The sequence below is a fragment of the Photobacterium sp. genome (genome assembly GCF_057456235.1).
In genome coordinates this window covers 1-115,343 of sequence record NZ_JBVCPH010000008.1, presented here as the reverse complement: position 1 = coordinate 115,343, position 115,343 = coordinate 1, and the positions used below count along the sequence as shown (strand labels likewise).

The following is a 115,343-nucleotide window of genomic DNA, read 5'->3' as shown; positions in this document are numbered from 1 at the left end:
AATGTTAGTGCTATGCTTACGAAAAGGTCAAGAAATCGCAGTTTGGATTAGTGACTTAAAATATTGTTTGATTGCTGTCGTCAGAGAGGGCGAAGTGATGGAAAGAACAATCTGGATTGTATCGGCGAAGAGAACCCCGCTAGGCAGTTTTCAGGGGCAGTTCAAAACCTTGTCAGCACCGCAACTCGGACAGCATGCCATCAGGAGCGTGCTGGATGCGATATCGCTCCCTCCTGAGTCTATCGAAGAAGTTTTTATGGGATGTGTGCTGCCTGCCGGGTGTGGCCAGGCACCGGCTCGTCAGGCTGCAATCCATGCCGGTTTACCCTATTCGACAGGTTGTACCACCATCAATAAAGTGTGTGGCTCCGGTATGAAATCGGTGATGCTGGCACATGATCTGATTAAGGCGGGGGGGATTCAGGCGGCGATTGCGGGGGGGATGGAAAGCATGACCAATGCGCCTTATTTGCTGAAAGAAGCGCGCAGCGGGATGCGGTTAGGGCATCGAACAACATACGATCATATGTTCTTAGATGGCCTGGAAGATGCCTATGAGGGAGAACTGATGGGTGTCTATGCCCAGCAGGTAGCAGATAAGCTGGGTTTCACCCGCTTGCAAATGGATGAGTGGGCAACGATGTCGGTTCAACGCGCATTAGATGCGCAAAAACACCATCTTTTTGCTGATGAAATTGTTCCTGTCCCTGTTTTGACCAAACATCATGAGGTGATTATTGACCGTGATGAGCACCCCGGAGAAATCAGTACCGATAAAATACCGACACTGAAACCAGCGTTTGCAAAGCATGGCACTGTGACGGCGGCGAATTCCAGTGCTATTTCTGATGGCGCAGCAGCATTAGTTCTCATGGATGCCAATATGGCCAAAGAACTGGGATTAGTTCCGCTCGCGATTATCAAAGGGCATGCCTCTCATGCCCGTCAACCCTCTGAATTTACCCTTGCCCCTGCTTTTGCCATCAGGCAGCTATTGTCGTCGCTCGATTGGTCGATTGATGAAGTCGACCTTTGGGAAATTAATGAAGCCTTTGCGGTCGTCACCCAAATAGCGGTGCAGAAACTCGGTCTGGCAGCCAGTAAAGTGAACATCAAAGGGGGGGCATGTGCGCTGGGCCATCCTATCGGTGCCAGTGGGGCCAGAATACTGGTAAGCCTGATTTATGCATTGAAGCAATTACAGTCATTATCTGCTGTTAACAGGCCAGTGCGAGGTGTTGCATCGCTGTGCATTGGTGGCGGGGAAGCAACAGCCATCGGTATTGAAATTCCGTAACAGTGTAACAATGTAAGGAAATGACCATGATTCAGCCTGTTCCTCTCTTTATTAACGGCGAGTTTCGTCAATCTGTATCAAAGCAGTGGATTCACGTTACCAATCCGGCCAGCAATGACATTATCGCCAACCTGCCTTGCGCGACAGAAGCGGAAGTGTCAGAGGCTGTTGCAAGTGCCGCCCAAGCATTTTTGCAATGGAAAGACGTTGCAGTGTCCGATCGGGCCAGGCTCATGCTCAGGTATCAGCAGCTGCTAAAAGAACATCATGATGAGCTGGCCAATATTGTGTCTCAAGAGACCGGGAAGGTTATTGCCGATGCCAAAGGGGATGTTTGGCGTGGTATTGAAGTGGTAGAGCAGGCCGCCAATATAGCCAGCCAGATGATGGGGGAAATGGTTGAAAATGTAGCCGAGGGCATTGATACCTATTCAGTCACTCAGCCCTTGGGTGTTTGCTGCGGCATCACACCGTTCAACTTTCCGGCCATGATCCCGTTATGGATGTTTCCGATAGCGATTGCCTGCGGTAATACCTTTGTGTTGAAGCCTTCTGAGCAAGTGCCATTAACTTCGGTGCGGCTGGCTGAACTGTTTGAGCAAGCGGGTGCTCCCAAAGGTATCCTGCAGATAGTCCATGGCAAGAAAGAGCAGGTCGATTATTTACTGTCACACCCTGATATCCGCACCGTGTCATTCGTCGGCTCGGTTCCCGTTGCCCGCTATATTTATCAAACCGGCACCCATAACCTAAAACGGGTTCAGGCCTTTGCTGGTGCCAAAAATCATATGGTGATCATGCCAGATGCGAACAGAGAACAAGTGATCAATAATTTGGTGGGATCATCGGTTGGTGCGGCCGGACAGCGTTGTATGGCAATCTCTGTCGCAGTGTTTGTGGGCCGGGATAAAAGCTGGATCGCTGATTTGAAAAAGGCGATGGCAAAAGTAAAACCGGGTGTGTGGAATGATGCTTGTGCCGGATTCGGCCCTTTGATCAGCCCGCTAGCGAAAGACCGAGTGCTACATCTTATCCAACAAGGCAAAGATCAAGGGGCAGTATGTGAACTTGATGGAAGCCAATGTGGCGTCGAGGGATATCCGAAAGGTAACTGGGTGGGACCAACGCTGTTTAGTGGGGTCACAACGGAAATGTCGGTTTATCAGCAGGAAATCTTTGGCCCGGTATTGATCTGTCTGGAAGTCGATAGTCTTGAAGAGGCCATCGCTTTGGTCAATGCCAATCCGTATGGTAATGGGACATCCATTTTTACGGCCAGCGGTGCGGCGGCCAGAAAATATCAGCATGAAATTGAGGTCGGCCAGGTCGGTATAAATGTCCCTATTCCTGTTCCTCTTCCTTTCTTTTCGTTTACCGGCTGGAAAGGCAGTTTTTATGGTGATTTACATGCTTACGGAAAGCAGGCTGTACGCTTTTATACCGAAACCAAAACCGTTACCGCGCGCTGGTTTGATGACGATATTTCGACCGGGCCGAATCTGACTATTCAGCTGAAGTAGTTAAGTGGTTAGGTATGGGAGACAGTTATGGACTTTGAGCTGAATCAAGATCAACGCGCCTTCGCCCAAACAGCGCGCCAGTTTGCAACTGAACGGCTTAGTCCGATGGCCGCTGAATGGGACGAGAAACAGATCTTCCCGAAGGAGGTACTGAAAGAAGCGGGTGAGCTGGGTTTTCTCAGCCTTTATACCCCGGCGATCCAAGGTGGGTTAGCCCTTAGCAGGTTAGATGCCTCAATTGTTTTCGAGCAACTCGCGATGGGCTGCACGTCAACCACCGCATTCATGACCATCCATAACATGGTGACCTGGATGATTGCCAGCTTTGCTACTGACGAGGCCTGTGCGGAGTATTGTCCGCAATTGATCGCAGGAGACTGGCTGGCTTCGTATTGCTTAACCGAGCCTGAAGCCGGTTCAGACGCCGCATCGCTGACGACCTCGGCTAAGCGTAACGGCGAAGAATACATTCTTAATGGCGCGAAAACCTTCATTTCCGGTGCGGGTGAAACGGACGTGCTGGTGGTGATGGCAAGAACGGATGATGTTAGGCCTGAAAATGCCAATGCTAAAGGCATCTCTGCTTTCATCGTGCCAGCCGATGCCAAAGGGATCCACTATGGACGGAAAGAGCCCAAACTGGGCTGGAACAGTCAGCCGACCCGGGCCATCACATTTGAAAGTGTGGCGATACCCGCCCGCAACTTGTTAGGGCAGGAAGGAGAAGGCTTCAAATTTGCCATGAAGGGGCTTGATGGCGGACGAATTAACATTGCGACCTGCTCTGTCGGTACGGCCCAGCAAGCATTAAACCAGGCAAAGCAATACATGACTGAGCGAAAACAATTTGGCAAAAGCCTGGCTCAGTTTCAGGGGCTGCAATTTAAAATCGCGGATATGGCAACTGAATTGGTCGCGGCAAGACAATTGGTACGGTATGCCGCCAGTAAGCTAGATCGCCAGGATCCGGAAGCAACGGCGTATTGCGCGATGGCTAAACGCTTTGCGACCGATGTCGGGTTCACAGTCTGTGATCAGGCGCTGCAACTGTATGGGGGCTATGGCTATATCAAGGAATATCCCCTTGAACGTTATTTTCGTGATGTCCGGGTGCATCAAATTCTTGAAGGCACCAATGAAATTATGCGCCTGATCATTGCCCGTCGGCTGCTTCGCGAAGGCTGCGAGTTGTTTTAATCGGGTATTACTTGGAGAAAGCTCATGTCAGGAAATGAAGGCTTGGTTCAGACCACGCTAGAGGTTGAAGTTAATAACCATGTGGCGGTGATCACCATGAATAACCCGCCGGCAAATACCTGGACGGCAGACAGCCTGAAAGCGCTAAAAACCGTAATACATTCTTTGAATGATATAAAAAAGGTGTATGCCTTGGTGATCACCGGTCAGGGAGACAAGTTTTTTTCGGCAGGTGCAGATCTTAAGCTGTTTGCTGACGGCGATAAAGCGATAGCGGGCGACATGGCACGTTGTTTTGGCGAAGCGTTTGAAACCTTATCAGCATTCCGGGGGGTGTCAATCGCCGCTATTAACGGTTATGCCATGGGCGGGGGGTTAGAAGTGGCACTGGCATGTGATATTCGGATCGCCGAACAACAAGCCATAATGGCATTACCAGAGGCAAAAGTCGGCTTGTTGCCCTGTGCGGGCGGAACGCAAAATCTGGCCTGGCTGGTCGGTGAAGGCTGGGCAAAGCGTATTATTTTGTGCGGCGAGCAAGTTACTGCCGAACAAGCACGTAATATTCGATTAGTCGAAGAGGTTGTGGCGCAAGGAAAAGGCTTGGAAGCCGCGATAAAGCTGGCCGAATCGGTGGCAAATCAATCTCCGTCATCGGTGGCTGCCTGCAAGGCATTAATTCAAAATTGCCGCAGCGCACCGTTGCAACATGGCCTGATGAAAGAACGGGAACTGTTTGTCCGTCTGTTCGATACCGAGGATCAAACCGAAGGGATACAGGCCTTTTTGCAAAAACGTCCGCCAAACTGGAAAAATCGGTAGAGATATTTATTAGTACTACATCACTGACGTTTTGACGAGTTCAGTAAACCAGTTTCGTCATACCATAAAGTGAGGAACAAACTTCTACGGAATCTAAACAGTAGAACATTGTCATACATTTCAATTAGACTGAAAAGAGTTTGAATTAAAAAAGACAGTATATTAAGAGGTTGGAGACGGCATGACAGGAAAGGTCAGTTTTACAGAATTGGATTGCAGCAGTGGCCATAGAATTGGCGTGGCAGAGCTCGATAATACGGCATCGCTCAATGCACTCACTCTGGATATGCTAAAGCAACTGAAAGAAAAACTAGAGCAATGGCAGGCCGATGATGACATTGTTTGTGTGTTCCTTGCCGGTGCGGGAGAAAAGGCCTTCTGTGCCGGGGGCGATGTACGCGCCATGTACCATGCCATGCAGGCTGACTCGCTAAATAAAGTCAATAATAAAGTCAATAAAAGTGAAACAGAAGTCAGCATCGCGCAGGCGTTTCTCACTGAGTATTTCGCCGTGGAATATGGCTGTGATTACTTGATCCATCGCTATCGAAAACCCCTTATCGTCTGGGGTGACGGGATTATTATGGGGGGAGGGGTCGGCTTATATATTGGCGCCAGTCACAGGGTAACAACCCCTAAAGCTCGTCTCGCGATGCCTGAAATCAGTATTGGTTTGTACCCCGATGTGGGGGGAACCTGGTTTTTGAATCAGTTACCGTCTGGAATTGGTTTGTTCCTTGCTTTAACTGGCGCACCAGTCAATGCCAGTGACGCGTTAGATCTCAAGCTTACCGATCATTTGTTATTGCCAGAACACAAACACATGGTGTTGCAGCAATTACAGACAAGTCCCTGGCATAGTGTTGAAGACAGCCACACACTGGTGACTGAGTTACTTGATAATTTGGGTAAATCAGCCGTTCGTCAGTATCCGGCCAGTCAGCTTATTCCTTACTTTGCACAAATTCAGGCGGCATGCAGCGGTGTTGATCTTAATGTGATTTGTCAGCAGATCGCAGCGATTGATGGGATGGGGCGCTGGTTGGAAACCGCTAAAGCGACATTAGCTTCAGGCAGCCCTATTACGGCTCATATATGTTTCAGGCAGTTAACTCAATATCAAAAGTTATCACTGGCCGAATGCTTCAAACTTGAACTAACAATATCCGTTCGCTGTGGATTACTCGGTGAATTTGAAGAGGGTGTCCGGGCTCGGCTCATTGATAAATGCGACGAACCGAACTGGAAGTTCAAAACGGTTGAAGAAGTCGATCCGTCTGTGATTGATACCTTATTTACACCCTTGTGGTCTGATGCAGAACATCCATTAGCTTATCTTGATACATAAGTATCACTTAACCTCAAACTGGGGAGGCGTTTCATGACTACCATTGCATTTATTGGGCTGGGTAACATGGGCAGTCCGATGGCGAAAAACCTGATTTCTGCAGGTTTTAATGTTCAAGTGTTTGATATAAATACAAAGGCTGCAAAGAAAATGGAGCCTTTTGGGGCAATGGTTGCAGCCACCTTAGAAGAAGCGGTGAAAGGCGCTGATACTGTTATTAGTATGTTGCCGACCGGCGTGCATGTACGCGCCGTTTATCTCGGCGATCATCACGGAGGCGTGGGGCTGATCAATCTTGTCAGTAAAGGTACCTTTTTGATTGATTCCTCAACGATAGATCCCGACTCTGCACGTCTTATTGCGAATGAAGCCGTGAACAAAGGGCTCGAATTTGTTGATGCGCCTGTATCCGGCGGTGTCGCCGGTGCTGAAGCCGCAACGCTGACATTTATCGTCGGCGGAACCGAAGCGAACTTTCATAAAGCACAAACAGTATTGCAGTATGTCGGTAAAAAGATCTTTCATGCAGGTAAAGCCGGTGACGGACAGATGGCAAAGATCTGTAATAACCTGATGCTTGGTATTTTAATGTCGGGCACTTGTGAGGCATTAAGTCTCGGGATAGATAATGGCCTCGATCCGAAAGTGTTATCAGACATTATGCTGCAAAGCTCGGGGCGTAATTGGGCGCTAGAACTTTATAATCCTTGCCCCGGTGTGATCGACAATGTGCCAGCCAGCAAAGAGTACCAGCCTGGCTTTATGGGTAAATTGATGCTGAAAGATCTGGGATTAGGAATGGATGCGGCAATTCAAAGCCAATCAGCGATCCCAATGGGGACCTTAGCCAGAAACCTTTATGCCTTCCACAATGCGAACGGAAACGAAGAGTTGGATTTCTCAAGTTTATTTCAGTTTTATCGCCACCAAGCTAAATAACCAGTTGGAGGGGGAAATCGATGGATATCAAAGAGAGCGTGATTGCCATAACAGGAGCTGGGCAGGGGTTAGGTCAAATGATGGCCGTGACCCTCGCAGAGGCTGGTGCCGAGTTGGCATTGATAGATGTCAATGAAGAGGGGTTGCGTAAAACTCAACAGCAATGTCATATGCTCAGCACCAAGGCCATGATTTACAAAGTGGATATCACGAGTGAGCAGGGCGTTGAGCAGACCTTTAACCAGATTGTTGACGATTTTGGCCAGCTGGATGGATTGATCAATAACGCCGGTGTACTTCGAGATGGGTTACTGGTGAAAGTTAAAGATGGCGAGATGAGCAAGATGTCGCTGGAACAATTTAATACCGTCATGAATGTGAATGTCACGGGGACTTTTTTATGCGGTCGCGAAGCAGCAGCAAAAATGATTCTTACCGCGCGAAAAGGCGTGATTATCAATATTTCCAGCGTTGCGCGGGCCGGTAATATTGGCCAGACCAACTATTCCGCATCAAAAGCGGCCGTTGCGACCATGGCGGTGTGTTGGGCAAAAGAGCTGAGTCGATATGGTATTCGGGCCGCGGCTGTCGCCCCAGGCATTGTGCGAACGGCAATGGCTGAACAGTTAAAACCCGAAGCTATGGAACGGTTGGAAAAAATGGTGCCGGTTGGACGCATCGGTGAAGCCACTGAAATCGCTCATGCAGTGAAATTTATTATTGAAAGTGATTATTTTACGGGGCGGGTACTGGAAATTGACGGAGGGATGCGGATGTAGCGCCGGCCCCCGGGGTAGTAACAGGCCTGTCTATGTTTCAACCATTAAGGGTCTGTTTGGGGCTATTTCGCTCAAGCATCATATATGCGGGCAAAAGCCCCCTTAGGCAGCGGCAAGTTATAAAGCTGTCTGGCTATCTCGATTTATTTTGTTTTCTCAGCTGCGGGCTTATTTGGTGCCTTTAAAGGGGGGATTGTAAGCTGTTAGTTTAATTCTGTTTTTATGGTATTTATTGCTGGATTTTGAGCGGGTTTTAGCGGTAATCTTCCCCTAACTTGGGCAGCCAAAAGCAGTAAATGATGATTACAAATCAAACATATTCAGGACAGGATTTTTCGAACAAAAACCTGCAGTTTTCCGTTTTTAAGCAATGTAAATTTTTCCGTTGTAACTTCACCCGGGCAGATCTTACCGAGGCTGAATTTATCGACTGTCAGTTCATTGAACGTGGCGAGCTTGAAGGCTGCCAGTTTGAATACGCTAAGTTAAAAGATGCCAGTTTCAAAGACTGCGATTTGAGCATGGCTGATTTTAAAGGCGCGCAATGTTTTGGTATCGAATTCAGAACCTGCAACCTTAAAGGTGCGAATTTCACCCTGGCAAATTTTGCCAATTACATCACGCAGAATACGTATTTTTGTTCTGCTTATATCACCGGTTGCAATCTGTCTTATGCCAATCTTGAGAATCAACGTTTAGAAAAATGTGACCTGTTCGAAAACCGCTGGAATGGGACTAACTTGATGGGTGCTTCGCTCAAAGGGTCAGATCTCACTCGGTGTGAATTTTCGGCAGATATCTGGGGGCAGTTTGTAATTGAAGAGTGTAATTTATGCCACGTCGACCTGACGGGGCTAGATCCCCGGCGCGTAAACTTAAAAGGTGTCACGATATGTGACTGGCAGCAGGAACAATTGCTGGAACCGCTAGGTGTGATTGTTACTCCGGGCTAGTCGCGAGCTCCTGTTTGCAGGAAGAAAAATGAAGGGAGCGGAATTGCTCCCTTTCTATTGTTAGATAGCCAAACCTATACTTAACAGGAAACGGATAAGTGCGGGGCAATGAAATGTTTGAACATAACTATTGTATGGTGATGACAACGTTTACTGATGAGTCGACCGGAAAAAAGATCATCGATTCACTGCTTGAAAAACGTCTGGCGGCGTGTATTCAGGTGCAGGAGGTACTCAGTTACTACCATTGGAAAGATGAGAGCTGTTGTGATCGGGAGAAACTGGTACTGATCAAAACTAAAAAGCGACTTTATCCTGAGGTGGAAGCGGATATTATTGCCAATCATGACTATGAAACCCCGGAAATTGTACAACTTCCGATCACCAACGGATCTAACGGTTATCTCAGCTGGATTGACGCTGAGTGTAAATAGAATCCGCCATCACATATTCGGATAATTTGGCCCGCCGCCGCCTTCAGGGCAAACCCAGGTAATATTCTGAGAGGGATCTTTGATATCACAGGCTTTGCAATGTATGCAGTTTGCCGCATTGATCTGGTGTATGGGTTGCCCATTTATGGTGACTATCTCATAGACTCCTGCAGGACAATAGCGCTGGCTGGGTTCGTCATAGAGTGGAAGATGGTTCCTGACTGGGAGCTGCTCATCGGCTAACAGCAGGTGGCAGGGTTGGTCCTCTTCATGGCGTGTCGCCGATAAATAAACCGATGAGGGTTTATCAAAACTTAAGATGCCATCGGGCTTAGGATAAATGAGCGGCTTGTATTGATCGATAGGTTTAAGACACAGGTGATCGGCCAGTTTGTCTTTGAACGTCCATGGCACCCGGTGATGAAGAAGATTATGTTCCAGTGTCGCCAGTGCCCCACCGACAAGCTCACCAAACAGATGAATTTGAGCGCCGAAGTTGCGGGATTCATTGAGCTCCTGATATAACCAGGAATCGTTAAACCGGCGTTGATAGTCCGGTTCGGTTTGGCTGTTCCCTTGCTGTAATTCGTCAAAAATAGCTTCAGCTGCCAACATGCCCGATTTCATGGCCGTGTGGCTGCCTTTAATTTTGGCGAAGTTTAAGGTTCCGGCATCACAGCCAATCAGTAATCCACCGGCGAATTGCTGCTTGGGTAAAGAGGATAACCCGCCTTTTGAAATCGCCCTCGCTCCGTAAGCAATGCGTTGGCCGCCCTTGAGGTAGGTGCTGAATTTAGGGTGGTGCTTCAGACGCTGGAATTCATCGAAAGGGCTCAGGTAAGGGTTGGCGTAATTGAGGTCGACGATTAACCCCACGGCAACTTGGTTATGCTCCAAATGGTAGAGAAAGCTGCCGCCGGTCGTCCCCGTTTCACTTAGCGGCCAGCCGACGCCGTGGATCACCAAACCTGGCCGGTGGTGATCTGGCGGTATTTCCCACAACTCTTTTAAGCCCAAGGCATAATGCTGCGGTTGCTTGCCCTGATCGAGCTGGAACGTGGCTATGAGCTGTTTGCCGAGATGCCCGCGGGAGCCTTCGGCAAAGACCGTGTATTTGGCTTTTAATTCGATACCCGCTTCAAAGTTTGCTTTCTGTTGCCCTTGTTTATCTAATCCCATGTCTGATGTGACAATGCCTGTTACCGCTCCATTCTCATTGTAACGGAGGCGCGATGCGGCAAAGCCGGGGTATATTTCTACACCCAGCTGCTCAGCTTGTTGTGCCAGCCAGCGGCACAGGTTCGCAAGGCTGATCACGTAATTGCCCGCGTTCTTCAGTGTATTGGGCCGCAGGGCGTGGAGAACATTAAAATGATTGAACCTGTTGGCTAAATAGCAAAACTGATCGTCTGTCACTGGAGTATCGAGCGGGGCCGCGAGATCTTCCCAGTCAGGAAAGAGTTCGTCTAACGCTCTGGTTTCGAAAACCGCCCCGGAGAGAATATGAGCCCCGACTTCAGCGCCTTTTTCGACCACGCAGATAGTGAAGTCTTGCTGATGTTGTTTAGCTAGCTGAGCCAGCCGACAGGCCGTTGCCAACCCTGCGGGTCCTGCACCCACAACGACAACATCGAATTCCATATATTCTCTATTCATGCTGTAAACCAGATCCTACATGAAGGACATAGTGCTAAATATAGTCCAGTTGACGTAAACGTAAATTAAACTAGGCTCAAAGGATATAACCTCCTCACACTTCAAGGCATTAAGGCTTACGCGAAAAGCGCCCAATAAAAAGGAAAGCGTTGTGAAAGTATTAGTTGCGATAAAGCGTGTGATTGATCCTTATGTGAAAATAAGAATCAAAAGCGATGGTTCTGGTGTTGAAACAAACCATGTCAAAATGACAATGAACCCATTTTGTGAGATAGCCGTTGAAGAGGCTATAAGACTGAAAGAAGCCGGCCATGCTGATGAAGTGATTGTCGTTTCTGCAGGTGATCTTGTCTGTCAGGAGCAACTGCGAACAGCTTTAGCATTGGGGGCTGATCGTGCGATTCATATTGATACAAGCACTATTGCTAACGGCTCTACCGATACCACGTCCAGCCTCGAACCTCTTACTGTTGCCAAATTACTTCAATCTGTCATGGCAATTGAGCAACCCGGCTTAGTATTGCTCGGAAAGCAGTCCATCGACACCGACAATAATCAGGTAGCGCAAATGCTTGCGGCCATCACTCAACGTCCGCAGGGCACATTTGCATCTAAAGTGATGATTGAAGGCAATACGGTTTCAGTCACCCGTGAAATCGATGGCGGGCTTGAAACCGTTAAATTGATCTTGCCTGCCATTATCAGTACTGATTTACGTCTGAATGAGCCGAGATATGCCTCGCTGCCCAATATTATGAAAGCCAAACGTAAGCCGATGGATGTTAAAACACCGGACGAGTTAGGTGTTGAGATTGTTCAGCATCAGGAAGTGCTCGAAATCACCTCACCACCGGTACGTAACGCCGGCGTGATGGTTGCATCGGTATCAGAGCTAGTCGATAAATTAAAAAATGAAGCCAAGGTGATCTGATGAGAAATTCAACCCTCTCGACATTAATCGTGGCTGAACATGATAACCAGTCCCTTGCTGCCGAGACATTGAAAACGGTCAGTGCCGCCAAATCGATAGGCGGCGAGATAACGATGCTGGTGGCAGGCTTTCATTGTCAGTCAGTTGCCCGAGAAGCCAGCACGCTTAATGGCGTTGATAACGTCATGCTGGCAGATGATGAGGTTTATCAACACCCGTTGGCTGAAAACTTATCCGTGTTAGCGGCCGATATTGGCGGTGATTATTCGCATATTCTGGCTGCCGCAACAACGTTTGGCAAAAACCTGATGCCACGTGTCGCAGCGATGCTGGATGTCGGGCAATTGTCGGATGTGATTGGTATTGAATCGGAAGATATTGTGATCAGACCCATTTATGCCTGCAATGCGTTGGCAAGAGTAAAATCGTTTGATCCAATCAAGGTGCTGACGATTCGTAGCGCCGCGTTTGATGCTGTTGAAGCCGGAAGCGAGTCTTCGCCGATCACCGCATTGGATCGGGTGATCCCTACTGAAATATCAGTGTTTGTGGAGCAACAGATAGCTGAAAGTGTACGACCTGAATTACCGGCAGCTCGGGTGGTCGTTTCGGGTGGCCGTGGTCTCGGTGATAAAGAGGGCTTCGCATTAATTGAAAAACTGGCAGATAAGCTGGGCGGGGCAATTGGCGCCTCGCGTGCCGCTGTCGATGCCGGGTTTGTATCAAATGATCTGCAAGTGGGTCAAACAGGTAAAATTGTCGCACCTGATCTTTATATCGCAGTGGGGATCTCCGGCGCTATTCAGCATTTGGCTGGGATGAAAGACTCTAAAGTTATTGTCGCGATTAATAGCGATCCTGACGCCCCGATTTTCCAAATTGCAGATTATGGTCTGGTGGGGGATCTGTTTGAAGTTGTGCCGGAACTAATTGAGGCGTTGTAAGTATTTGAGTTCTTCAAATCCAATCGATAATGTGGATTAGGCAATCTGTCATTTAGCTCAACATAGCTTAATAGGGTTGAAACTCATTCATAGGCTGTTAATGCTAGTTTGCGATACATTAGTTATCAGGATTAGGGCAAAGATTTTAACAAGTTCTTGTCCCATTCCTTGTTTGTGATTACCAGAAGTTGTTCCTATGATTGACCGACTGCATCATATCGTATGCCGCAGAGTGTCAGATTGAGGATGACGAAACGCTCGGTATAATCTTGAAGATTGCAATAAGCGGCCCAATCAGCCGCTTATGTATAGGCAGAACTAGCCTTTTAACTTCGCTTTTGCGTCATTAACAGCAGCCTTTAGTGAATCCATCGCGGAATCGACACCCCCTTTGATTGACTCCCACGCATCATCGCTAGCTTCTGCAACTTCAGCAAGCTTAGCCTTTCCTTGCTCTATTTTACCTTTCAGTGCATTGATCTTCTTGATTAACTCAAGTTGTGTATCGGCACTAGCTCCAGATGCCTTAGCCTTGAAGCTGTCAACCTCTGCTTCCCATTCGTCCAACTGGGCCTGCATTTTCTGTTTATACAGTTCTTTCTTGCTCATGGTTTTCTCCGTTTGATTATTTTCATCAGTCCATTTTTCTGCAGTCAACTGTCCGTGTGACTTAACTCCACAATAAAACGAGCAAACGCTGAAATTACAAAGCCAATTACACTCCAAACTAAGAACGCGTGTAATTAGCATCGCTTGATTCTCTATAAAATCACGACACCTTGTAAAAATATACTGTCACCTCTAATTTATATAATGAACTTTTGGTAAAATGAGGGATTTTACCAACTTCAATATAGTCCATGTTTTTAGGCAATATCACCTAATCGGGGGTTTTGTCGCAAAGTCACTCTATGAGTTATGATCACCGTGATGATCTGATTATGTGGAATATAAGTCAGAGTGTGAATCTATAGGCCTCACAGAAACCAATTACACAAAAGAAACATCATTCCGTGATGCTATGTTACAAGCTTCGATAGATGTAAATGGTGATGATGAAAAATATATTATCCATCCAGCACTTGATGGCTATCCAGAAGGAGAGACGGGATCATGGTCGGATCACGCTGGATTTGCTTGTGCCGGAATACCTATTGCTTATGTTGAAGCAACTAACTTTAATATTAACGGAAAGTGGGGGTACGACGGTTACTCACAAACCACTAATCCAGATATGTGGGATTGCTATGATTCTGAGACCAAGACGGCTTGTGACCGAGCAACGGAAACCAAGAGGGGTAAAATTTGGCATACAGAATATGCCAACCTCAGCGACATGCTGGCAGAGCGAGGAATTTCGGTTAATCGTTCGCCATTTATCGTTGATTGCAAAAAGCGGCCCAATCAGCCGCTTATTGTGCGGTTACCTATAATCAAGCCGTCGCTTGCTGCAAATGAAGGACGAGGGCGCGAATAAACCGTGCGGCCTCGCCGCCGGTACAGACCCGGTGGTCGAAGGTTACGGATAACGGCATGGCCTTTACAGCTACCGGCTGACAATCCCTCATGATTATTTTCTCGATAATTCGGCCGGCACCGACAATCGCGACCTGTGGCGGAGAAACAACAGGGGTTGCGTAGATCCCTGCAATCGCGCCAAAGTTAGAAAGAGTGATCGTCGCGTGCTGTAGCTGCTCCCGCCCAATTTTTCGCTCTTTAATACTGGCGACGGTTTTATCAAGCCACTGGCGAATACCATCCGGGCTAAACTCATCAGCATGACGCAATACTGGGACATAAAGGCCATGTTTGCTATCAACGGCAATACCAAGATTGACCGTATTGTGAACGCAGCGAGTCATGGCCTCCGGATCAAACCAGGTATTAAGCGCCGGCTCTTGCTGGCAGGCATCGACAATAGCTTGTACTAAACGGATTGAAATGTCTTCGTTGTCAGGCCATTCAGCCAATATCGCTTCTTCGGTAATCGTGACGGCTGCGACATTGTGGTGGGCTTCCGTCATGGTGGTCACCATGGTCCGGCGTGCCCCTTTTAATACTTCTGCCTCTTTTAGTTCTCCTTTCTCTGGTTGCGGCTTGTCACACTGGTTATAGACATCAGTATCAAGAATTAATCCGTCGGGGCCGCTGCCTTGAATATCGTTAAGATCGACGCCAAGTTGCCGGGCCAGCAAACGGGTAGAAGGCATGGCGGTGATCATATGCTCTGGCTTGTCCGCTTGATCACTACCGATCCAAAATTCATCTACATTTACATGATGTTCCTGTTGCGAGACATTGCCGACAACCGTGGCGGCATCCGCTTGTTTGTATACTGGTTTTTCGGTTTCGTTCTGTTCTTCAAATTCCAGCAATAAACTGCCAATGCTGATGACATCTCCTTCGTTACCATAACGCGCGACGACTTTTCCGCAGTAAGGTGAAGGTACTTCGACGGTGGCTTTCGCCGTTTCAACAGTGAGTATGACCTGATCAACCTCAACGCTATCGCCGATGTTAACGTGCCATTCAACAATTTCAGATTCGGCTAACCCCTCACCGAGGTCGGGTAATGTAAATGACTTCATTTCCACTTCTCCACCAGCTCGCTGGCTGCAAGAACAATGTCACTTTCCTGTATCATGAAAAAGTCTTCATTACGGTAATAAGGCATCACAGTATCCGGCCCCGTGATGCGTTTCGGCGGCGCTTTTAACAGGTACATGGCATGTTCAGCGGTACGGGCAACGATCTCCGCCCCGACACCGCAGGTCTTACAGGCTTCATGTACGACAAGCAGGCGACCGGTTTTTTCCAGTGACGTAATAATGGTTTTCATATCAATGGGTTTGATGCTGGCGAGATCGATCACTTCCACTTCAATACCTTGCTCAGCCAGCGTTGTGGCGGCTTGCAGCGATTCAATCACACAGGCCCCCCAAGTGACCAGAGTCAGATCTCGGCCTTTACGTAGGGTAAAGCAGGTATCGAGCGGTAAGGTTTCGCCATTATCAACAACATCTGACTTCACGGTACGGTAAATCCGCTTGGGTTCAAAAAACATCACCGGATCATTGCAGCGAATGGAAGCAAGCAATAAACCGTAGGCCCTTTGTGGGGAAGACGGGATAACAACTTTCAAGCCGGGAATATGGGCAAACAGGGCTTCAACGCTTTCAGAGTGGTGTTCCGGAGCATGGATACCCCCGCCAAATGGAGCACGAAAAACGGCGGGGCAGGTAAGCCGACCTCGGGTTCGGTTACGCATACGGGCTGCATGGCAGGCTAAGTGCTCCATGGCCGGAAAGACAAAGCCCTGGAATTGAAACTCGGCAACCGGACGTAATCCTTGGGTTGCCATCCCGACAGTTATGCCACCAATCAGTGCTTCCGCTAACGGGGAATCAATAACGCGCTTACAGCCAAACTTATCTTTGAGCCCGACGGTGGCGCGGAAAACACCACCGTTATCACCGACGTCTTCCCCTAAAACAACCACATTCGGGTCATTGGCCATTTCATGGTGTAAGGCAAGGTTTACTGCTTCGAGTAGAGTGATCTCAGCCATGTTTGGCTCCTTGCATCCGGGTTGCTTTATTGATTAATGCTTCGCGCTGTTCATTGAGTTCACTATCGGAAGACTCATAGAGATAATCGAAGGCCGTTTCAGGTGCCTGTACCGGCGTATTGAGATAGCGCTCGACGCTTTGTTCAACCACATCGCGGCAGTGCTCATGCCATTGTTCTTCTTCTTGTTCGGACCAGTAGTTTTGGTTTGTCAGGTATGTTTTCAGGCGCTGAATCGGGTCGAATTCCCATGCTTGACGGAGTTCCTCGTCACTGCGATAGCGGCTGGCATCATCGGCAGTGGTGTGGTCGCTGAGCCGGTAACTGACGGCTTCAATTAATGTCGCGCCTTTGCCTTTTCTGGCGCGATCCAAGCTCGATACGATGGTGTCGTACATCGCGATCACATCATTACCATCAACGGTGATACCGGGAATACCCGCCCCTTTTGCTTTGTCAGACAGAAATTCAGCGGCGCATTGCAAACGGCGAGGCACAGAAATGGCCCACTGATTGTTATTGACCACAAAGACTAGCGGGATATTCCAGCTACCGGCGCAATTGATGGATTCGAGAAAGTCACCTTTCGAGGTTGCGCCATCTCCGCAGGTTACCAGGGCCGCGTGGTGGCCGCCGGCTATTTTCAACGCAGAAGCGACCCCTACGGCATGAGTACACTGGGTTGCAATCGGCACGCAAAAAGGTAAATCGCGGCAGTGCCTGTCGTCAAAAAAGAAATCACTGCCTCTTTCGTCGCCGCCCCAGTATTGCAGGTTCTTTTCCATTGCAATACCGCGCGCCCACATGGCAGGCATATCGCGATAGTAGGGGATAAAAATATCATCCGTTTTTAGCGCCCGCCCAACGGCAATACCAATGGCTTCGGCCCCGAGGTGTGAAGGATAGGTACCTAACTTACCGGTACGTTGTAGTGCGATCGCTTTATTATCGTAAACCCGGGTTAATACCATATCGCAGTAAAACCCTTTCAATGTTGACTGATCGGCCCATGCGGGAAGTTGACCGACAGGGTTGCCATGATGATCAATGAATCGATGCATGGGTAAGGCCTGAACATTCATCTCAAGCTCCTTCTGTTGCTGTCTCCAATAGGGGAGGCGGCAAATCATGTAAACGCTGAGAGGTGATACCGAGAGCTATGTGGCCGAGTACTTCACTATCCTTTCTTGCTGTTGTGATGATCTCCAGATGAATCAATGTACGGAAGTGCTGTTCTGAAAATGGATATGGATAATGCGATACTTCATTTCACGCATGCGCCACAGTGTCCAGCGATAAGTCTTGGTATAACCCGATGATTTAAGTGTAACTAAATTGTTAGATTCTGCCTGCGGTAATAATTAAGCAATCAATATGGCGTCGAATACAGACGAAAATGTGGCTTTTGAAAAGAGTTTCGCGGTATGTTTGAAGAATAATACTGAATATATGTGGTTTTTTGCCCGATTATGACGGCGTATTTTTCGAGGTGGCGAGAGTGTCGACGCCATATTAGGGCGTCGATGCTATTTCAAGGTCATTAATAATACGGGTTGTCAGATATCCGGATTTGTTCTGGTTCTGATAAAGCGAGCAAAACGGGGGATCCCACTGTCAGTGTATCCGTTATATCGGTAGGTCACGGTTGTACCCAATTGCGGAGGGTTTTCACGATCGTATTGGTTAAATCCGGTACCAATTTTGAATTTGATCTTATCTGATGTTAAGACCCACATCGATCCCATTATTCCTTTGAATTTACCGTTACCCTCTTCGTAGCCGATAACGACGGCTTCAGCATCCTGGTACCTTTTTAGTTTCAGTAGTTGATCGGAACGTCCTGCCTGATAAAAATTACCGCGGTGATGAAGCATTAACCCTTCACCGTTCTCTTCATCAACTTGTTGTAGCCAGTCTTCCAAACGGATAAAGCTTGCGATGCGGCGTTGTTCAATGACTTGAATGTGTTTGGGTTTAATCGTGTTGATTTGATGGGTTAAGTGTTGATATCGGTGCTCAAAGTTGGCTTTACTTTCGGGCAAATCAAAGATCATATAGCGAATAGATCGCCAGGCTCTGTCATCTGGAAACTGATCCAATACCGTTTGTGCGACTTGCTGAAACTTGCCTCGCCCAACCCATAGCTCGCCATCTAACGGCATGTCAGGCAGAGGTGCGGTAAACCATTCTGGCGCGGCGATTGCCTTTCCGGTTCGAGTCAGTAGCGCTTTTCCTGTCCAGTAGGCACGAATGCCATCGAGCTTTTCGCTGATCAGGTAATCGGTGATTTCATTCTGACTCTCTGCAGTATTTTCCGTTTTCTCCGGCTCAAATTTAGTTGGGTCAAAATTCTGCGCTTGCATGACTAATGGCGATGCAGCCAGTGACTGGTTGATTGGGTAGAGGATTAGCGTGATAGCGATGGAGAGCTGCGACAATTTCAAAGGATTTCTCCGCAAAAATATTATCTACGCTACGACGCTTAAGCGGCGAAGGTAAACGATGGCGTTGATCTCGTCACCGTGCTTGCGGGGCACGTCTAACAATACTTTTTTACTTTGAACGTGATTTGGCAAAATCTGAGATCTATATCTGCTAGGTGAATTGTCAGTAGGAACCAGATTCGTTATTGCGATAGAACACTCTTTTTATTGTCCTAAACTTCAGTGGTATCAGTAATATTTCAGTGAAATACGGCAGAACTATACTTAAAAACACATTGGCGCTGACCGCACCGTAACCATGACTAAGGCAGGACAATGAAAATAACCTTGATCACAGGCATCGTTTTGCTGGCAGGTTTGGCCACCGGAGTCTGGTACAAAGAGCAGGGCCGTGATGAGGGTGCTCAGGCGAGGCGCAGCAGCACTCCCAGTGTCATTGTCAGCACGGTGGTGTTGCAAAATGTGCGCAGGGAAGTGGAGGCATTGGGAACGGTTAAGGCCCGTGAGTCTGTGGTGGTGTCTGTCAAGGTGACGGAAAAAGTTGAGCAGGTTCATTTTTCAGACGGGCAACAAGTTAACGCCGGGGATTTGCTGGTGACCTTACGTTCAGGAGAACAAAAAGCCAAAGTTCGCGCGGCAAGAGCCAACCTCAAGGAGCAACAACGGGAATATAAACGCATTGAAGGGTTGGTAAAACGCAATACGATTGCGAGTTCGGAGCTGGATAAACTGTTAACCAGCATTGACGTTGCCCGGGCCATTCTGGCCCAGAATCAGGCGGAACTGGATGCAAGGTTTATTCAGGCGCCCTTTTCCGGTTTGCTCGGCTTCCGTCAGATCAGCCCGGGTGCCTTGCTCACCCCCGGGATTGTGGTCACGACGTTAGATGCGCTGGATAAAGTAAAACTCGATTTCACCATTCCGGAGCAGTTTGTCGGTGAACTAAGGCTGGGATCCAGTATCGAAGGGGAAGCTGCGGCCTTCCCCTTGCAGCCCTTTGTCGGAATGGTTACCGCTATTGATAGCAGGGTGAATCCGCAAACCCGGGCGATAGTGGTTCGTGCTGAGATTGAAAACCCTCAGCTGAAACTGCGTCCGGGCATGCTGATGACATTAAGGCTTATCGTTGAGCAGCGCAACGGATTAGTTGTGCCCGAAGAAGCCATAGTGCCGCGGCAGCGAGACAGTTTTCTTTTTGTGGTTAACAACAATGTGGTGGAGCAGCGCAAAGTTGAAGTCGGATTTCGTACCCGGGGAGAAGCTGAAATTCTGAGCGGTGTCGTCGAAGGGGAACAGATCATTACCCGGGGTATACAAAAAGTACGTCCGGGGCAAAAGGTCGAAACACGGATGAGCGAACGTTTTAGCTATCAGGAGGCGAGCTGATGCTGCTGACGGATCTCTCTGTTAAACGGCCTGTTTTTGGTTCTGTGATCAGCCTGCTGTTGATCGCCTTTGGCTTGATCGCCTATGACAAGCTGCCGCTGCGTGAATACCCGAATATTGATCCGCCTATTGTGACCGTATCTACCAATTATCGTGGTGCGTCAGCGGCAATTGTTGAAAGCCGTATTACCCAGTTGGTTGAAGACCGGATCTCCGGTCTGGAAGGGATCCGCAATATCAGCTCGCAAAGCCGCGATGGTCGTTCATCCGTTACGTTGGAATTTGGTATCGGTCGGGATATTGATGCCGCAGCCAACGATGTCCGTGATCGGATTTCCGGGATCTTAAACAATTTACCCGATGAAGCAGAGCCGCCGGAAGTACAAAAGGCGTCAGGCAGCTCTGAAGTGATTATGTGGCTCAATCTGGTGTCGGATCGAATGGATACGCTGGCGTTGACCGATTATGCCAGCCGTTATCTGGTTGATCGGTTTTCTGTTATTGACGGTGTTGCCAACATCCGTATCGGCGGGGGGAAAACGTATGCATTGAGGATCTGGATCGACAGACAAAAACTCGCCGCAAGGGGGCTAACGGTAACCGACGTTGAAGATGCCTTGCGGGCCGATAATGTGGAGTTGCCAGCGGGATCCCTTGAATCAGAGAATCGCCAGTTTTCAATCCGTACCCAGCGCAGCTTTATCGAGCCCGAGGACTTTTCCCAGCTCGTGATCAGTGCTGGCTCGGATGGTTACCTTATCCGTCTGGGCGATGTGGCCAGGGTGGGGCTGGCGGCAGAAGAGGAGCGGATTGCGTTTCGTGGTAATACGCAGGATATGATTGGGCTGGGGGTCAACCGTCAGTCGACCGCTAATACGCTTGCAGTGGCCCGGGCCGTCAACGCACTGGTTGATAAACTCAACCCCACCTTGCCTGAGGGGATGGAGATCAAGCGTTCCTACGATTCCTCGGTCTTTATTCAGGCTTCTATCGATGAAGTGTTTAAAACACTTTTCATTGCGCTGCTGCTGGTTGTTATTGTTATCTACCTGTTCCTTGGCAGCGTCCGCGCCATGCTTATCCCGGCATTGACCGTCCCTGTCTCGCTGATCGGCACCTTTATTGTGCTCTACGCCTTGGGTTATACCATCAACTTATTAACCTTGCTGGCTCTGATCCTGGCGATTGGTATCGTGGTTGATGACGCGATTGTTATGCTGGAGAACATTCAGCGGCGAATAGAGCTGGGTGAACCACCGTTGAAAGCTGCATTTCTCGGGGCGCGTCAGGTCGGTTTTGCCATTGTTGCAACTACGGTAGTACTGGTGTCGGTGTTCTTGCCGATAGGTTTTCTTGAGGGGGATTTAGGTAAATTGTTCCGGGAATTCTCCATCACTATCAGTACTGCGGTGATTTTATCCTCCTTGGTGGCACTGACCCTGAGCCCGATGATGGGCTCAAAGGTGATGCGGCCGGTTGAGTACGAGTCTTGGCTGGTGAAAAAAATTGGCGGCATTTTAGCGTACATCACTCGATTTTATCGTTTGTCGCTGGATAACTGGCTGAAAAGACCGTATCTGGTCTTGGCTATTTTGGTTATGGCTCTGATTGGCAGCGGCTTGCTCGCAAGCAGAATACCTTCTGAGTTTGCCCCGAAAGAAGATCGCGGGGCGATGTTTATTATTATCAATGGCCCGCAGGGGGCAAGCTATGAGTTTATGCAGCCTTATATCAACGAAATTGAGTACAGGCTGATGCCATTGGTGAAAGCCGGTGAGGTGCAGCGTTTATTGATCCGGGCCCCGCGAGGCTGGGGACGGATCGAAGATTTCTCGGGCGGATTTGCTATCGTTGTATTGGAAGACTGGGAAAAACGCAGGAGTGCGTTCGCGATTATCAGCGATATCCAGAAAAAGTTATCTGATCTGGCTGGTGTCAGGGCCTTCCCGGTCATGCGTCAGCCTTTCGGGCGTGGGGTGGGTAAACCGGTACAGTTTGTGATCGGTGGTGGGAGTTATGAAGAGCTTGCCCGGTGGCGGGATATTATTGTCGATGAAGCCGGTAATAATCCCGGATTAGAAGGGATTGATCACGACTACAAGGAAACCAAACCTCAGCTCCGGGTTGTTATCGATAGAAACCGGGCCGGCGATTTAGGTGTTTCTATTCGGGATATCGGGCAAACGTTAGAATCGATGCTGGGCTCGCGATTGGTGACAACGTTTGAACAGCGTGGCGAGGAGTATGATGTTGTTATCGAGGGCCAGCGGGAGAGGCAAAATACCGCGGCAGATCTGAGCAATCTCTATGTCCGCTCTGACAGGACCAATACACTTATTCCACTTTCAAGCCTGGTAACCGTAGAGGAGTTTGCGGATGCGCCTCAGCTAAACCGTTATAACCGGGTTCGTGCTATTACCATTGAGGCGAATCTTGCTGAAAATTATACCCTGGGCCAGGGGCTCGATTACTTAAATGACTTGGTGAGAAAACTCCTCCCGGCAGATGCAGTGGTGAATTATAAAGGCGCCTCCCAGGATCATCAGGATTCAAGCCATTCCGTTCTTTTTGTCTTTAGCTTAGCTCTGGTCGTTGTGTTTCTGGTACTGGCTGCCCAGTTTGAGAGTTACATCCATCCTCTGGTGATTATGCTTACCGTGCCATTGGCGACGTTTGGTGCTTTGCTGGGGCTCTATTTTACCGATCAGAGCCTCAATATTTACTCGCAGATCGGTATCATCATGCTCGTCGGGCTGGCGGCTAAAAACGGTATTTTAATCGTTGAGTTTGCCAATCAACTTCGCGATCAGGGCGTCGAGTTCGAGCTTGCGATCATTGATGCTTCAGCAGCACGATTAAGGCCGATACTTATGACGGCCATTACCACGGCAGCGGGTGCCGTTCCGCTGATATTAGCAACCGGCGCCGGAGCCGAAAACCGCATAGTTATAGGCATTGTGGTGTTAAGCGGGATATTGGTCGCTACTTTTTTTACCTTATTGGTGATCCCAGTGGTTTACCGGTTGCTGGCACGCCATACCAACAGTCCGGAGTTTGTCGCGCGTCAACTGGCAAAACAGCTAGCAGAAGATCATACGGCGCGATGAAGAAAGTGAGTTGAGGCGTTTGGGGGATAGGGGGTTCCCATTCTCCGTGATTGCGCTAGAATCTGCAGCCTGTTTGTAACCATAAACAAACAGAGACATTATCAGAGATGAAATGCAGCAGCTATCTGCAGTATTGAATGCAGTATAACAGGTTGGAATGATGCAACTCACACACGACAGATTTTTCACTTTCTTAGACCGAAAAGGTATCGATTTTTCGGCTAAAACCTACTTTGTGCATGCTATGAGCTTTATGGCATTAGGGTTATTCTCTTCACTACTTATCGGCTCTATCTTAAATACGCTGGGGTTAAAGCTGGGGATCCCGCTGTTTTCAGATACGCTATGGCCTATCGCGAAACAAATGACGGGGCCGGCTATTGGTGTCGCTATTGCTTATGCGTTAAAGGCACCGCCACTGGTATTATTTTCTGCGACGACTGCCGGTGCGGCAGGGGCTGCGATGGGGGGGCCGGTTGGCGCATTTATTGCCACAATTGCCGCGACAGAATGTGGCAAATTGGTCGCCAATGAAACCAAAGTGGATATTCTGGTTACGCCCGCAGTTACAGTGATTGTCGGGGTCGCGGTAGGAAGCCTAGTCGGGCCACAGGTTGGTGCCTTAATGACGGCACTCGGTAATGTCATTATGTACGCAACTCAGCTACAACCTTTTATTATGGGAATGCTGGTTGCCGTTCTGATGGGAATGGCATTAACCCTGCCTATCAGCAGTGCGGCGATTGCCATTATGCTAAGTCTGAATGGGTTGGCGGCAGGTGCTGCCACTGTGGGTTGTTGTGCTCAGATGGTGGGTTTTGCGGTAATGAGTTTCCGTGAAAACCGTTGGGCAGGTGTGTTTGCCCAGGGGCTGGGCACGTCAATGCTGCAAATGCCAAATATCATTAAGAATCATAAGATTTGGTTTCCCCCTATTATTACATCGGCAATTTTAGGCCCGGTTGCGACGCTTGTTTTTTCTCTGGAAAATACACCACTTGGAGCGGGAATGGGAACATCAGGACTGGTAGGACAAATTCAGGCTTTCATTGCAATGGAAGCGGCGGGTAAAACGGGCAGTGAAATCTATCTGGTGATTTTCCTGATGCACATAGTCTTACCCGCTTTATTGACTTTCGGCATAGCGGAAATAATGCGTAAAGCGGGTTGGATCAAACCCGGCGATCTGACGCTGAACCTATCGTCCCGCTAGATCATTCGGCAAAAGGGCAGATAAAAAAAGAACACGGAAGTGTTCTTTTTTATTGAAGAACGTTGTCGAAATCCCAATTAAAGGCGGATGTTTTTGCTCAGCAGCAATTGCAAGCCGAGCGCGACCATGACAAAGCCCGTTAACGACTGCAGCCATTGATTGGTTTTCGGTTTAGCTAGCCAGTTTTTGGCTCTTTCAATTAACAGCGATAAAGAAGACTGCCACACCATTGCCAGTAAGAAATGAATTCCAGCCAGAATGAACGCCTGCGATATTGCGGATCCTTCGGGATTAATAAACTGGGGTAAAAACGCCAGGTAAAAGATAGCCGTTTTCGGATTCAAGACATTGGATAAAAAGCCTTCCGAGAACGAACGGCGCAGGTTGAACTGATTCGATGCGATCTGCGCGTTCTCAATGATCCCCAGCGCTCCTGAGCGAAAGCCACTTTTCAGGCTGCAAAAACCTAAGTAAATCAGGTAAGCGGCTCCTGCAAACTTAATGGTCTGAAACAGCCATGCTGACTGAACGAGAATAAAAGAAATTCCCACTGCTGACAGGGTTGCGTGTACAAACAAACCGCTGCAAATACCAAAACTACTGGTCACGCCATCTTTCCAGCCGCCACGGCTGGTATTTCTGATCACCAACACGGTGTCTAAGCCGGGAGTAATCGTCAGCACCGTAATCGCAATGACAAAAGTCATCCATTCAGAGACCGGCATAATATCTTTCCTTATCTGCCAAAAAATCCATAAGACGGTTTACATTATCAGCTCAGTTATTGATTGTCTTGGTGTTTATCGCACTTGGTATTGTTTGCCGTGGCTATAACGGCTGATTTACGCAATTATAGAATGCTTCTGCCTGATTACGGTCGGCAATAAATGCAAGAGGGTATTTAATGCCCTCAACTTTCAATAATGTTTTAAACCCGCCGAGCCTGAAATGTTCTGAAAAATGCTGGGTTGCCGATGCCGTTGTATCGATGGTTATTGAATAGATCCTGATATCCGGTTTTAGCTCTTTATACAGTTCATGAGAGACCGGAAATTGTGCATTATTGTAAGTTTTATCAGGGGTGAACGAGAGCTGCTCCAGCATACCTGAAGAAGGGACCGGGATAGGAATGCGGTGGTAAATCTGTACTTTTAATTCTGCTTTCGGACTCGAGGACAAAACCAACACTATATCCTTTTGGTGTCTTTCTTCGTTGATTGTAAGATGGCAGTTGTGATCGATTTGTTGATGGCTGGAATTCTCAAGTAAGGGAATTGAGAATGCAGATACAGTCAGAAATAACAGCTCGGTGATCATGCTGATACCTATATGTTCGTTGTTGCTTGATGTATTTAAAGAATGTAGTTGCTTACTGGTGAAACAAATGTCTTAGACATTGGATAAATGATTATTAAGACATACAACGTTTTTACAACGGTAGGTTCAAACAGAAATAATCAAATGATGAGCAGAATAAGCTTGGTTTACCGTGTTTTATTTCAATATTGATATAAACCTGACACAGAAGAGCTATCTTGCTGATATTCTTCACATAACAACCTTATGGCCATTTCAGCGAGTGTTGTTATGTTTCAGGGGCTGGTCATAACTTATCAATAAGGTGTAGGCATGTTAAAAAAAGCGAAATCAATGAACATGACATCGTCATGGAAAGCGTCGTTGTTTGTCGGTTTAGTGCTGGGCTTGGTGCTTGCGTCGGCTTTCTGGAACCGTGATCAGGGGCTGAGCCAAGAAGATCATGATCTGTTAACACAAGAAAATGTGCAGTTAATTGAAGATAAAAATGCGTTACAGAGCCGCTACGAAGAGTTAGAAACTCAGAAAGCGTCAGAACTCGAGCAACTGGCTGTACAGTTAGAACAGAAAACGGCGGAGTTTGACCAGCAGAAAGCTGACTACGAAGCTCAAATTGCTAAGCTGAAACGGAAACAGAAGCAACTTTCAGTGACGACGAAAGAGTTAGATACCAAAGTGGTTGAATTGAAAACCACCACCGAAAAACAGAAGGCGGTATTAACTAACTCTAAAGAATTGTACCAACAACAGCTGGAGCTGCAAAAGCAAATAGTTAACGCTGAAAGCGGCGTTAAGAAAGCGAAATCCGTAGCCAAGGAATTTAAGAAGGTATGTGATGAATTCAAATCCGGAAAAAGCTGGAATTGGGTTTCACAGGCCGATTGCGATAAATATGAAGCCAAACTTGATCTTGTTGAAAGTAAAGAAGCTGAGCTCAGTACGCTGAATAAAGAGCTGGATGCACTGAATCGTAAAATTGAGATTGATCTGCCTGAGTAGGTTGTAGTTAACAGGCAGATAATTAGGCGAGCTCAGACTCGCCTTTTTTGTAAGCTGACAGAGGTGAAAGATAATCATGGGCAATTTATTCGGTCAAATTCCGGCTTCGTTACCGGAAGAGATATGTCAGGATCTGGTCAAAACAGATTCAATCAGAATTGAGAGGATCATTTCCAAAGGGCATACCACACCGTGTGGCGATTGGTATGATCAAGCAGAGAATGAATGGGTGCTGGTGGTGCAAGGCGCTGCCGAATTATTGTTTGAAGAAAACAGGAGAGTCGTTCACCTCAACGAAGGTGATTATATTAATATCCCTGCCAATCAGCGGCATCAGGTTACCTGGACGTCACCGGAAAAAGAAACCATTTGGTTAGCGGTATTCTATTCATAACTTCCGATACAACATCAACGCTGACTCGTCCCGTATGCTGCGCGCTTTTTCTCTGTCGAATTCCAGTCTTAATCAGCTTTCAATATGGGTTGGACGTGCGAGAGCTGCCGGATAGGCACGTATTTGGGCTAACTGTTCAGCCTTTGAAATAATCTCATCAAGGCCGAGAGAGTGAGTAACCGAAAAGCGCTCTTCTAAAGAGGTGTCCCAATCAAGCTTTGCAGAGCTGATAAGTTCTTCATCGTAAAGCTGTTTTACAATGGAATCTGCAACTGACAGAGCGGATGATGCTTTTACAATTTCAGATCGTGCATAACGTTCACCGGCAAAAGAGATATCGGCAGCGCGCAAAGACGGATCAATCCCTGGTATTTGCTGGGCACCGAAAAGCGGATATCCGCCGACCTTTGCTTCAGCAAAGCTCGGAACAAATTGTGCCATATGCTCGATGGCCCGCTGAGTGCGAGACTCAACGTCATCTGTTTTCCACCCGGTAGTGAGTTTACGGATAAAACTGTTTTCCAGCTGTGGCTGAGCACTTCTGGTGGTTGAACTCACCAAACCTTGTTTAAAGAGGGTAATGTCTTCCGTCATACCGTGGAGCTGGAAAAAACCATCAGGGTAGGGGGTTAATTGCGCCATACCATTGGGGGTACCTCGCTCACCATGAAAGATAACTTCTGGCCAGACGCCTTCACACGCAGGCCAGTGTGTGACATAAGCGGCTTTGAATTCAACCATACGGTGACGTTTGAAGGTAGCTAAGTCATCAAGCGTGCCGGTTCTGTAACCACAGGCGTTAACCAGATAGTCGACGCTTGTCTCCTTAGTGACATGATCATTGATTGAGTCATCATAGCTTTGATGAGAAACAACCCAGCCTTTTTTTGAACTACTTGCCTGAATATTCGTAACTTTCGTACCGGTCTTCACCGTGCAAGAAGGGAGTTGCTGTAACGCTAAAGAGGCGGTAGCGGCAATCCTGAAAACACTGAGTCCGTATTCCTGCACGATGACTACAGGGTATTTGAATTCATCCAGATTCAGGTTTTTCGCAACAGGGATCATCCAGTCATCGAGAGATTGCGGATTGGCGGGGGCGGTCCGAGTTGCTAATTTAATCAACTCATCTTGCTGGTACAGCTTGAAGTAATCGTCTGGCTGCCCTAAAACGGCATTTCGCTTATCAACAGAAATTAATTCTTTATAGGCGTTTTGCAACAATTTCAGTCGAGCGATCAGCGCATTGGGATCGCCCGGATCGCGTTCAGGAACGGCGATGACAGTGGGACGAATATTTGCAGTATGCGGATAAACCCGAAGAGTTTCGATAGATTGATAAAGAAGAGTCAGACATTGTTGATCTGAAATCTCACGGTAGAGGTTACCGCCAGCGTGCAAATGACAAATCGGCGGGCCATTGACCAGGCTTGTTCCCTCTTCAAACAGGGTGACGTCGATACCAAGTTCTGCTAACCGCAGCGCGACCGTTGAACCGGCAACACCGCCGCCGACGATGCCGACATGAAGAGCCGAGATTTCGGGTGATGTATTGGAACCATTTACATTCATATTATGCTGGCAAGTATCTATATCAAATATCGGAAAATTAAAGTGTGCATTCTACGTTGCATGAGCGATGTTTTAAATAGTTTTGTGAAGTGGCATGGGCATAGTTCCTATTGGAATAAAAAAGAGAGGTTAATGTAAATAAATACGCTGGGAGCAAGACCGGCTTTAACTCAACTGATATTATCTCCTATTGGGCAAGGCAATTATTATGCAATCTAGCTAATATTTTTGGCGCTCCTGAATGAGTTGAAGCGTAAGGAGCAAGTATGACAATTCCAATTTTAATTTGTGATGATTCGGCATTGGCCCGAAAGCAGATGGCGAGATCTTTACCCGCATCACTCAACGCCGATGTCACATTTGCTGTTAATGGATTAGAAGCCCTTGAGCAGCTAAAACAACAGCCTTTTTCATTGCTGTTTCTTGATTTAACCATGCCAGAGATGGACGGTTATCAGACGTTGCAGGCGATTAAAGAGCATGGGCTGTCAATTCAGGTCATTGTTGTTTCTGGCGATATTCAGCCCCAGGCGCAAGCACGAGTAAAAGATCTTGGTGCGGTGGCATTTCTACAAAAACCGGTAGACAAAAACTACCTTAAAACGTTACTTAAGGATTTATTGCCATCCCCTGAGCTGTCGCTCGATGCGGTTATCCAGCGAGTGACAACCCCGGCACTCCGCCGTCGTGATGTCTATTTGGAAGTTGCCAACGTTGCTATTGGCCGAGCAGCGGATTCACTGGCTCGTCATTTTAATGTTTTTGTAAATTTGCCATTGCCTAATGTCAATGTGTTTGAAGTGAGCGAGCTTCATATGACGATGCGCGATCTGGCGAGCAATAGTACGATGTCGGGGATCTGTCAGGGATTCAGTGGTGAAGGGATCGCCGGTGAAGCTCTGGTGTTGCTCAGTGATTCCAGTGTTAATGATTTAACGTCATTGATGAAGTATCCGGTCGAAAGTGAGTGTGACGTAGAATTAGAATTACTGATGGATGTGAGCAATATTCTGGTGGGCTCTTTTCTCAAAGGATTAGGTGAGCAGGTGGAAGTGAAGTTTTTCCAAAGTCATCCGGTGTTATTAGGCAAGCATCTTTCTATCGAGTCCCTGATTGAGCATACATCCGGAAACTGGCGCAGAACCATGACATTTGAAGTCAGTTACGGCATTGAAGGAACACAGATCAAGTGTGATTTGCTCCTGATGTTTGTTGATGAATCGTTGCCGCTGCTAGATAGCAAATTGTCTTACTTAATGGATGAGGACTAAACCATGGTTGCTTTACCTGCTGAATTTGAGCAATTTCACTGGATGATCGACATGGTTCAGCATGTGGATGTGGGACTGGTTGTGTTAGACCGAGATTTTAACATCCATGTCTGGAATGGTTTTATGACCCACCATAGTGGCAAGCAAGCGCATGAAGTGATGGGCAAGACCGTCTTTGAAGTCTTTCCTGAAATCCCCCAAGAGTGGTTTAAGGCCAAAACACGACCGGTGTTTGAACTGGGATGCAGAAGTTTTTTGATCTGGCGCCAGCGTCCTTACTTATTTAAATGCCGTAATGTCCGTCCAATTACCCAGCCGGCTCCTTTCATGTACCAGAATGTGACTCTGAATCCGATGACATCACCCAAAGGACAGGTAGATTATCTGTTTATGGCGGTTGAAGACGCGACAGCGGAGGCGTTAGCAGAAGGTCATTTGCCTTAGGCTCTGGTATTCGCTTAAGGCAACAGCCAGACATAAAAAGCCCATCATGAATGGGCTTTTTTGCATTTATGCTCTTGCTCTGTTGTTTTCAGGGGACGCTCTCGATTGAAAAGATAACGATGAATACAATCGAACGATATTCAATATTGGTTTGTCAAATGTTTTGTTTTATTTTGTCAAGAGCTTGATGCAGGTATTAAAAATAAAAAAAGAATCTTGTAAAAATCGAAGATGACTTCTAAACAATTAGTGGTAAGGATAAAAAATAGCAGTGGCAAATAATAAAAAAGGATAAATCTATGTCTAAAGTACATTACATACTTCCACTTGCATTACTTATTTCAGGTGTTGCTCACGCCGTAACGGATAACCCCTGGTATGTAGGTGCACGTATTGGTGGCACACATTACAATAATTTTGATGACGCCTTGAAAGGTACATCAAGTGATTTCGATCAGGATGATTGGGGCGGAGGTGCCTTCCTAGGATATAACATCACGCCGTGGTTTGCTCTTGAAGGTGGTTACACCTATTTAGGACAAGCGGACTACAAGCCAGCAGGTGGTGATTTTGACGTGCAGGGCATTGATCTGTTAGGTAAGTTTACCTGGGCTTTGACTGATTCGTATGATCTGTACGCCAAAGCGGGGGGGTACGTTTATAACGCAGATAACAGTATTGAGGTGATCAACGCTGATGAAGATGGCATGGCCGCAACAGTGGGTGTGGGGGTGGAGTATTTTTACAGTGATACCCTGTCTACTCGTTTAGAATATCAATATTATAATCAGGTTGGCGACAGCAAGCCTGGCACCGCTGATATTCATTTCTATGGCCTGAGCTTTGTTTATCACTGGGGTGCACCGGCACCTGTAGTTATTATTGAGCCGGAGCCAGAACCTGTACCAGAGCCCGCACCAGTACCAGCGATGGTGAAAGTCGATCCCATAACGGTGGCTCTGCCATTTGGTTTTGACAGCAATGCTTTGTTACAGGAAGATATCGACAAATTAGAGCCAATTGCACAACGCTTGGTTAATTTCCCTGAAACAGAACTTTTTGTTATCGGCCATACGGATAGCCGTGGTTCACAAGAGTACAATCAGAAATTATCTGAAGAGCGTGCAGACGTTGTCGCCGGTTATCTTGCATCTCATTTCGGTATCGATAAGAGCCGGGTTAAAGTCGAAGGCAAAGGGGAAACGCAGCCTGTCGCGAATAACGATACTGAAGCCGGTCGTGCACAAAATCGTCGGGTAGAAGTGTTTACACCAGGATTTGAAGTACAGGGTGAATAATCTTCTTTAGTGATTAACACCATCAATAAAAAGCGCCCGCGGGCGCTTTTTTATTAACAGGCTATAAATGACAGTTTTGTCGAGGTGGGTTATAGGCCGTCAAACGGCTAATTTCTTTTTTCAAATCATCAATACGTGTTGAATGCGAAGGGTGAGTGGACAGTAGTTCAGGGGGTTGTCCGTTCGATGCCTTAGCCATATTTTTCCATAGTTCGACACTCTGGTTTGGATCGAATCCGGCCTCAGCCATCAAGCGTAAACCAATGATGTCAGATTCTGACTCTTGCGCTCGTCCGTAGGGCATTAAGACGCCGTACTGAACACCTAAACCGAGACCGGCCATTGCGACATCATGATATTCAGTACCGCGGATCGCCATGCTCGAAACCTGCAAACCTATGTCAGCTATCTGGCTGCGAGATAATCGCTCATTACTGTGCTGCGCGATAACATGGCCGATTTCATGACCGATAACAGTGGCGAGCTGATCCTGGTTTTTAGCGACCTTAAGCAGACCGGTATAGACACCGATTTTGCCACCGGGCAAGGCAAATGCGTTGACTTGATCACTGTCAAATACCACTACTTCCCATTGACCGAAACCAGATTGGGGATCTAGACGAGCGGTTATTGCGCTGGTAATACATTGCACATACTGGTTTGTTTTGACGTCGGTATTAATCTTTTCTTGTTTTTTTAGTTCTTCAAAAGATTGCGCGCCTAACTGTGACATATCGTTGGTCGAAAATAGCAGTACTTGCTGCCGGCCAGTCGGAGAACTCGAGCATGCCGAAATTGAGAGGACGGCCGCCATCAGTCCTGTTAATAGTAAAAGGCGAGTAGGTTTCATAAGAATGACTCCTTCCATTCCATTCCTGATAATACTGATGGCCATTATGACCTGCGAGTAGAGCAATATGCTAGTGTAAAATTCTGTCTTTAGGCATTGTTGATGCAGGAGACCCGAATAAGCGCAAGATACGAGGGTGCTGTTCATTGAGGGCTCAGCGATTGGAAGGCTAGATGAAAAAGTGATTGCGATGTTATGCTATACCCAAATCACCTCAAGATGCAGAGTTCAGCGAGAATTCATTGGCTTTTAGTCAAGGCAGCCATTTGAGTGAATAGTAGTTCTATTTTTAGGATGGCTAACACCGAATAAAAGCCAATGAAACTCGCCCTTTGGGAGCTCCTCTGGAAAATCACTTCTTCACAAAATGTGTTTGAAATGGCTTGCTATTCCTACACACATTTCATTTGAATTGAGTATCCAGAGGAAGCTCTGAATCTCGTATCTTGAGGTGGTTTGGGTATATACCCGTTAACAGAGGATTAGGTGAAACTATGTCAATTTGGAAGAAACCGTTCACACTCGATAGTTTAAATTTAACGTCTAAAAATACTCTGGTAGAGCATTTAGGTATTGAGTATTGTGCATTTGATGATGAGAGCTTAACGGCAACGATGCCTGTTGAGGCCCGTACTCACCAGCCTTTAGGCATGCTTCACGGTGGTGCCTCGGTAGTATTAGCCGAAACACTGGGTTCACTCGCCGGTAATCTGTGTGTTGATGAAAACAAGTATTGTGTTGGTCTGGACATTAATGCCAACCATATACGACCAATGCGCAGCGGCATCGTGAAAGGTCGAACAATCCCGATCCATTTAGGAGCGACTACACAAGTCTGGCAGATTGAAATAACAGATGAACGCGATCGATTAGTCTGTACCAGCCGCCTCACAATGGCAGTAATGAAACATAAAAAGATAGATGCATAGTTATGGTGATCACATTTTCAGAAGGCAGAATTATTGCCAATCAACATGAATTGGTTGTTCGTTTAGACGGGGTTTCACGAGTGACTTTGCAAGCCCATGTCGATGAAGTTACGTTGATTGGTGGTGCTAATGTTGTGACTGCAACGGGCAGTGGTATTAATTGGTCCATTCGTTTAGATAATGAAGCGCAACTGGCCGAGCTGTCGCAAGAGATTGGAATTGCTATCAAGATCTCATAGTCACTGGGGAATAGAAAAACAAGGTGCAGTTAGAGCGCCTTGTGTTTTTGCTTAATTCTGCAACTGTCGTCCAGCGTTATTGTTTTTTTCATTATTACCCTGTCAGTGACACGTTGACTTATTAGAATACAACTATTCCCTGCGGGCAATATCCCTCTTTTTTATCACTGAAAGGCATGCAAGGAAGGCATCGAATATTAAATTAACTTCATGTGATTCACATGGAAATAACCGTTTAGATGGTGTCTTCAGATATCTGAGTAATTATTGTGAGAGCGCAGGCCCACAATTCACCTTTTTGACCCAAATTACTGGCTTTGATCTGCATTCTGTTGCATTCTTTGATTTAGAGGGAGCAGCAAAAATATTGATATTTTAGATGCGAATTCTCATATGGAATATATGTTATTTGCACGCGGTATTTATTATCAGTATTAAATGAAAAAGGATTTTTATGAATAAACCTCAGCTCAAGTTCATCGCTGAAAAGGCTTATAAAGCGATGTTTAGTCAGCAACCTGAACTGTGTAATATTCAAGAAACATTTTATGGCTGGGTTGTTTTTATTTTTTCTCCAAAAGGTAAAGTTGTTGTTAAGTTTTCCCGGGAATGCGGAAGAATAATTAAAGAAATTGAAGGATTAAAACGATTAAAAAAAAACTTAGACTGTCCGGTACCTGAAGTCTACTTATTTGGTCGAGAAGAAGGCCATGATTACTTGATGATGGAGTGGATTGAAGGAGTATCAGCCTATGAACTTCCAAACGATCCCAAAGCACTGGAGATATTCAGAGAGGACTACACCGACATCTTAGTTGCTTTACACGATTGTCAGAATAAAAAAGGATTTGAAATTGGCCGTGACCATTTCGACCCATGTTTAATTAAAGCCTTTGATGCGTGGATGTATCCCGTTCTGCGTTATGTCTTGAGTTGCGAGTCGCCATTTTCAAGTCAGTTGAAATCGGCTTACACCGAGTTATGGGAGAAAAGAGTAGAAATTTTATCGCCTATCAATACATCATCTTCATTAGTACACGATGATTGCCATATTGCCAATGTCTTGTTTGATCCAAAAACATTTAAAGTCGCGGCAATATTAGATCCTTGTGATGTTGGCTATAAGCACAGAGAGTTTGATATTTTCCATTTGTTCGATGTCAGGGAAGATCTTAAGTTATATGAACGCTATCAAGAAAAAGCCCCACTCACCGAAGGTTTTGAAACTAGGCGCTTGTTCCTCAGTTTTTGGGATGATGCTAAGCACAGCCGTAATATGGACTGGTATGATGAATCTTGGCTAGTGAATAAACTTGATCTGTTTAACATTGCATATAAGCAAGGATAATTCTTTCTGGCTAATGATTTCACAACATATTATTGTTAAAACATTAGACGCTAAATGCAGATGCCTAAAGGTAAGTCAGAATGAAAAGAAATGCTGCTGTTTTTTGTGCATTACTGCTATTTGGTTGTGCACAGCAACAAGGCCCTCAAGAACCGGAAGCAAAACCCGACGTTGGTCAGGAAGTTGAAATCAAGCCTGTCGAGCCGACAGTTCCGGAGACGACCGTACCGGAAGTCGAGACTGAATCGAAACCGGAAGCAAAGCCGAAAGTAGAACCGGAACCTGAGATTACACCAAAGCCCCTCCTACCGGTTGTGAGTAAGACGAGTGATGGTAAATTGATCCTCGGTACCGAAGAGTGGGTCTGGTTAGATCCGGTTAAAAAGCATGTCAAAGTGAAAATTGATCCTGGCAGTAAGCTGTCGACAATCGGCGTTTCAGATCTTCAGGAGTTTGAACGTGATGGAAACGATTGGGTTAAGTTTATAGCAAGTGGTAAATCGCTCGAGATGCCTGTTGAATATTGGATTAAAAATAACGGTAGTGAGCGTGAAGCTGTCATAAAACTTCGTATTAAACTGGTTGAGCTAAACGAGCTAACGGAATTTGTGCTGAAAAAAGGTACGGGTATTGTGCTTGGTGAAAATTTTATCCGTGACGTAGCCGTATTTGATGGTGAACGTAAATATGTACAGCCGAAGTGAACGAATAACCTCTTATTTAAGTTAGAGTAAACAAGACGGTATATAAAAACGGGGGAAGACCTCTGGCACGAGAGTACTCAATGCTCTGTGTATAGAAAACAATACTGATTGTTCAATCTCGAATGGCTGAATGCGTCGAGTTCGTTTCGAAAACCGATTTTTTGCCGTTTTAATTAGTAAATCAGTGCTTGGTTCTTAAGATCCTGTCTATGATGTCATTATAAAGGTAATTAAAATACCGGGCACGTTTATGGCTGCGGCACGTTGGGAACATTTCGAACACGAAGCTGATATTGGTGTGCGCGGTACAGGCAACACACTAGCCAGTGCATTCGAGCAAGCGGCGCTGGCCATGAGTGCTATTATCACTGATTTATCACTGATCAGACCCATAGATGAAGTGACTATTACTTGTGATGATGCGGATCAGGAATTATTACTTGCCGACTGGTTAAATGCCCTGATCTTCACAATGTCCACACACAAAATGTTATTTAGCCAGTTTGACGTTTACATACATCACGGACATCTCGAAGCCACTGCGCGGGGCGAGCCGATAAATGTAAAACGGCATCAACCAGCGGTTGAGATTAAAGGCGCAACTTATACCGAGCTGGCTGTACACCAGTCACAAGATCTATGGATAGCGCAATGTGTTATTGATGTTTAAACAAAACCACCAGGGTGGCAGTGATGGACATAAACAAACTACATCGCATATCTGATTACCAGTGGCGCATTGACCCCGTTAATGGAATGCATGTGCCGGGAATCATCTTTGCCAGTAAAGATCTGATTCTGGACATGGATGAAAAAGTTTATGAGCAGATCACTAATGTCGCCAGATTACCCGGTATAGTCAATGCTTCCTATGCCATGCCCGATGCGCATTGGGGGTATGGTTTTCCAATCGGTGGTGTTGCCGCGTTTGATCCAGAGCAGGGCGGTGTTATTTCAGCTGGCGGTGTCGGCTTTGATATTTCCTGTGGTGTACGTACATTACACACTGGCTTAACCGTGCAACAAGTCATGTCGAAACAAAAAGAACTGGCTGATGTTCTATTCAAAACCATACCCGCCGGACTAGGCAGTACTGGCATTTTTCACCTTAATAAAAAAGAAATGAATGCCATGCTTAATGGCGGTGCGCGCTGGGCGGTAGAAAGAGGGCTTGGAGATCAGGCAGATCTGGAGCGCATAGAAGAATACGGTTGTATGCAGGGCGCAGATCCGGATCAAATATCCCATCATGCCAAGGAGCGACAAAAAAATGAAATGGGTACATTAGGTTCGGGCAACCACTATCTGGAAGTTCAAAAAGTGGTTGAAATCTATGATGAGAGTATTGCTAAAGCATTCGGTATTGAATTGAATGACATAAAAATAAGTATTCACTGCGGGTCTCGTGGCCTTGGCCATCAGATCGGTACGGAATTTCTTAAAAGTATGGTTGTTAGTGCTAAAGACTATGGCATTATTCTGCCCGATCGTGAGCTGGCCTGCGCCCCTATTAATTCAAAGGTCGGTCAACGTTATTTAGCTGCCATGCGAGGGGCGATTAACTGTGCTTTGGCCAACAGGGAAATAATCACCCATTTAACACGCCAGGCAGTAAAACAAATCTTTGCGGATATTCATCTTGATCTGCTCTACGATGTTTCGCATAACACCTGCAAACTGGAGCAGCATGAGGTTAATGGCGAAATAAAAAATCTTTTCGTGCATCGAAAGGGCGCAACTCGCGCTTTTGGTCCTGGCCATCCCGCTCTGCCTGCTACTCTCCGTGAAGTCGGCCAACCGGTGCTGATCGGCGGCACCATGGGGACGGCATCCTATATTCTGGCCGGTACCAAAAAAAGCATGCAATTAGCTTATGGCTCAGCCTGCCACGGAGCAGGACGAAGTATGAGTCGCCATCAAGCAACCAAACTGTGGCGCGGCAGCAATGTTATACAGCAACTTGCGGATCAGGGTGTTTTGATCCGCAGCCCATCTCGTCGTGGTGTGGCAGAAGAAGCGCCCAATGCCTACAAAGATGTCAACAATGTGGTGAAATCGGCGGATCAGGCGGGACTTTCACGAATGGTAGCAAAGCTCGAACCCTTGATTTGCATTAAAGGTTAAGGGAATGACACGGATGGTATTGGTGTATGGGGTAGGTTTGAAATGAGGCGGTAGATGTCACACCACCTCAATCTAACCTAGATTAGGCCTCAACGGTTATTTCATAGCTGGTGAACTTGCGAATATTAATCACACCGGTGTCGAAGAACAGGTACTGGCCCTTGATACCTAACAGCGTTCCTTCTACAACCGGCTCTTTATCAAAGTTATGAGAGCTGATTTTGGATGGATACTCGGTAACCGGATAGTTGATATCTACGATTTCCTCATCCAGTTTTTCAATGGCGCCTTCACCGTATAAGTCAACTAGCTCCTTGATGCGTGCGTCGATTTCAGGGATTAAACGTGAAGCCTCAGCCTTTAAATCGATAGGCTGATTGTCACCTTTCAGCATGGTACGCCAATTGGTTTTATCTGCGACCATTTCAGCTAATGCGATTTCGACTAAACCAGAGATTTGACGCGTTTTTACCTTCAATATAGGTAATGCCTGAGTTGCCCCCTGATCAATCCAACGTGTCGGAAGCTGAGTATGGCGGGTAATACCGACCTTTAAGCCTGATGTGTTTGACAGGTAGACATAATGTGGCACCATGCAGTTAGCAATACCCCATTCAGGTTCACGACAAGTTCCTTTCGCATAATGACAGGTTTCTGGCTTCATGATGCACATGTCACAGCGCGCTAGTTTCTTCATACATGGAAAGCAATGGCCTTGAGAATAGCTCTTCTTGGTTTTCTTACCACACGCATCGCAAAAAATGCTGCCGGTATGGGTCAGCGTCAGTTTTTTTCCGATCAGCGGATTCAGCGGCAAAAGGTGATCACCAACGGGTAATTGGTATTCAACTACGTCGCCTAATGTTGACTTTAGTTTACTCAGTGTTCCTTGCATGACTTTACTCATTTTCATTGCTTTTATAATGGGGCTATTTTAACAGTTACCGGTTCGTAAAATGGAGAAAATTTATATCTGTTTTTTACGTCAATGCCGGCTTCCCAAAAATGATACAATAACAGCAATACTAATCACGTAAAATCAAACGAATAGAGTGAGAGTTCGAATATGTTTGGATTAAGAACATCGGGCCGTGATGGCGCCTCTTCTGGTATTTTTCTCATCGGTTTTGGTCTGTTGTATTTGACAGGCTGGTGGTGGCCGGGCTTATTGATACTGCTTGCTGTGACCGGTTTGGCTGACATAATAATGAGTGGTAATTGGAAAGATGCAGCTAAAACCGCAGTGGTCTTTGTTATTGCCGGCGCTGCGTTGTGGGCACTGGTTTGGACCGGGATGATGTGGAGTATTCTGATCCCCGGCACTTTAATTGTTGCGGGTATCTTTCTGGTTTATCGCGGGCTGAAATAAATCGATTTACGAGGCGATTGCGATCATTGAGATAATAAAGGGAAGCATCGGCTTCCCTTTATAAACAGGATTATTTTTTGAATATTTCCAGAAATTCGCGTTTCATCGGAGGATTACGGCGCGCTTGCTTCAGTTGCTTACACAAATCTTTTACGCAATTGTTCAGTACTTTATCAAGAAGAACGGCTTTATACTGCTCCTGTTCATCTGCACTCATGTGGTCCGGAAGTTCTGTTTCTTGAAGCTCACCAAGAAAATCAACACCTGAATAGCTTTGGCTAAGTGCAACAAGGGCGTGAAACTGTTCGAAGTTATCTAAAACGTTTTGCGCGCTTGCTGGCATGGCATCCCATGCTTCACGAGAAGAGGTTTCGGAAACTTTATAAACACTAATCAGCATGTCCAAAAGCTCTTCTGGAACTTCTTCAAAAGCAACAACCTGACGAAGTTCTGGTGAGCATTCTTCAAGCGAAAGTTTCATATCTTCTATGAGTTGCTCGTCTATTTTTTCGTTCTCAGACATAGCCATTTCCTACAGCATTAATGATTAAGGATGGGAATCCTATAGTTCTAAAGACAAATGTCAACATATCATGTCTAAGGTCTGGTGAAATCTGAATATTACCGATCTGTAATCGGGGTCACACTGGCCTGCCTGTGATGTCGAATAATTATATCACCTGTCTTTAAGCAATATGTATGCTATATATTATAAATAACACAAGTGTATCTATATCAATAGGATGCTTTCATGGAAGCGATGCGTATCTTACTTGTTGATGACGTTCATTTAGAGCGTATGCAGCTTGCTATGAGATTACAAAGGTTAGGGCATATCGTTGAGGCCGTTGGCTCAGGGCGTGAAGCGATTGAAAAGTATCCATTGTTTGATCCTGATCTTTTGCTCCTCGATATCAGCATGCCAGTTATGAGTGGTACTGAAGTTGCTGAACAAATACGGATTAAGCACCCTGAATGGATTCCGATTATTTTTCTTAGTGGCCATGATGAACCTGAAATGATTGCAAAGGCGATAGATATTGGGGGCGATGACTATTTGGTTAAACCCGTCAATAAGATAGTGCTTGCTTCTAAGCTCAAAGCTATGCAACGTATTTCCAGTATGCGCCATCAGTTGAAAGAGGCAACGGTTAAGCTGGAACAAGCCAATGATCTCTTGTCACAGCTGGTTAATGAAGACGGTCTGACTAAGCTGGCCAATAGGCGCTATTTAGATGAAAAACTTGCTGAATATATTTCCTGGCATGGACGTAATAGCTTATCGATGACCATTATCATGATCGATGTCGATCACTTTAAGGCTTATAACGATCACTATGGTCATCTGGAAGGTGACCGGTGTTTACAGTTGGTATCAGCAGAATTAAAGGAAAACTACAGTCGTGCCGGAGAGTTGGCAGCCCGTTATGGCGGTGAAGAATTTGTTATTCTGATCAGTAACTGTGATAAAACCCGTGCCGTTAAAGAATGTCAAAGACTGAAAAGCTGCATTCAGCAGCTCGAAATTCCTCATTTATATTCGAACACCTCACACATTGTTACCATCAGCCAAGGCATGGTCACATGGATACCAACCGGGCTGGAAACGGCAGAAAACATGTACGAGATCGTTGATAAAGTTCTTTATAAAGCCAAAGAGCAGGGGAGGAATCGATTTGTCGTTGCCGAGTTTACCTGAGCCAGGCAAATGTTCACCTTTTTCATTAAGTTCGATTTGTCGCCATTCATAAGACGATTATCTTTAACGGCCGCTAAAAATATCATTATTATTCAATGGTGAGCTATGCTTATAGCAATTAGTGTTAACAAACTGAAATCAATAATCAGTTGATTAATACGCTGTACTCATAAATTTGAGGTGGGGAAAGCAGTATGAAACTTTTTTCTCTCTGTGTCGCTATAGTTACCTTATTAATGACAGCTCCAGTTTTTGCTGACGATGTTTGGATCATCGATATTAAAGGTGGCATCGGGCCTGCCACCAGCGATTTTGTTACTCGTGAGATAGAACAGGCCCAGACTGACAAAGCATCATTCATCATTCTTAAAGTGGATACTCCTGGCGGTCTTGATACGTCTATGCGCGAAATAATTCGTGGTATCACGACTTCTTCGATCCCTGTTGCGACATGGGTTGGACCCGCCGGCGCCCGTGCCGCGAGTGCCGGAACCTATATTCTGCTGGCGAGCCACATAGCCTCGATGGCACCGGGCACCAATTTAGGCGCAGCCACTCCGGTGTCATTAACGTCTCCTGGTGGAAATAAAGATCCCGACGAATCTGATAATCCATTCCTACCAAAAGAAAGTAAGGATAAAAAGAAAGACCAAGAAAAAGAAGAGCCCGCCGCTTCAGGTGACGAAAGCAAAACGTCACAGCAACCTGATTCCGGCGATGAACGTGTCAAAGCAAACACGGCTATGGAAAAAAAGGTCATAAATGATGCCGCGGCTTATATTCAAAGCCTGGCTAAATTACATGGACGAAACGATGTCTGGGCTGCTAAAGCGGTCAGAGAGGCGGCCAGCTTAGATTCTGAGAGTGCATTAAGGGAAAATGTGATTGATTTTCTTGCGGCAAATATAGAACAGCTAATCGCGAAATCAAATGGGCGAACGGTGAGCGTTAATGGTCTGGATAAGAAAATTGAGCTATCCAATGTCGTTTATGTTGAACGTGAACAAGATTGGCGGTTCAAGCTGCTGTCAGTGATCACCAATCCGAATGTGGCTTATATTCTGATGCTTATTGGCATATATGGGCTATTGCTAGAGTTCTATAATCCAGGTATTGGATTGCCGGGCGTATTAGGCGGTATTTGTCTGTTATTGGCCATGTATTCTCTACAGATGCTACCCGTCAGCTATGCCGGTTTAGGATTGTTGCTGCTTGGCATTGCGTTGATGATTGCAGAAGCGTTCAGCCCCAGCTTTGGTATTCTCGGGCTTGGGGGGGTAGTCGCCTTTGTTCTAGGATCCATTATGCTGATGGATACTGAAACTCCCGGCTATCAGATTGCATTGCCACTCATTGTTGGTCTGACCGTTGTATCGGCGATGTTTACCTTCGTGATCCTTACTCTCTTACTTAAAACCAGGCGAAAACCGGTTACCACAGGAACGCAAGTGATGCTGGGCCATAGTGCCCAGGTACTGAGTGGTTTTCCTGGTGAAGGGAGGGTGTTGGTTGAAGGGGAAGTTTGGCAGGCGCGGTGTTCAAGTTCATTGCAAGCCGGACAGCAGGTTATTGTTAAGAATATATCTGGCTTGTGGCTAGATGTAGAAAGTAACAGTAGCAATGTAGAAAATAATAAGAAGGAATAGCGGTATGATTACGTATTCTCTTACGACGATTGTGGTGCTGGTGGTTGTGCTAATCATGAGCATGTTTAAAGTTTTGCGTGAGTATGAACGTGCAGTGGTATTTTTTCTCGGACGCTTCTATCAGATCAAAGGTCCTGGTTTGATTATCATTGTACCGATCATTCAACAAATGGTGCGGGTTGATTTACGTACCATTGTTTTGGATGTGCCGACTCAGGATTTGATCACCCGTGACAACGTATCGGTACGTGTCAATGCCGTGGTGTATTACCGTGTGGTCGACCCGAAAATGGCAATTAATAATGTAGAAAACTACAATGAAGCGACCAGTCAGTTATCACAAACTACGCTGCGTTCTGTATTGGGCCAGCATGAGCTTGATGAGTTGCTAGCAGAGCGGGAAACACTGAATAAAGACTTACAATCAATATTGGATCAACGCACTGACAATTGGGGAATTAAAATCGCCAATGTTGAAATCAAGCATGTAGATCTTGATGAAAGTATGGTTCGGGCACTGGCCAAGCAGGCAGAAGCTGAGCGTTCTCGTCGAGCGAAGGTCATTCACGCGATGGGTGAGCTCGAGGCATCGGCTAAATTAGGTGAAGCGGCGGCAGTGCTGAATAAAGCGCCGAATGCGGTTCAATTGAGGTATATGCAAACCTTAAATGAAATATCGAATGACAGAACGACTACCATTGTTTTCCCTATGCCGATAGATCTTGTTGATAAAGCGACTCAACTATTTGAAAAAGCTTCTGGCCGAGCATCAGAGAAAAAGGAATAACCATACCAAATCGATCATTTACTTGAGCACCACCGCCATATTGGCGGCGGTGCTTTTTGCTATTAATAGAGCCGTTACCTGTTAGATTGGATGATTTCTCGGTAATTAATCCGTTGTCAGGATAATTGTCCAGATAGGTATCTAAAGGTACAATGCGCTCCCATTAACGGGGTATAGGTATCCTGGCAAGCTTGATTGGTAATGTAGAATGACTCAACAGAAAAAGATACAAACGCAGAAGAAGGGGTTACACCCGCGTAATCCGCATCGTCAGCGCTACGATTTTGGTGTATTAATTGCGTCCTGTTCAGAACTTGCCCCATTTGTAGCGGAGAACCCGTTTGGTGACTTGTCGATTGATTTTGCCAATCCCGATGCAGTGAAAATGCTTAATAAATCCTTATTGCGTCATTTCTACCAAGTTGATAACTGGGACATTCCTTCTGGTTACTTATGCCCGCCGATCCCCGGCCGGGCAGATTATATTCACCATATTGCCGATTTACTGGCTGATTCTAATGGCGGAGAGATCCCGAGAGGGAAAGGGATCTCCGGGCTGGATATTGGTATCGGCGCAAACTGTGTGTACCCGATCATCGGACACCGTGTGTATGGCTGGCGATTTGTCGGTGCCGATATAGATCCAATATCGATTAAGTCAGCAAAATTTATGGTTGAGTCGAACCGCAGTCTGGCAGGTAACATAAAATGCCGGCTACAGAAGTCTCCGGATAACATTTTCACAGGTATGATCAATACCGATGATATATTTGATTTTACTCTGTGTAATCCCCCCTTCCATGGCTCTTTAGAAGAAGCAATGGCCGGTTCGGAGCGCAAGCAACGTAACCTAAGTGCCAATGCCAATAAGAAAAGCGGCAAAAAAGGAGTAAACCCCATCGCATCAGTACGCCCTGACAAAGGCAAACCAGTACTGAACTTTGGCGGGCAGAAAGCCGAATTGTGGTGTCCGGGAGGCGAAATTGCGTTTGTTAAGCGGATGATTAAGCAGAGTGGCGAAATGCCAGAGAGCTGTTTCTGGTATACAACCTTAGTCTCTAAGAAAGATAATTTACCTGCTATTTATAAGGCACTGAAATATGCCAATGCTGTTGATGTGCGTACGATTGATATGGCGCAGGGACAGAAAACCAGCAGAATGATTGCCTGGACTTTTCTGACCAGAGAACAGCAAGTAGAGTGGCGTGAACATCGTTGGAACAAACGATAATAACAGCGGCCAATTTATAACAAGGCGACCATATCGGTCGCTTTGACTCGGGCCTAACCTATCCCGCGTGACATCGCGACTACCCGCTTTAATACCCAGCGAATAAGAAGCGGTATTTGTTCTATATCTGACTCATCAGAATATTCAACGATGGCTAAAGCAACATCTGGCTTCGCGTAGCGTTTCAGTGCTTTTCGTATGATTTTTTTGGGAGGCATAGGATTTTCTTCTGACACATTCGCCAATTTTCTGAATAAAGGCCCATAACCGTGATTGAAAAGGAAATGCTCGATGTCTAGATCTGGTAATACCGTTAAACGGTGCCTTTCAGCCTCTGTTCCGAGTATGTTTTTTACTGTTTGGGCATATTTTTTACCCGCGGTATCGCCGTCTGAAATCAGATGCCATTCAATACCAAAATGTCGCGCCACTTTAATCAGCGGCTTTAAGCCACTTTGGGCAAACTCAATGATTTGTACGCCTTCGGCGGCCAAATTATAGCCGCAAATTCGTGCCAATTCATTGAATAACCAGACTTCCGTTTCACCTTCAACCAACAACCATGCCCGTGCAAACAGAGCGCTGGGGCGATGTAACCGAAGATGGAAGGTGACGCGCCGTTCCTCATTACGGCTCAAATCCTTAGACCCAATAGAACAGACCTTGGTTCTATCGGGTTGACGGATCAGCTTCTTAATGGCGTGCAGGGGAACGACAGAAGCTAAATCCGGGCTATTCGTCGTGAGTATTTTTTGCATCGGCATATTAGCAATAAATGTCCATGCCTGATGCAATATGGTGGGGTGAAGCCGGCCTTCCGGATCTTCGAGGATCATTATCGGCCGTGAGATCCGTCTGAGTTCAACCGGACCGCGGGCTCGAATGTAGGCATTCAGCAGTCCCATCAAAATTAAGCGATTTTGCTTGCTCATCTCAGGCTCGGTCAGGTGCTCTAAGGGGTTCTCTCCATGCTGACTGCGGCTCGGGAAATGGGTCCGGTCGAATTGACTGGTTCGGTTATGTGGAGTGAAGGCAAAATAGTGGTCAACTAACGTGCGTAGAGCATTCACGCTGCTTTTTAGCTCTCCTGGGCTGACGTGGCCGGGGTTGGTCATCAAACGGCGGCAAGTATTGTCTAAGCGTTTTTCGATACGGGCATTCTTTGATTGCCCGTTATGGGATGGCGCCGATGAGATATCGAGAGAGTCATCACGCAGCCTTCGAGCATCGCGAATACGTACAATAGGGTGTAAGCCCATTAATTGCTTTACGAGTTTGTCTGTATCGGGGCATTCGATGACTTGGCCGTTACTATCAAGGAACTGGCGTTGGGTGAAAATTTTATCATTGTCGATCACACTGCTTATTTGATAATAAAGATGCTGCAGACCATCTTGTGTTACCCATACAGGAGTGAAAGCTTTATATTTCCGGGCTTTATGTTCGCCTTGATAATCTTCATTCCAGTGCAATATGATTTGTAGTTGAGACATTTTTTGGTGGCCGAGCGCATAGTCAATATGAAAATCTGAAAATCTGAAATTATAAAAATGGGCATCAGGTGGCAAGGCGATACTCAGCGCATCCAGTAAGGATGATTTACCCCAGGCGTTTTCACCAATCAATACGGTTAGTTCATCAAAAGTGAGGGATAACCGTTTTATTCCTCTGAATCCCGAAATCTCAATACGTTCTAAATGCATAAGCCACCTCTTATTATTAGATTACAGCACCTTAATGTGGCTTTTGCCCGTTTTGGTCACAGATTAGTGATAACTTATTGGATCGTTATGAAAAACGGCATGGTTCTCGGCTTAATACTTGAGGCAGATTAAGTGCGTTGTTATAGTCCGTAGCTGTTATGAACTCGGGATAGATCAGATTTCTTAAATTGAGAGGAGGTGTTGGGTGGCAAAGATCATTCATACTATGATCCGCGTTGTGGACTTAGATAAATCAATAAAATTCTACAAAGATGCGCTTGAACTGGATATTGCGGAACGGTTAGATTTTGATGGTTTTAGTCTTGTTTATCTGCGTAATGAAGAAAACGATATGGAGCTTGAGCTGACCTGGAACGAAGGGACGGAAGAAGCGTACAGTCACGGAACGGGTTATGGTCATATTGCGGTTGCTGTCGATGAGTTAGAAGCAGAACACCAAAAGCTCTCAGATCTCGGTTATGGACCTGCTGATGTCAAAGAATTCTTCCGTGACGGGCAGTTATTAGCGAAGTTTTTCTTCGTTCAGGATCCCGATGGCTATAAGATTGAATTCTTACAGCGTCACGGTCGTTACCTGTAAATATGAGTGTGAAAAAGGTAGCGATTAAAGCTGCCTTTTTATTCCAACGTATCTGATTTCGATTGGTTTATCGGCACAGGCGCTAGCTATTTCGAAGGTAATCCGTTAAATAATATTTTAATTTTTTTCTGATAAATATTCCTGCCATTGTACCCACAAGCATACTGATTACGGTCAGAGCGGCAGCGGGAGAAAAGGCAGGTAACGCGACGAATAGTTGGGAATCATTGCCACCTAAAGCCAGCGACGCACCAATCCCCATAATGATCCCTGCGCAGAGGTGTAATACAAGCTGTAAGGGCCTCAGTTGAAACTCCCTGAAGTTAAGCCTCTTTCTTGCGCTTATCGCCATCCCAATGATCAGACTGACAATCACCAGATAGCGCTGTATCGACGGCCATTTATCCGGTTCACCATGAATGGATGCGGCAGCGATGTCTTTGAATAACTCGCTTGGAGACCAGTTAGGAAGCAAGCTTGTTAATAGGCTGGCAATAATGCCAAACAAGACAACCCCCAATAAAATAGGGCGCTTAGAACTGGGAACTCTAAAAAATATGAGAGCGATCAGAAGGAATAACATTACTGTCACGGTGATAGAGGGGCTGGTTATTGGGGCTAAGGTGGTATAGGACATATTGAGGGTGACCGGTGCGAATAAGATCCAGCCGATTAACCAGCCAAGCAGGGTCGCGATCATCTGGTAATGGCCTTTAGCCAGCTTTGATATGGTTGAGATGGCGCAGCCTTTGTTCATTGCGGAGCCCAGACCAAATAACAGGCCACCAATAAAAAAGGGAAAACTGATGCTATGCCTGAACAGCGCCGAGTCGGTAAAGAGTTGATCCGAAATTGGGCTTACCAGCCATAGCCAGAATCCGCAACATAAGGTGGTTAGCAGAAATCCCGGGCGCTTAGCCTGAAACTCCTGTACACCGCGGACCATACACAAGCCGGTTTTTTGAGCGAGAATACCAACGAAACATGCGAGTAGCAGTGTGAATGCATAAGGGATCATGCTCTTACCCAATCGTATCTAATAGCCTTATATAAATATAAAGGGCATTGGCAAGAAACGCATGGACTGAGTGCAGATAGACGTGACACGGTCACTGATAAAATTCAGTATAAAGCTATATAGCCAGGTGAAATGATGAGAAAATCTATTGTCTTCAGTTTGATAGCAGAGATTGTTATTATCTGTGATACAATTCGTCTCATGTCACGTTTTCTCTGAAATTTTCAAAATATCAGCAGTACAGATGCGAGCGAAACCAAATTACTTTGTGATATTCCTCTCGTCCTACAAAATACTTTCTTATTCAGCCTTTTAATGGAGAGCAACGATCCTCTATGACTCAACACCGCTCAGCAAATATAACCTTTGCACATATTAATGACACCCACTCACACTTCGAGCCTTCTTCAATTTCATTGTCACTGCCTGCTGACGTGCTTGAAACGGAAACGGATGTTTATGCCAGTTGTGGTGGTTTTTCTCGCGTGTCAACGGCGGTTAAAGAGGTAAAAAAGCAAGCTTATAGGCAAGGTCGTGAATTCATGTTCCTGCATGCCGGTGATTGCTTTCAGGGAACCTTGTATTTCTCTCTGTACAAAGGCATCGCCAATGCCAAGCTTCTGAATGCCATTGGTGTAGAGGCGATGGCATTGGGTAATCATGAGTTAGATATGGGAAACGGCATCGTTGCCGACTTTCTCGATCTTGCTGATTTTCCAATGCTGGCGGCCAACTGGGATCTTTCACAAGAAGATCAAGCAAAAGCGAATCCGTTACGCCATAAGACCAATATCTGCGCTTTTGATAAAGAAAATGGGTATGGGCGATATATTGTCAAAGATGTTGCGGGGGAGCCTGTTGCTATCTTTGGTCTTGCAATAGAAAACATGGCCGGAATTGCAAACCCGGATCCTGATACTGAGTTTTTAAATGTTGTCGATGTGGCCCAAAAAACAATCTCGGCTATACGACAGCAGGGTATTAATAAAGTTGTAGTGCTCAGCCATTTAGGCTATGACCGTGACTTAAAACTGGCTGCTGAAATCGACGGGTTAGGGGCGATAATTGGAGGCCACAGCCATACCATGCAAGGTGACTTCACTAACTTGGGTTATGGTGCCACCGATGAGTATGCACGGATGGTTAACAATACTTGCGTGGTGCAGGCTGGATGTAATGCGTTAGCATTAGGTCAACTTGAGTTAGACTTTAATCCTGACGGGACAGTTGCTAAGGCTTCTGGTATCAATCAGCTTCTGCTTGGGCGACAGTTTACCGTTGATGCTTCTAGAACTGAGCATCTGGACTCAGATACTCATGCCGAGGTTAAAGCCTTCCTTAGCGAACAGTCGAATATTCGCTTTTGCCCGAAAGATCCGAACATCGAACATATATTAAATACCGAGTACCGGCCTGAAGTCCGTAAGCGACAGACACAACAGATTGCCGAGGTTACTGTGCCGCTGCGACATGTACGCATACCTGATCACAAAGGCTGCAGTCAGATTGCTCCGTTGGTGGTCGAAAGCTTTGTATGGCAAGGACGTCAGCTTGGTTTTGATATTGACTTTGGTATTCACAATGCTGGTGGTGTTCGTTCATCGCTAAATCCTGGCCCCTTGACCTCCGCTGACATTGCCGGAAAATTACTGCCTTTTGCAATTGGTCTCATGGTATACCGTATTAAGGGCCTGCGGGTAAGAGAAGCATTAGAAGGAGCGATCAATAACGCGATTGATAATGGTGTGACTGGCACGGGAAGCGGCAGTTTTCCCTATATCTCTGATCTGAACTTTACTTACCGATGTTGCGCAGAGATAGGAATGCGAATTGAAAGATTGCAGATCAATAAAAATGGCCAATGGGTTGATGTTGAAGACGACGAAATTTATTCATCGGTTTCTTCTGGTTATACCGCGACAGGTAAAGAAGGTTATCATGCCTTGTTACATTATGAATCAGAGCCCCAAGCATTAAATATCACCATGGCAGAAGCCTTTGAAGAGTACGCCCGTACAAAGGGTACGCTGTCAGCACCGAGTGAATCATTAATTTCCTATATTCCGTGTGAATGTCAGGAAGGTGTTGCTTGAACTAAATTGTTTTAGCGCGTTGTGTTTCGTAGCAAGCGAGTTTAACCCCGCAAAAATCATATTTTTAAGTATAAGGTGCCATAGATTTGGCGCTTATTTATTTAAACGTCATAACTTTGTTATTTGGTTTTATAATTAAAAATTTAAAAAACAGGTTAAAGAAAAGACTAATATTGTCGATAAATATTATTGTAAATATATAAACCTTTGGGAGGGGATATGAGTCGTGATTGGTTTGATATAGCCATGGTAACTGGTTGGGTTTCAGCTTGGAGCATCATTATTTATATGATCCCTGCGGCAGGTGTATAAAAAATTATCTATTTTTACTGGCCATTCAGGTCACATTGACTAGGACTGCTTATTTTCCAATATAAATACAATGTTGAATGGTAAATAAGCTCTGATCTGATATAGATGAAAGCCGAGCATTTACTCGGCCTTTAGTATTTTAAAGAATAGTTTCAAATAATCGTTTTAAAAGCAACTAAGCAATAACGGCTTCTTCTGTTTTGTTCATTTCTTTTGCCAGGCGGTAAGCGGCTAAATCTTCGATGGTCAGCACCGGCATATCGAATTTTTGACCAAACTCGATCACTTCCGGTAGGCGAGCCATAGTACCATCGACATTGGTAAGCTCACAAAGTACACCGTAAGGCTTAAGGCCAGACAGACGCATCAGATCAATAGTTGCTTCAGTATGGCCGCGACGGCCAAGAACGCCTTCAGGATTCGCCTTTAATGGAAACACATGGCCAGGACGGCTCAAGTCTGCAGGAGTGGCATTGTCAGCAATGGCTGTTTTAATCGTCGTTACACGGTCAGCAGCCGATACGCCCGTTGTCACACCTTTTGCCGCTTCTATTGTAACGGTAAAACCTGTCTGATTTGCACTGGTATTGTTTTCTACCATCATTGGCAGCTCAAGTTGGGCAACACGCTCTTCTGTCAGGCATAAACAGACGATGCCTGAACACTCGCGGATCATAAGTGCCATTTGTGCTGGGGTCAGCGTTTCTGCGGCAAAAATGAGATCGCCTTCGTTTTCACGATCTTCATCATCAACAACTAAAACACCACGTCCTTGACGGATCGCAGCAAGACCTGCTTCAACACGCTCAAAAGCCGTGCCAAAAGGGGAAAGTAGTGACTGATTCATGGTAATAACTCCGTATAAAAAATTAACCAGAATCAGGGCATAGAAAGGCAGCGTCCCGGCTTTGGCCGGAATAACTCTAACAGTGTAGTGTCAATCATTACGTATCAATCTGGTGTATAAGCAGATGCAAATAGTCACCGACGCACGACTAACCATTCATTGGCTTAACAAGTTTACCGGAGTAAACCCATTAAGAGCAAAAAACGTTTCGAACACATAAGTAAGAGACAAAGGATTGTCTCCACTGATCCTCTTTCATCCGGACTATAACCGTCGGCTCTGGACTCATACTCGATTGAGAGCATTACACCAGATCTGCTGACCTTATCAACGTATACGCTGATAAGCGCTCGCGGGCTTTTCAGTCAGTTCATCAAGTGAATATTGACTGAATTACCGCCGGTGGGGAATTGCGCCCCGCCCTGAGAATTCTTAAACATGTTAGAAAAAACCTCACCATGAGGCAAGGAAAAGCCTCTCAATAGACAAATAACTTTGAACTGAAAGGGTTATTGATGATTTTGTAAGCTCTTTTTCTTGGTTTGCAAGCCATTTTTCGTGTAGGGGGAGCAGTACTTTGATAATGCTTTAACCAATATCGGTAAAGAGTAAGTGGGTAGCTGAATCGCGCCCATTAATGCCATATATTCAGGTCCCAAATACGCGCCAGCGACAGTATAGGTCAGAAGTACATTTCGATTAGCTGCAGTAATGGCTGCTAGCAAAGCAGGGTCTAGCCCCTGGCGGCGGTAAAATAGAAAGCCGGTAAGAAAAAACAGAATGCAGAGCGCAATACCAATTAATAAAAAGCTAAGGCCATGAGTGAATGACTGATCGAACATCTTTCTGAATTCACCCACTAGTCCAAAAGGAAAAGTGAATACCAGCAGAATAGTCACCTGAGAAAGCTTTGCGTGGGTACGGTGTAATAAATGGTGTGGGATAAGCCGATAGCAAAGCGCAGAGATACCCATCGGGCCGAGAATAAAGATCATTAAACGCTGAATATAGCTTTGCATGTCCAGTGAGAAGTTACTGTCTTGAAATAATAGAAAATTGATGTAAAGAACGGCGGGCATCATTAGTGTTGAAGCGATCGTCATTGCCATCGCTTTAAGCGCATCTAATCCGACAGAACGGGCGATAGCAGGTGTTGCAAACAGAGATCCGGTGGCCGTTACGGCTGAGATCGCTAACAGCATCGATGACGATGCGCCGAGAAGTCCCGAGATTGAACAGGCGATAATCGATAATGCAATGGCGTGGAAACAGGCGTAGCACCAAATGTTTAGTTGACCCAAAAGGTTAATCAATTCACGTTGCTTCATGCCCAGTAGGGTAAACAGCATCAGAAAGAAGAGAATATAAGGTAAGAATGGAAAAACAATCGCTGATGCCGTTGGAAATATAAATCCAAAAATAGCGGAAAGCATCAATAGGATCGGTGAGTGTCTTGATAAAAAAACGAGCATATTTATTTTCTTACTTAAAATGTTGCCTTATTGTTACTACAAAGTGGGGTAAAATACAAACCAGGAAATTTTAAGCAAAAAACAAAGCTAAAAACGAGTAGTTAGTTGCTATTCATGAAACTTTATTCTCGCACCGAAAGTGCCATTTAAACCTTTGTTAACACATTATAAAAACTAATGTTGACATGGAGATTTTGTCATTTTTTAGGTGCAGTAAAAGCGGCTACCATGAGCTCAATTCAATAAGAAACCAAATATGAGAGGCAATCATGGCACAGGTAATGAATTTCGACACCATCGCAACGCCTACCGCAATGGATAAGAAAGCCTATGCGGTTAATATCAAAGGATTGATTGCACACGTACTAGATATATTGTTTGGTGGTTCAAAAACACCAAACCAATATAATGTATCCGATTTACCGTCTCATCTTCAAAAAGATATCGGTCTTTATCGCTAATCGGAACATATCAAAAAATTAAGTATAAGACGCCAGCATTTGCTGGCGTTTTTGTATCTGCACTTAGGCCTGTCTACTTTCAAAAGTTGCAATTATGTTGATAATACACTGAGTTCAGTATTTTTATCTGGGTTGTTAAATGATTGTTATTTGATGTCGGTATTTTAATAGAATTTTTTTGTCATAATTTTATCTTGGTATAATTATTTTCAGTAAGATTATGGCATGATGTTGACGAATGTGTTGGCAGCCTCAAGGAGAGCGAATCAGTGGGCTTTTTCTCAAAACTGTTTGGTTTAGACAAAAAAAAGAAAACAGTTGAAGTTGAACCAGTGGAATACGAAGGTTATTTGATCTATCCCGAGCCAATCGCAGAGGGTGGTCAATTTCGTATTGCGGGACGCATTTGCAAGCAGATAGATGGCGAAGTGAAGACACATACTTTTGTTCGCTCCGATCTGTTGAGTTCTCGCCAGGATGCCGAAACATTCATGTTGAACAAAGCAAAAATGTTCATTGATCAAAATGGCGACATGATGTTCAGCAACTGAAGTCAGATCGTAATATTTTGACAGCCTGTGATCATCGTTACTCGTTAGCGTTTTTCCCGGCTAGTGATTTTGCTTTTAAATGGTTAGTTGTAATACACAGCAAGACTTTCATTGCCCTATAGGGCAGCTTCATCAAGAATTGATGTCCCTTAATATTTAAGTGGTTCTTTAGTGTCTATTCTTGAGGTGTTTTAAACAGACATATTTTATGTGAAGTGTGTATTTTTTGGGCTATATGGTGCTTTACTGCGTTTTAGATGGCATTTTTACAGCGTTTAAGGCGTATATTGTTATTTTTTAACGTGGTTTGACCTCTGTCCAGGTGTTAAAAACGTTCTTTTCTTTCTGTTAGAAGGTAACATTCGTTGTTAATTACAGCGATTTGTTAAGGTTTTTCGTATTTTTCTTACAAAGCACTTGATATTGCTTTGCTGGTTGGATACAAAACCAATACTTCTATGCCAATGTTCAGGGAATAAAAATGCAGATTGGTGTGCCTAAAGAGATACTCGTAAATGAAACACGAGTTGCTGCGACACCGAAAACGGTTGAGCAGCTGTTAAAAATGGGGTTCAGTGTTGCTGTAGAGCATAACGCTGGTATTCACGCAAGTTTCGACAATGCCGCTTTTGAAGCAGCAGGTGCGACAGTCGTATCAACTGAAGAAGTATGGCAATCAGATCTTATTCTGAAAGTAAATGCTCCTCAGGTGAACGAAGAAACAGGTGTTGATGAATTTGATCTGATCAAAGAAGGTGCAAGTATTGCGAGCTTCATTTGGCCGGCTCAAAACAAAGAGTTGCTAGAAAAACTAGCGACCAAAAAAATCAATGTCATGGCGATGGACTCAGTGCCGCGTATTTCTCGTGCTCAGGCGCTTGATGCACTTAGTTCAATGGCTAACATCGCAGGTTATCGTGCTGTTGTTGAAGCGGCTCATGAATTTGGTCGTTTCTTTACCGGTCAAATTACCGCTGCGGGTAAAGTGCCCCCTGCGAAAGTGTTAGTGGCAGGAGCGGGTGTTGCCGGTCTTGCTGCTATCGGTGCTGCAGGTAGCCTTGGTGCTATTGTTCGTTCTTTCGATGTGCGTCCTGAAGTTAAGGAGCAAGTTGAAAGTATGGGAGCACAATTCCTTGAAGTTGATTTTAAGGAAGACACCAGCACTGGCGATGGTTACGCAAAAGAAATGTCTGATGAGTTCAACAAAGCGGCTGAGCGTTTATACGCTGAGCAGGCTAAAGATGTTGATATCATCATTACCACGGCGCTTATTCCGGGTCGTCCTGCTCCGAAATTGATCACCAAAGAAATGGTTGATTCAATGAAGGCGGGTAGCGTGATTGTTGACCTTGCGGCGGCGAATGGCGGTAACTGTGCCTATACCGAAGCCAATAAAGTTATCACTACCGCTAATGGTGTCAAAGTGATTGGTTATACCGATATGGTTGGTCGCCTGCCGACACAATCATCTCAGCTTTATGGTACAAACCTGGTTAATCTTATTAAGCTTCTGTGTAAAGAGAAAGACGGTAACATTAACATCGACTTTGACGATGAAGTGTTACGTGGTCTGACCGTTATTAAAGAAGGTGAAGTTACCTGGCCTGCGCCACCAATAAAAGTTTCCGCAGCACCGCAAGCGCCTGCCGCGAAAGTTAAACCAGCGGTTGAAGTTAAAGAACCTGCTTCTCCGGTTAAAAAATACGGAATAATGGCCGCGGGTATTGCCGCATTTGGTTGGATTGCGAGTTACGCACCTGCAGAGTTCCTTGCACACTTTACGGTCTTCGTACTGGCTTGTGTGGTGGGTTATTACGTTGTCTGGAATGTTACTCACGCACTTCACACGCCGTTAATGTCGGTGACTAACGCAATCTCGGGCATCATCATTGTTGGTGCACTGTTGCAGGTTGGTCAGGGGATTGGTTTCGTTACCTTCCTGGCATTTATCGCCGTTCTAATTGCAAGTATCAACATATTTGGTGGCTTTTTTGTTACCAAGCGGATGCTTGAAATGTTCCGTAAAGATAAATAAGGAGTAACACATGTCTGCAGGAATCGTACAGGCGGCATACATTGTTGCTGCGGTGCTATTTATTATGTCTCTTGCGGGTCTTTCTAAGCAGGAAACCGCACGGGCTGGTAACTATTACGGCATGGCCGGTATGGCTATCGCGCTTGTGGCGACGATATTTGGCCCTGATGCTCAGGGTACTGGCTGGATCATCCTTGCGATGATCATCGGTGGTGTGATTGGTCTCTATCTGGCGAAGAAAGTTGAAATGACCGAGATGCCAGAACTGGTTGCCATTTTGCATAGTTTCGTCGGTCTGGCGGCTGTTCTGGTTGGTTTCAACACGTTCTTCGATCATGGCGAGCTAACTGGCGCTTTATTGAATATTCACCTTGTTGAAATCTTCCTGGGTGTATTCATCGGTGCTGTGACTTTCACCGGCTCGATTGTGGCTTTCGGTAAGTTACGTGGCATTATCTCTTCCAAGTCATTGATGCTTCCTCACCGTCATAAGCTTAACTTGGCGGCAGTAGTCGTTTCATTACTACTGATGGTGTACTTTGTAAATGTAGAAGGTTCTACCTCCGCACTTATTATTGTCACTCTTATCGCATTTGTTTTCGGCTATCATTTGGTTGCATCAATCGGTGGCGCAGATATGCCAGTGGTTGTGTCGATGCTCAACTCATACTCAGGTTGGGCCGCGGCGGCAGCTGGCTTCATGCTGGCAAATGATCTGTTAATCGTAACGGGCGCGTTGGTCGGCTCTTCTGGTGCAATTCTGTCTTACATTATGTGTAAAGCGATGAACCGTTCTTTTGTTAGTGTAATTGCAGGCGGTTTTGGTACTGTTGCTGTTGCCTCTTCAGATGAAGAACAAGGTGAACACCATGAAGCATCGGCTGAAGAAGTGGCTGAAATGCTCAAAGATGCACGATCTGTCGTTATTACTCCAGGGTATGGTATGGCAGTTGCGCAGGCTCAGTATCCTGTTCATGAAATCACAGATAAATTGCGTGCTAAAGGCGTGAATGTCCGTTTTGGTATTCACCCGGTAGCCGGTCGTCTTCCTGGTCACATGAACGTATTGCTTGCCGAAGCAAAAGTACCTTATGACATTGTTCTGGAAATGGACGAGATTAACGATGATCTTAGCGAAACAGATGTTGTACTGGTCATCGGCGCGAATGATACAGTCAACCCCGCCGCAATGGACGATCCAACCAGTCCAATCGCGGGTATGCCAGTATTAGAAGTGTGGAATGCTAAACACGTTATTGTGTTCAAGCGTTCAATGAATACCGGTTATGCCGGGGTTCAGAACCCACTGTTCTTCAAAGAAAATACGCAAATGTTATTTGGTGACGCCAAAGATAGTTGCTTGAAGATTATTGAGCACCTGTAATCATTTCGATAACTCGTTAAAATGAAAGGGGAGCCAGTCGGCTCCTCTTTTTTGTTTGTCGTGAACAGGTGTAAAATAGGAGTTGGTACTGTTATACCAAATCAAAAATGTTGCTTATTGGGCTGTATTATTCTTCTGCGAAACTTGGATCAATCAATGCGTAAGCGTTTTATACTACTGACAATTTTATGACATTGTGTTGTGATTGAATGATAAACTGATTGGATGAAAAAGTATGCGCTGTTAATTTTACTCATTGTTTCAGGGGCCTGTTCTGCTGCAGATCTAAGCTTGCCTGATCGTTTAAGTGCGGTACGCTCTGACTTGTTCAAGAGTGAGCCGTTAGCGACATACGATTTTCGTCAGTTACAAAGTTTATATCCTACACCGTTACTCTTACCATCTAGCCTGCTTCCGCAATCAGCTAGCTATCCTCTGAATTCAATAAAACGGCTTTATCAGAATTCGTTAACGTGTAAGGGGCCGTGGCCGGTAAGCCCTTTAGTAACACAGCCTGTGGTTTTTACCCGAGCGCTCTGTAACAATACAGTGTTACCTAAAGGCTGGTTTGTACGGTCAGGTTATATTCATCCCGGCGGCGGTAGTTATGCCTCACGTTATTTGGAAAAGTATCCAGACAGTGTCGACAGCCTGACTGAGTATTTGCATATTCAGGAGCGGGCACTGTCACCAACCAATACGGTGCTGGGTCGATTGCAACGGATGAGCAGTGAAGAAATAACCGTTTTTAGTGCCGGCGCAGACGCTTTTATTTCAAATGGTGAGCTATGGTTCCGAAATGGCAATCAATACCATGTGTATGATCAACCGACATGGTCACTTGTGTTAAATCGGTACGATATCTATTTTAAGCGGCTAAACAAATCAGATTTTTGTCTCGTAAAAAGCGGTAACATCTGCTGGCAAGAAGAAGATAAGTCGCATTTAACCTTTTACTTGTTAATCAGTTTGCTGGTTATTAATGTGGGCTTATTAATTGGATGGATAGCCTACCGTTGGCAGATCCGTCGCAGAGCAATGCAGGAACGTATGCTTGTATTGCAGATCCTGACTCACGAACTCCGAACACCGATTGCAAGCTTAGCGATGACGGTAGAAGGCTTTCGGCGTCATTTTGATGATTTACCTGAGTCACTGTATGATGAGTTCAGGCGTTTAACTGAAGATTCAAGACGACTACGTCAACTTGCAGAAGCCAGCAAAGACTACCTGCAGGCAAATCAACAAGAATTAAGTGTTCACCAGGTAGATTCATTTAATGAGTGGATCGAGTATCTAAGTGAACCTTATGATGTAACACTGGCTTTATCTGAAGATATGGCAGTAAAAGTCAATATTTACTGGCTGGGTACCTGTATCGACAACTTATTGTCTAATGCTCAGAAATATGGTGTTGCACCAATGACATTGACCTCATCGTTCAATGATGGAAAGTTGATTGTAAGAGTGGAAGATCAAGGACTACTGGGGCCCAATGACTGGGCTAGATTGAGAAAACCCTTTGTCAGTGAAAAAGGCTTAGGGCTTGGTCTTACAATCGTTGAATCGATGATCCACAGAATGGGTGGACGACTGAAATTAGAAGGTCCGCCTACAACGTTTATTTTGGAGATACCGTGTGAATCAAACCCTGCTACTGGTTGAAGATGACCGCAACCTTGCTGATGGTTTACTCGAGAGTTTAAAGCAAGCTGGTTATGAATGCCTTTATGCCGATTGCGCGAGTAAAGTTGCAGACTTATGGCAAAGTGCAGACCTGGTGGTACTTGACCGTCAGTTACCGGAAGGTGATTCATTAGACTTTTTGCCTGCTTGGCTGCAAATCAAACATGTACCTGTCATTTTATTAACGGCAATGGTGTCTGTCACAGACAAAGTCATTGGCTTAGATTCAGGTGCAAAAGATTATTTAACCAAACCGTTTGCTGAAGAAGAGTTGCTTGCTCGAATTCGGGTCCACCTCCGTAATGGAGAGCAGGAGGCGGAGGCTGCGAACATTATCGCAGTTGGAGATACTATAATTAACCTAGATAGTCGCGAAGTACAGCAGGCGGGTGACACTGTCACTTTGACGCGTACTGAATTTGAACTGCTACTGTTTCTCGCCAGACATGCAGGCCGCGTGTTTACCCGTGACGAACTTTTAGATCAGGTTTGGGGCTATAATCACTATCCAACAACTCGTACTGTTGATACTCATATTTTGCAGTTACGTCAAAAACTTGCAGGTATTGAGATCGAAACGTTGCGAGGTGTCGGCTACCGCATGAAATCTTGAAACCAATGGCCAAGTTTTTTTTTACTTGTACGCTTCTCTTGTTGCACTCGGCGCTATTCGCGCCGAGAGCTTACGCTACATGGTTTGCAGGCAAAGATCTGTACACCACAGCACATCAACGCTTACTGGAAGGTGAAACTTCGGCCAGTTTTGAATCGATGATCCAGGCCTGGCAGCAGACACCGAATGCTGAACAACGCATTAATCTTAATAATCTGTTAGAGCTTGCAATATCAGAAGATTGTGGCCATAGCCTTGAGCAAAAAGTGTTGCCGCAATGGTTGTCAAAACTTTCCATTCAGCGCGAGGTGATTCAGAACCTGAACCAGGTTACGTTCAAAGTATCCATCATTGGAATGACTCAGGCTAAAATCAAGTCAATCAGATTAACCAAATGGCCCGATGAAACGATGATGGACCGCTCTCCTGCGATAGAAGAAGGGGGCTATTTTTCAGTTGAGGCTCGGCGATTAGAAAAACCAGTGAATGCGGGTTTGTATAAATTAGCGATTAATGCGGAAGGTGATCAAGACTGGATCAGCTGGATACTATTAACAGAACCTTCTTTTAAGCAGCGCATTGGTTGGAAAGACAGTAAAAACTGGCGTATTGAACGAGGTCAGTTATCTAACTCGGCATGTCCGTCACCGGCGTTATCCATCAACTTATATGATCTGAATGATACGAGCTGGACCCCATTATGGACCGAACAAGTGGATGGAAAACTACCAACAACTTTACCGAAAATTGATGTTCCTGATGGCCGATACTGGTTAAGCGTCGGGTTAATCGATAGTCGCTGGCAAGGCGAAATATCGATTCTTGATATACAACGTATTACTCGGCCAGTTGATTACCCCGATTTTTAGCCTGATTAGCAGGCTAAAACCGGCAACTCTTTTTTAGCTTTGGCTTATATTTAAATGTGTATTTTAATTACCTCTTTAAAGGTGTATGATTTATGCATGTTTAAGTGTGGGTCAAGGTATACCGATGATGCAAATTTTAGATAACGAGAAAGAACAGCGAATTACCCCCTTTTTTAGATTAGCTTTTCGTCCGTTTTTTCTTGGTGCAAGTATTTTCTCTGCAGTCTCAATGACTGTCTGGGCTCTGTTCTGGTCTGGTACCGCCGATGTTTCTCAGTTGATGTATGGGAGTCCCATTTGGTGGCATAGCCACGAAATGCTGATTGGTTTTACCTGTGCCATCATTATCGGCTTTTTGCTGACGGCAGTTCAAAACTGGACCGGTAGCCCCGGTATAAGAGGAGGGAAGCTGGCCGTTATTTTCCTGTTCTGGCTTGCCGCTCGTATCGGTCTACTGTTGGGCACGCCGAACATTATTTGGATGGTCATTGATCTGATCTGGATCCCACTAGCCGCTTACTTCCTGGCGAAGCCAATCGTGCAGCGAAAACAGTGGAACAATGTATTTTTTGCCCCTTTACTGCTGGTATTAACATACCTGAATGCAAAGTTGCACCTTATTAGTTTGGGACTGACCTTTGGTGCTGAGCAATATGATCTGCGTTCAACGGCGTTATCGATCGTTACTATTATTTCCGTTATTGTGCTTGTTGTTGGTGGCCGTGTTATTCCATTTTTCACCTGGCGAGGTACCAATACGGAACAAATTACACGCATTACGGCGATTGAATTGCTGGCAATGCTACCAAGCTGGTTACTGGTATTAAATGTGTTATTGCCCGTACCTCAGGCAATCAACCAGGTTACTCTGCCTGCGTTATTTATAGGAACCGGCTTTACCCATCTTATTCGTTTTGTGCGCTGGAGAAGCTTTCAGACACTGAAAACGCCGTTGTTATGGTCATTGCATACAGCTTATATCTTTATGATTATTGGCATGTTTATGCTAGGTCTGCACTTTATGTCCGGCGATATTAGTTACAGTGTAGCGTTACACTTTATTACCGTCGGCGGTATCGGTGGCATGATCTTAGCGATGATCGCCCGTGTGTCTTTAGGGCATAGCGGACGTCGACTACAGGTAGGGCGCTGGATTGTTTGCGCTTTCATTGCAATTATTCTTTCGGCATTAGCCCGCACGGTTATGATTTTGTTTCTGCCGTCTTTGGCTATAAACGGCTACGTGATCTCGGCGATATTATGGGTGATCGCGTTCACCATCTTTTCTGTGCTGTATTACCCTGTGTTAACACAACCACGTCTTGATGGCCGTCCGGGTTAACACTTGCTCTAGGCTACTTGGGTATAGTGACAGGCGAGTAACTGCAGGCAAAGAGTGACAAGCTTCATGTTTAGCCCTAGAATGATCACCCTTTAGAGATGCAGAATAATAGCTATGTTTAATAATGTGCCTACTTTGAATCACGAAGAACAACAAAAAGCCGCAGACCGAATTCATGAGTTTATGGCCAATGGCATGAGTAGCGGAGAGGCTATTTTGATTGTCGCTAACGAAATCCGCGAAGCTGCAGCCAAGAAACAGGCTGAGCAAACAAGCGAAGAAGAATAATCCCAATCGGCTCCTTTCAAGGAGCCGTTTTTTTTCAAAATGTGCGTTAAATCTCATACACTTCATGTAAATTTAGTATATTCAGTCTCGCTGGAATAAAATATCTGTTGGGTGCTTTTCGCTCAGCTGGATAATCGTTTTAGTTAGGGGGCAGGATGAATAACCGTTATATCAAAGCGCGTACACTGGCCAGAGCTAAGCATACTGGACAAATGTATGGCAACCTGCCTTATTATGTTCATCTCGAAACCGTCTCTCGCCTTGCAAGTCCTTTTGGTATTGATGCAATGATTATTGCCCAATTACATGATGTCATGGAAGATACTGAAACTAGTGTTGATGAACTTGCCGCTGATTTTGGTTTTCTGGTTGCTGATGCCGTTCAATACATGACTGACGGTAAATTAGAAGAGAGAGCAAAGCGAAAGATAGATATTAATCAACGCTTAGGGCTGTTGGATACCGCTGAAGAAGCGGCCCGATTGGCTTTGATCGTAAAAACCTGTGATCGGTTAGCGAATGTCAGGGCGAGTAAAAGTAGCTCAAAACGGCATTATGATATGTATCGGGAAGAGCACCCTTCGTTTAAAAAAGCGGTTTACCGAAAAGGATTATGTGAAGCACTTTGGTGGGAGCTTGATAGCCTGATTGATAACCATTTTGACGTTTAAGTGAAAAATGAAGGCTTGCTCGCTGATAGAAGCCTTCATAAGTTACTTTAAACGGCGTTATTCGTTATCATAAATTGTCGGGATTGGCTGACGCTTGTGTTGGGTGGCCAGATAAATTTCGACAAGACGTTCTGCAACCTCGGTCTCGACAGGTTTGCCTTCCAGGAAGTCATCAATCTGATCGTAAGTTACCAGAAGTGCATGTTCATCGGGTTTCTGTGGTGCCAACTCCTCCAAGTCTGCTGTTGGTATCTTTCTTACCAGCAAGTCAGGTGCACCCAGTGCCGCAGCAAGTTGGCGAACTTGACGTTTGTTCAGACCAAACAAAGGCGCAAGATCACAAGCACCGTCACCAAACTTGGTATAGAATCCCGTAATATTCTCAGCCGAATGATCGGTACCCAATACCATGCCACCGACAAGCCCCGCAATTTCATACTGGGCAATCATCCGGGTACGTGCTTTTACATTACCCTTCACAAAATCTATCTTGGCGTGGCATGAAGGAAGCAGTTCCGTGCCTTCCAGCGCAGCTAAAGTACTCGCATGCGTACCGTCTACACCGTCCTTGATATTCACGCTAACAGAATGAGATGGTTTAATGAAAGAGAGGGCTAACTGAGCTTCATCTTCATCGTGCTGCTCGCCGTATGGAAGACGTACTGCGATAAATTGATATTCTTGAGAGTTACTTTCGTCATTCATTCTGTTAATAGCCAGCTGAGCCAGCCGTCCACACAGCGTTGAGTCAACGCCACCGCTGATCCCAAGAACAAGGGATTTACAGCGGGCTTGCTTCAATTTATGTTGAATAAAGCTGATGCGGCGTTGAATTTCAAAGTCAACGTCAATTTCGGGCAATACGCGCATTTCAGCGCGAATAAGCTGTTCCATAGTAATGAATCCTTAAGTGGGCTTAGCCCAATTTTTAATCAGTTAAATGGGTTTAATACGAAAAAGTGAATTTTTACATTAAACCTTTGGCAAAATCATGCGATAACTCTAAGGCAGGATCAATGCTGAATTGCGAATAAAATTTAAATTGAAGCGATTTCTACCAAACAAAGTGAAATTCGTTTGGAAATAGTATAAAAAGAGGCCATTCAAGCGATGACGCATTCTACTGCCGTTTTCGGAAGTGCATTTAACCCACCCAGTTTGGGGCACAAATCTGTATTGGAACGACTCAGCCACTTTGATCAGGTATTGCTGCTTCCTAGTTATGCCCATGCATGGGGGAAGGTCATGCTAGATTACGATGCGCGTTGTGAGTTGGTTGAGGCGTTTATTGAAGATCTGAATTTGCCCAACCTGTTTCTTTCAAGACTTGAAGAAGAAATGGCTGTTGCTGATGAGCCAATTACTACGTATGCGGTATTAACCGAACTGCAGAAGCGAATGCCTGATACTGAATTAACCTTCGTTGTTGGCCCGGACAACTTTATAAATTTTAATAAGTTTTATAATTCAGAACAGATATTGGCACAGTGGCAAGTTCTGGCATGTCCTGAAACAGTAAGAATACGAAGTACGGTAATAAGAGATAATATTGTCAAAAAGCGTCCTATTTCACATTTAACAACACCAAAAGTAGCTAGACTTTTGTTAACCGATGAGCGATATTTTTTCGATAAGGCTGAAGGCTGAAGGCTTTTTTGTATAAGGCATAATTTGAATCGTTGTAAGATAAAGCTACTTACATTCTTGGTTTTAACTGTTGTTTTTGTTTCGTGGGAAGTATTTGCATTACCCTGTAACTACTACGATTCTGAACAATTGTCTGCTATGCCTGACGATGAAGTGCAGATTTATCTTCAATCTTGCTCATTGTATTCATATGATCACCGAGAACATCCAAGGGCGGATGATATAGCATTCAGAACCGAACTAAATTCAGATTGGACCGAAGATAAAGAAGCAACTGGCAGCGAATTCTGGGAAGACTGGGCAGGAGATGGTGACTCGCCGTTTCTTATTAATAAATCAGCTTCTACTTTTTATGGATTAGGAGCTTGGATACCGAAAAAATATGATCAGCAAGAGATCGATACTATTCAAGATGCTCAGAAGTGGCTTAGAAATCACGGTTTACAGATGAGCTTCGGTGTGGGTGGTGAAGATCGCCTATCACCCAGATTTCGCGTTGATTACCGCTGGCATCAAGATGAAAAGAACGATCTATTCTTGCAAGTCGAAATACCGTTCCAGTAATTTCATTCTCTCGCGACTAAGAAAGCGACATATCCATGCCGCTTTTTCTTGTCAGACTCTTTTACCATTCGCATAGCCAGACTTTAGCCCGGTTAGACATTACCGTTAAAACGATTCGCCCGTAATCGGCTGGGCCAGCGCTTTTAACGTCTCAACAGAGGTATGTAGTTGTTCTGCAATTTGAGATAATTTTCGGCCTGAGCGAGATAGCTTTAATGCTTCACGTAACATAATGCAGGTTTCGAACTCATGAAGCGTTACATCAAGCAGTTTTGCCAGTTCAGTCTGCGCTGCAGAGTCAATAACCTTTTTACCCGTCAATAAAGCTGCTAGCGAATCATGATAATTTTTTGCTAAATGCGGCGAAGCAAATTTTGAGCTAACCTTAAGTTGCGTTGCTTGGTCACCGATAACACGTAACAATCGTCCATAAGGATCTTTCCAGTTTTGTTTTGATTCTGGACTATTGGCGAGCTCAACTAATACCGAACTTAGCAAAGCTGTTATTTTAAAAAAGCCGGCTTCTTTGCACAGCGAACTGAACATAACATCGGTCTGTTCAGAAGCCGTAACACGGGCTGAGATCTCAACTTTATAGAACTGGCTGCCAGGAAGTATAGTCAAAGCATGCAGACAATCGAAAGGGATCCAGAAACCTGTTCCTTGAGAGAGCAAGAACTCTTGTTTACCTAAGCGAATTAATGCAGATCCTTTTGTCACAACAATCATATACGATGTGTTGCTTTTACGACGAGGCCCTACATAAAGGTAAGTCTGATCGTTTTTAGTAAACTCAATTGCCTGTTTCATAATGACCCTCTAGCAGAATAGCCCGCACATAGTGTTATGTTTTCCTCGGAGCGTCAACATCAGACAAGCCAATGGCTGAGAAATTAATGATTTTCACATTAAACTGATGACTTAATAGCTAACAAAAATCGATAAAATGCGCTAAAGTGGCTAAAAATCACGCTTAATGACCTGGTATGACCTCCAACCACCGTGCTTGTTGCGTCATGTCATTGGGTAATTTCCCATTTCTAAGTAAAATGAGCCCGTTTTTACTACAGACGAAGCATAATTGTGCAAACAGATAACGATATATATAAAGAAATTCGTCCCTATAACGATGATGAAGTGAGTGGCGCTATCTCACGTCTCATTGACGATAAAGAATTTATTACGGCAATTTTACATTACCGTTTTCCTTTACTCTCCGGCATTTTCGGATGGCTACTGACCCCAATAATCAAGCGCTTCTTAGTCAAGAAATGGTCGAACGTTAAAACCGTTAAAGATGTTCAATATCAGGTTTCCAAATACATGAAGGGAACGATAGATCACTCATGTGACGGCGTCACATTTAGTGGGCTTGATAAGTTGGACCCGAATCAAGCGTATCTTTTCGTTTCAAACCACCGTGATATTGCGATGGATCCCGCTATGGTCAACTGGTGCCTTTTTCATGATAACTATAAAACTGTTCGCATTGCGATAGGTGACAACCTACTTAAAAAACCGTGCGTGACAGAGTTGATGCGTTTGAACAAAAGTTTCATTGTAAAACGTTCGGCCAAAGGGCCTCGCGAAATGATGAAAGCGATTGGTTTGCTGTCTAGTTACATAACGCACTCGCTGGAAACTGGGAATTCTATCTGGATTGCACAGAAGGAAGGCCGTGCGAAAGACGGAAACGATAGAACAGATCCCGCGATCTTAAAAATGTTCAATATGGAGGGGCGTAAGCGTAAACAGCCTTTCCCTGAATTTATGGCAAGTTTAAATATCGTTCCTGTGGCAATCTCTTATGAGAATGATCCATGCGATGTTGCGAAAGCGAATGAACTTTATGAAAAACAGACTTCAGGCTCTTATGAAAAAGGTGAGTTTGAAGATATTGAAAGTATTATTCAGGGAATTGTGGGGCAGAAACGCCACATCCATATCAGCTTTGGCGATGTCATTACATCGTCATTCGATACACCAGAAGAACTGGCTGAAGAAATTGATCGCCAAATTACGGCTAATTATCGGCTATTCCCTGCAAATTATATTGCTGCTGGTATCGAAGACGAGTCTGTCACGGAAGAAGAAAAAGCAAGGTTTGAAGAAAAGCTTTCTGCACTTCCTGCCGGCGTCGCCAGCATTCTCAAAAACATGTACGCATATCCGGCTTTGAAAAAGAACAATAAGTAATACCAATAAACGAAGGCGATAGCATAAAACTATCGCCTTATTGTTTTTCGATAACGGATCTTAGTTGGTAAACTGTGTTCAATAATGTCAGTTACAATGACTTCTAATACAGTTCACCTCCTGTAATGGTACTCAGAGTTCTCACAATGGCTTTCGGAGAAATAACTTCAACTCGCCGATTATGCTGTTTTGCCTGTTCACTATCCCCCATACTTAGTGGCTCATCGTTACCTAAAGCAACAAGTTGTATCCGATCTTCATCAATACCGAATACCGATGAAATGTATATTGCTACGCTGAAAGCTCGCTCAAAAGAGAGTGTTAAATTGTATTCGGCAGAACCTTCGTCATCGCTATGTCCAATCACGATTAACTGACTATCCGGATGCTGCTTCAAGCGTATCGCAATGGGGTCAAGAGTTCGCTGGTTATCAATGCTTAATTCGTAGCTGCCTTGTTCAAAAAAGACAACTTCACGTTTCTCAGGTAGATTAACCAATAACATTTTTGGAGCTGGAGTCGTCACAAAGGAGGGCTCATTAGTGACACTGTCACCTTTATTGGTTGCATTATAAGATCCACTGCAACCGAACAGGTTGAATAGTAGAATGAAAAAAATTAAAGATGGAGTTACATTACGAAATTCAGTCATTTGAGAACCTGAGGAACATAAGCCTTTCATTTAGGTTTAGAACATTCAGCAGGAAACACAATGCAATTAGTGAAAAGAAGCAAAGAAAGGGTGGTATAACCACCCACACGGATTGCTTTAGTCGTTGTCAGTTATCGGGTTTATTTTTCGATAAGGCGGTTGAGACATACGTTCAGACATAAAATCGATGAAGCATCTTACTTTCGGTGCCAAATACTTACGCCTAGGGTATACCGCATAAATTGGCAGCTCAACATCAGCTTTCCATTCGGGCAGCAACTGAACGAGCTTGTTGGTTTCAAATTCATCGGTGAGCAGGTAAGTAGCAAGATACGCGATACCCAAACCTCTTTTTGCGGCTTCCAATACAGCTGGCGCATTGTCTATGCGGTAATTACCACGAGCCCGAATGGATTGATGAACCCCATCACGGGTAAATTCCCAGTTGATGTATTTACGTTCACGGCTCTGATAAGTAATGCAGTTATGATGGCGTAAATCACCGGGTACTTTGGGGGCACTATGTTCAGCCAAATAATCGGGGGAAGCGACAACAACAAATTTACAATTAGATAGTTTTCTCGCCACCATGCCTTCAGGCGGATGCTCATGAATCGCAACCCAGCAATCAAAGCCTTCTTCCAACAGGTTAGGGCGATGATCAAATAAGCTGACTTCCAGTTCTAAATCGGAATGGGCTTTTTGAAATTCGGCTAAGGCCGATGTGATGTTCGAATTGCCGAATGACTGGCCAATACCAACACGAAGCACACCTTTCACTTCATTACGATAGCCCGCCACCATAGCTTCCGCTTCATTGACGATATCTAGCAGTTGCTGGCCATATTCACAGTACTGTAATCCAATATCCGTTAATGCAACTGTGCGGGTGCTGCGCTGTACCAACTGACACCCAAGTCTTTCTTCAAGAAAACGAATTTGCTTGCTGACCTGAGATTTAGAGATAGCAAGCCGTTCTGCCGCACGAGTAAAATTTTGCTCGTGACCGACTGTTGCAAGGATAACCATTTGTTGAAGATTTTCTAGCATAGTGGAGAACCATTAGAACTGATTTGGGAAGTATACCACTGATATACGTAAGATTTAATAAACAGTGTGTTTGGTTCGTCACACTGTAACAGAATAAATAAGGGGGCGGTCTTACATCAATTTACCGTTGTAATTTAATTTGTAAATAATCTTGGCGAACAACACCTTACTTTATAAAACTTAAACAGATTGGCACTAATGCTGATCCATTCCAGTAGGTGTTGAACAGTGTTTTTTACTCTAAAACAGTCAATTATAGTGTGTGCTCACTCCTGTCGATATTTTAACAAAATCAATTAAAACAATGTCTTGTTGCCATTGTCTTTGTGAGTAAACAATTTGTGGTAATTATTTCTAATAAAAGTACAAAACAGCGCTGTACGGGATTATATTCTGATCCATTGCATGATCTTCCTTTGAATTATTTTTATTGATTGTATGAATCAAAACTAACGATTTTATCAATCCAATACCGACGGTTAGTATACGAACCAAAAGGAGGTAACATGTTCAACGTCTTATGGCATTTCTTTGTTTTAGGTTTGTATAGTTTTGGTGGCCCAGCCGCTCACATTGGTTATTTTCATAGAGAGTTTGTACAGAAGTTAAAGTGGCTGAAAGAAGAAGATTTCACCCATGCGGTTGCTTTATGTCAGTTTTTACCTGGACCGGCCAGTAGCCAGCTGGGTATGTATGTGGGTTATAAAAAAGCCGGTTATGCGGGGGCGCTCGCTGCTTTTATGGGGTTTACGTTCCCATCCTTTGTCTTGCTGACATTCTTTGCGATGGCGAATCATAAGTTCAATAATGTCGAATACGTTAATACATTTATTCAAGCTGCGAAACTTCTTGCTGTTGTGGTGGTTGCCGATGCTTTGTTGGGTATGACGAAGAAGCTCATCACCGATAAACAAACTATTATTGTGGCATTGCTAACGGCAATATGGGCATTTTTCAGCATGGGTTTAATAGGGCAGATTATCCCCATTCTTCTGGCCGCTTTGGTTGGTTTTATGATGTCTTTTATATCGGCTAAAAATAGCCTCCGGGGGATAAAGAATGAATCTATTCGGCCTAATATTCTGATCTTGGGGATATTTCTATTTTTCTTACTGGGTATGCCGTTACTGACCACTGACTCACCGTTAGCAGCCATTTTTAACGTATTTTATCAGGCGGGCAGTTTTGTTTTTGGGGGCGGGCATGTGGTATTACCTCTACTTCAACCGATGCTTGAAGATATGGTTGAACCAGACACATTCATTGCTGCTTACGCGTCGGCTCAGCTAGTTCCTGGTCCTATGTTTACTATGGCCAGTTATCTAGGTGCAGCAGCATTAGGAACCGCACCAATTATGGGCAGTGCTATCGCTACTATCGCGGTATTTATGCCAGGAAGTTTATTACTATTTGCATTCTTACCTGCCTGGAAAGCGCTCTTCAGTCATTCTCGTTTAACTGTGGCGATCAAACTGGTAAATGCTTGTGTTGTTGGCTTGTTGGCCAGTGCATTTGTAAAGCCCGTGATGACAACATCGATTGGTTCGCCGGCTGATATGGCAGCAGTTACTGTGGGGTATGGATTAATTAAATACGGTCGATGCCCGGTTTGGCTGCTAGCGATTATGTTGTTTTTCTATAAGTTATTTATATAGGATTTAAAGCCATATAGCCGCTCGATATTGGAGCGGCTTAACTTTTACCGTCTTAAAATAAAAGTTCATGAAGGAAATGTTTCTCTGCACGCTGTGTCCAAGTAGATGTGCTAACGCACTATAACTTACTAAATGATTTTCTCAGACAAACTCTCAGTACATTGATGTATCAATACACCATAAATTTATAAATAATCATAATGTTTGTTACGGAAGGGGCCTGACTGACATCTTCACTATGTTTAGGTAGATGAACCGAGGCTTACTATAAACCAATAACAATCTCATGATTTTTAATGATTAATTCAGGTTTTGCTGTTTTTAGCAATGACTGTTTTATGTCGTTTTCATTTAACCGATATACCGGTCTTGTTGATAGAAATTGCCCCACAATAGCAACGATGGGTGATATTAATTGCTTATTGGCAAAAATGCCTAGGTCGTCAGGTGTTACATTGAGGGATTCGACATTTAAATCGTTTAGGTAAATAGCGCCTTCATCCTCGTCGTAGTAGGGGGTTGCGCTGAAACTGATATCCACTTCAACCTTTTGTTTCGGTTGGCCTGTGATCATCAGTTCGGCCTGACTTTTAGCATCTAAATTCACTCTATCTTCGGCAATACGCCCGATGCCAACTTTAATATCATTAAAAATGATATTGGCATGAGCTATGCCTTTTATACCAATTGTTCTTTCAAAGTTCGTGCGACTATCAAGGTAATCTTGGATTTCAGATTCTGTGACGCTGTAACTCGCACATCCGGCAATAAGTAGTGCAATAATGGCGGAAATGATGTGCTTCAATTTTTTACCTATCAAATATTCAGGCTTAAGTATATTGATAAGTATCAGCAATTATTTATATTGTTGCCATAATATTTGAAAGAATCTGTCAAAAACAGTATTTAAACTCTAGCTTATAAAGTTTTTCTAGCTTGTTCCTATATTTTTCACCCTGTTTTGATGTGTATTTCTGACGCATTTTATGGTTGATCTTAATGATTTTGTCTTTTGTTTCGCGACATTTCTGCTTCTTATTGGACTTGGCTTCTAGCGGTAGTGCAGGGTTAAGTAAGAATATCAGGATAACTCCCAGCATTATTGTTTTGTATTTCATTTGTTTCTCTCATTCCATCAGGGGATGAACATAGATACACGATGCTAATGCTCTGTAGCAAGGATATAACTATCATGATATTTAATATGCTGATCTCACTCTGGAAAATGGGGATGGCACTTCAAAAGTTGTTACTACAGTGAGATCTTGATCAAGTCTATAAGCAAGGCTGAAAACGATAAAATAGGGTTTCAGGAGGTTCTGAACAAGAGCACCAAATTATTTAGTGCTCCTATTTAAGTGACAATGTCATGCGGTGTGGTGTTACGCAGTTTCGGCGAAAAGAGTTGCCATATCGTAATTATCGCGATGCAGGGTGTTCTTAAGTTTCTTCAAAGAGCTAACCTGTAGTTGACGAATGCGTTCACGCGTTAAGCCAACTTCATCGGCAACTTGTTGAAGTGTTTGGGCTTCATACCCCAGTAACCCAAATCGACGGCAAAGAATTTCGCGATCTCGTTGATTTAAACTCTCTAGCATTGCCATAGCCAGCTTACGAACATCAAGTTGATCGACATGCGTTTCAGGGCTAGTTGATGAATCATCAGCAATGAAGACTGAAATCGACTGAGAATTAGCGTCATCACCAATCGTCTGATCGATAGAAATTACCGGCGCATCATAAGCAAGCACTGAAGTGATATCGTCGACACTACGTTCAAGCTCTTTAGCGACTTCTTCATGGCTAGGATCATGACTGGTATTCTTCATCAACCGCTTATGCGTTCTAAAAATAGTATTGATTTCTTTAGAAACGTGCACAGGCAAACGGATTGTACGGGCTTGGTTATGGATAGAGCGCTCAATGGTCTGCTTTATCCACCATGTGGCATAGGTAGAAAAACGAAAGCCCCGCTCAGGGTCATATTTATCAACCGCTGTTATCAGCCCGATGTTTCCTTCATCAATCAGATCACTAAGTTGCATTCCACTACCGCGGTATTTCTTAGCAATACTCACGACAAGGCGTAAGTTACTCTCAATCATGACCTTTTTAGCCGCCATATCACCAGTAAGACTTTTACGGCTATACAAGATCTCTTCTTTTTTGGTAAGGAGGGGCTTATGTGCAATTTCTCTTAGGTACAACTGAATTACATCAGCATCGAAGCTTTGTGTTTCATGTTTAACGATATCCATATCGATCCCCTAACTGCAAATTGTACGGAGGTACTTCTCTTATATTTATTTGCAACACCAATAAACATTAACATACACCAAGGGTATATTCTACATGTTGAGTATATCGATGTATCAAATTGGAATGAAACTTAGGTATATAATCAAGGCAGGAGCGAAAATACTTCATTACTTCAACTGATGGCGACATTGCAATAGATGATGCGGTTAATAATGCATAGCGTGATAATGAAACTAATTGTCAATTATCAAATATTTATCTCCACTCCATTGAAATGGGGTCTATCCGAAGAAAAGTCTCAAATAGTGGTAGGATATTGCGGAAGGCGAGGGCAGTACTATATGGTTACTTGGAAAGTGTTTTAGCTCACGAGAGGTGACGGCGTCACTAATGGGTTTTCTGGGCCCCAAAATAATTCATCGGGTCAGACAAACCTTAATCTGCTCCCTGCTTCATGTTCCTCAAGTTCATTAATCAGGTTATCCAGCTGTTTCCTGTGACTTACAATTAAATCCATAGCCTGTTTTTCGGCATGGACTAAAAGCTCTTTTACTGCCTTATCAACCGACCGGGCCGAATTTTCGGAAAAGTGGCGTGGCTGGGCTATTTCTTTACCCAAAAACGGATGCTCCTCACTATTTTCAGAATGGCAATACGATCATTACGGTCAGGTAATTCCAGCACCACATGACGATCGAAGCGCCCCGGACGTAAAATAGCCGGATCCAGTACATCCGGTCGATTGGTTGCACTTTTAATTCAACATGCTGTGCTTCAATAACTTGTAGGTTATTGATTATTAATGCCAAAAGTCATAGCATGGCTTAAGTGGAAGTTATCGATTCGACAGATTATTTACCTTGTTATGTCGAGGTATTCGAAATCGGACCGTTGAATACAATGTTATTCATCTCGAAATAAGAGGGTTATCAGTGAGTAGAATAATAATTCGTCATAGTGAGCCTAAAGATGCTCAAGCAATTAAAGAGATTTATGAGTGTGTGAACGCTTATTCAGGGACACTTCAATTACCATATCCATCTGGTAGTGTATGGGAGTCACGAATAGCGAACATACCGGAAAATGTTTATAGCTTTATCGCCGAAATGGACGGGAAAATAGTTGGCAACTTGGGCTTTGAACTTTGTAAAAATCCTCGTCGTCGACATGCCGGCTCTTTTGGTATGGGTGTTCGGGATGAGTATCAAGGTAAAGGGATCGGTAGTGCGCTTTTATCTGCTTTAATTGAGTTAACCGACAAATGGCTCAATGTAAGACGTATTGAGTTGACCGTATATACTGACAATCATTCAGCTATCGCATTGTACAAAAAATTTGGTTTTGTCGTTGAAGGTGAGTCACAATACTACGCGTTCAGAAATGGTCAGTACATAAGTGTTTATCATATGGCACGCATTGGCAGCAATACATAAACAATCAAGGTAATGCATTACACTTGGCAGTTTTGGCATGGCGTTCAAATCTCAACCTGATTCGCAACACGTAAATTTTTAATACCCAAAGGCTAGGGAAGTCGCTTAGCTTTCTTGGCTTGAGCCTTGCGATAAGTGACCACGTTAGAGCACACCGGCACATAATCCAGTTCGCATGGTACTCATCAAACGTCGGCCTTCGGGCGAGACAATCACACAGCGGTGTTCATCAATCTGAAAACCTTGCCTACGGGTATCATCCGGCTGATAGCTACGGGAACGGATGTGTCAACCCAAGTTTGTGAAAAACGATTAACACAAATAGATGCATCAAGATCGCTCAACTTGAGGTCTGGGTGTGATTTGTGTGATAATTAAATGTGACAGTGAATTAGTAAGGGCTTAGATATGTTGCAGCCAGATCTTCCTGTTTCAAATTTCTGACGTATACGATGATTGGGTTGGTACGCCCCTGCTTTTTTCTAATTATTTTCTCTGATTTTGGAATTTTTTGTGAATATTGAAATTTGGGTCGCCTATTTCAGTGCGACGGTTATATACAGTCTGATACCTGGTTCAGGTACAATTAATTCAATCAACAATGGAATGGTATATGGTCTTCGAAAATCAGTGATTTCGATTATTGGTCTGCAAATTGGCCTTGCGTTCTATATCATCCTCATCGGCATGGGGGTAGGCGTACTTGTTTCACAGTCGGCTATCGCGTTTACGGCAATCAAGTGGGTGGGGGTGACTTATCTTATCTGGCTGGGGATCCAAAAGTTCCAGGAAAATGCCACCACTAGCTCAGTTGGCGCACCACTGGAAACCTCTGAATGGAGGCTGTTCAGGAAGGCAATTGTAGTGAACCTTACCAATCCAAAAACAGTCATTTTCTTTGCCGCTCTGCTGCCGCAGTTTCTTGATCCTACAGGTTCACAAAACCTGCAGATTATCCAAATGGGAACAACAACTATCGTGGTAGATACTTGCGTGATGTTGATCTACGTCATCTTGGCCGCCAAGCTGTCCAGATACATCCAGTCTCCACGGATCTTAAAAAAGCTCAACCGCGTTTTTGGCTCGATGTTTATCAGTTGCGGTGCCCTGCTGGCTGCGGCTAAGGCATAGCTCCAAAAGCTAATTAAAAACCAGCAACTCATACGCCAATGCGATAGCCCGCTTGAAGAAGGAGCGACGACTGCGAGCTGATGTCGAGCAGCGGCAAGTGAAATCTGCTCGTCGGATTCGTTTATCACAAACATCTCGGATAGCATTCAGGCGTAAAATCTCTTTGTCATTCATAGTTACCAACATCGTTTGTTAACCTCACATCGACCAGATAGATACTGATCACCGTAGGAAAAACAGGACATTTTCACTTTGCAGAAAAGAGACACTTTAGCTTTGTGGCTACACCCTCAGTGCGCATTATGTACCTTATGTTAAATAGGTAGTTATGAATGATGACCCATCATGATGACCCATCATGACGGCCTTTAATATTCAGCTGTAATTGATGCTCTGTCCTCTTCATTTTACCATTGAGCAAACTAGTACGGTGAATTTAACAGTATTTACTATTTACCATAAAATAGGTAATAAACACTTTCTTTTTAGTCCTGCTGCAAATGGTCAGTTTGCCTGGTTCTACAAAGTCTGTGTTTATTCTTGTACTGCGATTTGGTTTGAGACTAATGCCAAGAAAAAAGCCTGAAGAACTTTCAGGCTTTAAAGTGATTATCCCCCCGCAAGTTTTACGGTGTGACCTTTTTTTTCTAACGCGGCTTTGATGATATCGCGTTTATCGCCCTGGATCTCAATTGTTCCATCTTTGACGGAACCGCCGCAACCGCAAACTTTCTTGAGCTCTGCAGCTACAAGTTTAAGTTGGGCATCTTCCATGTCCAGTCCTGTGACAATACAAACACCTTTGCCTTTACGGCCTTTGGTTTGGCGCTGAATGCGAACAATGCCATCACCAGCTTGGCGTTGCGGTGCGACTTTTTCTTCTTTGATTCGGCCTGTTTCTGTTGAGAATACTAAGCGGCTGTTATCATTCATTATATAACAATCTCGTGATTTTCTATGATTTGTGAGTCTGGTAACTAAGACTACCCATGTACCTTGCGCATTACCAGTTAAGGAATATTATCAATAAAAGGTAGTTGAACGGAAACGCTTATGATCCGTAATGTCATTTTTGATTTTGGGGCTGTGCTTTTTCAATGGAATCCTTGCAAAATCGTTCAAACATTCACGGATTCAAAGTACGAGCAACAGCTGTTATTGAATCAAGTTCTCCAGCATCCTGATTGGTTATCTCTCGATCGAGGGACGATGCTGATTGCTGAAGTTATTCCGAAATGTGCCGCCAGAACGGGGTTTTCTGAATCGAGAATGGAAGACTTTTTTGACCATATTCTCAACAGTCTAGTTAAGATTAGTTGTACACAAACACTTTTCTATCAAATATTAGATCATCACTACTCTATTTACTATCTGACCAACATGAGCAGTGCATTTTTTGAAACCCTTAACGAGCGCCATAGCTTTCTATCACTGTGTAAAGGTGGCCTGGTGTCAGGTAAAGAGCTGATAGTAAAACCAGATCCTGAAATATTCGAATTGCTACTTGAGCGATATAACTTACAAGCTGATGAATCCCTCTTCATTGACGACAGCGAAGATAACATTAAGTCAGCACGCAGCTTAGGGTTTCACACCGTACGTTTTGAGCAATCTGATGAGTGTTTAGAAGCCATTTATGATTTGTTAGATCTTACTAAGATCATTGAGTAAGATATCTTCAGAGTTCTTGTTGGTGAACAATATCTTGAATCTATTGTCTACTATTGATACTAAGGCTAACAGCTAACTTATCGGAGACTATGTGAATAAAATTCTACTATCAGCTGTGATTTTTCTTTCAGCCACATCCAGTTTTGTCACGGCAAACACTAAAATTCAAGATCACAAATCCATTGTTGGCCAGGTTGAAACAATCAAGGTTCACGAGCTCGGTATGGACTACAAAGCACGCATTGATACTGGTGCTGCCACAACATCTATCCATGCTATTGATATTACAGTGACAGGCGAAGATAGTGATAGTGATGATATGCGTGATCACTTAGGCGAAACCGTTGAGTTTACTTCAATGAATGAAAATGGTGAAAAAACCAGATTCAAGGGACGAATCATTAAAGTCAGTAAAATCCGTAATGCTCAGGGTGTAGAACGTCGATATGCGGTTAAAATGGATCTTGGCTGGAATGGTGAGCACAAGAGAGTCTCGGTCAACCTGAGAGATCGCGGCAAGTTAGAGTATAAATTACTAATAGGTCGTAACTGGCTTGAAGGTAGCTATTTAGTTGATGTGGAAAAGGCAGATGAAGACGATTAATCAGTCCCCTCTTCATCTTTTTTAATCCTTATAAAAAATGCCCTTTTGGGCATTTTTTCTGCGAATAAAACCACCACAGATGCGGCTTTAGCTGATTCATTTCTTACTTAGCTTTTCGAGCACTAGATCAAGGTGCCTTTTAATTGCAACGGGGGAACCTTTCAGCAGTTGCCCTCTTAGAATAATATACCATTCGTTTGGTTTGCCACTGTCATTCATGAGTTTGAAGCCTTTGTAGTTTTCAAAGTTTGAAGCTGCTTGCTGGTTTTGGCTCGACCCCTCACGTTCAAAACTTTCCGGTGGCAAGAATGTTTTCATATCACACCACCAATCGACGCTTTTCTTTAATAGCGCTAAACGACCAGAGATGGCATTACCGTTGATAGTTGTTTTCCAACCGTCTGGTGAACCAGTTGTGTTTTCAATGTTATAACTGCGATGGAACAGTCTCTTTTTCATCCATGCTCCTTCGCTATACGCTTCGACAAGCTGCTGATACAAAAAATAATTATAATAAAGCTCTTATATATTGAAGCATTTATCAATTGCTAATATTGAAGCATTAACCGTTGGTTCTGTATAGAGTTCTGCCTTCTATCAAGCAGATAAATTTCGATTTTGTGTTGTCATCTTATTTTCTGATGGCTGTTTATGGTTATTGGTTTATACTAATAAAGTTATAGTGCATTAGGTGATACTAAAATGGCTAAAAATATTCCCGCGATTAAAAACAATGAGCAACGGAAAATCAGCCAGTCTGCTTTTTCGGAAATCATGGATGGCCTTGATTTCTGGCAATCCCTAACTCATCGTTGCTACGCAAAAAATACTTTATTGGCCTTTAAAAACGACTGGAACACCTTCGTAGCCTATTGTCAGGCGAATAAAGCGTCAGCTCTACCCACCACCGTTCAGACCGTGCATAATTTCATTGAACTGATGTCGAAGACGCGTAAGCTTGCGAGTCTAAAGCGTTACATTGTCACGATCGGACTGGTTCACCGTTGCCATGCCCTGCCCGATCCCTGCTCGCACACTGAGGTAAAACTCGCCATGCGGAAGCAACGTTTAGAGAAGCACGATGACTACCGTCATGCCAAGGGGTTCCGAGATAACCACCTTCAGCAGTTAATCGCACTCCTCGACTTTTCACCGAAGGTTAAAGACATCCGTGATATCGCAATCTGGGCCGTTGCTTTTGAAGCTATGTTGAAACGAAGTGAACTCGCAGATCTAACCGTTGATAAACTCGAAGTAGAAAAAAATGGCCTTATCAATATTATTATCGACGAGCGTATTATTTCTCTTAGTAACGTTGCGTCAAAAGCCCTACAGCGATGGTTAGTCGTGGGTATTATTGATACCGGTTTTGTGTTTCGACGTATTGATCGCCACAGTAATATCGGAGATAAACCGTTAGACCATTCTTCTATCTATCGTGTGTTCCGTCGCGCCAGTGAGGAGCTGGGGTTACCTGCGAAAGTTATTTTCTCAGGGCAATCACCGAGGGTCGGAGCGGTTAAAGATCTGGCTGATTCTGGTTTGTCGATTAGTGAGATACAAACTCAGGGACGTTGGAAAAGCCCGGTAATGCCGGCGCAATATGTCGGCAATACTGAGAAACGAGATCAGGAAATAGCGAAATTTGTAAAAGAGAAACCATGGGAACATTAAACGTAGAGTCTCCCCCATACGGCTTCAACGGGTCTCACTACTATGTTGAACTTGGGCTGTCATTCCAGTGCTCACGATAGCCCTGATGGACGTCGATAGGAACAGTAATACGTTCAAAAAGCTTTTCTAATAAGCCTAAATGGCCAAAATAGCCCGCCTGGTTGGCATCAACCCATTCTTTTAGATTGATCCCTTCCCAGCAGATTTCGTACCCCGCGTTAATGGCCAGTATTTCAAAGAATATGCGCTGTACACGGCCGTTGCCTTCTCTGAACGGATGGATAACATTCAGCTCACAATAGTAATGGGCTATTTTTTTAATAAAATGATCAAAAGGAAGGTCGCAAAGGTAGTTGTCTCGTGCCAGCGCGGCAAACAGGCGTTCAGCTTCTCGTTCGATGTTATGGACATGGCAGAAACGTGTCTGGCCTTTGGTGATATCGACTCGCCTTATCTGGCCAGCCCACCGATATAAATCTTGAAATAAGATATAGTGAATTTTTTTCAGGTATTGAAGATTAAATTGATCAAACTCAGGCTCAAAGTGCTCAGCTCGCACCTTGGTAAAGTCTCGCTCGGCAAGGGCAAGTTCATCCTCATCAAAAATCGATAATTTATTAACCAAAACCGAGCTGCCGGGGTAGCAATCAGGGTCTTGATTCACTCCATACTTATCTCGCATAGCGCTGCTTTAAATTGGCAATTAGTTCAGCTTCACTTAAAGTCTTTGGCTTTTCACCGTGACTCCCGTTCTCAAACTTGATCTTTGTTGGCTCAATATCGAACCCTTCTAGTTGAAGACTTGCCCGGTAATTACGAGCTTGCAAACATTTAAAATGTTCACTTTTTTGCTTCTTCGTTAGCATAGGGCTCCTTGTTGAACATCTATAACGAGTATTACAGGTATCATAAAAAACGCCAGTAAAGCATCATTCTGTAAAATCAGAGAAACTAACTGGCGATAGAGTCAAACACTGTAAATTATACTGCTATCTAACTGACAATAATGTTAGATAGCTGCTGATTTAATGGCGCTTTCAATGAAAGTTGAAAATCTATGACCATGATGTTCCAGCATTTTAGGGAACATGGATATCGGCGTCATCCCCGGGAATGTGTTGATTTCATTAAGCAAAATTTCACCGTCTTCACTTAGGAAAAAATCAATCCGCGACAAGTCTTTTAATTTCATTTGAATGAACGCTTTACGTGCAAAACCACGGATTTGCTCAATTTGTTCGTCACTCAGGTTTTGCGCTTCAACCGTAGTAACGGAATGGCTGTCTGCGCTGTATTTTTCTTCGTAACTGTAGAATTTATCATTCGGGCATGACACTTCACCCGGTTTGGTGATCACAATTTCATCACCATACTGATAAGCAGCAATTTCCAGTTCACGCGGTTTAATTGCTTTTTCAATCAGTACCTGATTTGAATAGGTGAAGGCTTCATTAACAGCTTCGGCTAATTGAGCTTTTTTAGTGACATTGTAACAACCAACCGATGACCCCTGACAAGCCGCTTTGACAAACACCTTACCCCAGTCATCAAACGCAGACTCCGCTATCTGATGTGCAGCTTCATCGTTTTCACTTAAAAAGACGTAGGGGGTATTCGGGATATTCAGAGCATCAAACCACAGCTTGGTGGTAATTTTATTGAAGCAATTAGTACTAGCCTCTGCGCCACACCCCAGATAAGGTAACCCCGCCATGTCTAAGAAGGATTGCAAATCCCCTGTTTCACCGGGGTAACCATGAACACAAGGGATCACATAGTTAACGGATGTTTTTTCATCTCCGATCTGTAAAGACCGATCCAGATTAAGCTGGCATGGCATATTGTTAGTATCAAACCAACCCTCCTCTTTCATCTCAACGCGTGTATAAGAGATGCCTTTAATACACTTGAGTTGTTCTTCAATATAGTTCGCCGAGACGAGAGAAACTTCGTGTTCGGCACTGCCGCCGCCACACAGTAATAAAACATGGATCGAGCTCATGATCATCCTTTGTAGTACATACTCGGCTATTCGAGCCAGCCGATGTCATTGTTATCACTGCTTTGACGTAAGCTGATAAGTTCAAAAAAGGCACGCCAAAGCTATATATCGACTGCCATAATAATAAAAAATAGAGAACTATTGCACCTTTCATGGCCGGTAATAGCTAAATAGATAAAAACTAAGCCTTAGTGCGGTTAAGGTGACTAACTATTGGCCATTCACCAGCGTTTTTATGACTTTGGCAGGTGTCCCCCCAACCATGACGTCTGGCAAAACATCTTTAGTCACTACACTACCCGCAGCTACTACCGAGCGGGCTCCGATGGTCACTCCCTGGCAAATCGAAACATTGCCACCAATCCAGACGCCGTCCTCAACTGTAATCGGCTTGCACCAGGTTTCCCACTTTCGGCGTGAGCGGTGATCCAATGAGTGGGTCGGAGTATAGAACTGCACACCAGGGCCAATCAGTACATTATTACCGATGCGAATATCTGCCCCATCGAGCATGATCACGCCAGCATTGATGAAGGTATAATCACCAATATGCACGGTTTGTCCAAACTCACAGCTGAAAGGTACACGGACAATAGACTCCTTACCAAAAGAGCCGAACAGTTGTCTGAACAAACCAGGATGCTGGTCAGAGCCGGTAGTTTGGATTTTCAGTAAAATACGTTCTGCTTGCTGTCGTAACGCGCTTATTTCCGGATCACGGCCATTGAACAGTTCACCAGAACGCATTTTTTCAAATTCAGTCATCATTGTTAGCCTGCTTCAATAACACCATCAGAAAAAGAGCGCATACAAGCCCTCTTTCTGTTCGTTGTTCTTACCTAATTTAATTTTGTTAAGTTTGGGGTAGAAGACGCTTTAATGTCATCCAGACTACGAATAAACGGACCGTAAGCTTTTACGTCTTGCGGTAAGGCATCTAATGCTCTTTTTGCCTCAGAACGTGTTTCATACTGACCGAATAACAAGGTATACCACGGCAGACCTTCAAGTTTTTTCTTATTCATCCATACCGGTTGATTTGAAGGCAGCTTATTCAGATAGGTGGTAAAACTCTGATTATGACTAAGTGCTAGCACTTGAATGGTATAACTACGACTTGCAATGATTGAATGTTTATAATCCGACGAGGTTTGCGTCGGTTTTACTTGTTTTTCGGGTGGTTGTACTTTCGTTAACTGGAGCTCTTTCGATGAGTCAACCCTAACGACCTTTTGGACAGGAGCTTTTGCTACATCCTCTTTCAGGGCAATAGACTCTTTCTCAGCCTTGGCCTCACGCATTTGCGCCATCGCAGTTATCTGTTTGGTAGAATAAACCTCTTCCGACGATGAACTGATGATTTGTGTTGTTTTATTATCTGATGCGCAACCGGCTAATGCCGTTACGACGGCTAAAACGGCGATTTTTTTCATTACTACTCTGCCAAAACGATTTTCTGTTTTCATTCTGCCGATGGATGGAGCCCCAATCAACCCTAATATGACGTTAGATCAATAACTATCAGCCACATGTCACATGAATCCGATTCTCTTTCGAAATTATCAACAGTACAATACCGTGTTTTTTGACGATATTGGAGTAAACAATGGCCGACCCTCACATTCAAAGTGATTTGGACGGATTAGATAAACTGACCGTTTTGCTTTATCGCTGTGCGCTGACCCTTTCGGCAGCAGCTATGTCTATCGTTGCTTGGGAAACTGAGTTTGCCACCTCTGCACTGATTATTGCCGCATTAATCGCGTCCAGTACCGTTCATATTTATGATAAACGCTTTCGCTGGCTAATTCAGGGAAGTGGACTCTTCGCAGTGATTTGGCTATTAACCGGATTATGGCAACCTTTGGCACTCGGTGCCGCTTTATTTACCTTCAGTGCACTGGCGATTAAAGAATATTTTTGCTTTCAGTTGAAGGTACTGTTAATGACGCCAGTAGCCCTTGCCGGCTTTTGGTTTTGCCTGATATTTAATGAGTTTCAAATCGGGATGGTGTTCAGCATGTCTGGTGCCATATTATTGGCCGTTGCCGCATTCTTTAAATGGCGCATGCCGCTTCATTACGATATTGGTGACAAAACCCGCTATCAGATCTAGCCTTATATGCTGATATAAAAGAAAAAAGGCACATAAACTCAAGCGCTTATTTAAAAGAGCTTGGGTTTGATCACAGCCCCCGTATTTTAGTCAGAAACTCTTTCGAGGTTTAGCTACTATGAATGTTAGCTAGCTGATAGTTAATATCATAATTCGGGGTGAAAATATGGGTGGATTGGATAAACTCCTCAAGCCGAAATCCATTACAGTAATAGGTGCATCAGATAACCCTAATCGTGCCGGAAATGTAGTGATCCGTAACTTGCTGTCAGGCAGCTTTCACGGTCCTATTATGCCTGTTACCCCAAAATATGACGCAGTTGCTGGCGTACTTGCCTACCCTACGATTGATAGCCTGCCCCGAATTCCAGATTTAGCGATTGTTTGCACCAACGCCCACCGCAACGTCGATATTATCGATCAGCTCGGTCAAAAAGGCGTTAAAGTCGCGATCGTGCTGGCTGCGGGGATGAATATGCCTCTTAACCGTCACGGAGAAACAGAAGAGGTCCGCATGTATCAAGTTGCTAAAAAACATGGTATGCGCATCGTCGGCCCAAACAGTATAGGGTTGATTCTGCCGTGGCTTAACCTGAATGCCTCTTTCTCTCCTATTTCCGCCAATAAAGGCAATATCGCTTTTATCTCTCAATCTGCCGCCGTATGTACCACCATTCTGGATTGGGCAAAGAACAAAAGTATCGGTTTCTCGACGTTTCTCTCTCTCGGCGATGCTGGCGACATTAACTTTGCAGAGCTACTCGATTACCTGTGCCGTGACAGCAAAACAGAAGCCATTTTGCTTTATGTCGATTCAATCAAAGATGCCCGCCGCTTTATGTCTGCGGCCCGAGCCGCTGCACGTAATCGTCGGATATTGGTACTGAAAAGTGGCCGTACTCGGGCTGGTAGCGCAGCGGCACACTTGCATACTGGAGGTGAAATCGGGCTGGATGCGGTGTATGACGCCGCCATCCGACGGTCTGGTATGCTACGGGTAAACAACACTCATGAGTTGTTTACCGCCGTTGAAACATTAGCCCACTCCGTTCCCCTGCGCGGTGAACGCCTGGCCATTCTGACCAATGGTGGTGGCCCGGCAATTATGGCCGTTGATGCCTTATCGGACCTCGGTGGTAAATTAGCCGCACTGAGCCCTGAAACCATGGCGAAACTCTCTGGTGTATTACCGGCATGCTGGTCACACGCAAACCCTATCGACATTATCGGCGATGCTGATCTTACCCGTTATGTAAAAGCGATTGAGATCCTTCTCGACAGTGATGATTTTGATGCTTTACTGATCATACACTCACCGTCCGCCATTGCCCCCGGAAATGAAACGGCAAAACGTTTGGTAAGCGTGCTTCAATCTCACCCCCGAACTAAACGATTTAATATTTTGAGCAACTGGACCGGCGAAAATGAAGCAATTATATCGCGCAATATTTTCACTGCAGCCGGCTTCCCAGCCTATCGAACACCTGAAAGTGCTATTTCTGCATTCATGCATCTGGTCCAGTACCGACAGAACCAAAAACAACTGATGGAAACCCCGGTTTCATTTGGTGAAACACCCTGTAATCATCGCCATGTTCATGATGTACTGAATCATATGATTTCTCAGGGCATATCTCATTTGGAAACACATGAAGTACGTCCCGTACTGGAAAGTTACGGCTTTAAAACCCTGCCAACCTGGATAGCGTCTGATGCTGCCGAAGCCGTCCACATTGCTGAACAAATTGGCTACCCGGTTGCCGTAAAACTCCGTTCGCCCGATATTCGCCACAAGTCGGAAATACATGGCGTATTGCTGCATCTGCGTAATGCTGCAGAAGTCGCTAATGGCGCCCAGGCTATTTTAGACCGGGTAGCGCTGAACTATCCGAGTGCACGTATTGACGGTTTACTGGTACAACGCATGGCCAATCGTGCCGGTGCCCAGGAACTGAGAATCTCAGTACATAACGACCCGGTCTTCGGGCCGGTTATTCTGATTGGTGATGATGCCGCAGACTGGGATATACACAAAGATGCTGCCGTTGCGATTCCGCCATTAAATATGGCTCTGGCTCGTTATCTGGTTATTAATGCCATTAAAACGGGGAAAGTTAAACACCGCAATCTGCCGGAGCGTCTCGACATTCCCGCCCTGTGTCAGTTGCTGGTGAAAATTTCTCAACTGATCATCGATTGCCCTGAAATTGTTGATTTTGATATTCATCCGTTACTGGCTGCAGGCGACGATATGACAGTCATTGATGCCTCGATGACGATCCACCATTTTAAAGGCGATAAACAGGCCCGATTAGCTATTCGCCCTTACCCTAAAGAGCATGAAGAACGATTCACCTTAAAAGATGGCCGGACCATTTTGCTGCGCCCGATTCTTCCGGAGGATGAGCCAAAGCACAAAGCTTTTATCTCTGCAGTATCGGTAGATGATCTGTATAAACGCTTTTTCTCTGATATGGGCGAATTTAACCATGAAGCCATGGCAAACTTGACCCAAATTGATTACGACCGTGAAATGGCCTTTGTCGCCATCAGCGAAGTAACCAACGAAAAAGGAGAAAAAGAAGACGTTATTTTAGGGGTGACCCGCGCATTGTCCGACCCCGACAACCAAGAAGCTGAGTTTGCCATTCTGGTCAGATCCGACTTAAAGGGCATCGGCTTAGGCCGGATATTAATGGAGAAAATTATTCGCTACTGCACCCAGCGCGGTATGGTTCGTATAACCGGAATGACCATGCCGTCCAACCACGGGATGATTATGCTGGCGCAAAAAGTGGGCTTTCAAATCGATGTTCAGATGGAAGATGGCATTGTTGAGATGTTGCTTCCTCTCAATACTGGTAAGTAAATCTGACCACAAGAAGACAGACGCCCATGACTACAGAGCGCCTTCTGTTTGTGGATTATTCCCAACCGTCGCGATTCTTACCGCCGCTGTTTTTTCCACAAATTTTCGATGTGTTTAATGCACCAGGTTTTTGCTTTTCCCATTCGAGTACGGTTCCAGGCCAGAACCATGTCTATCTCATAAACAGGGTTATCACCAATCACAACCAGTTCGCCTTTTTCGAGCGCATCCGCAGCATAACAATGTGATAGGGTTCCAATACCGATCCCTTCTTTCAGGGCTATCAATTTATCATTCATCGTACTGACGGTAAGCAAAGGTTGATCATCTAAAATATTGTGCGATAGCGGTGGCATGTTTCGTGCGGTATCTGCAACGGCAATGCCTCGATATTGCCGGCGGATAGCAGGGTCTAACGGGTTATCATGTTGATGAATGGGATGGTCAGGGTGCGCAACCCAAATAGTATCGAGCTTGCCAAGCGGGAGTATTTTCACTTGCGGTGGCGCAACATTCGGCGCAGGAGCAATTAAAATATCAGCCCTATCTTGCGCTAATGCCTCCCAGCCCCCGGCCAGAATTTCTTCCGTAAATCGAATTCGTGTTTTACTTTCTTTGCCCAGTTCATCCACCAGCGGCAACATCCCTTTCAGGCTAACCAAGCCATCAAAAGCGATGTTGATATCCAGCTCCCAACCATGAGCAAGTGCACTGGCATCTGAAATCATGTCATCAGCCGCAGAAAGAAGCAGACGCCCGCGTTCCAGTAACAGCTGACCAGCTTTGGTAAATACCGCGCGATGCCCTGATCGGTCAAAGATCACCAGATCTAAATCTTGTTCGAGTTTTTGAACCTGATAACTCAATGACGATGGGGCTCTGCCAAGATCTTCTGAAGCCGCAGCAAAACTACCGCGACGCTCAATCGCATCCAGCACGAGTAATGCCTCAAAAGATAACAACTTATTCATAACTTATCCTACCCTGACGGCTCTGCTGGTAAATAACTCGGGGTTGTATACCCGATCGCCTTTCTGTGACACCTGTATAGCACTGTATGTGAAGACATGAAAATTTTTTTGAATTAACGAAGTGATGCCATTACACACATCCTTCGCTCCGTTATCTCACACGAATTAATCGATCCGAGATAAAAAATAGTCATATTAATGAATAGGTTTGCATTATCTGGTGTATTTCCCCTGATAAATTTCTTACCTAGCTGACAATTTACTCACAAAGTTGAATATCCAGTGTTGCCTGACTAATATTCACATCACTGGCATCTATCTTGACCATCACGTTATCGTGTTGATGTTCAAGAGTAAATATACGGTTCGTTGATCCAAGTTAAGATTTGTCCGACAAAAGTCGGATACAGTGGCTACACCCACGGCAGGAAAAGTGGAATTAGTTTTAAAATCAAGCATTAAGGACGAATCAATATGAATAAAACTTCTCAATCACTCTCTCAGACTATTTCATCCCTCACGCATTACACCTCTCAAATGCCGTCTGAACTCGAACAAGCATCGCAACAGATAAGCCTTGTTCAAGAAGAGCTCACCCGTGCGCTTGTTGCACTTGAAAATAACGATAATGTGTCAGTAAAAAAAGCGCTGCTCTCTGCGATAGACGAAATAGACGGTAGCATACAACGCCCATCCCAACTTAAATTCGAGCCATCCGAACCGGCACTTGCAGGCTAATAACATCTGCCTACGCCAGTAACGATAAAAAGCTGGAAGCCTTGAAAAAGGCAGGCTGCCAGCTTTCATTTTAGGTCCACGTTTTGCGAACGCCTTGACTGAAGGCTCTGTCGCTATAATATTCCAAGCAATAGAGCCAGCCTCGGACTATTGTAATTTAAACTTACTAACCAGCTCGTCCAATTGTGCATTGGCAGCAGACAGGCTTTGCGTACTGTCGACCGTAGCTTGCCCGTTTTGAGTCAACTCATGAACCATCTCGCGGATGTTGTTCATATTGCGGCTGACTTCTTCGGTTACCGAACTCTGCTCCTCTGAAGCGGTTGCAATCTGAGTACTGAGATCATTAATTTCGACAATGGATCCTGTCACGGCATCCAGACTGTTTGATACCCGATCGGCCTTTTCAGCGGTACGTTCGCAGCTTGTTTTCGTCACATCCATTGCAGCGACCGCACTAGCAGCATCCTGACGTAATGTTGCTAAGATCTCATTAATTTCAGCGGTGCTGGACTGGGTTCGTGCGGCAAGCGATCGTACTTCATCGGCAACAACAGCGAAGCCTCGTCCTTGCTCTCCGGCGCGTGCGGCTTCAATAGCCGCATTAAGTGCCAGCAAGTTAGTCTGATCGGCAATTTCACCAATCACACCTAATACACTGACAATTTTATGAGTATTCTCGTTCATCGTGTTGATGCTCGATGAGGCGGTAGCTACTTCCTCCACCAGAACAACCATACTGCCAGATGCCTCAAGCACATCATCTTTTGCCAACATCGCTTTGTTATTCGCTTTTTGGGTGTTAGTGGCCGTCTCGGTAGCATTCTGCGCAACGGTTTCAGCCGTTGCGCTCATTTCAGTAATAGCCGCGACAACTTGATCTGTTTCTAATGCGTGCTTGTTCAGCGCCTGGTTATTTAAGCCCGACTGTACATCAAGCTGCTTGATCCCCTCGGAGATATGAGCAGAAGCTTGAGAAATTTCCAGGATCATGGATTGCAGGTAAATAATGAAGTTGTTGACTGAATTGCCAATATCGCCCAGCTCATCATGAGAAGTAATATCAATCCGCGAGGTTAAGTCAGCTTCACCAGTCGATAAGGTATCAATACGCTCTTTAAGAACCACTAAGCCTTTAACAATGATGTTAAGTGCCCACACAACCACAAGCAAAGATATTATGAGTAGCACAACAACTATTGCTGTACTCATGTATACTTTTTCGGAAAATATCTTTTGCGTAGCACTTGTTAAGCTATTTTTAATGCCTGTGATCTCGCTCTCATACGCCCCGGTCGCAATTGTCCAGCCCCATTTAGGGAAAATATTTCGGGCATAAACAATTTTATTTTCTGTTTCTTTGGTATTTGGGTTTTCGAAAACTATTTTAGTAAACGTTTCAGATTTACCGTTTATGGCGTTCGCTACGACCTTGTTTGGAATTGTGCCGATAAGAGACGATTTGGGGTGAGCCAAAATCTTGCCGTCCTTGTCTTGTATCCAAAAGTAGCCATTCTCCCCATACTTGGATGAATTGATGGTATGCAGTGCCGCTTCAAGGTTATCTTGTCTTAGTTCGCTTAAGTATTCACCCGTGCCAACAACAAGGTTTAGAGGTTCAAAGTAAAAAGAGGCAGCCAGCTTGTCTTCCGCTTTATTTGTTTTAGGATTGATGAAGAAAAAACGGGTAAAACCAATCGTGCTCCCTTTGGCATCACTGACAATATCTCTTGCGTACAGATTGCCTTTGATATCTTTACTGTCATAAGAACTCGTTCCTATAAGCTTTCGATTGGCTCCATGTGCCTTGTTAACCAGCGATGTTGCATCATAGGAAAAGAGATAACGACCATCATTCCAGTGATGCTCATTAATAAAAGCATAAATACTCGCTTCGGCATCAGCAGCAGAGGTACTGTTTTTATAAATACCGTCAATGGTATTTATAATGTCTGATACCTCGGCAGCTAAGTCTGCCTTAATGTTTTCCAGCTTAGTTCTTTCATAATAACTCGAAATGGATTGGGTCACGGTGTCAACTTGCCCAATTAAGTTGTCATTCAGCATTTCAGTTACTTTTTCATCTACATTGCTATGTTCTGTCGCAAGCACAGATTTCTGAGTATCCACAAGACTGATAATAAAATAGGCACTTAGTATAAGAATGGGCACTAAAAACAATATCAATAACTTAGCTTTTATTGTCATCTTCACAATTTAATTCCTTTGCTTTTTTTCATGTATATTTTTTCACCAAGTCTTCCTGAGGAAACTTGCAGCGCGGCATACATAAAAATCCAGCCTGACCAGAACATATTAAAGATCGACCACCATGCGGGGATACCGACCTTTTGCATGGCTGGTTGATTTATAGCGCTTTCATTCATGACACTTCCTTTTTCACGATTCTCAAATATTTTTTATTTACGCCTATCGAGGTAAAAATTTAAAGTGACAGGCACGACGAAACGGCAATTTTTTAAAAATTTAAAACAATAAGTACTACAAGGTTAAAAAATACCACCCACCACTCACGACTTGACCATAAGCGATTGATTGGGAATGAAAAATAAGCAGGCATAAATGTACAGCTTTTATTAAACCCCAGACAGCTGTAAGGGATAGTTCATATATTGCAAAGAATCAAAAAAGACACCTCTACCCAGTGATGAGCTTAATGCTCACTGATTGATAAAAGTCAGAAGTATTCCCATTTTGTTGGTTATCACAATTTGGGTATATGCTTGAAAAGAGCCTTTAAAGCCCTTTCACTGATGAAGTTGATAAGTTGACGTTTTATCGCTTCACTTGCCTTATGAGGTTGTATGAACGATTGATGAATGAGCCTAAACCGATACCACCAGCAACACCACCTTCTTTGCGGACTCAAAGCGCCAAGCTGAGAAGGAAACGTTATATACGCTATGCGGTGCTGCTCTTTTTCTGTGTTTTACTCATTCCTGCTATTTTTATCCCGCCCTGGCTGGCGACAAAAGGTATCGAGATAAAGGCAATCTCAGGTATAAGTTTCCATCAGGGGCTGGTTATTAAAGAAGTGTCGCTATCCATCAGCAAAACAACATTAACTTTGCACAATATTACCTTGGGTCGTTATGTCGATGCTGAAAGTGCCATCTCGCCATCATCCTGGCGACTGTTTGCAGAAAAAACACAGATAACGCCAGCTCCTCTGGTGGAATCGTTTCTCAATAAGCAAGGGATCAGATTACAGCATATCGATTTAACCAATACCGCCCTGAATTTTACTGACTGGTCTGCCCCATACATCTTCAGCGCCCATGCCAAAAAAATTGCCGTGTCTGCTTTTCACCATGACAATAAGCAGAAGCAAATACAGCAGGAGATCAATAATGTTGATTTGATACTGGCTACCAAACCAGTCTTGACGATAACGGGCTTCATCAAACAAGGCGACTTAACCTTATTTTTACCCAACCTGACATCATCCCCCCATTATCCGCTCAACTTTAGCAAAGCCAATTTTTCAATTGCCTGGCACCCTGACGCCACCCCCTTATCGGTGCATATAGAACAACTTAATCCGCAATGGCTAACGCTCAATAATGGCTTCAAACAACAACTCAGCAATATCTCTTTGCAAATGGATATCGAACAGCCAGCCAACAGCATCGAGTTACTGGCAGATAAAGTCATATTGGATCAACCCGTGTCGCTGCCCGCTTTTGTTGACAAACCTGACACTGAGCACCAAGGGCTCCATCTCGGCAAGGTAATTGCGAACCTGGCGACATTGCCTTTTCAAGTACTCCGGGTAAAAGAGTTCAGCTACGGGGAATTAATCATTGATTCAACGTTAGTATTAGAAACACCGAGCCAACAGCCGGGAAAGTCAACAACGCTGGCAAAACTGACATTAGCAGGAAAAGCGTTAGGACCGGAACCCTACGATATGAATTTTCAGATCAAGCATGTAAATGATCAACAAGCTCGCTTCAGCGTAGTCATATCAGGCCCTGACGGCAATGCGCTGGAATGTCAGGCAGAGATTCGTTTTCATCACCCCCTTCCCAAAACGATGACGTGTAAAGCCAATTTCCGCAGCACCAAAGAGCTGACTGACCGGCTCAAGCTCTATGGACTTCCCAGTGCCTTATTATCTGAGCCTATCATTATTACGGCTCATCAAATTGAAGGTCCTGAAAAAAAGCAGATAGTAGATAACAAGGAGGATAACAAGCTTGTTAACGCCAGCTATCAACTGGCCATTCAGCTACCTTCCACTATTGCGATTGATCTAAATCGGTATTCCCTCCCTGCACATCTGCTGTATGTTGTCCCTCCGGAGCACGACATCAAGACAGAAAAGCAAAGTGCCCAATCAAAGAAAATCGCTCAGCCACAAAAAAAGACCGTTATCTCTGATATTAAGCTCGAAACTGACGGGCAACTCAATTTAACGGCCCACTACCAAAATAATCAGCTACAGCTGACTCTGACAGATAGAAATGAGAAGTTATCACTCAAAAACAAAGAGATTAATACTCAACTGTCTTTTTTAATCAATCAGTTAACGTGCACAGACCGGGCGCTACACTGTCACATAATCGCAGGTATTAATGGCACGACAAAGCAACTGTATCCATCTAAGGCGACTGAAATTAATCACGTTACCTTTTCTTCTGATATCATATTGCAGTGGTCAGCAATCACACTGACAAATACAGCCTTAGCCGAAAACACGCTATTGCTTGAAAACATAAAAATAAACGCAGCCAATTTACTGTTTTCAGGGCACTCCGACCTCCATACCGGTCAGGCAAGCAAGCTTAATCTGGCTATTGATGCGTTAACGCTACAGCAGTCTTCATCACAGCCCGCTGGCCAGTACATTCTCAGCCAGCCACAAGATAGCCAGGCGCATTTCTCTGCTGACTTCTCTGCTGAAAAGATCATTTCCGATAGCCAGCAGACTTCGCCCCCCGGTAAAAAATCATTGAACAGTAAAAGCCAGCTACCCGTACAAAAATACAATGGAAAGCTAGAGCTGGATCTGAGTAAGTTTACCCTGGAAAAACCAGTTGATACTAATCTGAGGATAAAAACAGACTACCTGACCACCCTGCATATCAAGCAAAATAACCAACGCCTTCCTTCATTTTCCAGCCAAGGAAATATCGATCTCACTCCTGCTAGCGTCACTCTCACAGGGCAGTTAACGAACGGTAACAACGCTCGACTGCTGCAATTTACTATCGATTCAGATTTCGATCAGCAAAAGACACACGTTAAGTTACACCGTAATGAAATTCGTTTTTCAAATAAGCACTCTTTAAAAAAGTACTACCTTCCACACTTACCGATAAACTATGACTTATATAAAGGCTCGATGAGCCTGAAAGCGAATATAATACTTGATAAGAGTGATCTTTCAGGGGACTTCGCATTATTTACGGAACGACTATCCGGGTATTTTGAAGGTTTTCGCTTTGCCGACGTGAACCTTTCTATCACATCTATGTTTACTCCACAGGGTATTCAATCAAAATATCCGATCAGTCTTCATATCGGATTACTCCATTTTGGAACACTCTTTGAAAATATTACGGCAGCCTTTGAGTTTGATTCCCGGCATGAACGCTATCAGTTAAATCGAGCTTTTGCCCAGGTGTTTGGTGGCAATATAAGTGCCCAGCAGGTTTCTAGCCGCAGTCTGACAAACATCGAGAATATTCCCATTACTGTGCATGGTATCGATCTGAGGCAGATTATTAAAAATATTGAATATGAAGGGATTGAATTAACAGGTATTTTAGATGGTTCACTGCCTTTGGCAGTTCAAGACGGGTTACCTGTTATCCGTAATGGCCTGTTACGATCACGTTACCCTGGCGGGCTGTTACGTTACTTAGAAGGTTCAGCCATCGATCAAAATATCGAAGCCGCCGGAGAAAACAGCATTCTGGTCGTTAGTAAGATCCTGAAAAATTATCACTACGACTCACTTGCCGTTGATATAGACTATTCTAAAGAAGGCAGGTTAAAAGCGAGTTCACGTTTTAAGGGCCATAACCCTGAATTTCAAAGTGGTCGTCCCGTGTATTTAAACCTGAACATCGAAGATGACATACCAGCACTAATAAAAACAATGAATGCGATAAATTCTCCCAAATTGGAAGGTTTATTTTTAAAGCAGCTTGGTTTAGATGAGTAGCAACTTATGCGCTTAATTGATATGAATGGCTAAGAAGGTCATGGCTCATGGACATACAGCTAAAATTTTCATGCATACTCACATTCCTTGCATTAACGTTAATGCTACCGACTATTGGATTAGCCGGTTGCACTCCGACCGTGCAAGTCACGGCCTCTGATAAGCCGATTGAAGTGAATTTGAATGTCAAAATTGATCATGAAATCAGAATAAAAGTCGATAGGGAACTTGATGAGTTGTTCAGTGACGATGATGTATTCTGAGTCGGCAGGGAGAATGTCATGAAGCATTTCTTAATTCTATTTTTCACATTTTTTATATGTGCCCAGGCATTTGCACTCGATCTGCAACAAGCAAAATCACAAGGTTTAATCGGTGAAACGAGCAACGGATACGTTGCTGTGGTTACGTCTAATGCCCCGCCAGAAGTCAACAAACTGGTTGCTCAGGTTAATGCGCAACGACAAGAACGCTATAAGGAAATTGCTATGTCGCACGGCTTAAGCATAATGGAAGTCGGTCAATTGGCGTATAAAAAAGCGGTAGAAAAAACCGAGCCTGGCCACTATTACCAAAACACAGCAGGCAAGTGGGTAAAGAAATAGCCTTTTATGTTAAGTTTTACTTAACCCTGCCATCAATATATTTAAATTAACGAAATAGCTGCTTCAGAGTATACTCACCGCACTTTTAGACTCATTTTTGCTGAATCCAATGCCTCTGAACAACGCTATGAAACGATTTCAGACTTCTGACATGCCTTTCTTCTTGGTGGCTCTCATTTGTTTACTGCCCATTATCAGTTCTCCTGTTGCACTTATTCTCGGTTTTTCTCTCGCCAGTTTGGGGCTGGTGCCGGCACAGTTTAATATCGCAGCGGTCACCAAAAAACTCCTCTCTTATTCAATCATTGGTTTGGGGTTTGGTATCCATCTTGAACAGGCCATTGAAGCCAGCAAACAAGGTTGGGGCCTGATTATATGCTCTATTTTTTTCACTCTGATCATTGGCTGGCTATTAACCAAAATATTGCGTATTGAACAAAAGACAGGACACCTGATTGCATCCGGTACGGCCATCTGTGGTGGGAGTGCGATTGCAGCCGTTGCACCTGCAATCAATGCCCGCGATGATCAAACCTCGTTAGCATTAGCCACGGTCTTTGTGCTGAACTCCGTCGCGTTATTTGTTTTCCCTGCCATTGGGCACCTGCTGGAGATGAGCCAGCACGCTTTTGGTACCTGGGCTGCCATTGCGATCCATGATACCTCTTCGGTTGTCGGTGCGGCGGGGGCTTACGGTGATGAGGCGCTCAGAACGGCGACGACATTGAAGCTGGCCCGCGCACTATGGATAATTCCCGTCGCTTTTCTCAGTGCGTTCCTGTTCAAGGGCGATAGCAAGAAGATTGGAATCCCTTATTTTATTCTGTTCTACTGCCTGGCTATTTTGTTCGCCCACTATGTTCCTTCTTTACAAGATGTTTACGACCAGATCTTTATGGCCGCCAAACGGATCCTGGTGTTGTGCCTGTTCCTGATTGGCTCTGGCATCACAGTACAGAAGCTCCGGACGTCCGGTTTTAAGCCTCTGCTGCTTGGCATTATGCTTTGGCTGGCAATTGGCATCGGATCGCTGGCCTATATCCAGACCGGTTTATAATATCCAACTGATTTTGAGGTGATTTCGGGATACCAGTCGGAACTATGCTTCCGATTGGTTTTGAGTGATTTTGTTACAGTGTGACATCGAGTTGCAATCACTGCTTCCCTATTGTGTTGTGCTGGCTGATCGCTCTCTTTCCGACCACCACGAGTAGCACCAGAAAAGCAGTAAGGTCGAGTAACGCACTGACCCCACCAGATGTCGTCAACGACAACACCACTAACACCAGCACTAAACCTATCCATTTAACCATCAAATCATACCCTTTCAATTCTCTTTATATCCAAGCCGCCGCAAGATGCCGCGTTTGGCGAGAATTCATTGGCTTTTATTCTCTGCCTATATTATTGAAAAGGTTTGGCCATAATGAAAAATACTATTTGCCACTATGACATAAGCAAATGCTATATACCCAGGTGACTTTAACACTTCGCGGTTTGTAGTTCATCCAGCCGGGTTGTCCAACGGTTAGAACGAAAGGCCTGGCGCATATGCCAGTTGGTAGAACCAATCACCGAGGCCAGTTTAATGCCGTTTTTATATTTCGCGTTCATTTGATCGGTAATTGCCATCAAGTCACGGCGTTTAGACTCCTCCAACGCGCTGTTATCAAACATATCAAGCTGGAAGCTGTTGTTCTCCGCTGCTGTCAGATCATCTAATATCACCCCTATTTTGTGGTATTCATAACCGGGGCGATACAACTGAACCAGCTGAGCCAATGCCAGCTCGAGAAACTTATAGGTATCCTGACTCGGGCAGCCCAGCGGCAGTGCACTGCTTTTGTTATGTTGTGGTAACTCTTTGTAACGGTTGGTACGCAAAAAGATCCCCACCAGGTTTGCCTGGCTTCCCTGCTTGCGCAGCTTTTCTCCGGCGCGCTGGCAATGAAAGGCCAGTGCTGCCTTCAGTTCATTAAAATTTGAAATACCTGCGCCAAAACTACGACTGGATAAGATCTGCTTGCGAGCCTCGTCGATATCTCCCGGCTTAATACAGGCTATTCCCTGCAATTCCAGTACTGTTCGCGCTAGCCCGACATTCCATAACCGCCGCATGCCTGCCGGATCCTTTTCTGCCAACTGCAGGGCATTTTCGACCCCGGAGGTGCGTAATCGGGTTGCGGTACGTGTCCCTACCCCCCAGATATCCTGAATATCCGTACGCTCAAGCAACCAGCGTCGCTTATAGTCTGAATCTATCTGAATCACTCCCTTGACCCGCATTTCATAATGCTTCGCAGCCTGGTTGCCCAGCTTCGCCAGCGTTGGCGTCGATCCGATGCCAACCCGTACAGGCAACCCTATATTACGCATAATGGCTTTTCGGATCTTGTTGCCGTGATCTTCAAGGGTATCTAATTGAAATCCGTCTAAACGAATAAAGGCTTCGTCTATCGAATACTGCTCGACATGGGGAGAAAACTGACTCAGCTCTTCAATAAACCGTCGGCTCATATCGGCGTATAAGGTGTAATTGGAGCTTCTGACCTGAACGCCTAATCGCCTTGCCTCTCGCTCAATTTTAAACCATGGCGCACCGCGTTTGATGCCTAAGGCTTTCGCCTGTTCTGACAGAGCAACACAGCAACCATCATTATTCGACAACACGACAATGGGTTTATTGGCCAGTTTCGGATCAAAAAGTTGTTCACAGCGGCAATAAAAGCTCTTGGCATCCACCAGCGCCCATACCTGATTTTGATAGCCTTCAAGGTGTAACGCCATTACACTTTTAACAAATCATGGATGTTACGTGTGACAACACCGAAGATTTCAGAATCTTCGGGCATAGGAAACGGTTTGAAAGCCGGACTTTCTGCTTTCAACCACCATGCGCCATTATGCCGAATTAAGCGCTTGCAGGTAAATTCATCATAGATCCGGACCACGACAATTCGCCCGGGAACAATAGACTCCGCTCGGTCTACCACCAGCAAATCCCCGTCATAAATGCCGATACCGACCATCGACTCGCCGGAAGCTCGCAGTAAAAAAGTCGCATTCGGATTGCGGATCAGATATTCCTCCAGCTCTAATTGCTCCTGATGGCCATCAGCCGGTGACGGGAATCCGCATTTCACCGACTCAATAAATAAAGGCAGTACAGTCATCGCTTCTCTCACACATAAATACTGTATATAAACACAGTCTAACGGTAAACCGGTACAATCGTCACTTATTGTGTGTGTTTTTTCTGTATGAATACACAGTCTTTAAAAAATTGGAAAATGCGGTGATTCCCTCCCGAAGGTGATGAAAAAAGAATCACACAAAAACGGCTTGTTCAGTTTTATACATCAAATATTTATCTTCTTAATAAACTTGTCGCTTAATTACTTATAACAATACGCCCACCGGCAGAATGCAGAAATCATTCTGCCACCATTCATCTAATGGGCAGAAAACGTTTTATGGAGTCTCTTATGCGTAAGATGATCGCAGCTTTAGCACTGCTTGTTCTTTCCGGTTGTTCAACCACTAAAAGCCAGTGCGTCGGTGCAATGACAACGCAGGAAGCTTACGGGCATCTCGATCCTGCTCGTTTCACCATTCAGGTACTTGCATTAAGTGAAGAACGAGATGTTCGCGGATATATCCGAGATATCCAGGGGCAGGATCCGATTTGGGTTAACTGGAAACACAGCCGCGGACAAAACTGGTACGCGGTTATTTATGGGGACTTTGCATCGAAAGAAGAAGCCAAACGAGTGATCCAGGGATTATCACCTCGCATTCGCCAGCAGGGCCCATTTATTCGCAGCTTTGCGGAAGTACAAAATGATAAAAAAACAGATGTCTTCCGCATGCGTTAAACCGTACCGCAAAAAAAAAAAGCCAGAATCATTTTCTGGCTTTTTATTTTTTAAATTAGATGAACTGGCTGAAAACTTATACCACTAAGGCTTGGGCTTCAATTTCACGCGTTTTATCTTCTGTTCCAATATTCATATATCCATTAACAGCAGAGGCCTGACTGACATCGTGCTCGAACTTCGCGATATGCTTGAACAGTAAAAAAACTAACATCACCCCCGTAGCGGCCAGACCAATCCCCATACCGGCCCATATACCTTCCACGCCCATCTGATTCATCAGTAACCACGCAGCAGGCAAACCAATCAGCCAGTAACCAACCACAGTCGAGACCGTTGGACCTATCACAACTTTCATACCACGCAATACGCTAATTGCCGTCAGTTGCCATGCATCCACCACAAAGCACATCGCAACGATGATCATCACGCCTGGTAATACGCTCACCAATTCTTGTGCCAGAACATCACCTTCAATACTAAATACCTGAGTCAGAAACTCTGGCCAGATACTAAGCAATAAACCAATGACCGCACTGGTTGCCGTGACAACAAACATCCCTTGCTTGGCGTATTGACGGACCATTTCGGGCTCTCTGCTACCCACATGCTGACTCACCAGAATCGAGGCCGCCTGCGAAAAGCCAAAGGCGATGTTCCAGGAGAGGTTCAGGCACTGCATGGCAATTTGGTGAATCGCCAGCGATACCGCGCCTAATGTTCCCGCAAGCAGGGCGCCGCCAGAAAACAGTGCATGCTCTAGCAAGGTGGCAATCATGATTGGTCCCCCTATCCCTAACAAGGGCTTCATTGCGCCTAGCTTATATTCACGCAAATCTGAAAATGGTGTGTATTGACGGTAGAGCGGGTGACGAAAAACCCAGCCCCCATAAGCCAGCATCATGATCAGTGATGCCAATGACGTCCCATAGCCTAAGCCTGCGATCCCCATGTTCATGCTGAAGGCAAACAGATAGCTAATTGGTACGTTCAGTATCACTGTTGCCAGAGACATGATCATAATGGAGCGGGTATCGCCAAATGCACTTACCAGACTTCGCAATACCAGCAAGATCAAGGTCGGAAACATTGACCACTTCAATGCATTTAAGTAATCCATTGCCAAGGCCACGGACTGAGGATCCTGATCCGCCTTGAGTAACCAGCCTTCCAGCATAAAAAATACCGGCTGTAACACAAGCGTCAGCATGAGGGTCAGTAATATCCCCCCTTTTAAAGCCGTTCTGATCTCGCTATCGCCGAGCTCTTTTTGATGCATCCGCTTGCCATAGGCAATGGCAATAAGATTTGCGACACAACCAACGGTACTCCCTGCAATAATAAAGACAAAGGAGTAAACCGAGGCACCAAGCCCCCCCCCGCCTATTGCCAAAATACTTAATTGTGCCATCATCCAGACATCGGTAAAGACAAGTAGTTGCGCAACCAGTTGGGAGATAATCAGCGGAACAGCTAGGCTGAGCAGTTTTTTCATGGTGATCCAATTATGCAGATTAATATTATTTTTATACCTTAGATGTTAAGACATAATAATTGATTTTCAAACGACTTTTATGGCACTTTGGCATTCTAAAAACTCATGCAGGAAAAGTCAGGCATTATGGCTACACGACACGCTTTTTTACCGGCATCATTAAATGGGCTTCGAGTCTTTGAAGCAGCAGCAAGATACCTCAGTTTTACGCTCGCCGCACAAGAGCTGAATGTGACCCAAAGTGCCGTTAGCCGTCAGATCCGTCAACTGGAAGATAACCTTGGTTTTCCGTTGTTTACTCGCCAACACCGGGCTTTGCTCTTAACCGATGAAGGTAAAGAAATAGCCCTCTTGCTGACCCGGCAATTCAGTGAGTTAAACGGCACGATTCGCCAGCTAAAAAATCAAGATAGCCATACCTTGCGGTTGAAAGTCGCGATGAGTTTTGCCGTGCGCTGGCTGATTCCCCGCCTGCATTCGTTCAAGGAACAACACCCGGATCTGGATATTGTGCTCTTTTCCACCATCAGCCATAGCGATGATGAACTAAATTTGGATGTCGATGATTACGATATTGCCATTTTTGGTCAGCTGGCGCAGCCTAAGGCTAAATATCAAAACAATTTTTTGCGCAAAGAATACCTGGCACCGGTTTATTCCACATTGCTTACCAAAAAGGATACTTTGCTGACTGTCGATGAACTTCTGACCTATCCTCGCCTGCATCCCACGCCAGATCGTTCTGACTGGCGCGAGTGGCTGAAGAAAAACGACAAGCACCTGCTGAATAACGATACCGGCCTGACCTTTGACACCCTAGACATGGCTTTGACGTCTTGCCTTGCCGGACAAGGTGCTACGATCACCGACTTAATGCTGGTGGCTAATGAACTCAAGCAGGGCTACCTGAAGTTACCAGTATCAGTGAAAATCATTGGCAGCCCATGGAATTACTACTATTACTGCAACACTAAAGGTGACAAGGTCACTAACTTTATCTCATGGTTAGTCAATAAGTTAGACGAAGAAATGGCACAACTGCTCGAACAGGCCAAGCAAAATAACTGGGAAGTGGAGCCGGATGAGTAACGGGCATGAGTAGCGTAGTGATGAGATCCTGGAGGCGGAAGAATTGTAATTTGAACAAAAACCCAAAAAGTGACAGCGTCACTAAAATAGGTGTCGATAATGCCCTTCCAGCGGTTTTTTGGCAATGTTCAGGTACTTCAAATACTAAAAAGGGTACTTAATAAGCACCCTTTCATTACTGCTCTTGAAGCGAACATTGCCCTTTGCTTTATAACGAAGGGCATATCTATTAATCGCCGCTGTTAACGTCGACGTTACGCTTCTTTTTCGGCATGAAGACATTATCACCCACAGCAACGTTTTCATAAAAACGCTTATCTGTTTTTTTCTTCGCACTTGATGTAGATGTTTTCTTAGGAGCAGAAGGTTTCTTATCTGTCGGTTTCTTCTTAACAAATTTTTTCTTCGGTGCAGGTTTCAGCCCTTTGAACTTACCTTCCAAACCTTCGATGGTAGAAAATGTAATTTCTTGCTGCAGGTAAGCCTCTACATTTTTGAAACTCTTCCAGTCTTTAGGGCCGACCAAAGAAATGGCATCACCTTTGTTACCGGCGCGACCTGTGCGACCGATTCGGTGCACATATTCTTCAGCATGCTTTGGCATATCAAAATTAATAACATGCGATACATTGTCAAGATCCAGACCACGAGAAGCAATATCGGTTGTTACCAGGATCTTATGGCAAACACGCTCGAATTGGCTCATGATACTGTTGCGCTGCGATTGGTTTAAGTTACCACTCAGAGCGACCGCTTTCAGCTTACGTTCGTTCAGTTCTTTGGTCAGGCGATCGGTATCTGCACGCGTTGCAGTAAAGATGATCATCTGCTTGTAATCTTCGGTTTCCAGCACTTTATCAAGTAACGCTTGTTTGTGATCCAAGTGATCACAAAGAACAAAGCGCTGAGTGATATCAGTGTGCTCTTCGTTAGAATAGCCAATAGAAATACGCTTAGGATTGTCCAGCATATCAAATGAGATATCGATAACTTCTTCATGATCTAATGTTGCCGAGAACATTAGCGTCTGACGGCGGCGGTGGTTAGCCGCTTCGTGAATACGACGTAGCTGAGCTTCAAAACCCAGATCCAACATACGGTCCGCTTCATCTAGAATAAGCATTTCCAGGCCGTCAAGATGAGTGCTGCGATGCTCAAGGTGATCCGCCAGACGCCCGGGTGTTGCAACCACGAACATTGGATCTTTACGGAATTCTTTAACCTGATCATTGAAGTTTTCACCACCAACAATCAAAGCACCGTCATACGGAGTGCCCGCATTCAAGGTACGCAGCTGAGCAAAAACCTGTTTTGCCAACTCACGTGTTGGCGTTAAAATAAGAACTCGAGGATCGCGGCGTGTAAACGGCTTACTACGATACATGCGCTGCATTGCAGGCAACAAGAATGCCAGTGTTTTACCAGAGCCTGTTTTCGACGAGGCAAGCACGTCTTTACCCATAATTGCCACAGGGACGGCGGTCCGTTGAATTTCAGTTGCCCGATCAAACCCAAGGTGTGTCAATTTCTTAAGAAGGCGTGGGTCTAATCCAAGATCTTTAAAATGCAAAATGATGCTCCGGTAAAAACGCTCTGATTCAGAGTTTACAAATCCCGCGTGACCAAACTCACACCAGGATGGAAAATATTAGCGGCGGATTATAACACAAATCTCTCTATGAACATCTAATATCATCATTATTAGACGAGCAAGCACGCAATTGAACGACGTGCAATTATGTGCTTTAATCAACCTGGTAACTTATGAAGAGATCACCGGTTCATTTAAAGGTACGATGATGCTAAAACACTACCAACCCCATTTATTCGCCATTGTATTTATTGTGTTCTTCATTGCTTTAGGTATTGACCCCGTATTCCGTGAAGTCTGGGTGGTCGAAGTCATCCCCGTTGTTATCATCTTTGCGTACTTAGTCGTCAGTTTCCACTCATTCCGCTTCAGTAACCTTGCTTATGCTTTAATGTTTTGCTGGCTGGTCGGGCACACCATCGGGGCACATTACACTTTCGCTCATGTACCCTTCGAATGGTTTAGCGATTTAACCAACTCTGACCGAAACCATTTTGACCGGCTGGCTCACTTTTCTATCGGTTTCTATGCCTTCCCTATTGCGGAATGGCTGGTACGTAAAGGCCACTGTAAACCTGTTATCGCCGCCCTGTTTGGGGTGTTTACTATTATGGCGGTGGCAGCAGCGTATGAAATTATCGAATGGTGGTATGCCGTCATTGCCGGTGGCGAGGCTGGTATTGAGTTCTTGGGCTCGCAGGGTGATATCTGGGATGCGCAAAAAGACATGCTGGCAGATACATTGGGGGCGATATTTAGTCTGGCTCTGTTCTTTATCGATAAACCTTACCGTATCGAAATAAAGGGATAGCGTATCCAACGTTGATTGTCCACTTCATCGCTTTACAACAAAACTAAGAATAATTACCCATTGCTTAGTGATATCTCCATTTTGAAAGGTTAAAATCCCCCACATTAAGCCCCCATGAAGCTTTATTTTTCGTGGCTAACGTTCATCACAATAGATCAGAATATGCACTTCCAAGAAAATTGTTTTACCCCATTTGAAGAATCAATTGACGCATATCCCTTACCAGAGCAGTTCACCTTCCCTTTCTATTATGAACCCCACCCTCTGTGTCTGTTAGCGGCAAAAGAGCTGCAAAACCATCTTGAGACGCAAACGCAATGGCAGCATAACTTCGGTCTTACAGGTAATACTGAGACAGCGATTGGTAAGATGTTCGGTGTATTGCTGGTACAGAAAGAATGTGGTGACATTGGCTATTTATCGGCTTTTTCTGGAAAAATTGCCGATAAGAATCTGCTCCCTAAATTTGTTCCGCCAGTCTTTGATATGTTGACAGAAGATAGCTTCTTTCTTGCTGAACAATCAGAAATTAATTTAATAAACAACCAACTGATAAACTTGCAAGCAAACCCGAAAATTACCGAATTCAAAATGGCATTAGCCGGAGAAAAAGAAGCGGCTCGCGTGCAGATTGAATCACACCGAGAGGCGATGATTGAAGGGCGAAAAATCAGAAAGGCACAAAGAGAATCGGGAGCGACAGAGCTCGCCCCTGCTGATTTCTTACAGCTTAAAGCACAATTAAGTACCGAAAGCATCAAAGAGAAATACCAGCTAAGAGATGTAAAGCTGTATTGGGATGAACGAATTAGTGCTGCACAACAACGCTATAATCAACTTACCAATGAACTCGATTTGCTACGAAACAAACGTAAACTCTTGTCGGCCTCTTTGCAGCAAAAGTTGTTTGAACAGTATCGCTTCCTCAATGCCGGAGGTGCCGAGAAAAACTTAAACGAAATTTTCAACGAGACTCCTGACCATACTCCGCCCGCGGGATCTGGAGAATGCGCAGCACCCAAATTACTCCACTACGCCTTTAAATGGGGGATGAAACCGTTAGCTATGGCTGAATTCTGGTGGGGAGCGCCACCTAAATCAGAGATCAGACAACACAAAAATTTTTATCCCGCATGTAAAAGTAAATGCCAGCCAATTTTGGGTCATATGCTGGCAGGCATCGAGATGGATGAGAACCCGTTATTGGCCAATCCGGCGGAAGGAAAAACTATCGACATCGTTTATCAAGATGATGACATGGTGGTGGTAAATAAACCCGCAGAGTTTCTATCTGTACCGGGAAAAACAATTGAAGATTCGGTCTATCTACGAATGAAACAACGCTTTCCCGAAGCGACCGGCCCTTTAATCGTCCATAGGCTCGACATGTCTACCTCGGGCTTAATGGTCATCGCGTTGACCAAGCGAGCGAATAAAAGCTTACAGAAGCAATTTATCAGTCGTACCGTTCAAAAACGCTACGTTGCCTTAATCGACGGCGTATTAGAGCACGACGAAGGCATTATAAACCTGCCAATGCGCGGGGATTTAGACGACAGACCACGCCAGTTGGTTTGCTACGAACATGGCAAGCCCGCCGAAACAACATGGCAAATCGTCGAGCGAAGCAACACACAAACAAAAGTATATTTGCACCCCAAAACCGGCCGCACGCATCAACTTCGAGTTCACTGTGCCCATTCGCTAGGACTGAACATGCCCATTTCAGGCGACGACCTTTACGGTCATAAGGCCAGTCGCTTACATCTGCATGCAGAATCGTTAACATTGGAACACCCTATCACTCACGAACCAATGCGGTTCCAGGTTGAAGCCGAGTTTTAAGGGGGGGGGGGGGATTTTATTCATCTCATGGAAATAGGTCTGACAGTCACCGAGAATTGGTGACTGTCCGGTCAAAACATGTCAATCCTTACTGTACTTAACTTGGTAAGCCCCCACACAGTATGTTTTTTCCTCCGGTATCAAGAGTGATTTCAAAGAGGAACGGTTGCCAGAAATTCTCAATGCTAAACCGTATACCAACATCGTTTACATCAACCTCTTCAGAACATCATGAGTAAAAGATTCTCGAATAACTTCCAATTAGCGGTATCAAAGCCTATGTCCTATGCTTAGTGGACGCAGCCATACAGGTGTAAATCATTGAAGATACTAATTATTGGTGGCTCTGGTGGTATTGGCTCAGCCTTGGTCAAACTATTATTGACATCAAAGCCTGAAGCCACTATTTATGCCACCTACCGAACCCATAAACCATCCATCGAGAATATTCGTGTTCACTGGTTCAAAATAGACGCATCTTCTGAGCAAGATATTCGCTCACTCGCCAGCAATATCTCGAGTCTAAACATATTGATTAATGCAGCAGGAACCCTACACTTACCAAATCATAAACCCGAAAAATCAGTTAATGAGTTTAGTCCTGACTTTTTTAATCACAATCTTCACTCAAACGTCTTACCTAGTATTTACCTTGCAAAGCACTTTTCTAATTACTTGAAATCAAATAAAAATACTTATTTCATCTCAATTTCTGCACGAATTGGGAGCATAGAAGACAATAAAATCGGTGGATGGATTAGTTATCGAAGTTCTAAAGCTGCACTGAACATGGCCCTCAAAACCATTAGTATTGAATGGAAGTATAAATTACCTAATTGCTGTGTACTCGCGTTTCATCCAGGAACCACCGATACCAATTTATCTAAGCCATTTCAGAGAAACGTTCCTTCGAATAAGCTATTTACACCCGATTATGTCGCACATTGTCTACTGGATCGTTTAGAAACAGCAGTACCAACAGATTCAGGCAAATTCTTTAGTTATGATGGAACAGAAATACCGTGGTAGTGGGTGTGCCACGTTAAACCGGCTAAGTACCGAAATCCATATCAAAAATGCGAGCGTAAGACATCGCTTTGATTGCATTATATGTAAACACCTGGGGATAGTTGGCAGAGTTCTGAGGTTTTGAAAATAAGTATGGCAGTAATATTTGCTTATTCTGCAACACATAAAGCCTAAGTTGCTCTAGGCTCTATGTGTTAATAGTAAGTAGTAGTTACAGAAACGACTTAACTATAAAAGGCCTCAACAGTTCCTTTTAACGTAATCAGAATAGGCTGTCCGCGACGATCCAATGCTTTAGGTGATGGAATTTTAACCCAACCTTCGCTAATGCAATATTCCTCGACATCAAAACGCTCTTTACCGTTAAGTCGAATACCGATTTGATGATCGAAGCATTCTGCTACATGATGTGGGCTGCGAGGGTTACCTGCAAGGCGGTCTGGTAACGCTGGTTTTGAGTTAGTATCGCTCATGTTCATGACCTGAAATAAATAAAAGTGCGCTATTGTAGACAATACAAGCCTCACGCTCAAGAACTGTAATAGGAATTAGAGTCACAATTAAAACCTGTCGATTCTTGGTACAACATTCAAGAATATCGCAATAACGGCCAGCAACTAAAGTGATGATTTGATCTGAACCAGCAGTTTTAGACACCGAGTTAAGCGAGTAAAATCACTTAACGAGGTAAATAATGACAAACACTAAAACACGTATCAAGCACACCGAAGAGTTTAAGGAACAGGCGTTTAAGCTTACTGAAAGAACGTCGGTTCCAGAAGCAGCACGGCAACTCAATCTACATGCTTCCCAAATATACGGCTGGCGTAAGAACAGAAAGAAGGACTCCGCCAGTGAACGCGAGGCTGATCTTGCAGCCGAAAACGCTCGTCTGAAGCGCCTCCTCGCCGAGCAAGCGGAGGAGCTTGAAATAGTAAAAAAGCCGCCACCTACTTCGCGAAGCATCTAAAATAGCGAGTTTCGAGTTCATGCAAGTGCACCTTGAGCAGTTCTCCGTAATGAGAATGGCCAAGGTTCTTGCTGTATCGCGTAGTGGGTTTTACTACTGGCTAAAGCATCGTCATGAAATTAGTCAAAGGGATAGAGCACGTAAGCTGCGTGACATAACGGTCAAAAAGGCGTTCGAAGCTAGCAAAGGTCGTGACGGCGCAAGACGTATCCAGGTAGAACTGGCAGAGCAAGGGAACAATCACAACCTTAAGACGATATCAGGCAGCATGAAAAGGCAGAGTCTGGTTGCAAAAGCTGCGCGTAAATTTAAGGTCACAACAGATAGTAAGCATTCCTTACCCGTTGCACCTAACCTTCTGGAGCAAGATTTTACTGCTGATGCGCCGAATCAGAAATGGGCTGGCGATATCACCTACTTGATGACAAGTGAGGGCTGGCTTTATCTTGCGGTAATTATTGACTTGTACTCACGACAGGTAGTCGGCTTGTCAATGGATCACCGTATGACAGCAAACTTAGTCGGAGATGCGTTGAAGATGGCACTGTTCCGTCGTGGACTGCCTGAAGAAGTCATCGTTCACAGTGATCGTGGCAGCCAATACTGCTCAAAAAGTTACCGCGAAATAATCAACGCTCATAATTTAAAACAAAGCATGAGTCGAAAAGGAAACTGCTGGGATAATGCTTGTGTAGAAAGCTTCTTCCACTCGCTAAAAGTTGAAGCTATCCAATATGAACCGATTATGACCAAAGAAATGATGCGGCAAACGGTATTTGAATATATTGAGGTTGATTACAACCGAACAAGAAGGCACAGTGCTCTCGGGTATCTAAGCCCCGTTGTATTTGAACAGAAGAATGTCGCTTAACTTGGTGTCCAATCTTGTTGGGGCAGATCAGTTAGCTTAGCTTCGTTATTAAAACGATCCCTGTCTCTGAATGTAAATAAGTGTGGTCTCACAGAAACTTTGTTGTGAGATCTTTGAACAAAAAACTGTCAAGCAGTAAAGAACAATGCACATAGAGCAATTATTTCTGCTCCAAATTTATCTAAGATTTCCAAACACTCCTCCTAGATGGCTAACGCATAGGATAAGGTTCGCTACGACCAACTCACCAAATCCACTGAATTTTATACCAAAAATGCCGAGTGTAATACGTCACCTTGATTGCATTGTTACCTGCGCGGCGGATTCGATTGTATTAAGCTTGATAGTGATAGCGACAAGAAATGATGGTTATGTGAATATCATCAACTGCATAAACAAGACGATTTGCTTCGTCTATACGACGTGACCAGAAACCAGATAAGTTTTCTTTCAAAGCTTCAGGTTTACCAATCCCTTCAAAAGGTGAACGTTTTGTATCTACTATTAATTTGTTAATGCGCTTGAGAGTTTTCTTATCCTGACTTTGCCAGTATAAGTAATCATCCCAAGCGGCATCAGTCCAAGCTAACATTCTACTCATCAATGATATCTCGTTCTGTTACCTTACCCGCTTTAAACTGCTCAATTGATTTGTTTAAGTGAGCAGCATTTGCTGGTGATTTAAGTAAATGAACGGTTTCCATAAGACTGTTGTAGTAATCCATTGACATAACAACTGCATCTTCAGAATCTCGACGAGTGATAACTGTGCAATCAGCATCGTTAACGACACCATCTAGCACTGATTTAAGACCATTTCTTGCTTCAGTAAAAGAAACAATACGCATAATTAACCTCAATTTAAGTTGTACACGTTATTGCACAAGTTTAACCCATCAGTCAGACTTATACAAGATAACGCACATAACTTAATTGAGCGCAGGTAACACCAAACATAAGGTGCGCCACGATAAACTTACCAAGTACACCGAACTCCATACAAAAAATGCCGAATGTAATGGCATCACCTTGATGTTTTTGTTATGCGAAGTTTTACTCATACTTTTTGATGCGTACTTTACCAAGCTCATTCTCACGACTGTAACGATATTTAGGATAGTAAATCCAATATAAGTATGGGTTCTTTGAATCTTGAGCAACCTGTAGCTCAAACTCTCCCGAACGAACTACTACACGTATACTACGCTTTTCTAAGGAGCGCGTTTTATGAGTACTAACATATTGCTTATTTTTTAATGCTTTGAGTAACATCGTATTATCAAAGCCTTCATAAGATTCAATTACGAAGCTATTCTCATTAATCAGTTCTGACACTTCATTTTTGATCAAGTATTCCAGCAAAAATAATGAAAGAAAACTTGTTACCACTATACAAAACAATGCGACAACAACTATCCCTCTTTTCTTCCAATGATTAAATGGAATTGTAACAAGGGCTATGAATACACACAGCGCAATTATCCAGAATACCGCTAATGCCCATGCATCAAATATTGCTGCCATAAAACTCCTAATCGCATAACGCATCACCTTGATTGCCTTGTTACATGCTGATGCTGAATTCAATGCGGCTTGCCCGCCCCACCAAGGCAACAGGAAAACAATCAACAATCACAAAGCCGGATGTAACCCATACTCAAAAAGTCCGACAATCGAGTGACTATCTGGGCAAAAAAAGTACAGCGACTTTGTAACCGTAAGACCTACAACGTGCCTACTCGAAACCCAATAGTGCGGCTTCATGAACTTGGGTAAGACAATGCCATTTAGGCCAAAGAAAATCCGGATACTCAGAACTTAAACCGCACATACACTAAACGACTCTTTCTGCATTGCGATCACCGCAGAAACCACTGAACAGCCAATAACGATAAAACCCAATCCATTGAAAAACCAATGCATGTAACGTCGCGTTAAGCGGACGAAAATGGTTGGCTATACTGTGTAGCGAAGCGAAACGAGCCAACCGTTTTAGTTCCGTTTAAACGCCTTGTTATGTGGTTACGGGCTTTTTGCCACTTATTTTATTAAAAACAACCCTTTCGAAATGGAATAGTAACGAAAACCACCACGATTAAAAGCAACTTATTGATTAACTTTGAACTCCGCAGAAAAAGCACAATGCAGACAACAAAAAGCGAATAATTAAACCGTTGATGAACGTTTAAAAAAACCAATTTAATTCCAGTAATTCAATTCAAAAACTGACTGACGAAATGAAAAAACATAAACGGTATTTAACAAAAACACCGCGATTTACAAATTGATGAAACACAAAATACCAACCAAAGTGATAGCACAAACAAGATTACAAATCACTTTTTAGATTTAAATTCACAACGCAAACAGCATGGTAAAACATAAAACAAAGCGTATCTGAAAAGCCAAACCACAACTGAATTGGTAGCAACACATAACGCCCGCCATAAGGTGTGCCCCATTGAACCAGCAAAGCGCACCGAACTCCATACCAAAAATGCCGAGTGTAATGGCATCACCTTGATTGCATTGTTACATGCTGATGCTGAAGTCTATGCGGCTTGTCCGCCCCACCGATGCAACAGGAAAACCCTCAACCGACGCGGAGTTAGATGTAATCCAAACAACACACTACCGCTAACCACTTGATTGAATTGGCATCATAAATACAGCGGCTTAGTAACCACCGGAATCATAACCGACCAATACTGAACTCAATAGTGCGGCTTCATGGATTTGAGAGAGACAATGCCAACTGGACCAATGAATATTAGTCACGAGGAACGTTAACCGCACTTTCAATGAACTATTCTATCTGCATTACGACCACCGCGGGAACCACTGGAAAACCAACAATCGCCGAAGCCAAAACCTTTAAAAAACTAGGCATGTAACGCCCGCCATAAGGTGTGCCCCGTTGAACCAGCAAAGCGCACCGAACTCCATACCAAAAATGCCGAGTGTAAGGCATCACCTTGATGGCATTGTTATGCGCAGTTTTCTGACCACACAGCAAGCTCATTGCCACTTGGCTCAATAAAATGGAATCGCCAACCACCCGGAAATTCAAAAAGTGGACGATTAACTATCCCACCATTTTGTTCGACTTTTACTAATGTAGCTTTGATATTTGAACTATAAAATACCAATAATGCGCTGCCTGATTCTGTCTTTGACGATAAATCAGATTGGAAAAAACCACCATCTAAACCTTCACCTGAGAAAGCTGAATATTCAGGTCCATAATCAACAAACGACCAATTAAAAACAGCAGAGAAAAACTGTTTCGTATCTTGGATACTTTTAGCCGGAAATTCTACATAATTTAACTTTCCATGTTCATTCATATTATTTCCTCAATACTGATTTAAGCGCATAACGCCCGCCATAAGGTGTGCCAACGTTGAACCCACCAAGCACACCGTACTCCAAGCCAAAAATGCCGAGTGTAATGCATCACCTTGATTGCTTTGTTAAATTCCGTTTCGATTGATAAGCTATAATATGTACAGATCCTTTTCCTTTATATTTTTTCATTTTAAAATGTTCACTTAGCCGTTCAATTATTTCAGGTAATTTGTTTACATTATAATTTTTCGGATAAAAATCAGGCTTAGTTCTTTTTATAAAAGAACCAGCTGATGATACATTTGCCCAACCATCTTCATCTTGATGCTTTTTCCAAGCCTTATCTAATAACAAAATAATTTCGTTTTCACCACTTTTATCTTGACTATTATCAACACGTTTTTTAGGTTTGTCAGCACTCTCGAGTAATATTTCATTAAGGTTTTCAGTATAAATAAAATCATCGCAGGCATTACGGAATGAAATAGGTGTTTTCTTTTCACCAACACCAACACCAACACCAACACCAAAAACATACTTTTCCGACTCTCTTAGTCTAGATGCTAACTTAGTAAAATCACTATCACTTGAAATTAATGCAAAAGCATCAAACTTCTCAGTGTATAGTAAATCCATGGTATCAATTACCATTGCCGTATCAGTAGAGTTTTTACCTGTTATGTATGCAAACTGCTGGATTGGTTGAATCACCAACTCATTTAACGACTGCCTCCAGTTTTTTAACTGACTACTCGACCAATCACCATAAGCTCTTTTTACAACGATATGACCATGAGCTGAAATCTCTTCAATTATCAGCTTTAATTTTGACATTTGAGCGTTATCAGCATCAATCAATACTGCAATCTTTTTATGTTCGTTTATATCTTTCATTTACCACCTATCTATAGGAATTTAACGCCTATGATAAGGTGTGCCACGTTGAACCAACCAAGCGCACCGAACTTCAAACCAAAAATGCCGAGTAAAATGCATCACCTTGATTGTTTTGTTATGGCTCAAAGCTACTGTTTTTATTGCGTTTTTTTCTTAACTCTCAGCATTCTGATGCCTTGCTCTTCATCATGCAAGGTAGTGGCAACAAAAACATAACCTCATTAGCAATAAATCTGAAAGCGACTTAGTAAACGAGAAAACAACCACTAACCAAATGCCAATTCTTTGTTGCGGCACTCGGACTTTGGCACCCCAAAGCCACTGAGGAATAAGAACCTTGTGACCACCAAACGGATAACCGCAACCTGCGTAAAATCCATCATCGCGTGATGACAAATTGCGGCCAGAGAACTTGGGATAACCAATACCAAATTGGCAATGAACTTTGATTGCACCAAGCAGAAAACCGCAATAATCGCTGAACGATTTTCACGGCATTGCACTGACAAGATATTGATGCAATAGCCACTTTCGATGGCTTAAACCATGATGACTACAGGCAAGAAAGAGCCATAACGCCTAGAATAAGGTGTGCCCCATTGAACCGACAAAGCGCACCAAACTCAATACCAAAACCGCCGAGTGTAACGCATCACCTTGATTCTTTTGTTAGTTGCCTGGCTTACTACTTAATCAGGCCTCCATGATAGCTCAGGTCATAAACTTTTTTATCCTGATAATCTATCCATTCATAACCTGTAAATGACGTAACATCGCCCTTATTTGTATCGTGATAAACACCTAATTCAGTTTGATGGGTTGAGTCTCCAAGAAAATGACCTGATCCATACAATAAAGCCAAACTTTCTAGAATTACGTTTCCTGCCTTCTCCCCATCATAAATATCTGGACACAGAATCTTGCCGTAATAATTCATTGCCCAAACCGGAACATCGTTAAAATAGACAACTTCTTGCCCTAAAAAATCAGTTCCACCAAAGTAGCTATCCAGATATTTGAAGAAGCCCATTTGAAATTGAATGTCATGTGATCCAGGTCGATAGGATAAACACTTTGGAGCGCGCCCCACATATGAGTTTGCTTTCGCTTTGACTATAAAGTCATACAGCTCTTGTTTTGTAAAGTTGCTCATGTAACCTCCTGAAGTAGTGGATACATGATAACTGTATATATGAACAGTAATTGCGAGTTAATTCATAATTTGTGCAAGAGTAGAACAAGGGCAACTAACGCCTGCCATAAGGTGTGCCCCACTCAACCAGCAAAGCGCACCAAACCCCAAACCAAAAATGCCGAGTGTAAGGCATCACCTTGATGGCATTGTTAAGTGTGGGCTTCACAACACGCTTCCAACTCAATGGCTTAGACGAAATTCCAGCGACATGCACCGAAGTCAGAGGCACCGGTTCGAAAAACTATCCTTTGCTGAACTTCAATGCCGCAATTTGTACGGATTAAATTCTCCATCATGAAAATTTCGATTGCGGCAATCCGTTGAAACCAATTTGCTGACTTAATGGCGGTGATTGCGGTAAACTAAAAAGCCGAAAGATCACTGAACTTCTGGCATACGACGCTGAAGTTACTCTTCATGCTCGAAAGCATCACCGCAATTTTCGAGAAAATAACCACAACCAACAATGTCAAAATTGCGGCTCGCGGAACCAACAAAATACTACGCGCCCACATTTAACGCCAGCCATAAGGTGCGCCCCACTGAACCCACCAAGCCAACTAAACTTCAAACCAAAAATGCCGAGTGTAAAGCGTCACACTTGATGGCCTTGTTATGTGCGGTCTATTTGTTGAGACTATACAAATTGGCGTTTACATGAAAAAGGGAAATTCTATCACGACTGTGGATATTATTATTTTTCTCATTTCCTTGCCCACGATTAAACATTTTTAGATGAATAGTTTTAAATTGCCATCGCGCCTTGCTTATTTACTTTCGCAAGCCATTTTTGTCTTTGGCTTTCACTAGAATTTAACACAGCACCAAACTCAGTGACCTTAACAGGATTAAATCCACAAAACTCTAAAACAGTCTTTTTCATCATTTTTGTTGCGGGAGCGCCATAAATCAACTTGTAGTACCAGATCGGTGTATCCATCGTAACAATAATTCTCGCGGTTCTACCTTTTAAAAGCCGCTGAGGTAACAAATCACCCTTTTCGTACTTAAAAGCAAACCCTGGTAAAAATATACGATCCAGCATACCTTTAAGCCCTGCAGGAACTGAACCCCACCAAACAGGATACACAATAACGACATGATCAGATTGTTGAATTTTTTCTTTTATATTTTGTAGAGAGTCTTCCAAGGATTGCTTGCTTTCGTAACCCGATTTAAGAACTGGATCAAACTTATAATCCGACAGATGAATGACATCCAGATGGCAGCCAGCATCCCTCGCACCCTGAGCATAACTTTCAGCCAAAGCTCGGCAAAGACTTTGCTCTTTTGGGTTTCCATTCAAAACCAATATCCGTTTCATTTAATACTATTCCTTTAAGTTGAAAAGCACATAACGCCTAGAATAAGGTGCGCCACGATGAACTCACCAAACCCACGGAACTCCATACCAAAAATGCCGAGTGTAATGCGTCACCTTGATACTTTTGTTAGGCTCTGTTCAGTAACTTAGTTGAGAGCCCAGTACCCAGCGACTCTCTCTGTAAAAGTAGCCTTTGATAGTGAATCATCACTCAATATGCGCCGCCACCCTAAGTACTTAGTAAGGTTTTTAGTCGCCACACCGCAGAG

112 protein-coding genes, 2 pseudogenes and 1 riboswitch are annotated in these 115,343 nt (G+C 44.4%); of the genes and pseudogenes, 67 read left to right on the top strand and 47 right to left on the bottom strand.

Annotated features, from left to right (window positions below):
• Positions 1–97 precede the first annotated feature (97 nt).
• The 9 genes from AC2204_RS11235 (at position 98) to cutA (ending at position 9,289) form a co-directional block, all read left to right on the top strand.
• Positions 98–1,297, top strand: coding sequence for an acetyl-CoA C-acyltransferase (locus AC2204_RS11235; RefSeq protein WP_318925585.1), 1,200 nt, complete (start codon positions 98–100; stop codon positions 1,295–1,297).
• Positions 1,298–1,323: 26 nt separating this feature from the next.
• Complete coding sequence (locus AC2204_RS11230) at positions 1,324–2,817, top strand: CoA-acylating methylmalonate-semialdehyde dehydrogenase (protein ID WP_318925584.1); 1,494 nt, start codon at positions 1,324–1,326, stop codon at positions 2,815–2,817.
• 27 nt (positions 2,818–2,844) lie between these two features.
• The gene (locus AC2204_RS11225) at positions 2,845–4,014 is read left to right on the top strand and encodes an acyl-CoA dehydrogenase family protein (RefSeq protein WP_318925583.1); all 1,170 of its coding nucleotides are present in this window, start codon (positions 2,845–2,847) and stop codon (positions 4,012–4,014) included.
• A 24-nt stretch (positions 4,015–4,038) separates the two neighbouring features.
• Entirely contained in the window at positions 4,039–4,836 is a 798-nt protein-coding gene (locus AC2204_RS11220) for an enoyl-CoA hydratase (RefSeq protein ID WP_318925582.1), read from the top strand.
• 181 nt (positions 4,837–5,017) lie between these two features.
• Positions 5,018–6,184, top strand: coding sequence for an enoyl-CoA hydratase/isomerase family protein (locus AC2204_RS11215; protein WP_318925581.1), 1,167 nt, complete (start codon positions 5,018–5,020; stop codon positions 6,182–6,184).
• A gap of 33 nt (positions 6,185–6,217) precedes the next feature.
• A complete protein-coding gene (gene mmsB, locus AC2204_RS11210; protein ID WP_318925580.1) occupies positions 6,218–7,123 on the top strand; it encodes a 3-hydroxyisobutyrate dehydrogenase in 906 nt (301 codons plus the stop codon).
• Between the two features lie 20 nt (positions 7,124–7,143).
• The gene (locus AC2204_RS11205) at positions 7,144–7,902 is read left to right on the top strand and encodes an SDR family oxidoreductase (RefSeq protein WP_318925579.1); all 759 of its coding nucleotides are present in this window, start codon (positions 7,144–7,146) and stop codon (positions 7,900–7,902) included.
• A 296-nt stretch (positions 7,903–8,198) separates the two neighbouring features.
• Positions 8,199–8,855, top strand: coding sequence for a Qnr family pentapeptide repeat protein (locus AC2204_RS11200; RefSeq protein ID WP_318925578.1), 657 nt, complete (start codon positions 8,199–8,201; stop codon positions 8,853–8,855).
• Between the two features lie 113 nt (positions 8,856–8,968).
• Positions 8,969–9,289 (top strand): divalent-cation tolerance protein CutA, encoded by a 321-nt coding sequence (gene cutA / locus AC2204_RS11195; protein WP_318925577.1) that lies wholly within the window; start codon positions 8,969–8,971, stop codon positions 9,287–9,289.
• Positions 9,290–9,298: 9 nt separating this feature from the next.
• Here cutA and AC2204_RS11190 read toward each other — a convergent pair whose 3' ends face one another.
• A complete protein-coding gene (locus AC2204_RS11190; protein ID WP_318925576.1) occupies positions 9,299–10,945 on the bottom strand; it encodes an electron transfer flavoprotein-ubiquinone oxidoreductase in 1,647 nt (548 codons plus the stop codon).
• Between the two features lie 151 nt (positions 10,946–11,096).
• Between AC2204_RS11190 and AC2204_RS11185 the strand changes: the two genes are divergently transcribed.
• Together AC2204_RS11185 and AC2204_RS11180 are read left to right on the top strand one after the other, a co-directional pair.
• Positions 11,097–11,876: an electron transfer flavoprotein subunit beta/FixA family protein gene (locus AC2204_RS11185; protein WP_318925575.1), complete on the top strand. Its 780-nt coding sequence runs from the start codon at positions 11,097–11,099 to the stop codon at positions 11,874–11,876.
• Positions 11,876–12,820, top strand: coding sequence for an electron transfer flavoprotein subunit alpha/FixB family protein (locus AC2204_RS11180; protein WP_318925574.1), 945 nt, complete (start codon positions 11,876–11,878; stop codon positions 12,818–12,820). Before AC2204_RS11185 ends, AC2204_RS11180 begins: the two co-directional genes overlap by 1 nt.
• Positions 12,821–13,138: 318 nt before the next feature.
• Here the strand turns inward: AC2204_RS11180 and AC2204_RS11175 are convergent, their stop codons facing one another.
• Positions 13,139–13,429, bottom strand: coding sequence for a sll1863 family stress response protein (locus AC2204_RS11175; protein WP_318925573.1), 291 nt, complete (start codon positions 13,427–13,429; stop codon positions 13,139–13,141).
• Between the two features lie 334 nt (positions 13,430–13,763).
• Between AC2204_RS11175 and AC2204_RS11170 the strand changes: the two genes are divergently transcribed.
• On the top strand, positions 13,764–14,297 hold the full coding sequence (locus tag AC2204_RS11170) for a hypothetical protein (protein ID WP_318925572.1): 534 nt from the start codon (positions 13,764–13,766) through the stop codon (positions 14,295–14,297).
• Here the strand turns inward: AC2204_RS11170 and AC2204_RS11165 are convergent.
• From AC2204_RS11165 to AC2204_RS11150, 4 genes are all read right to left on the bottom strand, one after another.
• Entirely contained in the window at positions 14,254–15,408 is a 1,155-nt protein-coding gene (locus AC2204_RS11165; RefSeq protein ID WP_318925571.1) for a dihydrolipoamide acetyltransferase family protein, read from the bottom strand. The genes AC2204_RS11170 and AC2204_RS11165 overlap by 44 nt on opposite strands.
• A complete protein-coding gene (locus tag AC2204_RS11160) occupies positions 15,405–16,388 on the bottom strand; it encodes an alpha-ketoacid dehydrogenase subunit beta (RefSeq protein WP_318925570.1) in 984 nt (327 codons plus the stop codon). The genes AC2204_RS11165 and AC2204_RS11160 overlap by 4 nt, the downstream gene beginning before the upstream one ends.
• Entirely contained in the window at positions 16,381–17,469 is a 1,089-nt protein-coding gene (gene pdhA, locus AC2204_RS11155; protein WP_318925569.1) for a pyruvate dehydrogenase (acetyl-transferring) E1 component subunit alpha, read from the bottom strand. Before pdhA ends, AC2204_RS11160 begins: the two co-directional genes overlap by 8 nt.
• A gap of 474 nt (positions 17,470–17,943) precedes the next feature.
• A complete protein-coding gene (locus tag AC2204_RS11150; RefSeq protein ID WP_318925568.1) occupies positions 17,944–18,831 on the bottom strand; it encodes a DNA ligase in 888 nt (295 codons plus the stop codon).
• A gap of 315 nt (positions 18,832–19,146) precedes the next feature.
• Here AC2204_RS11150 and AC2204_RS11145 point away from each other — a divergent pair, with 315 nt between their 5' ends.
• From AC2204_RS11145 to AC2204_RS11135, 3 genes are all read left to right on the top strand, one after another.
• Positions 19,147–20,217, top strand: a complete 1,071-nt coding sequence (locus tag AC2204_RS11145) for an efflux RND transporter periplasmic adaptor subunit (protein WP_318925567.1) — start codon at positions 19,147–19,149, stop codon at positions 20,215–20,217.
• Positions 20,217–23,324, top strand: coding sequence for an efflux RND transporter permease subunit (locus tag AC2204_RS11140; protein ID WP_318925566.1), 3,108 nt, complete (start codon positions 20,217–20,219; stop codon positions 23,322–23,324). The genes AC2204_RS11145 and AC2204_RS11140 overlap by 1 nt, the downstream gene beginning before the upstream one ends.
• 160 nt (positions 23,325–23,484) lie before the next feature.
• The gene (locus tag AC2204_RS11135; RefSeq protein ID WP_318925565.1) at positions 23,485–24,537 is read left to right on the top strand and encodes a PTS sugar transporter subunit IIC; all 1,053 of its coding nucleotides are present in this window, start codon (positions 23,485–23,487) and stop codon (positions 24,535–24,537) included.
• A 77-nt stretch (positions 24,538–24,614) separates the two neighbouring features.
• Here AC2204_RS11135 and AC2204_RS11130 read toward each other — a convergent pair whose 3' ends face one another.
• Together AC2204_RS11130 and AC2204_RS11125 are read right to left on the bottom strand one after the other, a co-directional pair.
• Entirely contained in the window at positions 24,615–25,262 is a 648-nt protein-coding gene (locus tag AC2204_RS11130; protein ID WP_318925564.1) for a LysE family translocator, read from the bottom strand.
• A gap of 103 nt (positions 25,263–25,365) precedes the next feature.
• The gene (locus tag AC2204_RS11125) at positions 25,366–25,854 is read right to left on the bottom strand and encodes a hypothetical protein (RefSeq protein WP_318925563.1); all 489 of its coding nucleotides are present in this window, start codon (positions 25,852–25,854) and stop codon (positions 25,366–25,368) included.
• Between the two features lie 312 nt (positions 25,855–26,166).
• On the opposite strand from AC2204_RS11125, the gene AC2204_RS11120 reads away from it, so the two are divergent.
• Complete coding sequence (locus tag AC2204_RS11120; RefSeq protein ID WP_318925562.1) at positions 26,167–26,853, top strand: chromosome segregation ATPase; 687 nt, start codon at positions 26,167–26,169, stop codon at positions 26,851–26,853.
• A 76-nt stretch (positions 26,854–26,929) separates the two neighbouring features.
• Positions 26,930–27,247, top strand: a complete 318-nt coding sequence (locus AC2204_RS11115) for a cupin domain-containing protein (RefSeq protein ID WP_318925561.1) — start codon at positions 26,930–26,932, stop codon at positions 27,245–27,247.
• Positions 27,248–27,319: 72 nt separating this feature from the next.
• Here AC2204_RS11115 and AC2204_RS11110 read toward each other — a convergent pair whose 3' ends face one another.
• Positions 27,320–28,819, bottom strand: a complete 1,500-nt coding sequence (locus tag AC2204_RS11110) for an FAD-dependent oxidoreductase (protein ID WP_318925560.1) — start codon at positions 28,817–28,819, stop codon at positions 27,320–27,322.
• A gap of 266 nt (positions 28,820–29,085) precedes the next feature.
• Here AC2204_RS11110 and AC2204_RS11105 point away from each other — a divergent pair, with 266 nt between their 5' ends.
• The 3 genes from AC2204_RS11105 to AC2204_RS11095 all read left to right on the top strand — a co-directional run bounded on the left by AC2204_RS11105 (position 29,086) and on the right by AC2204_RS11095 (position 31,832).
• Positions 29,086–30,090, top strand: coding sequence for a response regulator (locus tag AC2204_RS11105; protein WP_318925559.1), 1,005 nt, complete (start codon positions 29,086–29,088; stop codon positions 30,088–30,090).
• A gap of 3 nt (positions 30,091–30,093) precedes the next feature.
• Positions 30,094–30,534 (top strand): PAS domain-containing protein, encoded by a 441-nt coding sequence (locus AC2204_RS11100; RefSeq protein ID WP_318925558.1) that lies wholly within the window; start codon positions 30,094–30,096, stop codon positions 30,532–30,534.
• 299 nt (positions 30,535–30,833) lie between these two features.
• Complete coding sequence (locus AC2204_RS11095; RefSeq protein ID WP_318925557.1) at positions 30,834–31,832, top strand: OmpA family protein; 999 nt, start codon at positions 30,834–30,836, stop codon at positions 31,830–31,832.
• Positions 31,833–31,893: 61 nt separating this feature from the next.
• Here AC2204_RS11095 and AC2204_RS11090 read toward each other — a convergent pair whose 3' ends face one another.
• The gene (locus AC2204_RS11090; RefSeq protein WP_318925556.1) at positions 31,894–32,682 is read right to left on the bottom strand and encodes a M48 family metallopeptidase; all 789 of its coding nucleotides are present in this window, start codon (positions 32,680–32,682) and stop codon (positions 31,894–31,896) included.
• A gap of 494 nt (positions 32,683–33,176) precedes the next feature.
• Between AC2204_RS11090 and AC2204_RS11085 the strand changes: the two genes are divergently transcribed.
• The 6 genes from AC2204_RS11085 (at position 33,177) to AC2204_RS11060 (ending at position 38,026) form a co-directional block, all read left to right on the top strand.
• Positions 33,177–33,611: a hotdog fold thioesterase gene (locus tag AC2204_RS11085; RefSeq protein WP_318925555.1), complete on the top strand. Its 435-nt coding sequence runs from the start codon at positions 33,177–33,179 to the stop codon at positions 33,609–33,611.
• 2 nt (positions 33,612–33,613) lie between these two features.
• Positions 33,614–33,850 carry a DUF3389 domain-containing protein gene (locus AC2204_RS11080; protein ID WP_318925554.1) on the top strand — a complete coding sequence of 79 codons (237 nt, stop codon included), beginning with the start codon at positions 33,614–33,616 and terminating at the stop codon, positions 33,848–33,850.
• Positions 33,851–34,304: 454 nt separating this feature from the next.
• Positions 34,305–35,198: a phosphotransferase gene (locus AC2204_RS11075; RefSeq protein ID WP_318925553.1), complete on the top strand. Its 894-nt coding sequence runs from the start codon at positions 34,305–34,307 to the stop codon at positions 35,196–35,198.
• A gap of 80 nt (positions 35,199–35,278) precedes the next feature.
• Positions 35,279–35,902 (top strand): putative ATP-dependent zinc protease, encoded by a 624-nt coding sequence (locus AC2204_RS11070; RefSeq protein WP_318925552.1) that lies wholly within the window; start codon positions 35,279–35,281, stop codon positions 35,900–35,902.
• A gap of 250 nt (positions 35,903–36,152) precedes the next feature.
• The gene (locus tag AC2204_RS11065) at positions 36,153–36,572 is read left to right on the top strand and encodes an archease (RefSeq protein ID WP_318925551.1); all 420 of its coding nucleotides are present in this window, start codon (positions 36,153–36,155) and stop codon (positions 36,570–36,572) included.
• Between the two features lie 23 nt (positions 36,573–36,595).
• Entirely contained in the window at positions 36,596–38,026 is a 1,431-nt protein-coding gene (locus AC2204_RS11060; protein WP_318925550.1) for an RtcB family protein, read from the top strand.
• 82 nt (positions 38,027–38,108) lie between these two features.
• On the opposite strand, the gene AC2204_RS11055 is transcribed toward AC2204_RS11060, so the two are convergent.
• A complete protein-coding gene (locus AC2204_RS11055; protein WP_318925549.1) occupies positions 38,109–38,933 on the bottom strand; it encodes a DUF2797 domain-containing protein in 825 nt (274 codons plus the stop codon).
• Positions 38,934–39,092: 159 nt separating this feature from the next.
• Here AC2204_RS11055 and AC2204_RS11050 point away from each other — a divergent pair, with 159 nt between their 5' ends.
• Positions 39,093–39,395, top strand: a complete 303-nt coding sequence (locus AC2204_RS11050) for a hypothetical protein (RefSeq protein ID WP_318925548.1) — start codon at positions 39,093–39,095, stop codon at positions 39,393–39,395.
• Positions 39,396–39,465: 70 nt separating this feature from the next.
• On the opposite strand, the gene AC2204_RS11045 is transcribed toward AC2204_RS11050, so the two are convergent.
• The gene (locus AC2204_RS11045; protein WP_318925547.1) at positions 39,466–39,918 is read right to left on the bottom strand and encodes a DUF3069 domain-containing protein; all 453 of its coding nucleotides are present in this window, start codon (positions 39,916–39,918) and stop codon (positions 39,466–39,468) included.
• Between the two features lie 228 nt (positions 39,919–40,146).
• Between AC2204_RS11045 and AC2204_RS11040 the strand changes: the two genes are divergently transcribed.
• From AC2204_RS11040 to rlmF, 4 genes are all read left to right on the top strand, one after another.
• Positions 40,147–41,094, top strand: coding sequence for a GGDEF domain-containing response regulator (locus AC2204_RS11040; protein ID WP_318925546.1), 948 nt, complete (start codon positions 40,147–40,149; stop codon positions 41,092–41,094).
• A gap of 194 nt (positions 41,095–41,288) precedes the next feature.
• Positions 41,289–42,740 carry an NfeD family protein gene (locus tag AC2204_RS11035; RefSeq protein ID WP_318925545.1) on the top strand — a complete coding sequence of 484 codons (1,452 nt, stop codon included), beginning with the start codon at positions 41,289–41,291 and terminating at the stop codon, positions 42,738–42,740.
• Between the two features lie 4 nt (positions 42,741–42,744).
• A complete protein-coding gene (locus tag AC2204_RS11030; RefSeq protein WP_318925544.1) occupies positions 42,745–43,527 on the top strand; it encodes a slipin family protein in 783 nt (260 codons plus the stop codon).
• A 208-nt stretch (positions 43,528–43,735) separates the two neighbouring features.
• The gene (gene rlmF, locus AC2204_RS11025) at positions 43,736–44,758 is read left to right on the top strand and encodes a 23S rRNA (adenine(1618)-N(6))-methyltransferase RlmF (RefSeq protein WP_318925543.1); all 1,023 of its coding nucleotides are present in this window, start codon (positions 43,736–43,738) and stop codon (positions 44,756–44,758) included.
• Between the two features lie 53 nt (positions 44,759–44,811).
• Here the strand turns inward: rlmF and AC2204_RS11020 are convergent, their stop codons facing one another.
• Positions 44,812–46,461 (bottom strand): ATP-dependent endonuclease, encoded by a 1,650-nt coding sequence (locus tag AC2204_RS11020; protein ID WP_318925542.1) that lies wholly within the window; start codon positions 46,459–46,461, stop codon positions 44,812–44,814.
• Between the two features lie 205 nt (positions 46,462–46,666).
• On the opposite strand from AC2204_RS11020, the gene AC2204_RS11015 reads away from it, so the two are divergent.
• On the top strand, positions 46,667–47,062 hold the full coding sequence (locus AC2204_RS11015) for a VOC family protein (RefSeq protein ID WP_318925541.1): 396 nt from the start codon (positions 46,667–46,669) through the stop codon (positions 47,060–47,062).
• An 82-nt stretch (positions 47,063–47,144) separates the two neighbouring features.
• Here AC2204_RS11015 and AC2204_RS11010 read toward each other — a convergent pair whose 3' ends face one another.
• Positions 47,145–48,080, bottom strand: a complete 936-nt coding sequence (locus AC2204_RS11010) for a YeeE/YedE thiosulfate transporter family protein (RefSeq protein WP_318925540.1) — start codon at positions 48,078–48,080, stop codon at positions 47,145–47,147.
• 335 nt (positions 48,081–48,415) lie between these two features.
• Here AC2204_RS11010 and AC2204_RS11005 point away from each other — a divergent pair, with 335 nt between their 5' ends.
• Positions 48,416–50,173, top strand: a complete 1,758-nt coding sequence (locus AC2204_RS11005) for a bifunctional metallophosphatase/5'-nucleotidase (protein ID WP_318925539.1) — start codon at positions 48,416–48,418, stop codon at positions 50,171–50,173.
• Positions 50,174–50,660: 487 nt separating this feature from the next.
• Here the strand turns inward: AC2204_RS11005 and ribB are convergent, their stop codons facing one another.
• Together ribB and AC2204_RS10995 are read right to left on the bottom strand one after the other, a co-directional pair.
• The gene (gene ribB / locus AC2204_RS11000) at positions 50,661–51,332 is read right to left on the bottom strand and encodes a 3,4-dihydroxy-2-butanone-4-phosphate synthase (protein WP_318925538.1); all 672 of its coding nucleotides are present in this window, start codon (positions 51,330–51,332) and stop codon (positions 50,661–50,663) included.
• A gap of 243 nt (positions 51,333–51,575) precedes the next feature.
• A riboswitch (FMN riboswitch) is annotated at positions 51,576–51,766 on the bottom strand.
• 75 nt (positions 51,767–51,841) lie between these two features.
• Positions 51,842–52,804 (bottom strand): hypothetical protein, encoded by a 963-nt coding sequence (locus tag AC2204_RS10995; RefSeq protein ID WP_318925537.1) that lies wholly within the window; start codon positions 52,802–52,804, stop codon positions 51,842–51,844.
• Positions 52,805–53,073: 269 nt separating this feature from the next.
• Here AC2204_RS10995 and AC2204_RS10990 point away from each other — a divergent pair, with 269 nt between their 5' ends.
• The 10 genes from AC2204_RS10990 (at position 53,074) to AC2204_RS10945 (ending at position 62,704) form a co-directional block, all read left to right on the top strand.
• Entirely contained in the window at positions 53,074–53,265 is a 192-nt protein-coding gene (locus AC2204_RS10990) for a hypothetical protein (protein WP_318925536.1), read from the top strand.
• 269 nt (positions 53,266–53,534) lie between these two features.
• A complete protein-coding gene (locus AC2204_RS10985; protein WP_318925535.1) occupies positions 53,535–53,816 on the top strand; it encodes an HlyU family transcriptional regulator in 282 nt (93 codons plus the stop codon).
• 481 nt (positions 53,817–54,297) lie between these two features.
• Entirely contained in the window at positions 54,298–55,851 is a 1,554-nt protein-coding gene (gene pntA, locus AC2204_RS10980) for a Re/Si-specific NAD(P)(+) transhydrogenase subunit alpha (RefSeq protein ID WP_318925534.1), read from the top strand.
• A gap of 10 nt (positions 55,852–55,861) precedes the next feature.
• A complete protein-coding gene (gene pntB / locus AC2204_RS10975; protein WP_318925533.1) occupies positions 55,862–57,235 on the top strand; it encodes a Re/Si-specific NAD(P)(+) transhydrogenase subunit beta in 1,374 nt (457 codons plus the stop codon).
• A gap of 225 nt (positions 57,236–57,460) precedes the next feature.
• Positions 57,461–58,900, top strand: coding sequence for a sensor histidine kinase VxrA (vxrA, locus tag AC2204_RS10970; protein ID WP_318925532.1), 1,440 nt, complete (start codon positions 57,461–57,463; stop codon positions 58,898–58,900).
• Complete coding sequence (locus tag AC2204_RS10965; RefSeq protein WP_318925531.1) at positions 58,875–59,534, top strand: response regulator transcription factor; 660 nt, start codon at positions 58,875–58,877, stop codon at positions 59,532–59,534. The genes vxrA and AC2204_RS10965 overlap by 26 nt, the downstream gene beginning before the upstream one ends.
• Before the next feature lie 5 nt (positions 59,535–59,539).
• Positions 59,540–60,403, top strand: coding sequence for a DUF2861 family protein (locus AC2204_RS10960; protein WP_318925530.1), 864 nt, complete (start codon positions 59,540–59,542; stop codon positions 60,401–60,403).
• 124 nt (positions 60,404–60,527) lie between these two features.
• Complete coding sequence (locus AC2204_RS10955) at positions 60,528–61,745, top strand: NnrS family protein (protein WP_318925529.1); 1,218 nt, start codon at positions 60,528–60,530, stop codon at positions 61,743–61,745.
• Positions 61,746–61,859: 114 nt separating this feature from the next.
• The gene (locus AC2204_RS10950; RefSeq protein ID WP_107283006.1) at positions 61,860–62,033 is read left to right on the top strand and encodes a YoaH family protein; all 174 of its coding nucleotides are present in this window, start codon (positions 61,860–61,862) and stop codon (positions 62,031–62,033) included.
• Positions 62,034–62,188: 155 nt separating this feature from the next.
• Complete coding sequence (locus tag AC2204_RS10945) at positions 62,189–62,704, top strand: phosphohydrolase (RefSeq protein ID WP_318925528.1); 516 nt, start codon at positions 62,189–62,191, stop codon at positions 62,702–62,704.
• 57 nt (positions 62,705–62,761) lie between these two features.
• Here AC2204_RS10945 and nadE read toward each other — a convergent pair whose 3' ends face one another.
• Positions 62,762–63,598, bottom strand: a complete 837-nt coding sequence (gene nadE, locus AC2204_RS10940) for an ammonia-dependent NAD(+) synthetase (RefSeq protein WP_318925527.1) — start codon at positions 63,596–63,598, stop codon at positions 62,762–62,764.
• Between the two features lie 216 nt (positions 63,599–63,814).
• Here nadE and AC2204_RS10935 point away from each other — a divergent pair, with 216 nt between their 5' ends.
• Positions 63,815–64,351, top strand: a complete 537-nt coding sequence (locus AC2204_RS10935; protein WP_318925526.1) for a nicotinate-nicotinamide nucleotide adenylyltransferase — start codon at positions 63,815–63,817, stop codon at positions 64,349–64,351.
• 24 nt (positions 64,352–64,375) lie between these two features.
• Positions 64,376–64,915 (top strand): hypothetical protein, encoded by a 540-nt coding sequence (locus AC2204_RS10930; RefSeq protein WP_318925525.1) that lies wholly within the window; start codon positions 64,376–64,378, stop codon positions 64,913–64,915.
• Positions 64,916–65,020: 105 nt separating this feature from the next.
• Here AC2204_RS10930 and AC2204_RS10925 read toward each other — a convergent pair whose 3' ends face one another.
• The gene (locus AC2204_RS10925; RefSeq protein WP_318925524.1) at positions 65,021–65,725 is read right to left on the bottom strand and encodes a hypothetical protein; all 705 of its coding nucleotides are present in this window, start codon (positions 65,723–65,725) and stop codon (positions 65,021–65,023) included.
• Between the two features lie 273 nt (positions 65,726–65,998).
• Between AC2204_RS10925 and AC2204_RS10920 the strand changes: the two genes are divergently transcribed.
• On the top strand, positions 65,999–67,111 hold the full coding sequence (locus tag AC2204_RS10920; RefSeq protein ID WP_318925523.1) for a 1-acyl-sn-glycerol-3-phosphate acyltransferase: 1,113 nt from the start codon (positions 65,999–66,001) through the stop codon (positions 67,109–67,111).
• A 103-nt stretch (positions 67,112–67,214) separates the two neighbouring features.
• Here the strand turns inward: AC2204_RS10920 and AC2204_RS10915 are convergent, their stop codons facing one another.
• Together AC2204_RS10915 and AC2204_RS10910 are read right to left on the bottom strand one after the other, a co-directional pair.
• Positions 67,215–67,637, bottom strand: coding sequence for an OmpA family protein (locus AC2204_RS10915; protein ID WP_318925522.1), 423 nt, complete (start codon positions 67,635–67,637; stop codon positions 67,215–67,217).
• 243 nt (positions 67,638–67,880) lie between these two features.
• Positions 67,881–68,813 carry a LysR family transcriptional regulator gene (locus AC2204_RS10910; RefSeq protein ID WP_318925521.1) on the bottom strand — a complete coding sequence of 311 codons (933 nt, stop codon included), beginning with the start codon at positions 68,811–68,813 and terminating at the stop codon, positions 67,881–67,883.
• Between the two features lie 506 nt (positions 68,814–69,319).
• On the opposite strand from AC2204_RS10910, the gene chrA reads away from it, so the two are divergent.
• Entirely contained in the window at positions 69,320–70,468 is a 1,149-nt protein-coding gene (chrA, locus tag AC2204_RS10905; protein ID WP_318925676.1) for a chromate efflux transporter, read from the top strand.
• A gap of 265 nt (positions 70,469–70,733) precedes the next feature.
• Here the strand turns inward: chrA and AC2204_RS10900 are convergent, their stop codons facing one another.
• The 4 genes and pseudogenes from AC2204_RS10900 to AC2204_RS10885 all read right to left on the bottom strand — a co-directional run.
• On the bottom strand, positions 70,734–71,273 hold the full coding sequence (locus tag AC2204_RS10900) for a YceB family lipoprotein (RefSeq protein ID WP_318925520.1): 540 nt from the start codon (positions 71,271–71,273) through the stop codon (positions 70,734–70,736).
• Positions 71,274–71,850: 577 nt separating this feature from the next.
• Positions 71,851–72,726, bottom strand: coding sequence for an RNA polymerase sigma factor RpoS (rpoS, locus tag AC2204_RS10895; protein WP_318925519.1), 876 nt, complete (start codon positions 72,724–72,726; stop codon positions 71,851–71,853).
• A 425-nt stretch (positions 72,727–73,151) separates the two neighbouring features.
• Positions 73,152–73,346, bottom strand: a complete 195-nt coding sequence (locus tag AC2204_RS10890; protein ID WP_318925518.1) for a M41 family metallopeptidase — start codon at positions 73,344–73,346, stop codon at positions 73,152–73,154.
• Between the two features lie 17 nt (positions 73,347–73,363).
• A pseudogene (locus AC2204_RS10885) lies at positions 73,364–73,480 on the bottom strand (AAA family ATPase); the annotation flags it as partial.
• A gap of 179 nt (positions 73,481–73,659) precedes the next feature.
• Here AC2204_RS10885 and AC2204_RS10880 point away from each other — a divergent pair.
• The 3 genes and pseudogenes from AC2204_RS10880 to AC2204_RS10870 form a co-directional block, all read left to right on the top strand.
• Positions 73,660–74,160 carry a GNAT family N-acetyltransferase gene (locus AC2204_RS10880; RefSeq protein WP_318925517.1) on the top strand — a complete coding sequence of 167 codons (501 nt, stop codon included), beginning with the start codon at positions 73,660–73,662 and terminating at the stop codon, positions 74,158–74,160.
• Positions 74,161–74,673: 513 nt separating this feature from the next.
• Positions 74,674–75,291 carry a homoserine/homoserine lactone efflux protein gene (gene rhtB, locus AC2204_RS10875; RefSeq protein ID WP_318925516.1) on the top strand — a complete coding sequence of 206 codons (618 nt, stop codon included), beginning with the start codon at positions 74,674–74,676 and terminating at the stop codon, positions 75,289–75,291.
• 25 nt (positions 75,292–75,316) lie between these two features.
• A pseudogene (locus AC2204_RS10870) lies at positions 75,317–75,394 on the top strand (IS6 family transposase); the annotation flags it as partial.
• A gap of 506 nt (positions 75,395–75,900) precedes the next feature.
• Here the strand turns inward: AC2204_RS10870 and yciH are convergent.
• Positions 75,901–76,224 carry a stress response translation initiation inhibitor YciH gene (yciH, locus tag AC2204_RS10865; RefSeq protein WP_318925515.1) on the bottom strand — a complete coding sequence of 108 codons (324 nt, stop codon included), beginning with the start codon at positions 76,222–76,224 and terminating at the stop codon, positions 75,901–75,903.
• A 120-nt stretch (positions 76,225–76,344) separates the two neighbouring features.
• Here yciH and AC2204_RS10860 point away from each other — a divergent pair, with 120 nt between their 5' ends.
• Both AC2204_RS10860 and AC2204_RS10855 read left to right on the top strand, forming a co-directional pair.
• Positions 76,345–76,962 carry an HAD family hydrolase gene (locus AC2204_RS10860; RefSeq protein WP_318925514.1) on the top strand — a complete coding sequence of 206 codons (618 nt, stop codon included), beginning with the start codon at positions 76,345–76,347 and terminating at the stop codon, positions 76,960–76,962.
• A gap of 91 nt (positions 76,963–77,053) precedes the next feature.
• Entirely contained in the window at positions 77,054–77,566 is a 513-nt protein-coding gene (locus tag AC2204_RS10855) for an ATP-dependent zinc protease family protein (RefSeq protein ID WP_318925513.1), read from the top strand.
• 96 nt (positions 77,567–77,662) lie between these two features.
• On the opposite strand, the gene AC2204_RS10850 is transcribed toward AC2204_RS10855, so the two are convergent.
• The gene (locus AC2204_RS10850) at positions 77,663–78,025 is read right to left on the bottom strand and encodes a DUF3319 domain-containing protein (RefSeq protein WP_318925512.1); all 363 of its coding nucleotides are present in this window, start codon (positions 78,023–78,025) and stop codon (positions 77,663–77,665) included.
• Positions 78,026–78,268: 243 nt separating this feature from the next.
• On the opposite strand from AC2204_RS10850, the gene AC2204_RS10845 reads away from it, so the two are divergent.
• Positions 78,269–79,240 (top strand): tyrosine-type recombinase/integrase, encoded by a 972-nt coding sequence (locus AC2204_RS10845; RefSeq protein ID WP_318925511.1) that lies wholly within the window; start codon positions 78,269–78,271, stop codon positions 79,238–79,240.
• Between the two features lie 40 nt (positions 79,241–79,280).
• Here the strand turns inward: AC2204_RS10845 and AC2204_RS10840 are convergent, their stop codons facing one another.
• The 5 genes from AC2204_RS10840 to AC2204_RS10820 all read right to left on the bottom strand — a co-directional run bounded on the left by AC2204_RS10840 (position 79,281) and on the right by AC2204_RS10820 (position 82,675).
• Positions 79,281–79,922, bottom strand: a complete 642-nt coding sequence (locus tag AC2204_RS10840) for a putative adenosine monophosphate-protein transferase Fic (RefSeq protein ID WP_318925510.1) — start codon at positions 79,920–79,922, stop codon at positions 79,281–79,283.
• Positions 79,912–80,106, bottom strand: coding sequence for a YhfG family protein (locus tag AC2204_RS10835; protein WP_318925509.1), 195 nt, complete (start codon positions 80,104–80,106; stop codon positions 79,912–79,914). Before AC2204_RS10835 ends, AC2204_RS10840 begins: the two co-directional genes overlap by 11 nt.
• 143 nt (positions 80,107–80,249) lie before the next feature.
• The gene (locus tag AC2204_RS10830) at positions 80,250–81,242 is read right to left on the bottom strand and encodes a D-alanine--D-alanine ligase (protein ID WP_318925508.1); all 993 of its coding nucleotides are present in this window, start codon (positions 81,240–81,242) and stop codon (positions 80,250–80,252) included.
• A gap of 210 nt (positions 81,243–81,452) precedes the next feature.
• On the bottom strand, positions 81,453–82,007 hold the full coding sequence (locus AC2204_RS10825; protein WP_318925674.1) for a sugar O-acetyltransferase: 555 nt from the start codon (positions 82,005–82,007) through the stop codon (positions 81,453–81,455).
• A 74-nt stretch (positions 82,008–82,081) separates the two neighbouring features.
• A complete protein-coding gene (locus AC2204_RS10820; RefSeq protein WP_318925507.1) occupies positions 82,082–82,675 on the bottom strand; it encodes an SPOR domain-containing protein in 594 nt (197 codons plus the stop codon).
• Positions 82,676–82,848: 173 nt separating this feature from the next.
• Between AC2204_RS10820 and AC2204_RS10815 the strand changes: the two genes are divergently transcribed.
• Both AC2204_RS10815 and AC2204_RS10810 read left to right on the top strand, forming a co-directional pair.
• On the top strand, positions 82,849–83,358 hold the full coding sequence (locus tag AC2204_RS10815) for a DUF2301 domain-containing membrane protein (RefSeq protein ID WP_318925506.1): 510 nt from the start codon (positions 82,849–82,851) through the stop codon (positions 83,356–83,358).
• Between the two features lie 166 nt (positions 83,359–83,524).
• A complete protein-coding gene (locus AC2204_RS10810) occupies positions 83,525–86,227 on the top strand; it encodes a bifunctional acetate--CoA ligase family protein/GNAT family N-acetyltransferase (protein WP_318925505.1) in 2,703 nt (900 codons plus the stop codon).
• 77 nt (positions 86,228–86,304) lie between these two features.
• Here the strand turns inward: AC2204_RS10810 and AC2204_RS10805 are convergent, their stop codons facing one another.
• Positions 86,305–87,198, bottom strand: coding sequence for a LysR family transcriptional regulator (locus AC2204_RS10805; RefSeq protein ID WP_318925504.1), 894 nt, complete (start codon positions 87,196–87,198; stop codon positions 86,305–86,307).
• Between the two features lie 474 nt (positions 87,199–87,672).
• Here AC2204_RS10805 and AC2204_RS10800 point away from each other — a divergent pair, with 474 nt between their 5' ends.
• Positions 87,673–87,936 (top strand): hypothetical protein, encoded by a 264-nt coding sequence (locus tag AC2204_RS10800; protein WP_318925503.1) that lies wholly within the window; start codon positions 87,673–87,675, stop codon positions 87,934–87,936.
• Positions 87,937–88,083: 147 nt separating this feature from the next.
• On the opposite strand, the gene AC2204_RS10795 is transcribed toward AC2204_RS10800, so the two are convergent.
• Both AC2204_RS10795 and AC2204_RS10790 read right to left on the bottom strand, forming a co-directional pair.
• Positions 88,084–90,144: a methyl-accepting chemotaxis protein gene (locus AC2204_RS10795; protein WP_318925672.1), complete on the bottom strand. Its 2,061-nt coding sequence runs from the start codon at positions 90,142–90,144 to the stop codon at positions 88,084–88,086.
• 2 nt (positions 90,145–90,146) lie between these two features.
• Entirely contained in the window at positions 90,147–90,323 is a 177-nt protein-coding gene (locus AC2204_RS10790) for a hypothetical protein (RefSeq protein ID WP_318925502.1), read from the bottom strand.
• Positions 90,324–90,772: 449 nt separating this feature from the next.
• Between AC2204_RS10790 and AC2204_RS10785 the strand changes: the two genes are divergently transcribed.
• From AC2204_RS10785 to AC2204_RS10770, 4 genes are all read left to right on the top strand, one after another.
• Complete coding sequence (locus tag AC2204_RS10785) at positions 90,773–94,129, top strand: intermembrane phospholipid transport YdbH family protein (RefSeq protein WP_318925501.1); 3,357 nt, start codon at positions 90,773–90,775, stop codon at positions 94,127–94,129.
• Between the two features lie 47 nt (positions 94,130–94,176).
• Positions 94,177–94,392, top strand: coding sequence for a YnbE family lipoprotein (locus tag AC2204_RS10780; protein WP_318925500.1), 216 nt, complete (start codon positions 94,177–94,179; stop codon positions 94,390–94,392).
• Between the two features lie 18 nt (positions 94,393–94,410).
• Positions 94,411–94,734, top strand: a complete 324-nt coding sequence (locus AC2204_RS10775; RefSeq protein ID WP_318925499.1) for a YdbL family probable chaperone protein — start codon at positions 94,411–94,413, stop codon at positions 94,732–94,734.
• 127 nt (positions 94,735–94,861) lie between these two features.
• The gene (locus AC2204_RS10770; protein ID WP_318925498.1) at positions 94,862–95,791 is read left to right on the top strand and encodes a YeiH family protein; all 930 of its coding nucleotides are present in this window, start codon (positions 94,862–94,864) and stop codon (positions 95,789–95,791) included.
• A gap of 97 nt (positions 95,792–95,888) precedes the next feature.
• Here the strand turns inward: AC2204_RS10770 and AC2204_RS10765 are convergent, their stop codons facing one another.
• The 3 genes from AC2204_RS10765 to AC2204_RS10755 all read right to left on the bottom strand — a co-directional run bounded on the left by AC2204_RS10765 (position 95,889) and on the right by AC2204_RS10755 (position 97,907).
• The gene (locus AC2204_RS10765) at positions 95,889–96,047 is read right to left on the bottom strand and encodes a hypothetical protein (RefSeq protein WP_318925497.1); all 159 of its coding nucleotides are present in this window, start codon (positions 96,045–96,047) and stop codon (positions 95,889–95,891) included.
• Positions 96,048–96,216: 169 nt separating this feature from the next.
• Positions 96,217–97,521 (bottom strand): Y-family DNA polymerase, encoded by a 1,305-nt coding sequence (locus AC2204_RS10760; protein WP_318925496.1) that lies wholly within the window; start codon positions 97,519–97,521, stop codon positions 96,217–96,219.
• The gene (locus AC2204_RS10755; RefSeq protein WP_318925495.1) at positions 97,521–97,907 is read right to left on the bottom strand and encodes a LexA family protein; all 387 of its coding nucleotides are present in this window, start codon (positions 97,905–97,907) and stop codon (positions 97,521–97,523) included. Before AC2204_RS10755 ends, AC2204_RS10760 begins: the two co-directional genes overlap by 1 nt.
• Before the next feature lie 312 nt (positions 97,908–98,219).
• On the opposite strand from AC2204_RS10755, the gene AC2204_RS10750 reads away from it, so the two are divergent.
• On the top strand, positions 98,220–98,609 hold the full coding sequence (locus tag AC2204_RS10750; RefSeq protein ID WP_318925494.1) for an SPOR domain-containing protein: 390 nt from the start codon (positions 98,220–98,222) through the stop codon (positions 98,607–98,609).
• A gap of 76 nt (positions 98,610–98,685) precedes the next feature.
• Here AC2204_RS10750 and AC2204_RS10745 read toward each other — a convergent pair whose 3' ends face one another.
• Positions 98,686–100,104 (bottom strand): MATE family efflux transporter, encoded by a 1,419-nt coding sequence (locus AC2204_RS10745; protein WP_318925493.1) that lies wholly within the window; start codon positions 100,102–100,104, stop codon positions 98,686–98,688.
• Between the two features lie 126 nt (positions 100,105–100,230).
• Between AC2204_RS10745 and AC2204_RS10740 the strand changes: the two genes are divergently transcribed.
• On the top strand, positions 100,231–101,193 hold the full coding sequence (locus tag AC2204_RS10740; RefSeq protein WP_318925492.1) for a LysR family transcriptional regulator: 963 nt from the start codon (positions 100,231–100,233) through the stop codon (positions 101,191–101,193).
• A gap of 229 nt (positions 101,194–101,422) precedes the next feature.
• On the opposite strand, the gene AC2204_RS10735 is transcribed toward AC2204_RS10740, so the two are convergent.
• On the bottom strand, positions 101,423–102,763 hold the full coding sequence (locus tag AC2204_RS10735) for a DEAD/DEAH box helicase (RefSeq protein WP_318925491.1): 1,341 nt from the start codon (positions 102,761–102,763) through the stop codon (positions 101,423–101,425).
• Positions 102,764–102,992: 229 nt separating this feature from the next.
• Between AC2204_RS10735 and AC2204_RS10730 the strand changes: the two genes are divergently transcribed.
• The 3 genes from AC2204_RS10730 to AC2204_RS10720 all read left to right on the top strand — a co-directional run bounded on the left by AC2204_RS10730 (position 102,993) and on the right by AC2204_RS10720 (position 106,469).
• Positions 102,993–103,595, top strand: a complete 603-nt coding sequence (locus AC2204_RS10730; RefSeq protein ID WP_318925671.1) for a DUF2238 domain-containing protein — start codon at positions 102,993–102,995, stop codon at positions 103,593–103,595.
• 162 nt (positions 103,596–103,757) lie between these two features.
• A complete protein-coding gene (locus AC2204_RS10725) occupies positions 103,758–105,440 on the top strand; it encodes an RluA family pseudouridine synthase (RefSeq protein ID WP_318925490.1) in 1,683 nt (560 codons plus the stop codon).
• A 321-nt stretch (positions 105,441–105,761) separates the two neighbouring features.
• Positions 105,762–106,469: an SDR family NAD(P)-dependent oxidoreductase gene (locus tag AC2204_RS10720; RefSeq protein ID WP_318925489.1), complete on the top strand. Its 708-nt coding sequence runs from the start codon at positions 105,762–105,764 to the stop codon at positions 106,467–106,469.
• Positions 106,470–106,693: 224 nt separating this feature from the next.
• Here the strand turns inward: AC2204_RS10720 and AC2204_RS10715 are convergent, their stop codons facing one another.
• A complete protein-coding gene (locus AC2204_RS10715) occupies positions 106,694–106,942 on the bottom strand; it encodes a DUF3297 family protein (RefSeq protein WP_318925488.1) in 249 nt (82 codons plus the stop codon).
• Positions 106,943–107,163: 221 nt separating this feature from the next.
• On the opposite strand from AC2204_RS10715, the gene AC2204_RS10710 reads away from it, so the two are divergent.
• Positions 107,164–108,310 (top strand): IS3 family transposase gene (locus AC2204_RS10710; protein WP_318925487.1). Its coding sequence is split into 2 segments (ribosomal slippage): positions 107,164–107,414 and positions 107,413–108,310, totalling 1,149 coding nucleotides; the frame shifts between segments, so codons are not numbered across the junction.
• A gap of 334 nt (positions 108,311–108,644) precedes the next feature.
• Here AC2204_RS10710 and AC2204_RS10705 read toward each other — a convergent pair.
• From AC2204_RS10705 to AC2204_RS10680, 6 genes are all read right to left on the bottom strand, one after another.
• A complete protein-coding gene (locus AC2204_RS10705) occupies positions 108,645–108,911 on the bottom strand; it encodes a Txe/YoeB family addiction module toxin (RefSeq protein ID WP_303558019.1) in 267 nt (88 codons plus the stop codon).
• Positions 108,904–109,158, bottom strand: coding sequence for a type II toxin-antitoxin system Phd/YefM family antitoxin (locus AC2204_RS10700; RefSeq protein ID WP_303558021.1), 255 nt, complete (start codon positions 109,156–109,158; stop codon positions 108,904–108,906). The genes AC2204_RS10705 and AC2204_RS10700 overlap by 8 nt, the downstream gene beginning before the upstream one ends.
• 205 nt (positions 109,159–109,363) lie before the next feature.
• On the bottom strand, positions 109,364–109,834 hold the full coding sequence (locus tag AC2204_RS10695; RefSeq protein WP_318925486.1) for a hypothetical protein: 471 nt from the start codon (positions 109,832–109,834) through the stop codon (positions 109,364–109,366).
• 1,463 nt (positions 109,835–111,297) lie between these two features.
• Positions 111,298–111,657 (bottom strand): VOC family protein, encoded by a 360-nt coding sequence (locus tag AC2204_RS10690; RefSeq protein ID WP_318925485.1) that lies wholly within the window; start codon positions 111,655–111,657, stop codon positions 111,298–111,300.
• Between the two features lie 109 nt (positions 111,658–111,766).
• On the bottom strand, positions 111,767–112,552 hold the full coding sequence (locus tag AC2204_RS10685; protein WP_318925484.1) for an NYN domain-containing protein: 786 nt from the start codon (positions 112,550–112,552) through the stop codon (positions 111,767–111,769).
• A 688-nt stretch (positions 112,553–113,240) separates the two neighbouring features.
• Entirely contained in the window at positions 113,241–113,708 is a 468-nt protein-coding gene (locus AC2204_RS10680; protein ID WP_318925483.1) for a DUF5680 domain-containing protein, read from the bottom strand.
• 182 nt (positions 113,709–113,890) lie between these two features.
• On the opposite strand from AC2204_RS10680, the gene AC2204_RS10675 reads away from it, so the two are divergent.
• Complete coding sequence (locus AC2204_RS10675; protein ID WP_318925482.1) at positions 113,891–114,034, top strand: hypothetical protein; 144 nt, start codon at positions 113,891–113,893, stop codon at positions 114,032–114,034.
• Between the two features lie 461 nt (positions 114,035–114,495).
• On the opposite strand, the gene AC2204_RS10670 is transcribed toward AC2204_RS10675, so the two are convergent.
• Entirely contained in the window at positions 114,496–115,074 is a 579-nt protein-coding gene (locus AC2204_RS10670) for an NAD(P)H-dependent oxidoreductase (protein ID WP_318925481.1), read from the bottom strand.
• Positions 115,075–115,343: the final 269 nt, after the last annotated feature.

Coding starts and splice junctions, on each gene's coding strand:
- AC2204_RS10850 (WP_318925512.1), bottom strand. CDS start 78,025: ATGAAAAAGAGACTGTTCCATCGCAGTTATAACATTGAAAACACAACT.
- AC2204_RS11140 (WP_318925566.1), top strand. CDS start 20,217: ATGCTGCTGACGGATCTCTCTGTTAAACGGCCTGTTTTTGGTTCTGTG.
- AC2204_RS11145 (WP_318925567.1), top strand. CDS start 19,147: ATGAAAATAACCTTGATCACAGGCATCGTTTTGCTGGCAGGTTTGGCC.
- AC2204_RS10760 (WP_318925496.1), bottom strand. CDS start 97,521: ATGGCGTTACACCTTGAAGGCTATCAAAATCAGGTATGGGCGCTGGTG.
- mmsB (WP_318925580.1), top strand. CDS start 6,218: ATGACTACCATTGCATTTATTGGGCTGGGTAACATGGGCAGTCCGATG.
- AC2204_RS11200 (WP_318925578.1), top strand. CDS start 8,199: ATGATGATTACAAATCAAACATATTCAGGACAGGATTTTTCGAACAAA.
- AC2204_RS10960 (WP_318925530.1), top strand. CDS start 59,540: ATGGCCAAGTTTTTTTTTACTTGTACGCTTCTCTTGTTGCACTCGGCG.
- AC2204_RS10950 (WP_107283006.1), top strand. CDS start 61,860: ATGTTTAATAATGTGCCTACTTTGAATCACGAAGAACAACAAAAAGCC.
- AC2204_RS11215 (WP_318925581.1), top strand. CDS start 5,018: ATGACAGGAAAGGTCAGTTTTACAGAATTGGATTGCAGCAGTGGCCAT.
- AC2204_RS11110 (WP_318925560.1), bottom strand. CDS start 28,819: ATGAATGTAAATGGTTCCAATACATCACCCGAAATCTCGGCTCTTCAT.
- AC2204_RS11070 (WP_318925552.1), top strand. CDS start 35,279: ATGAAAAGAAATGCTGCTGTTTTTTGTGCATTACTGCTATTTGGTTGT.
- AC2204_RS10755 (WP_318925495.1), bottom strand. CDS start 97,907: ATGACTGTACTGCCTTTATTTATTGAGTCGGTGAAATGCGGATTCCCG.
- AC2204_RS10995 (WP_318925537.1), bottom strand. CDS start 52,804: ATGCTCGTTTTTTTATCAAGACACTCACCGATCCTATTGATGCTTTCC.
- AC2204_RS11075 (WP_318925553.1), top strand. CDS start 34,305: ATGAATAAACCTCAGCTCAAGTTCATCGCTGAAAAGGCTTATAAAGCG.
- AC2204_RS11160 (WP_318925570.1), bottom strand. CDS start 16,388: ATGGCTGAGATCACTCTACTCGAAGCAGTAAACCTTGCCTTACACCAT.
- AC2204_RS11235 (WP_318925585.1), top strand. CDS start 98: ATGGAAAGAACAATCTGGATTGTATCGGCGAAGAGAACCCCGCTAGGC.
- AC2204_RS10800 (WP_318925503.1), top strand. CDS start 87,673: ATGAATAAAACTTCTCAATCACTCTCTCAGACTATTTCATCCCTCACG.
- AC2204_RS11085 (WP_318925555.1), top strand. CDS start 33,177: ATGTCAATTTGGAAGAAACCGTTCACACTCGATAGTTTAAATTTAACG.
- AC2204_RS10770 (WP_318925498.1), top strand. CDS start 94,862: ATGAAACGATTTCAGACTTCTGACATGCCTTTCTTCTTGGTGGCTCTC.
- AC2204_RS11190 (WP_318925576.1), bottom strand. CDS start 10,945: ATGAATAGAGAATATATGGAATTCGATGTTGTCGTTGTGGGTGCAGGA.
- AC2204_RS10820 (WP_318925507.1), bottom strand. CDS start 82,675: ATGAAAAAAATCGCCGTTTTAGCCGTCGTAACGGCATTAGCCGGTTGC.
- AC2204_RS10780 (WP_318925500.1), top strand. CDS start 94,177: ATGGACATACAGCTAAAATTTTCATGCATACTCACATTCCTTGCATTA.
- pntA (WP_318925534.1), top strand. CDS start 54,298: ATGCAGATTGGTGTGCCTAAAGAGATACTCGTAAATGAAACACGAGTT.
- AC2204_RS10700 (WP_303558021.1), bottom strand. CDS start 109,158: ATGCGTATTGTTTCTTTTACTGAAGCAAGAAATGGTCTTAAATCAGTG.
- AC2204_RS11180 (WP_318925574.1), top strand. CDS start 11,876: ATGAGAAATTCAACCCTCTCGACATTAATCGTGGCTGAACATGATAAC.
- chrA (WP_318925676.1), top strand. CDS start 69,320: ATGTTCAACGTCTTATGGCATTTCTTTGTTTTAGGTTTGTATAGTTTT.
- AC2204_RS10725 (WP_318925490.1), top strand. CDS start 103,758: ATGCACTTCCAAGAAAATTGTTTTACCCCATTTGAAGAATCAATTGAC.
- AC2204_RS10990 (WP_318925536.1), top strand. CDS start 53,074: ATGGCACAGGTAATGAATTTCGACACCATCGCAACGCCTACCGCAATG.
- rpoS (WP_318925519.1), bottom strand. CDS start 72,726: ATGGATATCGTTAAACATGAAACACAAAGCTTCGATGCTGATGTAATT.
- AC2204_RS10815 (WP_318925506.1), top strand. CDS start 82,849: ATGGCCGACCCTCACATTCAAAGTGATTTGGACGGATTAGATAAACTG.
- AC2204_RS11120 (WP_318925562.1), top strand. CDS start 26,167: ATGTTAAAAAAAGCGAAATCAATGAACATGACATCGTCATGGAAAGCG.
- AC2204_RS11005 (WP_318925539.1), top strand. CDS start 48,416: ATGACTCAACACCGCTCAGCAAATATAACCTTTGCACATATTAATGAC.
- AC2204_RS10730 (WP_318925671.1), top strand. CDS start 102,993: ATGCTAAAACACTACCAACCCCATTTATTCGCCATTGTATTTATTGTG.
- AC2204_RS11130 (WP_318925564.1), bottom strand. CDS start 25,262: ATGCCGGTCTCTGAATGGATGACTTTTGTCATTGCGATTACGGTGCTG.
- AC2204_RS10910 (WP_318925521.1), bottom strand. CDS start 68,813: ATGCTAGAAAATCTTCAACAAATGGTTATCCTTGCAACAGTCGGTCAC.
- AC2204_RS11050 (WP_318925548.1), top strand. CDS start 39,093: ATGTTTGGATTAAGAACATCGGGCCGTGATGGCGCCTCTTCTGGTATT.
- AC2204_RS10835 (WP_318925509.1), bottom strand. CDS start 80,106: ATGCTAACGAAGAAGCAAAAAAGTGAACATTTTAAATGTTTGCAAGCT.
- AC2204_RS11125 (WP_318925563.1), bottom strand. CDS start 25,854: ATGATCACCGAGCTGTTATTTCTGACTGTATCTGCATTCTCAATTCCC.
- AC2204_RS11035 (WP_318925545.1), top strand. CDS start 41,289: ATGAAACTTTTTTCTCTCTGTGTCGCTATAGTTACCTTATTAATGACA.
- AC2204_RS10680 (WP_318925483.1), bottom strand. CDS start 113,708: ATGAGCAACTTTACAAAACAAGAGCTGTATGACTTTATAGTCAAAGCG.
- AC2204_RS10795 (WP_318925672.1), bottom strand. CDS start 90,144: ATGACAATAAAAGCTAAGTTATTGATATTGTTTTTAGTGCCCATTCTT.
- AC2204_RS10830 (WP_318925508.1), bottom strand. CDS start 81,242: ATGAGCTCGATCCATGTTTTATTACTGTGTGGCGGCGGCAGTGCCGAA.
- AC2204_RS10670 (WP_318925481.1), bottom strand. CDS start 115,074: ATGAAACGGATATTGGTTTTGAATGGAAACCCAAAAGAGCAAAGTCTT.
- AC2204_RS11065 (WP_318925551.1), top strand. CDS start 36,153: ATGGCTGCGGCACGTTGGGAACATTTCGAACACGAAGCTGATATTGGT.
- AC2204_RS10925 (WP_318925524.1), bottom strand. CDS start 65,725: ATGAAACAGGCAATTGAGTTTACTAAAAACGATCAGACTTACCTTTAT.
- AC2204_RS11205 (WP_318925579.1), top strand. CDS start 7,144: ATGGATATCAAAGAGAGCGTGATTGCCATAACAGGAGCTGGGCAGGGG.
- AC2204_RS11165 (WP_318925571.1), bottom strand. CDS start 15,408: ATGAAGTCATTTACATTACCCGACCTCGGTGAGGGGTTAGCCGAATCT.
- pntB (WP_318925533.1), top strand. CDS start 55,862: ATGTCTGCAGGAATCGTACAGGCGGCATACATTGTTGCTGCGGTGCTA.
- AC2204_RS10825 (WP_318925674.1), bottom strand. CDS start 82,007: ATGACTGAATTTGAAAAAATGCGTTCTGGTGAACTGTTCAATGGCCGT.
- AC2204_RS10840 (WP_318925510.1), bottom strand. CDS start 79,922: ATGCGAGATAAGTATGGAGTGAATCAAGACCCTGATTGCTACCCCGGC.
- AC2204_RS11010 (WP_318925540.1), bottom strand. CDS start 48,080: ATGATCCCTTATGCATTCACACTGCTACTCGCATGTTTCGTTGGTATT.
- AC2204_RS10790 (WP_318925502.1), bottom strand. CDS start 90,323: ATGAATGAAAGCGCTATAAATCAACCAGCCATGCAAAAGGTCGGTATC.
- AC2204_RS10690 (WP_318925485.1), bottom strand. CDS start 111,657: ATGAATGAACATGGAAAGTTAAATTATGTAGAATTTCCGGCTAAAAGT.
- AC2204_RS10745 (WP_318925493.1), bottom strand. CDS start 100,104: ATGAAAAAACTGCTCAGCCTAGCTGTTCCGCTGATTATCTCCCAACTG.
- AC2204_RS11175 (WP_318925573.1), bottom strand. CDS start 13,429: ATGAGCAAGAAAGAACTGTATAAACAGAAAATGCAGGCCCAGTTGGAC.
- AC2204_RS11090 (WP_318925556.1), bottom strand. CDS start 32,682: ATGAAACCTACTCGCCTTTTACTATTAACAGGACTGATGGCGGCCGTC.
- AC2204_RS11095 (WP_318925557.1), top strand. CDS start 30,834: ATGTCTAAAGTACATTACATACTTCCACTTGCATTACTTATTTCAGGT.
- AC2204_RS10860 (WP_318925514.1), top strand. CDS start 76,345: ATGATCCGTAATGTCATTTTTGATTTTGGGGCTGTGCTTTTTCAATGG.
- AC2204_RS11030 (WP_318925544.1), top strand. CDS start 42,745: ATGATTACGTATTCTCTTACGACGATTGTGGTGCTGGTGGTTGTGCTA.
- AC2204_RS11220 (WP_318925582.1), top strand. CDS start 4,039: ATGTCAGGAAATGAAGGCTTGGTTCAGACCACGCTAGAGGTTGAAGTT.
- AC2204_RS10695 (WP_318925486.1), bottom strand. CDS start 109,834: ATGGCAGCAATATTTGATGCATGGGCATTAGCGGTATTCTGGATAATT.
- AC2204_RS10740 (WP_318925492.1), top strand. CDS start 100,231: ATGGCTACACGACACGCTTTTTTACCGGCATCATTAAATGGGCTTCGA.
- AC2204_RS11060 (WP_318925550.1), top strand. CDS start 36,596: ATGGACATAAACAAACTACATCGCATATCTGATTACCAGTGGCGCATT.
- AC2204_RS10765 (WP_318925497.1), bottom strand. CDS start 96,047: ATGGTTAAATGGATAGGTTTAGTGCTGGTGTTAGTGGTGTTGTCGTTG.
- AC2204_RS11080 (WP_318925554.1), top strand. CDS start 33,614: ATGGTGATCACATTTTCAGAAGGCAGAATTATTGCCAATCAACATGAA.
- rlmF (WP_318925543.1), top strand. CDS start 43,736: ATGACTCAACAGAAAAAGATACAAACGCAGAAGAAGGGGTTACACCCG.
- AC2204_RS10775 (WP_318925499.1), top strand. CDS start 94,411: ATGAAGCATTTCTTAATTCTATTTTTCACATTTTTTATATGTGCCCAG.
- AC2204_RS11100 (WP_318925558.1), top strand. CDS start 30,094: ATGGTTGCTTTACCTGCTGAATTTGAGCAATTTCACTGGATGATCGAC.
- AC2204_RS10805 (WP_318925504.1), bottom strand. CDS start 87,198: ATGAATAAGTTGTTATCTTTTGAGGCATTACTCGTGCTGGATGCGATT.
- vxrA (WP_318925532.1), top strand. CDS start 57,461: ATGAAAAAGTATGCGCTGTTAATTTTACTCATTGTTTCAGGGGCCTGT.
- AC2204_RS11020 (WP_318925542.1), bottom strand. CDS start 46,461: ATGCATTTAGAACGTATTGAGATTTCGGGATTCAGAGGAATAAAACGG.
- AC2204_RS11045 (WP_318925547.1), bottom strand. CDS start 39,918: ATGTCTGAGAACGAAAAAATAGACGAGCAACTCATAGAAGATATGAAA.
- pdhA (WP_318925569.1), bottom strand. CDS start 17,469: ATGAATGTTCAGGCCTTACCCATGCATCGATTCATTGATCATCATGGC.
- AC2204_RS10705 (WP_303558019.1), bottom strand. CDS start 108,911: ATGAGTAGAATGTTAGCTTGGACTGATGCCGCTTGGGATGATTACTTA.
- ribB (WP_318925538.1), bottom strand. CDS start 51,332: ATGAATCAGTCACTACTTTCCCCTTTTGGCACGGCTTTTGAGCGTGTT.
- AC2204_RS10785 (WP_318925501.1), top strand. CDS start 90,773: ATGAATGAGCCTAAACCGATACCACCAGCAACACCACCTTCTTTGCGG.
- AC2204_RS11135 (WP_318925565.1), top strand. CDS start 23,485: ATGCAACTCACACACGACAGATTTTTCACTTTCTTAGACCGAAAAGGT.
- AC2204_RS11230 (WP_318925584.1), top strand. CDS start 1,324: ATGATTCAGCCTGTTCCTCTCTTTATTAACGGCGAGTTTCGTCAATCT.
- yciH (WP_318925515.1), bottom strand. CDS start 76,224: ATGAATGATAACAGCCGCTTAGTATTCTCAACAGAAACAGGCCGAATC.
- nadE (WP_318925527.1), bottom strand. CDS start 63,598: ATGGAACAGCTTATTCGCGCTGAAATGCGCGTATTGCCCGAAATTGAC.
- AC2204_RS11055 (WP_318925549.1), bottom strand. CDS start 38,933: ATGAGTAAAGTCATGCAAGGAACACTGAGTAAACTAAAGTCAACATTA.
- AC2204_RS10750 (WP_318925494.1), top strand. CDS start 98,220: ATGCGTAAGATGATCGCAGCTTTAGCACTGCTTGTTCTTTCCGGTTGT.
- AC2204_RS11105 (WP_318925559.1), top strand. CDS start 29,086: ATGACAATTCCAATTTTAATTTGTGATGATTCGGCATTGGCCCGAAAG.
- AC2204_RS10715 (WP_318925488.1), bottom strand. CDS start 106,942: ATGAGCGATACTAACTCAAAACCAGCGTTACCAGACCGCCTTGCAGGT.
- AC2204_RS10675 (WP_318925482.1), top strand. CDS start 113,891: ATGGCATTGTTAAGTGTGGGCTTCACAACACGCTTCCAACTCAATGGC.
- AC2204_RS10685 (WP_318925484.1), bottom strand. CDS start 112,552: ATGAAAGATATAAACGAACATAAAAAGATTGCAGTATTGATTGATGCT.
- AC2204_RS10955 (WP_318925529.1), top strand. CDS start 60,528: ATGATGCAAATTTTAGATAACGAGAAAGAACAGCGAATTACCCCCTTT.
- AC2204_RS11040 (WP_318925546.1), top strand. CDS start 40,147: ATGGAAGCGATGCGTATCTTACTTGTTGATGACGTTCATTTAGAGCGT.
- AC2204_RS11225 (WP_318925583.1), top strand. CDS start 2,845: ATGGACTTTGAGCTGAATCAAGATCAACGCGCCTTCGCCCAAACAGCG.
- AC2204_RS11115 (WP_318925561.1), top strand. CDS start 26,930: ATGGGCAATTTATTCGGTCAAATTCCGGCTTCGTTACCGGAAGAGATA.
- AC2204_RS10935 (WP_318925526.1), top strand. CDS start 63,815: ATGACGCATTCTACTGCCGTTTTCGGAAGTGCATTTAACCCACCCAGT.
- cutA (WP_318925577.1), top strand. CDS start 8,969: ATGTTTGAACATAACTATTGTATGGTGATGACAACGTTTACTGATGAG.
- AC2204_RS10810 (WP_318925505.1), top strand. CDS start 83,525: ATGGGTGGATTGGATAAACTCCTCAAGCCGAAATCCATTACAGTAATA.
- AC2204_RS10845 (WP_318925511.1), top strand. CDS start 78,269: ATGGCTAAAAATATTCCCGCGATTAAAAACAATGAGCAACGGAAAATC.
- AC2204_RS10945 (WP_318925528.1), top strand. CDS start 62,189: ATGAATAACCGTTATATCAAAGCGCGTACACTGGCCAGAGCTAAGCAT.